General features: G+C 70.1%; 107 protein-coding genes, 1 tRNA gene, 1 other RNA gene, 1 pseudogene and 1 riboswitch (2 of these 111 cut by a window edge). Of the genes and pseudogenes, 53 read left to right on the top strand and 57 right to left on the bottom strand.

The window, feature by feature from the left end:
• A protein-coding gene (locus tag FHP08_RS09240; RefSeq protein ID WP_147704155.1) for a DUF192 domain-containing protein crosses the window boundary here: on the bottom strand, nt 1-306 show its 5' portion. The gene continues 180 nt to the left of window position 1, outside the view; the window shows 306 of its 486 coding nt (coding positions 1-306); it begins with the start codon at nt 304-306; its stop codon lies off the left edge, out of view.
• 113 nt (nt 307-419) lie between these two features.
• Between FHP08_RS09240 and icd the strand changes: the two genes are divergently transcribed.
• A complete protein-coding gene (icd, locus tag FHP08_RS09235) occupies nt 420-1,673 on the top strand; it encodes an NADP-dependent isocitrate dehydrogenase (RefSeq protein WP_147704154.1) in 1,254 nt (417 codons plus the stop codon).
• Between the two features lie 158 nt (nt 1,674-1,831).
• Here the strand turns inward: icd and FHP08_RS09230 are convergent, their stop codons facing one another.
• Entirely contained in the window at nt 1,832-2,035 is a 204-nt protein-coding gene (locus tag FHP08_RS09230; protein ID WP_147704153.1) for a cold-shock protein, read from the bottom strand.
• Between the two features lie 303 nt (nt 2,036-2,338).
• Between FHP08_RS09230 and clpS the strand changes: the two genes are divergently transcribed.
• The 6 genes from clpS (at nt 2,339) to tal (ending at nt 8,335) form a co-directional block, all read left to right on the top strand.
• Nucleotides 2,339-2,647 (top strand): ATP-dependent Clp protease adapter ClpS, encoded by a 309-nt coding sequence (clpS, locus tag FHP08_RS09225; RefSeq protein WP_147704152.1) that lies wholly within the window; start codon nt 2,339-2,341, stop codon nt 2,645-2,647.
• On the top strand, nt 2,644-4,953 hold the full coding sequence (clpA, locus tag FHP08_RS09220) for an ATP-dependent Clp protease ATP-binding subunit ClpA (RefSeq protein WP_147704151.1): 2,310 nt from the start codon (nt 2,644-2,646) through the stop codon (nt 4,951-4,953). Before clpS ends, clpA begins: the two co-directional genes overlap by 4 nt.
• Nucleotides 4,954-5,224: 271 nt before the next feature.
• Complete coding sequence (locus tag FHP08_RS09215) at nt 5,225-5,542, top strand: c-type cytochrome (protein ID WP_147704150.1); 318 nt, start codon at nt 5,225-5,227, stop codon at nt 5,540-5,542.
• Nucleotides 5,543-5,558: 16 nt separating this feature from the next.
• Nucleotides 5,559-6,878, top strand: a complete 1,320-nt coding sequence (locus FHP08_RS09210) for an NAD(P)/FAD-dependent oxidoreductase (protein ID WP_147704149.1) — start codon at nt 5,559-5,561, stop codon at nt 6,876-6,878.
• Nucleotides 6,879-6,905: 27 nt separating this feature from the next.
• Nucleotides 6,906-7,397, top strand: coding sequence for a disulfide bond formation protein B (locus tag FHP08_RS09205; protein ID WP_147704148.1), 492 nt, complete (start codon nt 6,906-6,908; stop codon nt 7,395-7,397).
• Nucleotides 7,394-8,335, top strand: a complete 942-nt coding sequence (tal, locus tag FHP08_RS09200) for a transaldolase (protein ID WP_147704147.1) — start codon at nt 7,394-7,396, stop codon at nt 8,333-8,335. The genes FHP08_RS09205 and tal overlap by 4 nt, the downstream gene beginning before the upstream one ends.
• Before the next feature lie 7 nt (nt 8,336-8,342).
• Here the strand turns inward: tal and FHP08_RS09195 are convergent, their stop codons facing one another.
• From FHP08_RS09195 to coaBC, 5 genes are read right to left on the bottom strand one after another with little or no spacing between them, the layout of a single operon-like run.
• Nucleotides 8,343-8,861 carry a flavodoxin family protein gene (locus FHP08_RS09195; RefSeq protein WP_147704146.1) on the bottom strand — a complete coding sequence of 173 codons (519 nt, stop codon included), beginning with the start codon at nt 8,859-8,861 and terminating at the stop codon, nt 8,343-8,345.
• Nucleotides 8,861-9,694 carry a HoxN/HupN/NixA family nickel/cobalt transporter gene (locus FHP08_RS09190; protein WP_147704145.1) on the bottom strand — a complete coding sequence of 278 codons (834 nt, stop codon included), beginning with the start codon at nt 9,692-9,694 and terminating at the stop codon, nt 8,861-8,863. Before FHP08_RS09190 ends, FHP08_RS09195 begins: the two co-directional genes overlap by 1 nt.
• Nucleotides 9,695-9,716: 22 nt before the next feature.
• Nucleotides 9,717-10,163: a dUTP diphosphatase gene (gene dut / locus FHP08_RS09185; RefSeq protein ID WP_147704144.1), complete on the bottom strand. Its 447-nt coding sequence runs from the start codon at nt 10,161-10,163 to the stop codon at nt 9,717-9,719.
• 1 nt (nt 10,164) lies between these two features.
• Nucleotides 10,165-10,482 (bottom strand): hypothetical protein, encoded by a 318-nt coding sequence (locus FHP08_RS09180; RefSeq protein ID WP_147704143.1) that lies wholly within the window; start codon nt 10,480-10,482, stop codon nt 10,165-10,167.
• Nucleotides 10,479-11,681 carry a bifunctional phosphopantothenoylcysteine decarboxylase/phosphopantothenate--cysteine ligase CoaBC gene (gene coaBC, locus FHP08_RS09175; RefSeq protein WP_147704142.1) on the bottom strand — a complete coding sequence of 401 codons (1,203 nt, stop codon included), beginning with the start codon at nt 11,679-11,681 and terminating at the stop codon, nt 10,479-10,481. The genes FHP08_RS09180 and coaBC overlap by 4 nt, the downstream gene beginning before the upstream one ends.
• Nucleotides 11,682-11,785: 104 nt before the next feature.
• Here coaBC and FHP08_RS09170 point away from each other — a divergent pair, with 104 nt between their 5' ends.
• Both FHP08_RS09170 and FHP08_RS09165 read left to right on the top strand, forming a co-directional pair.
• On the top strand, nt 11,786-13,567 hold the full coding sequence (locus tag FHP08_RS09170) for an FAD-dependent monooxygenase (RefSeq protein ID WP_147704141.1): 1,782 nt from the start codon (nt 11,786-11,788) through the stop codon (nt 13,565-13,567).
• A gap of 11 nt (nt 13,568-13,578) precedes the next feature.
• Nucleotides 13,579-13,803: a DUF2783 domain-containing protein gene (locus tag FHP08_RS09165; RefSeq protein ID WP_147704140.1), complete on the top strand. Its 225-nt coding sequence runs from the start codon at nt 13,579-13,581 to the stop codon at nt 13,801-13,803.
• A 3-nt stretch (nt 13,804-13,806) separates the two neighbouring features.
• Here FHP08_RS09165 and FHP08_RS09160 read toward each other — a convergent pair whose 3' ends face one another.
• Nucleotides 13,807-14,748 carry a bile acid:sodium symporter gene (locus FHP08_RS09160; protein ID WP_187272237.1) on the bottom strand — a complete coding sequence of 314 codons (942 nt, stop codon included), beginning with the start codon at nt 14,746-14,748 and terminating at the stop codon, nt 13,807-13,809.
• A gap of 125 nt (nt 14,749-14,873) precedes the next feature.
• Here FHP08_RS09160 and FHP08_RS09155 point away from each other — a divergent pair, with 125 nt between their 5' ends.
• Entirely contained in the window at nt 14,874-15,755 is an 882-nt protein-coding gene (locus FHP08_RS09155) for a DMT family transporter (RefSeq protein WP_147704138.1), read from the top strand.
• 31 nt (nt 15,756-15,786) lie between these two features.
• Nucleotides 15,787-16,257, top strand: a complete 471-nt coding sequence (locus FHP08_RS09150) for a GFA family protein (RefSeq protein ID WP_147704137.1) — start codon at nt 15,787-15,789, stop codon at nt 16,255-16,257.
• Between the two features lie 52 nt (nt 16,258-16,309).
• Here the strand turns inward: FHP08_RS09150 and lspA are convergent, their stop codons facing one another.
• The 3 genes from lspA to FHP08_RS09135 are packed head-to-tail and all read right to left on the bottom strand — an operon-like array spanning nt 16,310 to nt 20,675.
• Nucleotides 16,310-16,804 (bottom strand): signal peptidase II, encoded by a 495-nt coding sequence (gene lspA / locus FHP08_RS09145; RefSeq protein WP_147704136.1) that lies wholly within the window; start codon nt 16,802-16,804, stop codon nt 16,310-16,312.
• The gene (ileS, locus tag FHP08_RS09140) at nt 16,804-19,674 is read right to left on the bottom strand and encodes an isoleucine--tRNA ligase (protein WP_147704135.1); all 2,871 of its coding nucleotides are present in this window, start codon (nt 19,672-19,674) and stop codon (nt 16,804-16,806) included. The genes lspA and ileS overlap by 1 nt, the downstream gene beginning before the upstream one ends.
• Nucleotides 19,675-19,718: 44 nt before the next feature.
• On the bottom strand, nt 19,719-20,675 hold the full coding sequence (locus FHP08_RS09135) for a bifunctional riboflavin kinase/FAD synthetase (RefSeq protein WP_147704134.1): 957 nt from the start codon (nt 20,673-20,675) through the stop codon (nt 19,719-19,721).
• Nucleotides 20,676-20,774: 99 nt separating this feature from the next.
• On the opposite strand from FHP08_RS09135, the gene purN reads away from it, so the two are divergent.
• The 3 genes from purN to FHP08_RS09120 all read left to right on the top strand — a co-directional run bounded on the left by purN (nt 20,775) and on the right by FHP08_RS09120 (nt 24,205).
• Entirely contained in the window at nt 20,775-21,440 is a 666-nt protein-coding gene (gene purN / locus FHP08_RS09130) for a phosphoribosylglycinamide formyltransferase (RefSeq protein ID WP_147704133.1), read from the top strand.
• Nucleotides 21,437-22,846 (top strand): RsmB/NOP family class I SAM-dependent RNA methyltransferase, encoded by a 1,410-nt coding sequence (locus FHP08_RS09125; protein ID WP_225879083.1) that lies wholly within the window; start codon nt 21,437-21,439, stop codon nt 22,844-22,846. Before purN ends, FHP08_RS09125 begins: the two co-directional genes overlap by 4 nt.
• 165 nt (nt 22,847-23,011) lie before the next feature.
• Nucleotides 23,012-24,205: a DesA family fatty acid desaturase gene (locus tag FHP08_RS09120; RefSeq protein ID WP_147704362.1), complete on the top strand. Its 1,194-nt coding sequence runs from the start codon at nt 23,012-23,014 to the stop codon at nt 24,203-24,205.
• A 132-nt stretch (nt 24,206-24,337) separates the two neighbouring features.
• Here FHP08_RS09120 and FHP08_RS09115 read toward each other — a convergent pair whose 3' ends face one another.
• From FHP08_RS09115 to radC, 6 genes are all read right to left on the bottom strand, one after another.
• Nucleotides 24,338-26,245 (bottom strand): TRAP transporter large permease, encoded by a 1,908-nt coding sequence (locus FHP08_RS09115; protein WP_147704132.1) that lies wholly within the window; start codon nt 26,243-26,245, stop codon nt 24,338-24,340.
• Nucleotides 26,242-26,874: a TRAP transporter small permease subunit gene (locus FHP08_RS09110; protein ID WP_147704131.1), complete on the bottom strand. Its 633-nt coding sequence runs from the start codon at nt 26,872-26,874 to the stop codon at nt 26,242-26,244. The genes FHP08_RS09115 and FHP08_RS09110 overlap by 4 nt, the downstream gene beginning before the upstream one ends.
• Nucleotides 26,875-27,048: 174 nt before the next feature.
• Nucleotides 27,049-28,191, bottom strand: a complete 1,143-nt coding sequence (locus tag FHP08_RS09105) for a TRAP transporter substrate-binding protein (RefSeq protein WP_187272236.1) — start codon at nt 28,189-28,191, stop codon at nt 27,049-27,051.
• A gap of 362 nt (nt 28,192-28,553) precedes the next feature.
• A complete protein-coding gene (gene rpmG / locus FHP08_RS09100; protein ID WP_147704130.1) occupies nt 28,554-28,709 on the bottom strand; it encodes a 50S ribosomal protein L33 in 156 nt (51 codons plus the stop codon).
• Nucleotides 28,710-28,749: 40 nt separating this feature from the next.
• Nucleotides 28,750-28,983 (bottom strand): 50S ribosomal protein L28, encoded by a 234-nt coding sequence (gene rpmB / locus FHP08_RS09095; protein ID WP_147704129.1) that lies wholly within the window; start codon nt 28,981-28,983, stop codon nt 28,750-28,752.
• A 172-nt stretch (nt 28,984-29,155) separates the two neighbouring features.
• Nucleotides 29,156-29,830 carry a RadC family protein gene (gene radC / locus FHP08_RS09090; protein ID WP_147704128.1) on the bottom strand — a complete coding sequence of 225 codons (675 nt, stop codon included), beginning with the start codon at nt 29,828-29,830 and terminating at the stop codon, nt 29,156-29,158.
• A 112-nt stretch (nt 29,831-29,942) separates the two neighbouring features.
• Between radC and FHP08_RS09085 the strand changes: the two genes are divergently transcribed.
• The 10 genes from FHP08_RS09085 to FHP08_RS09040 all read left to right on the top strand — a co-directional run bounded on the left by FHP08_RS09085 (nt 29,943) and on the right by FHP08_RS09040 (nt 39,429).
• Complete coding sequence (locus tag FHP08_RS09085) at nt 29,943-30,431, top strand: FKBP-type peptidyl-prolyl cis-trans isomerase (RefSeq protein WP_147704127.1); 489 nt, start codon at nt 29,943-29,945, stop codon at nt 30,429-30,431.
• Nucleotides 30,431-31,408: a 4-hydroxy-3-methylbut-2-enyl diphosphate reductase gene (ispH, locus tag FHP08_RS09080; protein WP_147704126.1), complete on the top strand. Its 978-nt coding sequence runs from the start codon at nt 30,431-30,433 to the stop codon at nt 31,406-31,408. Before FHP08_RS09085 ends, ispH begins: the two co-directional genes overlap by 1 nt.
• 10 nt (nt 31,409-31,418) lie before the next feature.
• Entirely contained in the window at nt 31,419-32,948 is a 1,530-nt protein-coding gene (locus tag FHP08_RS09075; protein WP_147704125.1) for an ABC transporter ATP-binding protein, read from the top strand.
• A 61-nt stretch (nt 32,949-33,009) separates the two neighbouring features.
• Complete coding sequence (locus FHP08_RS09070) at nt 33,010-34,041, top strand: ABC transporter permease (RefSeq protein ID WP_222707852.1); 1,032 nt, start codon at nt 33,010-33,012, stop codon at nt 34,039-34,041.
• 4 nt (nt 34,042-34,045) lie between these two features.
• Nucleotides 34,046-34,978: an ABC transporter permease gene (locus tag FHP08_RS09065; RefSeq protein ID WP_147704124.1), complete on the top strand. Its 933-nt coding sequence runs from the start codon at nt 34,046-34,048 to the stop codon at nt 34,976-34,978.
• A gap of 69 nt (nt 34,979-35,047) precedes the next feature.
• A complete protein-coding gene (locus FHP08_RS09060) occupies nt 35,048-36,136 on the top strand; it encodes a BMP family ABC transporter substrate-binding protein (RefSeq protein ID WP_147704123.1) in 1,089 nt (362 codons plus the stop codon).
• Nucleotides 36,136-37,431 (top strand): guanine deaminase, encoded by a 1,296-nt coding sequence (gene guaD, locus FHP08_RS09055; protein ID WP_147704122.1) that lies wholly within the window; start codon nt 36,136-36,138, stop codon nt 37,429-37,431. Before FHP08_RS09060 ends, guaD begins: the two co-directional genes overlap by 1 nt.
• A 2-nt stretch (nt 37,432-37,433) precedes the next feature.
• Complete coding sequence (locus FHP08_RS09050) at nt 37,434-38,105, top strand: flavin reductase family protein (RefSeq protein WP_147704121.1); 672 nt, start codon at nt 37,434-37,436, stop codon at nt 38,103-38,105.
• A 159-nt stretch (nt 38,106-38,264) separates the two neighbouring features.
• Entirely contained in the window at nt 38,265-38,474 is a 210-nt protein-coding gene (locus FHP08_RS09045) for a type II toxin-antitoxin system RelE family toxin (protein ID WP_147704120.1), read from the top strand.
• Nucleotides 38,475-38,595: 121 nt separating this feature from the next.
• Nucleotides 38,596-39,429 carry a metal-dependent hydrolase gene (locus FHP08_RS09040; RefSeq protein ID WP_147704119.1) on the top strand — a complete coding sequence of 278 codons (834 nt, stop codon included), beginning with the start codon at nt 38,596-38,598 and terminating at the stop codon, nt 39,427-39,429.
• An 18-nt stretch (nt 39,430-39,447) separates the two neighbouring features.
• Here the strand turns inward: FHP08_RS09040 and FHP08_RS09035 are convergent, their stop codons facing one another.
• From FHP08_RS09035 to FHP08_RS08985, 11 genes are all read right to left on the bottom strand, one after another.
• Nucleotides 39,448-39,906, bottom strand: coding sequence for a cupin domain-containing protein (locus FHP08_RS09035; RefSeq protein ID WP_147704118.1), 459 nt, complete (start codon nt 39,904-39,906; stop codon nt 39,448-39,450).
• A gap of 34 nt (nt 39,907-39,940) precedes the next feature.
• Nucleotides 39,941-42,238 carry a xanthine dehydrogenase family protein molybdopterin-binding subunit gene (locus tag FHP08_RS09030; protein ID WP_222707851.1) on the bottom strand — a complete coding sequence of 766 codons (2,298 nt, stop codon included), beginning with the start codon at nt 42,236-42,238 and terminating at the stop codon, nt 39,941-39,943.
• A complete protein-coding gene (locus FHP08_RS09025; protein ID WP_147704116.1) occupies nt 42,238-43,218 on the bottom strand; it encodes an acetamidase/formamidase family protein in 981 nt (326 codons plus the stop codon). The genes FHP08_RS09030 and FHP08_RS09025 overlap by 1 nt, the downstream gene beginning before the upstream one ends.
• Nucleotides 43,219-43,232: 14 nt before the next feature.
• On the bottom strand, nt 43,233-43,997 hold the full coding sequence (locus FHP08_RS09020) for an SDR family NAD(P)-dependent oxidoreductase (protein ID WP_147704115.1): 765 nt from the start codon (nt 43,995-43,997) through the stop codon (nt 43,233-43,235).
• Nucleotides 43,994-44,731: an ABC transporter ATP-binding protein gene (locus tag FHP08_RS09015; protein ID WP_222707850.1), complete on the bottom strand. Its 738-nt coding sequence runs from the start codon at nt 44,729-44,731 to the stop codon at nt 43,994-43,996. The genes FHP08_RS09020 and FHP08_RS09015 overlap by 4 nt, the downstream gene beginning before the upstream one ends.
• On the bottom strand, nt 44,724-45,470 hold the full coding sequence (locus FHP08_RS09010) for an ABC transporter ATP-binding protein (RefSeq protein ID WP_147704114.1): 747 nt from the start codon (nt 45,468-45,470) through the stop codon (nt 44,724-44,726). The genes FHP08_RS09015 and FHP08_RS09010 overlap by 8 nt, the downstream gene beginning before the upstream one ends.
• Nucleotides 45,467-46,405: a branched-chain amino acid ABC transporter permease gene (locus FHP08_RS09005; protein WP_147704113.1), complete on the bottom strand. Its 939-nt coding sequence runs from the start codon at nt 46,403-46,405 to the stop codon at nt 45,467-45,469. The genes FHP08_RS09010 and FHP08_RS09005 overlap by 4 nt, the downstream gene beginning before the upstream one ends.
• A gap of 3 nt (nt 46,406-46,408) precedes the next feature.
• Complete coding sequence (locus FHP08_RS09000) at nt 46,409-47,272, bottom strand: branched-chain amino acid ABC transporter permease (RefSeq protein WP_147704112.1); 864 nt, start codon at nt 47,270-47,272, stop codon at nt 46,409-46,411.
• A gap of 58 nt (nt 47,273-47,330) precedes the next feature.
• Entirely contained in the window at nt 47,331-48,587 is a 1,257-nt protein-coding gene (locus tag FHP08_RS08995) for an ABC transporter substrate-binding protein (protein ID WP_187272235.1), read from the bottom strand.
• A gap of 221 nt (nt 48,588-48,808) precedes the next feature.
• Nucleotides 48,809-48,884: transfer RNA gene (locus FHP08_RS08990), tRNA-Thr, on the bottom strand.
• 63 nt (nt 48,885-48,947) lie between these two features.
• The gene (locus FHP08_RS08985; RefSeq protein WP_147704110.1) at nt 48,948-50,021 is read right to left on the bottom strand and encodes a Rossmann-fold NAD(P)-binding domain-containing protein; all 1,074 of its coding nucleotides are present in this window, start codon (nt 50,019-50,021) and stop codon (nt 48,948-48,950) included.
• A 70-nt stretch (nt 50,022-50,091) separates the two neighbouring features.
• Here FHP08_RS08985 and FHP08_RS08980 point away from each other — a divergent pair, with 70 nt between their 5' ends.
• From FHP08_RS08980 to FHP08_RS08965, 4 genes are read left to right on the top strand one after another with little or no spacing between them, the layout of a single operon-like run.
• The gene (locus FHP08_RS08980; protein ID WP_147704109.1) at nt 50,092-51,135 is read left to right on the top strand and encodes a CDP-6-deoxy-delta-3,4-glucoseen reductase; all 1,044 of its coding nucleotides are present in this window, start codon (nt 50,092-50,094) and stop codon (nt 51,133-51,135) included.
• Nucleotides 51,136-51,184: 49 nt separating this feature from the next.
• Nucleotides 51,185-51,844, top strand: a complete 660-nt coding sequence (locus FHP08_RS08975; protein ID WP_147704358.1) for an ABC transporter ATP-binding protein — start codon at nt 51,185-51,187, stop codon at nt 51,842-51,844.
• A gap of 7 nt (nt 51,845-51,851) precedes the next feature.
• Nucleotides 51,852-54,242 (top strand): ABC transporter permease, encoded by a 2,391-nt coding sequence (locus tag FHP08_RS08970; RefSeq protein WP_147704108.1) that lies wholly within the window; start codon nt 51,852-51,854, stop codon nt 54,240-54,242.
• A complete protein-coding gene (locus FHP08_RS08965) occupies nt 54,239-55,450 on the top strand; it encodes an efflux RND transporter periplasmic adaptor subunit (RefSeq protein WP_147704107.1) in 1,212 nt (403 codons plus the stop codon). Before FHP08_RS08970 ends, FHP08_RS08965 begins: the two co-directional genes overlap by 4 nt.
• On the opposite strand, the gene FHP08_RS08960 is transcribed toward FHP08_RS08965, so the two are convergent.
• From FHP08_RS08960 to FHP08_RS08940, 5 genes are all read right to left on the bottom strand, one after another.
• Nucleotides 55,423-56,151 (bottom strand): ABC transporter ATP-binding protein, encoded by a 729-nt coding sequence (locus tag FHP08_RS08960; RefSeq protein WP_147704106.1) that lies wholly within the window; start codon nt 56,149-56,151, stop codon nt 55,423-55,425. The genes FHP08_RS08965 and FHP08_RS08960 overlap by 28 nt on opposite strands.
• Before the next feature lie 29 nt (nt 56,152-56,180).
• Nucleotides 56,181-56,954 carry an ABC transporter ATP-binding protein gene (locus tag FHP08_RS08955; protein WP_147704105.1) on the bottom strand — a complete coding sequence of 258 codons (774 nt, stop codon included), beginning with the start codon at nt 56,952-56,954 and terminating at the stop codon, nt 56,181-56,183.
• A complete protein-coding gene (locus FHP08_RS08950) occupies nt 56,951-58,078 on the bottom strand; it encodes an ABC transporter permease subunit (protein ID WP_147704104.1) in 1,128 nt (375 codons plus the stop codon). The genes FHP08_RS08955 and FHP08_RS08950 overlap by 4 nt, the downstream gene beginning before the upstream one ends.
• A 10-nt stretch (nt 58,079-58,088) precedes the next feature.
• Nucleotides 58,089-58,955, bottom strand: a complete 867-nt coding sequence (locus tag FHP08_RS08945) for a branched-chain amino acid ABC transporter permease (protein WP_407704012.1) — start codon at nt 58,953-58,955, stop codon at nt 58,089-58,091.
• A 534-nt stretch (nt 58,956-59,489) separates the two neighbouring features.
• Nucleotides 59,490-59,801 (bottom strand): c-type cytochrome, encoded by a 312-nt coding sequence (locus FHP08_RS08940; protein ID WP_147704102.1) that lies wholly within the window; start codon nt 59,799-59,801, stop codon nt 59,490-59,492.
• Nucleotides 59,802-60,014: 213 nt separating this feature from the next.
• Here FHP08_RS08940 and FHP08_RS08935 point away from each other — a divergent pair, with 213 nt between their 5' ends.
• Nucleotides 60,015-60,293 carry a TIGR04438 family Trp-rich protein gene (locus tag FHP08_RS08935; RefSeq protein WP_147704101.1) on the top strand — a complete coding sequence of 93 codons (279 nt, stop codon included), beginning with the start codon at nt 60,015-60,017 and terminating at the stop codon, nt 60,291-60,293.
• Nucleotides 60,294-60,377: 84 nt separating this feature from the next.
• Here the strand turns inward: FHP08_RS08935 and ilvD are convergent, their stop codons facing one another.
• Nucleotides 60,378-62,057 carry a dihydroxy-acid dehydratase gene (ilvD, locus tag FHP08_RS08930; RefSeq protein WP_147704100.1) on the bottom strand — a complete coding sequence of 560 codons (1,680 nt, stop codon included), beginning with the start codon at nt 62,055-62,057 and terminating at the stop codon, nt 60,378-60,380.
• Nucleotides 62,058-62,212: 155 nt separating this feature from the next.
• Between ilvD and FHP08_RS08925 the strand changes: the two genes are divergently transcribed.
• On the top strand, nt 62,213-62,419 hold the full coding sequence (locus FHP08_RS08925) for a (2Fe-2S)-binding protein (RefSeq protein WP_147704099.1): 207 nt from the start codon (nt 62,213-62,215) through the stop codon (nt 62,417-62,419).
• Here the strand turns inward: FHP08_RS08925 and bfr are convergent.
• Nucleotides 62,386-62,865: a bacterioferritin gene (gene bfr, locus FHP08_RS08920; protein ID WP_147704098.1), complete on the bottom strand. Its 480-nt coding sequence runs from the start codon at nt 62,863-62,865 to the stop codon at nt 62,386-62,388. The genes FHP08_RS08925 and bfr overlap by 34 nt on opposite strands.
• Before the next feature lie 109 nt (nt 62,866-62,974).
• Here bfr and lgt point away from each other — a divergent pair, with 109 nt between their 5' ends.
• Together lgt and FHP08_RS08910 are read left to right on the top strand one after the other, a co-directional pair.
• The gene (gene lgt / locus FHP08_RS08915; RefSeq protein WP_147704097.1) at nt 62,975-63,784 is read left to right on the top strand and encodes a prolipoprotein diacylglyceryl transferase; all 810 of its coding nucleotides are present in this window, start codon (nt 62,975-62,977) and stop codon (nt 63,782-63,784) included.
• Nucleotides 63,781-65,133, top strand: coding sequence for a malonyl-CoA decarboxylase (locus FHP08_RS08910; protein ID WP_147704096.1), 1,353 nt, complete (start codon nt 63,781-63,783; stop codon nt 65,131-65,133). The genes lgt and FHP08_RS08910 overlap by 4 nt, the downstream gene beginning before the upstream one ends.
• Before the next feature lie 34 nt (nt 65,134-65,167).
• On the opposite strand, the gene FHP08_RS08905 is transcribed toward FHP08_RS08910, so the two are convergent.
• The 7 genes from FHP08_RS08905 to FHP08_RS18425 form a co-directional block, all read right to left on the bottom strand.
• Nucleotides 65,168-66,391 carry a CaiB/BaiF CoA transferase family protein gene (locus FHP08_RS08905; protein ID WP_147704095.1) on the bottom strand — a complete coding sequence of 408 codons (1,224 nt, stop codon included), beginning with the start codon at nt 66,389-66,391 and terminating at the stop codon, nt 65,168-65,170.
• 133 nt (nt 66,392-66,524) lie between these two features.
• Nucleotides 66,525-66,752 (bottom strand): hypothetical protein, encoded by a 228-nt coding sequence (locus FHP08_RS08900; protein WP_147704094.1) that lies wholly within the window; start codon nt 66,750-66,752, stop codon nt 66,525-66,527.
• 136 nt (nt 66,753-66,888) lie between these two features.
• A complete protein-coding gene (locus FHP08_RS08895) occupies nt 66,889-67,695 on the bottom strand; it encodes a sulfite exporter TauE/SafE family protein (RefSeq protein WP_147704093.1) in 807 nt (268 codons plus the stop codon).
• A 131-nt stretch (nt 67,696-67,826) separates the two neighbouring features.
• Entirely contained in the window at nt 67,827-68,300 is a 474-nt protein-coding gene (locus FHP08_RS08890) for an EVE domain-containing protein (protein ID WP_147704092.1), read from the bottom strand.
• Between the two features lie 39 nt (nt 68,301-68,339).
• Nucleotides 68,340-68,523, bottom strand: a non-coding RNA gene (gene ssrS / locus FHP08_RS08885) — 6S RNA.
• A gap of 43 nt (nt 68,524-68,566) precedes the next feature.
• Entirely contained in the window at nt 68,567-68,869 is a 303-nt protein-coding gene (locus FHP08_RS18430; RefSeq protein WP_187272234.1) for a cell division protein ZapA, read from the bottom strand.
• 22 nt (nt 68,870-68,891) lie between these two features.
• On the bottom strand, nt 68,892-69,122 hold the full coding sequence (locus tag FHP08_RS18425) for a hypothetical protein (protein WP_187272233.1): 231 nt from the start codon (nt 69,120-69,122) through the stop codon (nt 68,892-68,894).
• Between the two features lie 159 nt (nt 69,123-69,281).
• Here FHP08_RS18425 and FHP08_RS08875 point away from each other — a divergent pair, with 159 nt between their 5' ends.
• From FHP08_RS08875 to FHP08_RS08860, 4 genes are all read left to right on the top strand, one after another.
• Nucleotides 69,282-71,795: a protein-disulfide reductase DsbD family protein gene (locus FHP08_RS08875; protein ID WP_147704090.1), complete on the top strand. Its 2,514-nt coding sequence runs from the start codon at nt 69,282-69,284 to the stop codon at nt 71,793-71,795.
• A 31-nt stretch (nt 71,796-71,826) separates the two neighbouring features.
• Nucleotides 71,827-72,100, top strand: a riboswitch (cobalamin riboswitch).
• Between the two features lie 110 nt (nt 72,101-72,210).
• Nucleotides 72,211-74,010: a TonB-dependent receptor domain-containing protein gene (locus FHP08_RS08870; RefSeq protein ID WP_187272232.1), complete on the top strand. Its 1,800-nt coding sequence runs from the start codon at nt 72,211-72,213 to the stop codon at nt 74,008-74,010.
• A 31-nt stretch (nt 74,011-74,041) separates the two neighbouring features.
• Nucleotides 74,042-74,983, top strand: a complete 942-nt coding sequence (locus tag FHP08_RS08865) for a helical backbone metal receptor (protein WP_187272231.1) — start codon at nt 74,042-74,044, stop codon at nt 74,981-74,983.
• Nucleotides 74,984-75,018: 35 nt separating this feature from the next.
• Complete coding sequence (locus FHP08_RS08860; protein ID WP_147704087.1) at nt 75,019-75,654, top strand: ParA family protein; 636 nt, start codon at nt 75,019-75,021, stop codon at nt 75,652-75,654.
• On the opposite strand, the gene FHP08_RS08855 is transcribed toward FHP08_RS08860, so the two are convergent.
• Genes FHP08_RS08855 through FHP08_RS18740 form a run of 3 tightly spaced genes read right to left on the bottom strand, consistent with a single transcriptional unit; the run spans nt 75,605 to nt 77,732 of the window.
• Nucleotides 75,605-76,072, bottom strand: coding sequence for an ExbD/TolR family protein (locus FHP08_RS08855; RefSeq protein WP_147704086.1), 468 nt, complete (start codon nt 76,070-76,072; stop codon nt 75,605-75,607). The genes FHP08_RS08860 and FHP08_RS08855 overlap by 50 nt on opposite strands.
• A gap of 33 nt (nt 76,073-76,105) precedes the next feature.
• Nucleotides 76,106-76,849, bottom strand: a complete 744-nt coding sequence (locus FHP08_RS08850) for a MotA/TolQ/ExbB proton channel family protein (protein WP_147704085.1) — start codon at nt 76,847-76,849, stop codon at nt 76,106-76,108.
• A gap of 46 nt (nt 76,850-76,895) precedes the next feature.
• Nucleotides 76,896-77,732 carry an energy transducer TonB gene (locus FHP08_RS18740; RefSeq protein WP_267285491.1) on the bottom strand — a complete coding sequence of 279 codons (837 nt, stop codon included), beginning with the start codon at nt 77,730-77,732 and terminating at the stop codon, nt 76,896-76,898.
• A 189-nt stretch (nt 77,733-77,921) separates the two neighbouring features.
• Between FHP08_RS18740 and FHP08_RS08840 the strand changes: the two genes are divergently transcribed.
• Nucleotides 77,922-78,863, top strand: a complete 942-nt coding sequence (locus FHP08_RS08840) for a ChaN family lipoprotein (protein WP_147704083.1) — start codon at nt 77,922-77,924, stop codon at nt 78,861-78,863.
• Here FHP08_RS08840 and dapB read toward each other — a convergent pair.
• Together dapB and FHP08_RS08830 are read right to left on the bottom strand one after the other, a co-directional pair.
• Nucleotides 78,860-79,663 (bottom strand): 4-hydroxy-tetrahydrodipicolinate reductase, encoded by an 804-nt coding sequence (gene dapB, locus FHP08_RS08835; RefSeq protein ID WP_147704082.1) that lies wholly within the window; start codon nt 79,661-79,663, stop codon nt 78,860-78,862. The two genes, FHP08_RS08840 and dapB, sit on opposite strands and share 4 nt — an antisense overlap.
• A 3-nt stretch (nt 79,664-79,666) precedes the next feature.
• On the bottom strand, nt 79,667-80,119 hold the full coding sequence (locus tag FHP08_RS08830) for an outer membrane protein assembly factor BamE (RefSeq protein WP_225879081.1): 453 nt from the start codon (nt 80,117-80,119) through the stop codon (nt 79,667-79,669).
• A 74-nt stretch (nt 80,120-80,193) separates the two neighbouring features.
• Here FHP08_RS08830 and fur point away from each other — a divergent pair, with 74 nt between their 5' ends.
• The 5 genes and pseudogenes from fur to FHP08_RS08805 all read left to right on the top strand — a co-directional run bounded on the left by fur (nt 80,194) and on the right by FHP08_RS08805 (nt 84,840).
• The gene (fur, locus tag FHP08_RS08825) at nt 80,194-80,622 is read left to right on the top strand and encodes a ferric iron uptake transcriptional regulator (protein ID WP_147704080.1); all 429 of its coding nucleotides are present in this window, start codon (nt 80,194-80,196) and stop codon (nt 80,620-80,622) included.
• Between the two features lie 146 nt (nt 80,623-80,768).
• Nucleotides 80,769-82,151: pseudogene (locus FHP08_RS08820) on the top strand (circularly permuted type 2 ATP-grasp protein); the annotation flags it as partial.
• A gap of 137 nt (nt 82,152-82,288) precedes the next feature.
• Complete coding sequence (locus FHP08_RS08815; RefSeq protein WP_147704078.1) at nt 82,289-83,257, top strand: alpha-E domain-containing protein; 969 nt, start codon at nt 82,289-82,291, stop codon at nt 83,255-83,257.
• 13 nt (nt 83,258-83,270) lie between these two features.
• Complete coding sequence (locus FHP08_RS08810) at nt 83,271-84,065, top strand: transglutaminase family protein (RefSeq protein WP_147704077.1); 795 nt, start codon at nt 83,271-83,273, stop codon at nt 84,063-84,065.
• Between the two features lie 16 nt (nt 84,066-84,081).
• Nucleotides 84,082-84,840 carry a proteasome-type protease gene (locus FHP08_RS08805; protein ID WP_187272230.1) on the top strand — a complete coding sequence of 253 codons (759 nt, stop codon included), beginning with the start codon at nt 84,082-84,084 and terminating at the stop codon, nt 84,838-84,840.
• Nucleotides 84,841-84,884: 44 nt separating this feature from the next.
• Here FHP08_RS08805 and recN read toward each other — a convergent pair whose 3' ends face one another.
• Nucleotides 84,885-86,534 carry a DNA repair protein RecN gene (gene recN, locus FHP08_RS08800; protein WP_147704076.1) on the bottom strand — a complete coding sequence of 550 codons (1,650 nt, stop codon included), beginning with the start codon at nt 86,532-86,534 and terminating at the stop codon, nt 84,885-84,887.
• A 2-nt stretch (nt 86,535-86,536) separates the two neighbouring features.
• Nucleotides 86,537-87,427, bottom strand: coding sequence for an NAD kinase (locus tag FHP08_RS08795; protein ID WP_147704075.1), 891 nt, complete (start codon nt 87,425-87,427; stop codon nt 86,537-86,539).
• A 71-nt stretch (nt 87,428-87,498) separates the two neighbouring features.
• Here FHP08_RS08795 and hrcA point away from each other — a divergent pair, with 71 nt between their 5' ends.
• From hrcA to dnaJ, 6 genes are all read left to right on the top strand, one after another.
• Nucleotides 87,499-88,539, top strand: a complete 1,041-nt coding sequence (gene hrcA, locus FHP08_RS08790; RefSeq protein WP_147704074.1) for a heat-inducible transcriptional repressor HrcA — start codon at nt 87,499-87,501, stop codon at nt 88,537-88,539.
• A 64-nt stretch (nt 88,540-88,603) separates the two neighbouring features.
• Nucleotides 88,604-88,921 carry an NIPSNAP family protein gene (locus FHP08_RS08785; protein WP_147704073.1) on the top strand — a complete coding sequence of 106 codons (318 nt, stop codon included), beginning with the start codon at nt 88,604-88,606 and terminating at the stop codon, nt 88,919-88,921.
• A 9-nt stretch (nt 88,922-88,930) separates the two neighbouring features.
• Nucleotides 88,931-90,040, top strand: a complete 1,110-nt coding sequence (hemH, locus tag FHP08_RS08780) for a ferrochelatase (protein ID WP_147704072.1) — start codon at nt 88,931-88,933, stop codon at nt 90,038-90,040.
• Nucleotides 90,041-90,166: 126 nt separating this feature from the next.
• On the top strand, nt 90,167-90,757 hold the full coding sequence (gene grpE / locus FHP08_RS08775; RefSeq protein ID WP_147704071.1) for a nucleotide exchange factor GrpE: 591 nt from the start codon (nt 90,167-90,169) through the stop codon (nt 90,755-90,757).
• Nucleotides 90,758-90,858: 101 nt separating this feature from the next.
• Nucleotides 90,859-92,790, top strand: a complete 1,932-nt coding sequence (dnaK, locus tag FHP08_RS08770; protein WP_147704070.1) for a molecular chaperone DnaK — start codon at nt 90,859-90,861, stop codon at nt 92,788-92,790.
• 168 nt (nt 92,791-92,958) lie between these two features.
• Nucleotides 92,959-94,095 carry a molecular chaperone DnaJ gene (gene dnaJ / locus FHP08_RS08765; protein ID WP_147704069.1) on the top strand — a complete coding sequence of 379 codons (1,137 nt, stop codon included), beginning with the start codon at nt 92,959-92,961 and terminating at the stop codon, nt 94,093-94,095.
• Nucleotides 94,096-94,123: 28 nt separating this feature from the next.
• Here dnaJ and FHP08_RS08760 read toward each other — a convergent pair whose 3' ends face one another.
• Nucleotides 94,124-95,092 carry a Bug family tripartite tricarboxylate transporter substrate binding protein gene (locus FHP08_RS08760; protein ID WP_147704068.1) on the bottom strand — a complete coding sequence of 323 codons (969 nt, stop codon included), beginning with the start codon at nt 95,090-95,092 and terminating at the stop codon, nt 94,124-94,126.
• 91 nt (nt 95,093-95,183) lie between these two features.
• Here FHP08_RS08760 and FHP08_RS08755 point away from each other — a divergent pair, with 91 nt between their 5' ends.
• The 5 genes from FHP08_RS08755 to FHP08_RS08735 all read left to right on the top strand — a co-directional run bounded on the left by FHP08_RS08755 (nt 95,184) and on the right by FHP08_RS08735 (nt 103,745).
• Complete coding sequence (locus FHP08_RS08755; RefSeq protein WP_147704067.1) at nt 95,184-96,557, top strand: MBL fold metallo-hydrolase RNA specificity domain-containing protein; 1,374 nt, start codon at nt 95,184-95,186, stop codon at nt 96,555-96,557.
• Between the two features lie 46 nt (nt 96,558-96,603).
• Nucleotides 96,604-98,364 (top strand): NAD(P)H-dependent oxidoreductase subunit E, encoded by a 1,761-nt coding sequence (locus FHP08_RS08750; protein WP_147704066.1) that lies wholly within the window; start codon nt 96,604-96,606, stop codon nt 98,362-98,364.
• Complete coding sequence (fdhF, locus tag FHP08_RS08745) at nt 98,361-101,159, top strand: formate dehydrogenase subunit alpha (RefSeq protein ID WP_147704065.1); 2,799 nt, start codon at nt 98,361-98,363, stop codon at nt 101,157-101,159. Before FHP08_RS08750 ends, fdhF begins: the two co-directional genes overlap by 4 nt.
• 63 nt (nt 101,160-101,222) lie before the next feature.
• Nucleotides 101,223-102,503 carry a glutamate-1-semialdehyde 2,1-aminomutase gene (hemL, locus tag FHP08_RS08740; RefSeq protein WP_147704064.1) on the top strand — a complete coding sequence of 427 codons (1,281 nt, stop codon included), beginning with the start codon at nt 101,223-101,225 and terminating at the stop codon, nt 102,501-102,503.
• 3 nt (nt 102,504-102,506) lie between these two features.
• Nucleotides 102,507-103,745 (top strand): MFS transporter, encoded by a 1,239-nt coding sequence (locus FHP08_RS08735; RefSeq protein ID WP_147704063.1) that lies wholly within the window; start codon nt 102,507-102,509, stop codon nt 103,743-103,745.
• Between the two features lie 694 nt (nt 103,746-104,439).
• On the opposite strand, the gene bktB is transcribed toward FHP08_RS08735, so the two are convergent.
• From bktB to rsxB, 7 genes are all read right to left on the bottom strand, one after another.
• A complete protein-coding gene (bktB, locus tag FHP08_RS08730) occupies nt 104,440-105,624 on the bottom strand; it encodes a beta-ketothiolase BktB (protein WP_147704062.1) in 1,185 nt (394 codons plus the stop codon).
• Nucleotides 105,621-106,340: an alpha/beta fold hydrolase gene (locus FHP08_RS08725; protein ID WP_147704061.1), complete on the bottom strand. Its 720-nt coding sequence runs from the start codon at nt 106,338-106,340 to the stop codon at nt 105,621-105,623. Before FHP08_RS08725 ends, bktB begins: the two co-directional genes overlap by 4 nt.
• A 10-nt stretch (nt 106,341-106,350) precedes the next feature.
• Nucleotides 106,351-107,361: an inorganic phosphate transporter gene (locus FHP08_RS08720; protein WP_147704060.1), complete on the bottom strand. Its 1,011-nt coding sequence runs from the start codon at nt 107,359-107,361 to the stop codon at nt 106,351-106,353.
• Nucleotides 107,362-107,374: 13 nt separating this feature from the next.
• The gene (locus tag FHP08_RS08715) at nt 107,375-108,010 is read right to left on the bottom strand and encodes a DUF47 domain-containing protein (RefSeq protein WP_147704059.1); all 636 of its coding nucleotides are present in this window, start codon (nt 108,008-108,010) and stop codon (nt 107,375-107,377) included.
• 90 nt (nt 108,011-108,100) lie between these two features.
• Nucleotides 108,101-108,529 carry a DUF1841 family protein gene (locus FHP08_RS08710; protein ID WP_147704058.1) on the bottom strand — a complete coding sequence of 143 codons (429 nt, stop codon included), beginning with the start codon at nt 108,527-108,529 and terminating at the stop codon, nt 108,101-108,103.
• 2 nt (nt 108,530-108,531) lie between these two features.
• Complete coding sequence (gene nth, locus FHP08_RS08705) at nt 108,532-109,212, bottom strand: endonuclease III (RefSeq protein WP_147704057.1); 681 nt, start codon at nt 109,210-109,212, stop codon at nt 108,532-108,534.
• Nucleotides 109,209-109,500, bottom strand: the final stretch of a protein-coding gene (gene rsxB / locus FHP08_RS08700; RefSeq protein ID WP_147704056.1) for an electron transport complex subunit RsxB. It continues 419 nt past the right edge of the window; 292 of the gene's 711 nt are visible here — the last part of the coding sequence; its start codon lies off the right edge, out of view; it ends in the stop codon at nt 109,209-109,211. Before rsxB ends, nth begins: the two co-directional genes overlap by 4 nt.

Raw genomic sequence — 109,500 nt, 5'->3', positions numbered from 1 at the left:
GGCGATCGACAGCGGGATCAGCGTGTTGCGCATCCAGAAGCAGTGGCCGGCCTTCTCGCGGAACACGAAGAGCATGCCGTGGTTGGGCGCCAGCCGTTCGCGGAACATCAGGCCGATCTCGCGCGTCTTTGGCGTGTTGGCCACCTCGGCCTTGACCAGGTGGATGCCGGCCTGCAGCGTGACCGTCGGAAGGGTCGGCTGGGCCTGCCCCTGGGCGGCGGCCGACGGCGTCGCCATCTGACCGGCGCCGAGCAGGCCCAGGCCCAGGACGAGCGACAGCGCGGCGAGTCGAAGGGTTTGCTTCATGTCAGGGCTGCTTCCGGTTCGGGGTGCCGCAAGGGGCCTGCGCGGCGGGCCGATGCTGCATAATTATGGGCTAACCCGCGAACCGAACAACCATCTACCGAGGAATCCTGCGCATGTATCAGCACGTCAAAGTCCCTTCGGCCGGCGAGAAGATCAAGGTCAATGCCGACTTTTCGCTGCAGGTTCCCGACAATCCGATCATTCCCTACATCGAGGGCGACGGCACCGGCATGGACATCACGCCGGTCATGCTGAAGGTCGTCGACGCCGCGGTGGCCAAGGCCTACGGCGGCAAGCGCAAGATCCACTGGATGGAGGTCTACGCGGGCGAGAAGTCGACCAAGGTCTACGGCCCCGACGTCTGGCTGCCCGCCGAGACGCTCGAGATCGTCAAGGACTATGTCGTCTCGATCAAGGGCCCGCTGACCACGCCGGTGGGCGGCGGCATCCGCTCGCTGAACGTCGCGCTGCGCCAGGAGCTCGACCTGTACGTCTGCCTGCGGCCGGTCCGCTATTTCAAGGGCGTGCCCTCGCCGGTCAAGGAACCCGAAAAGACCGACATGGTGATCTTCCGCGAGAACTCGGAAGACATCTACGCCGGCATCGAATACGAAGCCGAGAGCCCGAAGGCGAAGAAGCTGATCGACTTCCTGATCAAGGAAATGGGCGTCACCAAGATCCGCTTCCCCGAGACCTCGGGCATCGGCATCAAGCCGGTGTCGCGCGAAGGCACCGAGCGCCTGGTGCGCAAGGCGATCCAGTACGCGATCGACAACGACAAGCCCTCGGTCACCCTGGTGCACAAGGGCAACATCATGAAGTTCACCGAGGGCGGCTTCCGCGACTGGGGCTACGCGCTGGCCCAGAAGGAATTCGGCGCACAGCCGGTCGACGGCGGCCCGTGGTGCTCGTTCAAGAATCCGAAGAGCGGCAAGGCCATCATCGTGAAGGACGTCATCGCCGACGCCTTCCTGCAGCAGATCCTGCTGCGTCCGAACGAGTACTCGGTCATCGCCACGCTGAACCTGAACGGTGACTACATCTCCGATGCGCTGGCCGCGCAGGTCGGCGGCATCGGCATCGCGCCGGGCGCCAACCTGTCGGATTCGGTGGCCATGTTCGAGGCCACCCACGGCACCGCGCCGAAGTACGCCGGGAAGGACTACGTGAACCCGGGCTCGGAGATCTTGTCGGCCGAGATGATGCTCCGCCACATGGGCTGGACCGAGGCGGCGGATCTCGTCATTTCGTCGATGGACAAGGCCATCCAGTCCAGGAAGGTCACCTACGACTTCGCGCGGCTGATGGAAGGCGCCACCCAGGTGTCCTGCTCGGGCTTCGGCCAGGTCATGATCGACAACATGTGACGTGGTCCGGGGGCGCCCTCGCGGCGTTCCCTCCTTTTCCGCGCCGAACCCCAGTTCGTTGATTCGACTGGGGTTTTTCTTTGCCGGCCGCGCAAAGAAGAACGCCGGGTCTCCCCGGCGCTCGGTGTTGCGGCGCCGGTCGCCCGGCGCGGCGACCCTCAGGCCGCCTGGATGTTCGAGGCCTGCTTGCCCTTGGGCCCGGTCACCACGTCGAACTGGACCTTCTGCCCCTCCTTCAGCGTCTTGAATCCGTTCATCTGGATTGCGCTGAAGTGCGCGAAGAGATCCTCGCCGCCGTCATCCGGCGTGATGAAGCCGAAGCCCTTCGAATCGTTGAACCACTTAACGGTGCCTGTAGCCATGCCTGAACATTCCTGAAAACGATTACCCGGGCCGGCTGGCAGCCTCTCGGCTCACCCCCTCGACCGGCCCGCCTGGTGCTGCCCCTTGAAATGGCGGCTGCGCTGCCCCATTTCTGAAAGGAATAGTCGGGCCGGCGCGACCCGGGGAATATCCCCGGACAGCGCTCGGATTCTTTTTCGGATTTGCGCCGGCGTCAAGTGCCGGCGCGCCACGCCCGCCTTTCGGCGTGACGGCGTTCACGTCGGGCGGACCATTCCCCCTGCGATTGTTGCGCCGCCCTCGCGACTCGCTAGAATGCATTCATGGCGACCCGGCACGATCCCTCCACCGTTCTCGAACGTCGGGAATCGCGACTGAAGCCGCCGCCGATGTACCAGGTGGTTCTGCTCAATGACGATTTCACGCCCATGGAGTTCGTCGTGAGCGTTTTGCAGAAATTCTTCGGCATGGGGCGCGAAAAGGCGACCCAGGTCATGCTGAAGGTTCACCGGGACGGACGCGGCGTCTGCGGCGTGTTCCCTCGCGATATCGCAGCGACGAAGGTCGAGCAGGTCAGCAGTTATTCACGCGAGCATCAGCACCCGCTGCAGTGCGTGATGGAGGAAGCATGATCGCCCAGGAACTTGAAGTCAGCCTGCACATGGCCTTTGTCGAGGCCAGGCAGCAGCGACACGAATTCATCACGGTGGAGCACCTGCTGCTCGCGCTGCTCGACAATCCGTCGGCCGCCGAGGTGCTGCGCGCCTGCGCCGCCAACATCGACGAGCTCCGCCGCAGCCTGACCGGCTTCATCAAGGAGAACACGCCGATCGTGCCCGGCGCCGAGGAGATCGACACGCAGCCCACGCTGGGCTTCCAGCGGGTGATCCAGCGCGCGATCATGCACGTGCAGAGCACCTCCAACGGCAAGAAGGAAGTCACCGGCGCCAACGTGCTGGTGGCCATCTTCGGCGAGAAGGACTCGCACGCGGTCTACTACCTGCACCAGCAGGGCATCACGCGGCTCGACGTCGTCAATTTCATCTCCCACGGCATCACCAAGACGCCCCAGCCCAAGGAGCCGCCCAAGGACGAGCAGGCCGAGGGCGAGCAGGAAGCCGCCGGCGGCCAGCCGGGCGCGCTCGAGCAGTACACGCAGAACCTGAACGTGGCGGCCAGGGAAGGCCGGATCGACCCCCTGATCGGCCGCGAGCAGGAAGTGGAACGCGTGATCCAGGTGTTGTGCCGGCGCCGCAAGAACAACCCGCTGCTGGTCGGCGAGGCCGGCGTGGGCAAGACCGCCATTGCCGAAGGCCTGGCCTGGCGGATCACCCAGGGCGACGTGCCGGAAATTCTGGCCGACGCGGTCGTGTACTCGCTCGACATGGGCGCGCTGCTGGCCGGCACCAAGTACCGCGGCGACTTCGAGCAGCGCCTCAAGGCGGTGCTCAAGCAGCTCAAGCAGGCCGCCAACGCCATCCTGTTCATCGACGAGATCCACACGCTGATCGGTGCGGGCTCGGCCTCGGGCGGCACGCTCGACGCCTCGAACCTGCTCAAGCCGGCGCTGTCCTCCGGGCAGCTCAAGTGCATCGGCGCCACCACCTACAACGAGTACCGCGGGATCTTCGAGAAGGACCATGCGCTGTCGCGGCGCTTCCAGAAGATCGACGTGGTCGAGCCCTCTGTCGAACAGACCGTGCAGATCCTGCGCGGCCTCAAGTCCCGCTTCGAGGAGCACCACGGCGTGCGCTACTCGGCCTCGGCGCTGTCGGCCGCCGCCGAGCTGTCGGCCAAGTTCATCAACGACCGCCACCTGCCCGACAAGGCGATCGACGTGATCGACGAGGCCGGCGCCGCCCAGCGGATCCTGCCCAAGAGCAAGCAGAAGAAGGTCATCGGCAAGAACGAGATCGAGGACATCGTGTCCAAGATCGCGCGCATTCCGCCGGCCTCGGTGTCCTCCGACGATCGCAGCAAGCTGCAGACGCTCGACCGCGACCTGAAGGCCACGGTCTTCGGCCAGGACCCGGCCATCGACGCGCTGGCTGCCGCGATCAAGATGTCGCGCTCCGGCCTGGGCAAGCCCGACAAGCCGATCGGCGCCTTCCTGTTCTCCGGCCCCACCGGCGTCGGCAAGACCGAGGTCGCGAAGCAGCTCGCCTTCATCCTGGGCATCGAGCTGATCCGCTTCGACATGTCCGAGTACATGGAGCGGCACGCGGTGTCGCGCCTGATCGGCGCCCCCCCGGGCTATGTCGGCTTCGACCAGGGCGGCCTGCTCACCGAGGCCATCAGCAAGAAGCCGCATGCGGTGCTGCTGCTCGACGAGATCGAGAAGGCGCACCCGGACATCTTCAACATCCTGCTGCAGGTGATGGACCACGGGACCCTCACCGACAACAACGGCCGCAAGGCCGACTTCCGCAACGTGATCGTCATCATGACCACGAACGCGGGGGCGGCCGACCTGCAGCGCCGCAGCATCGGCTTCTCCGACAGCCGCGAGGCCGGCGACGAGATGGTCGAGATCAAGCGGCTGTTCACGCCCGAGTTCCGCAACCGGCTCGACTCGATCATCAGCTTCAAGGCCCTGGACGAAGAAATCATCCTTCGCGTCGTCGACAAGTTCCTGATGCAGCTCGAGGAGCAACTGCACGAGAAGAAGGTCGAGGCGATCTTCACCGACCGGCTGCGCAAGCACCTGGCCGCGAAGGGCTTCGATCCGCTGATGGGCGCTCGCCCGATGCAGCGGCTGATCCAGGACACGATCCGCAAGGCGCTGGCCGACGAGCTGCTGTTCGGCAAGCTGACCTCCGGCGGTCGGGTCACCGTCGATCTGGACGAGAGCGACCAGGTCGTGCTGTCCTTCGCCGAGGGCGATCCGCCTTCGGCCGGCGGCGAAGGCGAGGAGCAGATCGAGGTGCTCCCGGCCTGAGCGGCGCCCGGGGAAGGCGCACGCCGACCCCCGGGCGCGCCGCGCAGGCCACGCCGGCCAGCCGGCCCTCCCGGCGGGACCCTCGGGTCCCGTTGTCGTTTGCGGATCCGCGTCGCGGCGCAGCGTCGGCTGCCAAACGAAAGGATAAGCAAATGCGCTCGACCGTCGACGCGGTGCAACAGGCGCAGGATTGTCTAGAATGGGCCGTCCGGTGGCGATCTCGCGAAGAAGACGCCGTGCTGCCGGCTCACGACGATACGAGGAGAAGCACATGAGAACGACCACGACGGTCGGAGCCGCCTTCATGGCGATCGGCCTGGCGGCCGCCGCGCTGCCGGCGCAGGCCCAGCAGGCGCGTTACCTGGCCGCCAATTGCGCGAACTGCCACGGCACCGATGGCCGCTCGGCGGGGGGCGGCGGCATGCCTGGCCTCGCGGGGCTGTCGGCGACCTATTTCGTCGAGCAGATGAAGGCCTTCCGCGAGGGCAAGCGTCAGGCCACGATCATGCACCAGATCGCCAAGGGCTACACCGACGAGCAGATCGTCGCGCTGGCCGACTATTTCTCGAAGCAGCAGCCGCAGAAGTGACCGGGGAGACGCGGACATGAACACGATCGACAATTCGCGGCGCCGCTTCACGCAGGCGCTCGGCTCGGGCTCGGCGCTCGGCATCCTCGGCGCGGGCAGCGCCTTCGGCCTGGCCGGCTGCGCGGTCGACGGCGCGCCGGCGGCGTCCAGCGGGACGCTGGGCCGCGTGCTGGTGATCGGCGGCGGCTACGGCGGCGCCACCGCCGCCAAGTACCTGAAGAAATGGGGCGGCGACGGCGTGCAGGTCACGCTGGTCGAGCGCGAGGCGGCCTTCGTGTCCTGCCCGCTGTCCAACCTGGTGCTCGGCGGCTCGCGCAAGATCGAGGACCTCACCACCTCCTACGATGGCTTGCGCAAGGCCGGCGTCAAAGTGATCCGCGACGAGGTTCGCGCGGTCGATCCGGTCACCCGCAAGGTCAGCTTCGCCCGCGCCGGCGAGCAGGTCTTCGACCGGATCGTCATGTCGCCCGGGATCGACTTCAACTTCGGCGCGATCCAGGGCCTGGACGCCGAGGCGCAGAAGACCATCCTGCACGCCTGGAAGGCCGGCCCGCAGACGGTGGCGCTGCGCCAGCAGCTCGAGGCCATGCCCGACGGCGGCGTCTACGTGCTGTCCATTCCCCGCTCGCCGTACCGCTGCCCGCCCGGGCCCTACGAGCGGGTCTGCCAGGTTGCGCACTACTTCAAGACCTACAAGCCGAAGTCGAAGATCGTCGTCCTGGACGCCAATGCCGACATCCAGTCGAAGAAGGGCCTGTTCCTGAAGGAGTGGAACGGCCAATACAAGGGGATGATCGACTACCAGCCGAACATGCAGGTCACCGAGGTCGACGCGCGCAATCGCGTGGCGATCACCGATCTCGGCGACAAGGTCAAGGCCAGCGTGCTGAACGTCGTGCCGCCGCACGGCGCCGCCGAGATCGCCCGCAAGACCGGGCTGGTCAACGCCAACGATCGCTGGTGCACGGTCGACTGGATCACGCTGGAATCCACCGCCGCCAAGGGGATCCACGTGCTCGGCGACGCGACGCTGTCGGCGCCGGCCATGCCCAAGTCGGGACACATGGCCAACCAGCACGGCAAGGCGGCTGCGGCCAACATCATCGAGATCCTCAGCGGCCGCGCTCCCGAGCCGCAGATGATGGCGAACACCTGCTACAGTTTCGTCGACGACAAGCGGGTCGTGCATGTCGCCTCGGTGCATCGCTGGTCGCCGGAAAAGAAGACGATCGAGCCGGTGCAGGGCGCGGGCGGGTTGTCGGCCGAAGCGAGCCTGCTCGAGGGTAACTACGCCAACGCCTGGGCCCGCAACATCTGGAACGACATGCTGACCTGAGGACCTCGGTCCGACTCACGGAGCCCAATGCCGCGCTCGCCAGCTTCGATCTTCGCAGGAATCGCCGCGCTCGCGGCGGGCGCGGTGGCGCTCGCGCTCGTGCTCCAGCACGGATTCGGCATGGAGCCCTGCGCCTGGTGCACCTTCCAGCGGGTGATCTTCCTGGCGGTCGCGGCGGCGGCGTTGCTGGCGGCCGCGCTCGTCGCGGTGCGCCCGGCCTTCGCCGCGGCGGGCGCGCTCGCCGCGCTGCTGGCGGCGGGCGGCGTCTGGGCGGCGTTGCACCAGCAGTTCGTGGCCTCCAGGGCCGAGTCCTGCGCCTACACCTTCGCCGACCGTTTCCTGCTGCGAACGGGCCTCGACGAGCGTTTCCCGGCGCTCTTCGAGGCCACCGCCTCCTGCGCCGACGCGAGCGCGCCCTTGCTGGGCCTGCCTTTCGCGGCCTGGAGCGCGGCGCTGTTCGTGCTGCTGTGCCTCGCATCGATCGGCGCGCTGCGCGCCGGCTTCCGGAAACCCCGATGAACGCGCTCGAGCGCCTCAGGCAGTGCACCACCGTGGTGGCCGACACCGGTGACTTCAACGCGATGCGCACCTACGCGCCGCGCGACGCGACCACCAATCCGTCGCTGATCCTGAAGGCGGTCCAGAAGCCGGAGTACCGCTCGCTGGTCGAGGAAACCGTGGCAGCGCATCGCGGAGAGCCGATCGACGCACTGTGCGACCGGCTGCTGGTGCGCTTCGGCCGCGAGATCCTGTCCATCGTGCCGGGGCGCGTATCCACCGAGGTCGACGCGCGCCTGTCCTTCGACACCGAGGGCACGATCGACAAGGCGCGCGCGCTGATTGCGCTCTACGAGGCTGCCGGCGTGCCGCGAGAGCGGGTGCTGGTCAAGATCGCCGCGACCTGGGAAGGCATCCGGGCCGCGGAGCGACTGGAGAACGAGGACATCCGCTGCAACCTCACGCTGCTGTTCTCCTTCCCCCAGGCGGTGGCCTGCGCCGATGCCGGCGTCACGCTGATCTCCCCCTTCGTCGGGCGCATCCTCGACTGGTACCGCAAGCGCGACGGCGTCGACTTCGCGCCCGAGGAAGACCCCGGCGTGCTGTCGGTGCGGCGCATCTACGGCTACTTCAAGCGCTTCGGCTACCAGACCGAAGTCATGGGGGCGAGCTTCCGCAGCACCGGCCAGGTGCTCGCGCTGGCGGGCTGCGACCTGCTCACGATCAGTCCCGAGCTGCTCGAGCAGCTGCGCGCCTCCGAGGCGCCGGTCGAGCGCAAGCTCGATCCGGACCGGGCCCGCGCACAGGCGGTCGAGCGCGAGCGCTTCGACGAGAAGCAGTTCCGTTTCGCGGTCAACGAGGACGCGATGGCCTCGGAGAAGCTCGCCGAGGGCATCCGGCTGTTCGTGGCCGACGTCCGCAGGCTCGAGGCCATCGTCACCGAGGCCGCAAGCGGCTGACGCCCGCTCACCAAAGGCCGACCGCCAGCCCCGCGGCCAGCGTCGCGCCCAGTTCCGCGGCCCTCGCGAGCGCCGCCGGAGCGATCGTCTTCGGCGCGAGGATCGCCTCGGGCGTCTGCGCGTGCGTGATGACCAGAAGCGGCTCGGCCACCGTGCGCAGCCGCCAGCCGGTCGCGAAGCGCTCGAGCTGGCGGATCGCGCCCTGACCGTCCGAGCCGGCGCACACGATGGCCGCGAAGGGCCGACCGTTGACGCGGTCCAGCACCGGATACCAGCAGCGGTCGAAGAAGTCCTTCGTCATGCCGGCCATCGACGCGAGGTTCTCGGGGGTGGCCACGATCAGCGCCGACGCGGCGAGCACGTCCTCCGGGCCGGCCTGGTCTGCGCGACGCGACTCGACCTCGACCTCGCCCGCGGCGCCCGCCTCGTGGAGCGCACCGCGCGCGCCGTCCGCCGCCGCCTCGGCCAGCTGGCGGGTGCCCCCGGTCACCGACCACCAGACGATCAGCAGGCGCCGGGAGGCCATCAACGCGTGGCCTGCGGAGGGCAGACCGCGGCATCGCCGGCCCGGGTCAGCGCGATGCCGAGTCCGAACGCGCCGAGCATCCAGGCCACCACGCCCGCTCCCACCCAGAGCTCACGGCCGTCGATCCAGCTGCCTGCCGGGCTGCCGACCAGGCCCGCCATGCCCACCCCGGCAATCGCAAGCGCCATCGCCGCGACCGCCAGCCCCATGATCCGCGATGCAAGGAGTGCGCGGCGGTCGCTGCGCCCGATCAGGCGCGCCATCCACCAGCCGTTCACTCCGTCGGTGACGAGCATGCCTGCGGTGAAGGCCGCGCCCAGCCAGCCTGCCACCAGCCAGGCGGCATCCGGGTCGCGGGGCAGGGCGTAGGCGGCGAACAGCGTGGCCTGGCTGGCCGTGTCGAAGGACACTGCGAACAGCGCGCCGATCAGCACGATCGACAAGGGATGCGAGCGCCTGGCGATGCGCCCGAGCAGACGAGCGCGCAATCCTGCCGGCACGACCGGCCTGCCGGCCGGCGTGCGCAGCACGGACGCCAGGTTCAGCATGGCGAGCAGCATCAGGATCGCGATCGAAGCCGCGGCGCCGGCGGTTTCGATCCAGCCCGGGAGCACGGTCGCCTGAGCGCCGATCGCGATCGCGACGCCGGCGCCGCCGACCACGCTGCCGTGACCGAGCGAGAACAAGGATCCGCACCAGCGTGCGGTGGCGGGCCGGTGCGCCTGGTTCCAGCGGGTCAGGGCGTCGATCGTGGCAAGGTGATCGGGATCGAAACCGTGTCGCAGGCCGAGCGCGAAGGCCATGGCCAGAGAGGCGAGAAGCGAATCCGGCATCCCGGCCTTCCTCGCGCGGAGTTCAGCGGCTGCCGGTGCTGCCGAAGCCGCCCGCGCCGCGCTCGCTGGCCTCGAAGCCCTCGACGACGTTCATTTCCACCTGGACCACCGGCACCACGACCATCTGGGCGACCCGCTCCATCGGCTCGATGGTGAAGGCCGCCTTGCCGCGGTTCCAGCAGGAGACCATCAGCGGGCCCTGGTAGTCGGAGTCGATCAGGCCGACCAGGTTGCCCAGCACGATGCCGTGCTTCGTGCCCAGGCCCGAGCGCGGCAGGATCATCGCCGCGTAGCCGGGATGGCCGAGGTGGATCGCCATGCCGGTCGGGATGAGCTGCGCATCCCCGGGAGCCAGCGTGAGCGGCGCGTCGAGGCAGGCGCGCAGGTCGAGGCCCGCGCTGCCGGCCGTGGCGTAGTGCGGCATCTGGCCGCGAAGGCGTTCGTCCAGGATTCGTACGTCGAGTCTCATGTCATCGTCTTCGAAGGTGTCGGCGCAGCGCCAGCCCTGCGCCGAGCAGGAGCATGCCGGGCAGGTAGATGTCGGCGAGGGGGCCTCCGGCGAAGAGCAGCGCCGCGACGAGCAGGCCGATGCCGGCGCCGATCATCCAGGCGGATAGCCGGCGCAGTGGGGTGGTCGGCCCCCAGCCGACGGGGCGCCGGCTGCCGGCTTGCGGAAGGGGCGCGTCGGGCGACGCGTCCGCGGCGGGCGCGCCGAGCCCTTCGACGTAACGGGCGAAGTCGCCACCGGGCGGCTCGGAGGGATCGAAGGGCGCGCCCCGCGACTTCATGGGAGCGCGGGCAGCCTTGCCGCGATCTCGGCCACCAGCTCGGCGGCCAGCGAGTCCTTGCTGGCGCGCGGCAGCCGGCGGCTGCCGGTCGCGTCGATCAGCAGCAGCTCATTCTCGTCGCGTCCGAAGGTCTCGTGGCCGATGTTGCCGACCAGCAGCGGCACGCCCTTCCTTTTGCGCTTGGCCGCGCCGTTGGCTTCGAGGTCTTCGCTCTCGGCCGCGAAGCCCACGCACCAGGGCGCGTCGGGCCGGCGCGCCACCGTGGCGAGGATGTCGGGGTTCTGCGCGAATTCCAGCGCCGGCGGCGCGCCGCCCTCGGACTTCTTGAGCTTGCTCGCGCTGTAGTTGGCCACCCGCCAGTCGGCCACCGCGGCCACCGCCACGAAGACGTCGAAGCGGCCGGCGTCGAGCTGGCCCATGACGGCGCGGTGCATCTGCTCGGCGGTGGTCACGTCGATCCGCCTCACGCCCAGCGGCGTCGGCTGGCCCGAAGGGCCGGCCACCACGACCACCTCGGCGCCGGCCTGCCGGCAGGCCCGTGCCACGGCGAAGCCCATCCGGCCCGAGGACAGGTTGGTGATCCCGCGCACCGGGTCGATCGGCTCGAAGGTCGGGCCGGCGGTGAGCAGCACGCGGCGGCCGGCGAGCCGCTTGGGCACGAAGAAGGCCTGCATCGCCTCGGCGAGTGCCTCGGCCTCGAGCATGCGGCCGTCGCCGGTCTCGCCGCAGGCCTGGTCGCCCGAGCCGGGGCCCAGAACGGTCACGCCGTCCTCGCGCAGCCGCGCCACGTTGCGCTGGGTGGCCGGGTGCGCCCACATCTGCAGGTTCATCGCGGGCGCCACGAGCAGCGGGCAGTCGCGCGCCAGGCAGAGCGTGGACAGCAGGTCGTCGCACAGGCCGTTGGCGAGCTTGGCGAGGAAGTCGGCGCTGGCCGGCGCGATGAGCAGCGCATCGGCGGCGCGCGACAGCTCGATGTGTGCCATGCCGTTGTCGATGCGGGTGTCCCACTGATCGGTGAACACCGGGTGGCCGGTCAGCGCCTGGAAGGTGGCGGCGCCCACGAAATGGGTGGCTGCCTCGGTCATCGCGACCTGGACCGCCGCGCCGCGGCGCTGCAGCTCGCGCGCCAGGTAGGCCGCCTTGAACGCGGCCACGCCGCCGGTCACGCCGAGCAGGATTCGTTTGCCTTCGAGCATCATTCGCGCTGTATAGCATACCGGCCGGGGCCGCTGTTACGCTTTCCGGACGGCGGCGTCGGTCCGCGCGGCGGTTGGCCGCCGCAGGACCCGCTCCAGGAGGCCCGATGCAGATCCATGTGCCCGAACGACTGGGGGCCTTCGAATACCGGCGGCAACCGGTGACCCTGCCTTCGCTCGAGGGGGGGCGCGAGGCGCGGCGTCACCGCGTCGTCATCGCCGGCGGCGGCCCGGTCGGGCTGGCGGTGGCGCTCGGCCTCGCGTGCTTCGGTGTGCCCTCGGTGGTCCTGGAGGCCGACGAGACCGTCTGCGTGGGCAGCCGCGCGATCTGCCTGTCGCGGCGCAGCCTGGAGATCCTCGACGCGCTCGGCGTGCTCGAAGCCTTCGTCGACAAGGGGCTGGCCTGGACCGGCGGGCGCAGCTTCTGGCGCGATGCCGAGGTGCTGCGCTTCCTGATGCCGCACGACGCCGACCAGCGCCTGGCGCCGATGACCAACATCGAGCAGTACTACATCGAGCAGTTCCTGCTCGATGGCCTCGCCAGGCATCCGGACCTGGTCGAGGTCCGCTGGGGCACTCGCGTCGCGTCGGTGAAGGCCCCGCAGTCTGCGGACTCGGGCGAGCCGGGCGAGGCCTGCGTCGAGCTGCGGGTCGACGCGGCTGGTCGCCCCTACGCGATGCAGGCCGACTGGCTGGTCGCCTGCGACGGCGCGCGCAGCGTGGTGCGCGAGCAGCTCGGGCTGCGGATGGCGGGCACCCGCTACGAGGGCCGCTACGTGATCGCCGACATCGAGGCCGACCTCGGCCTGCCGACCGAGCGGCTGGCCTGGTTCGATCCGCCCGCCAATCCGGGGCGCACGGTGCTGATGCATCGTCAACCCGACGGGCTGTGGCGCATCGACTACCAGCTGCGCGCCGACGAGGATCCCGACGAGGCGGTGCGCCCGGAGAACGTGCTTCCGGTGATCCGCTCACAGCTCGAGATGCTCGGCTACCGTGGAGAGTGGAAGCCGATCTGGACGAGCATGTACCGCGCCAACGCGGTTTCGCTCGACCGTTACCGGCAGGGCCGCGTGCTGTTCGCCGGCGACGCCGCGCACCTGGTGCCGATCTTCGGCGTGCGCGGACTGAACAGCGGCTTCGAGGATGCCTGGAACCTCGTCTGGAAGCTGGCGCGGGCGGCGGACGGGGGCGGGACGGCGAGTCGCGCCGCCGGCGTCGCGCCTTCCCGCACCGATGTCGATTCGCTGCTCGACAGCTACTCGTTCGAGCGCCGTCACGCCTGGCGGCAGAACATCGCGCAGGCGACCAAGAGCACCGAGTTCATGGCGCCGCCCTCGCGCGGCTTCGAGCTGATGCGCGACGCGGTGCTCTCGCTCGCGGCGCGGCACCCGGCGCTGCGCTCGCTGATCAACCCGCGTCAGTCGAGCTCGATCCCGTATCCGGATTCGCCGCTGAACACGCCCGGCCGCCCCGGCGATTTCGAGGCCCGCGCCGGCGGGCCGGGCGAGGCGCTGGTCGAGTGCCCCTTGCGCGACGTGGACGGCACGGTCGTGCACCTGACCCGCCTGCTCGCGCGCGGATTCACCGGCCTGCTGTATCGCGCGGGCGACGAACAGGGCCCCGAAGCATGCCATGCGCTGTCCGAGCTGGCGGCGCGCGCGCCCGGACTGGCGCTCGTCGCGATCGAGGCGCCGCGCGCTGCCGGCGCGCCGCCGCGGAGCCTCAGGCAGGTCGTCGACGCCGACGGCCGTTTCGCGGAGCTCTACGGTGCCCGACCCGGAAGCTTCTGGCTGGTCCGGCCTGACGGCCACGTCTGCGCGCGCTGGCGCGCGCTCGATGCCGATGCGGTCGCGGCAGCACTGTCGCGCGCCGGAGCGCAGGCATGAAGGAGACGAGCATGAGCGAGGCGGGAATCGGCGAGGCGGGAATCAGCGAGCGACGACTGAACGAATCCGAGCGCGACGACGTCTACACGCGGATCTGCCTGGCGATCACCGAGGCGGGACCCGGGCGCGAGTCGCTCTTCCTGGCGCGGCTCAGCCTGTTGCTGGCCGAGGCGGTGGGCGACGCGCAGCGGGTGCGTGAGGCAATCGAGGCGGCGAGGTTCGCCGAAACGCCCTGACGCTCAGCGCGGCGGCTCGCCGCGCAGGCTGCGCCGCAGGAAGGGCATCAGCAGCAGCGGCGCGAAGTACATCGGGATCTGGGCGACGCCCACGTACAGCGAGAAGGCTTCGCCGGCGGTGCCGGCGGTCACCACCAGCATCAGGCCCATGTTCCGGTTGCCGCTGAGGATGGTTGCCTGGTAGCCGGCGGCGATGCCTGCCCGTCGGAACAGCAGGTAGCCCGCCAGGTGCAGCGCCGCGGTGGCCGCGCAGGCCATGGCCAGCAGCAGGCCGATGAAGCCGGGATCGCGCAGCAGGCGCGCGGTCACGCCGTCCATCACCGCGATCGCGAAGATCACCAGCAGCAGCACGTTGAGCCCGCCGAGCACGCCGTCGTTGCGGGCGAGCCTCTGCACGCCGATCAGCCTGCGCAGGCCCCAGGCGAGCGCGAAGGGCAGCAGCACCAGCAGCGTGACCCGCGCGAAGAAGGCGGCGAGGTCGACCTCGATGCCCGCGCCGGGCAGCAGCAGCGCGACCAGCGGCGTCAGCGTGACCGGCAGCAGCAGCGTGGTGGCCACCGTGCCGACCACCGCCAGCACGCCGTCCAGGCCGAGGATCATCGCGAACACCGCGGCCGAGCCGATCGGCGGGGCGGCTGCTTGCAGCACCAGCAGCAGCCTCAGGTCCGGCGGCAGGCCCACCAGCGCGCTGGCGCCCCAGGCCAGCAGCGGCGAGGCCAGCAGCTGCCAGGCCGCGATCGTGGCGGGCAGGGCGGGGCGGCGGACCGCCGCAGCCAGGTGGCTCCAGTCCAGTCGCAGCAGCGCCGACGTGAGCGTGCCGATGACCGCGGCGGTGAGCAGCGGGCGAAGCAGGGCGGCCAGGTCGGGCAGGACCACGCCGACGAACACGCCGGCGGGCAGCGCCCAGCGGGCCCAGCGGCCCAGGATTCCGAGAAAGCGTCGCAAGGCGTGGACCGGATCGTGCGAGAAAGCAGAATGAACGAGAATGCCCGATCTTCCCGCTTTCCCGCGGCACGCGGGCGCCGCGCGGCAACCCGGGCCCCGCCCCGCATTTCGATTTCCACGCCACCATGCCCACCCGGAAGCGCGCGCTGATCCTGCTGGCCGTCCTGACGCTGATCTGGGGGACGAACTGGCCGATGTTCCCGCTGGCGATGCGCGAGATCTCCGTCTGGACCTTCCGGGCGATCGCGATGCCGGCTTCGGGCCTGATCCTGCTGGCGGTGGCGCGGGCCCGCGGCCAGTCGCTGGGGGTGCCGCGCGAGCACTGGCCCACGATCGTCGCCGCGGCCCTGGTGTACCTGGTCGTGTGGAACATCGCCAGCACCTACGCCGCGATCCTGATTCCGTCGGGCCAGGCAGCGGTCCTGGGCTTCACCATGCCGCTGTGGGCGGCGCTGATCTCCTGGGCCCTGCTCGGCGAGCGGCTGAGCGCGCGGCTGCTGCTGGCCATCGGGCTCGGCGGCGCGGCGGTGGCGCTGCTGATGGTCCCGAGTTTCGGCGCCTACGCCGACGCGCCCCTGGGCATGCTGCTCGGCCTGCTGGCCGGGCTGGGCTGGGCAGTGGGCACGCTGATCCTCAAGCGCCGCCCGGTGCCGATCCCCACCACCGTGCTCACCGCCTGGCAGATCCTGATCACCTCGGTGCCCATCCTGATCGGCGCGGCCGCATTCGGCGACTGGCAGTGGTTCGTTCCGAGCGGGCAGTCGATCGCGGTGATCGCCTACATCGTGCTGGTGCCGATCTGTATCGGCAACGTGATCTGGTTCTCGATCGTCGGGCTGCTGCCGGCCAACGTGGCCGGGCTGTCCTCGGTCATGGTGCCGGTGGTGGCGATGATCTCGGGCGCGATCGTGCACGGCGAGCCGCTCGGGCCGCTGCAATGGCTGGCCATGCTGTGCAGCGCGTCGGCGCTGTCGCTGGCCTTGCTCAGGCCCGCCGGCCCGAAGTAGGCTGACCGGGATTCGCCCACCGGAGACCGTCATGAAGCTCGAGGGCTCCTGCCACTGCGGCGCCGTGCGCTTCACGGTGAACGCGCCGTCGCCGTATCCCTTCATGCGCTGCTATTGCTCGATCTGCCGCAAGACGGCGGGCGGGGGCGGCTATGCGATCAACCTGGGCGCCGACCGGCACAGCCTCAGGGTGAGCGGCGAGGCGCACCTCTCGGTCTACCGCGCGCGGCTGGCGGACGGCAGCACCAGCACCGGCGAGCGCAATTTCTGCAGCCGTTGCGGCAGCGCGCTGTGGCTCTACGACCCGACCTGGCCCGATCTGGTGCACCCGCACGCATCGGCGATCGACACGCCGCTGCCGGTGCCGCCGGATCGGGTGCACATCATGCTCGATTCGAAGGCCGGCTGGGTCGAACCCGAGGTTCGTGACGGCGATCGGTGCTTCGACGATTACCCGGACGAATCGCTCGCGCGGTGGCACGAGCGGCACGGCTTCGCCTAGCCCCCGCGCGGGCGCGGCGCATTCCGCCCGGCGCAGGCGCGGCGCCTTCCGCTCAGCGCGAGCGACGCACCCGCCGGATCTCGTCGAGGATCAGCAGGGCCGCGCCGAAGGTGATCGCCATGTCGGCCACGTTGAAGGCCGGCCAGTGCCAGCCGCGCCAGTAGAGCAGCACGAAATCGGTGACCTTGCCCTGCCAGACCCGGTCGATCACGTTGCCGATCGCGCCGGCCAGGATCAGCGACAGCGCAAAGGCGAACAGCCGCTGCGAGCCGTGGCGCGCCAGCATCCAGACGATGAACACCGCCGCGGCGATGCCGATCCCGGTGAAGAACCAGCGCTGCCAGCCGCCGGCGCCCGCCAGGAAGCTGAAGGCCGCGCCGCGGTTGTAGACCAGCGTGAAGTCGAAGAAGCCCGGGATGACCGGCACCCGCTCGCCGAAGTCCAGCGCCCGCACCGCGATCCACTTTGTGAGCTGGTCGAGCGCGATCAGCGCCGCGGCCAGGCCGAGGTGCCGGCCGAGCCGGTTCGACGGACCGCGCGCCGCCATCAGGCGAACTCGCGCGGCTCGCCGTCGCCGTGCAGGTTGTCGACGCAGCGCCCGCAGATCGCCGGATGTCCGGGATCGGCGCCGACGTCCTCGCGCCAGTGCCAGCAGCGCTCGCACTTCTGGTGGCCGCACGGCTCGACGACGATGGCGGCGTCCTGCGCGCTCGCCGCGCGCTCGACGCGCGCGGCCGACACGATCAGCACGAATCGCAGGTCGTCGCCCAGCGAGGCGACCGCGTCGTGCTGGTCGCCGTGCAGCTTCAGCACGACCTCGGCCTGCAGCGACGAGCCGATGCCGCCGGCCGCGCGCACTTCCTCGAGGCGCTTGAGCACCTCGGCGCGCACCGCGCGGATCGTGTCCCACTTGGCGCGCAGCGTCTCGGCGTCGGGCTGGGCTTCGAAGGCGTGATACGTCTGCGCGAAGATCGTTTCGCCGCCGGCCTTCCAGAGCCCGGGCGCGAACAGCGGCCAGGCTTCCTCGGCGGTGAAGGACAGGATGGGCGCCATGACCCGCAGCAACGCGTCGGTGATCGCGTGCAGCGCGGTCTGCGCCGAGCGGCGCGCGAGCGAACGGGGCGCCGTCGTGTACAGCCGGTCCTTCAGGATGTCGAGATAGAAGGCGCCGAGGTCTTCCGAGCAGAAGGTCTGCATCTTCGCGACTGCCGGGTGGAACTCGAAGGCCTCGTAGTCGACCTCGATGGCCTTCTGCCACGCCGCGGTCATCGCCAGCGCGTAGCGGTCGATCTCGAGCATCTGCGCCAGCGGCACCGAGTCCGTCGCCGGATCGAAGTCCGACACGTTGGCCAGCAGGAAGCGCAACGTGTTGCGGATGCGGCGGTAGGCCTCCACCACGCGCTTGAGGATCTCGTCGGAGATCGACAGCTCGCCGGAGTAGTCGGTGCTGGCCACCCACAGGCGCAGGATCTCGGCGCCCAGGGTGTCGGACACCTTCTGCGGGGCGATCACGTTGCCGACCGACTTCGACATCTTGCGGCCCTGGCCGTCGACGACGAAACCGTGCGTGAGCAGCGCGCGGTAGGGCGGCTCGCCGTTGAGCATCGACGAGGTCAGCAGCGAGGAGTGGAACCAGCCGCGGTGCTGGTCGCTGCCTTCGAGGTACATGTCGGCAGGGAAGGTCGACTGCGCCTCGTGCGAGCCGCGCAGCACCGTTTCGTGCGTGGTGCCCGAGTCGAACCAGACGTCGAGCGTGTCGCGATTCTTCACGTAGTGCCCGGCCTCGTCGCCGAGCAGTTCCCTGGGATCCAGCCGTTGCCAGGCCTCGATGCCTTCGCGCTGGATGCGCTGCGCGACCGCCTCGATCAGCTCGGGCGTGCGCGGATGCAGCTCGCCGGTTTCCTTGTGCACGAAGAAGGCCATCGGCACGCCCCACTGCCGCTGGCGCGACAGCGTCCAGTCGGGACGGTTGGCGATCATGCCGTGCAGCCGCGCCTTGCCCCAGGCGGGGTAGAAGCGGGTGGCCTCGATGCCGCGCAGCGCGGTCTCGCGCAGCGTCTCCTTGCCGTCGTTGGGCTTGACGTCCATGCCCGCGAACCACTGGCTCGAAGCGCGATAGATGATCGGCGTCTTGTGCCGCCAGCAGTGCATGTAGCTGTGCGGGTACTTCTCGACCGAGAACAGGCAGCCGTGCGCGCGGATGTGCTCGACGATCTTCGGGTTGGCGTCCCAGATCGACAGGCCGGCGAAGTCGGGCAGCCAGCTCGCGTAGGTGCCGTCGCCCAGCACCGGCTGCAGGATGTCCTCGTCCTTCATGCCGTGCTGCTTGCACGAGGCGAAGTCCTCGACGCCGTAGGCGGGAGACGAATGGACCAGGCCGGTGCCCGAGTCGAGGGTCACGTAGTCGCCCAGGTAGACCGGCGACAGCCGGTCGGCGAAGGGGTGGCGGAAGGCGATCAGCTCGAGCGCCTTGCCCTTGCACGTCGCGAGCACTTCCCACTGGCCCTCGGCGTCGAGCTTCCAGCGCTTCAGGCAGGCCTCGACCAGGTCGGCCGCCAGCACCAGCAGCGCCGGCGCGCCTTGCCAGTCGGCCACGCGGACCAGCGCGTAATCGAACTCGGGGTGCAGGTTCAGCGCCTGGTTGGCCGGGATCGTCCATGGCGTGGTGGTCCAGATCACCGCGTAGCCGCGCTCGAGCGGCAGCGCGGGCAGGCCGAAGGCATTCGCCAGCTTGGGCAGCTCCCCGGCTACGAACGGAAAGCCCACGTCGACCGACGGGTCGGTGCGATCGGCGTACTCGACCTCGGCCTCGGCGAGCGCCGAGCCGCAGTCGAAGCACCAGTTGACCGGCTTCAGGCCGCGGAACACGTAGCCCCTGGACAGGATCTTGCCGAGCGCGCGCAGCTCGTCGGCCTCGTTGCCGAAGGCCATCGTCTTGTACGGGTCGTCCCAGTCGCCGAGCACGCCCAGCCGGATGAAGTCCTTCTTCTGGCGCTCGATCTGCTCGGTGGCGTAGGCGCGCGACTTCGCCTGCACCTCGTCGGCCGGCAGGTTCTTGCCGAACTGCTTCTCGATCTGGATCTCGATCGGCATGCCGTGGCAGTCCCAGCCCGGCACGTAGCGAGCATCGAAGCCGGCCATGTTCCGGCTCTTGACGATGATGTCCTTCAAGATCTTGTTGACCGCATGCCCGATGTGGATGTCGCCGTTCGCATAGGGCGGGCCGTCGTGCAGCACCCAGACCGGGCGGCCCTTCGAGGCCTCGCGGATCGCGCGGTAGATGCCCTTCTCCTGCCACTGCTTCGTCCACTGCGGCTCGCGCTTCGCGAGGTCGCCGCGCATCGGGAACGGCGTGTCGGGCAGGTTCAGCGTGTCGCGGTACGACGCGGCGGGCTTGCCTTGTTTGCCTTCGGACATCTCGTTGTTCTCTCGGGGAAATTCGGTTCGGGGTCGGAGAGGGCTCAGGCGTGCTGCGCGAGCCACTCGCGCGCCTGTTGCGCGTCGATTCGGATCTGGGCCGCAAGCAGCTCGAGCGAATCGTAGCGGGCCTCGTCGCGCAGCTTGTGCAGGAACTCGACGCTCACGCGCCGTCCGTAGACCTGGCGCGAGAAGTCGAACAGGTGCACCTCGAGCAGCAGGGCGCCGTTCTCCTCGACCGCGGGGCGCGTGCCCAGGCTGGCCACGCCGGGCAGCGGCGAATCGCCCAGGCCGTGCACCTGCACGACGAAGATGCCGCTCGAGGCCGGGCGCGGAAAGCGTACTGGCAGGTTCAGCGTGGGAAAGCCCAGGTTGCGGCCCAGCTTGCGCCCGTGGATCACGCGTCCGCTGATCGTGTAGGGCCGTCCGAGCAGGCTGTGCGCGCGTTCGAAGTCGCCGGCGGCGAGCGCGTCGCGCACCGCCGAGCTGGACACCCGCACGCCGTGGCGCTCCACCGTGGGCTGGCGCATCAGGTCGAAGCCCAGGCGCGGCGCGGCCTCGGCGAGCATGTCGTGGTCGCCGCGGCGTCGCGCGCCGAAGCGGAAGTCGTCGCCCACCATCAGGCAGCGCGCCTGCAGGCCTTCGACCACGATGCGCTCGATGAATTCCTCGGCCGGCTGCGAGGCCAGCGAGGCGTTGAAGCGCGCGATGCAGACCCGGTCCACGCCGCACTCGGCCAGCGCCTCGAGCTTGTCGCGGCTGGTGCTGATGCGGGCCGGCGGCGTGACCGGCGCGGCGCCGGGGCGCGGATGCGCGGCGAACCACTCGCGCGGATGCGGCTCGAAGGTGAGCACGCAGACCGGCAGCCCGCGCGCGCGCGCGGCCGCCGACAGCTGCGCCAGCATCTCGCGATGCCCGACGTGCACGCCGTCGAAGTTCCCGATCGTCAGCGCGCAGGGGCGCCGCCGATCGGGCGGGGGCAGGCGTCGGAACACTTCCATCGGGGGCGGGTTTCCGGGAGGAGGAGGGCGGCGATGCAAAACCTTGAATTATAAGGCTTTGCCGGGTGGTTCGCCCAGTCGCGATGATAGAATTCCACGATGAAAAAAATCGTGGTCCTGATCTCGGGACGCGGCTCGAACATGGTGGCCCTCGCCCGCGCCTGCGCGGCCGAGGGCTGGCCGGCCCGGATCGTCGGCGTGATCGGCAACCGGCCCGGCGCCGAAGGCCTGGCCCGCGCGGCCGAGCAGGGCCTGCCGGTGCGGGTGGTGGACCATCGCGAGCACGCCGATCGCGAGTCCTTCGACGCCGCACTGGCCGCCGAGATCGACGCGCTGGCGCCCGACCTGGTGGTGCTGGCGGGCTTCATGCGCATTCTGACCGACGGCTTCGTGCGCCGCTACGCGGGCCGCATGCTCAACATTCACCCGTCGCTGCTGCCCGCCTTCCCGGGGCTGGCCACGCACAGGCGCGCGCTGGCGGCCGGGGTCCGGGTGCACGGCTCCACCGTGCACTTCGTGGGCGCCGAGCTCGACGACGGGCCGATCCTCGCGCAGTCCGTGGTCGAGGTGCGCGACGACGACACCGAACAGACGCTCGAGGCGCGAGTGCTCGAGGCCGAGCATCGGCTCTACCCGCTGGCGGTGCGCTGGTTCGTCGAGGACAGGCTGCGGGTCGAGGGCCGCCGGGTCAGGCTGCTTCCCCGGCCTGGCGCTGCCGGCCCGAGCGGGCCGGTCGAATCGCGGCTGCTCTGGAGCGGCTCATGAGCAGGCGGGATGGAAAGCGCGCCGCAGGCGCGGGCAAGGGCGGCCCGGGCAAGGCGGGGGGGCGCGGTCCGCGCGCCGGCAAGGCGCCCGGCATGCGTGGCGGCAGTGAGCAGCGAGGCCGACCGGGCACGGGCAGACCCGGGCTCGGCCCGGCCCGCGCGCCGGTCGACGTGCGCGCCCTCGACGCGGTCTTGCCCATGACCATGCCGGCCGACACCGCGTTGCGCCGTTTCTTCCGCGAGCATCCGGAGATGGGCCGGCGCGACCGCGCGGGGGTGGCCGAGACCGTGTTCGACGTGCTGCGCAACCGGCGTCTCTACGCGCACCTGGCGCAGAGCGGCGACGGGCCGATCGCCCAGCGGCTTGCCGCGGTGTCGCGGGTTCGCCGCGGCTTGCCGGTTCGCAGCGAGCGGGCCGACGGCGCGCTGCCCGCCTGGCTGGCGCGCGCCCGCGACATCGATCCGGCCACGCTTCCCTTCGCGATCCGCGTCAGCTTGCCCGACTGGCTTGCGATCGTCATCGAAGGACGGCCGGATGCCGCCGCCCTGGCCGCGGCGCTGCTCGAGCCCGCGCCGCTCGACCTGCGGGTCAACGGCGCCCGGAGCGATCGCGAGGCCGCGATGGCGGCGCTGGCCGAAGACGGCATCCAGGCCGAGCCGCTCGCCATCGCCCCGCTTGCGCTGCGGGTCAAGGGAAAGCCGGCGCTCGAGACCTCGCGCGCCTTCACCGAAGGGCTGGTCGAGGTGCAGGACGCGGGTAGCCAGCTGCTCGCGATGCTGGTGGGACCGAAGCGCGGCCAGACCGTGGTCGACCTGTGCGCCGGCGCCGGCGGCAAGACGCTGGCCATGGCCGCCGCGATGCGCTCGACCGGCCAGGTCTTCGCCTGCGACATCTCGGCGCCGCGCCTCATGCGCCTGCGCCCGCGCCTGCAGCGGGCCGGCGCCACCAACGTGCAGCCGATGGCGATCGACAGCGAGCGCGACCCGAAACTCGACCGGCTGGCCAGTCGCGCCGACGCCGTGCTGGTCGACGCGCCTTGCAGCGGCACCGGCACGCTGCGTCGCAATCCCGACCTGAAGTGGCGGGGCGACCCGACCGCCCTGGGCCGCCTGCTCGAACAGCAGCAGGCCATCCTCGAAGCCGGCGCGCGGCTGGTCAAGCCGGGCGGCGCGCTGGTCTACGCTACCTGCAGCCTGCTGCCCGAGGAAAACGAGCGGCAGGCCGAGCGCTTCGAGGCGGCCCACCCGGGATTCGTCCGTGAGCCGGCCCGAGCCTTCCTGGCGGGGCAGGGCGCCGGCATCGACGAGGCCGATCCGGAAGGCGATCCGGTCGGATTCCTGCGGCTGCTGCCGCACCGGGACGGCGTGGACGGCTTCTTCGCGGCGCGCTGGAAGCGGGTGCGCTGACGGCGTTCGCTCGCGCCCAGGCCGGGCGTTGCGCACCCTGGGACCCCGCCGGTTATCATGGGCGCAAGCCGCGCCCGGGATGCTGTCCGGCGCGCGCTGCCCGGATGGCCCCTCGGCCCTCCTTCTGCCCGATCTGGAGACGTCTCCTTGTCCGATTCCCCATTCTTGCTGGATTCCCTGCTTCAATTCCTCGACCGGGGCTTCTTGGACGCCACCTGGTGGCAGATCGTGCTGTACACGCTGGCCGCCACGCACGTCACGATCGCCGGCGTCACGATCTATCTCCATCGCTGCCAGGCCCATCGGGCGCTGGACCTGCATCCGGCCGTTGCGCACTTCTTCCGCTTCTGGCTGTGGCTCACCACCGGCATGGTCACCCGGGAATGGGCGGCCATCCATCGCAAGCACCACGCGCGCTGCGAGTCCAAGGACGACCCGCACAGCCCGGTTCGCTGGGGCTTGGGCAAGGTCCTGCTCGAAGGCGCCGAGCTCTATCGGGCCGAGGCGCGGAACCTGGAGACCCTGCAGAAATTCGGCCACGGCACGCCCGACGACCGGATCGAGCGCAATCTCTACTCGAAGCATCCGGTGCTGGGCGTGTCGCTGCTGCTGGTGGGCACGGTGGCCGCGTTCGGCGTCATCGGCCTGGCGGTGTGGGCGGTGCAGATGCTGTGGATCCCGGTGTGGGCCGCCGGCGTCATCAACGGCCTGGGCCACGCCAAGGGCTACCGCAACTTCGACTGCCCCGACGCGAGCACGAACGTCTTTCCCTGGGGCATCCTGATCGGCGGCGAGGAACTCCACAACAACCACCACACCTTCGCCAGCTCCGCCAAGCTGTCGGTGAAGTGGTACGAGTTCGACATCGGCTGGATGTACATCCGGGTCCTGTCGATGCTGGGGCTGGCCACCGTGCGTCGCACCGTGCCGAAGCCGAAGTTCGCCCAGGCCAGGCAGGTCATCGACCTGGAGACCGTCCAGGCGGTCATCGCCCACCGCTACGACGTGATGGCGCATTACGCGCGCACGCTGCGGCAGGCCTGTGCCGACGAGGCCAAGCGCCTCGCGCAGCGTCCCGAGGGCAAGCTGGTGGCCTCTGCGCGGCGCTGGCTGCATCTCGACGCCGCCCGCTGGAGCGCGCAGCACCAGGCACGGGTCGCCGAGATCTTCGCGGCGAGCGAGCGGCTGCACAAGCTGGTCGAGATGCGCCGCGAGCTGGCCAAGGTCTGGGAGCGTTCCACCCTGAGCCGCGAGCAGCTGGTGGCCCACCTGCAGCAGTGGTGCCAGCGCGCCGAGGCGAGCGGCATCCGCTCGCTGCAGGAACTGTCGGTCAGGGTGAGGTCCTACGCCGCTGCGTGATCCGTGCGGCACGGCCGGGAAGACCCGGCCGGCATCGAGAACGGCCGCAAGCGAAGGCGGCCCCAAGCGGAGACGGCCGCCAGAGAGAAAAAGCCCCGCCATGCGGGGCTTTTCCATTCCCGCCGTCGGGAATCAGTACAGCGCGTTCGGCAGCCAGAGACCGATGCCGGGGAACAAGTACAGGATCACGATCGCGATGATCTGTATGCCCATGAACGGCAGCATGCCCATGAAGATCTGGTTCAGCGTCACGTGCGGGGGCGAGACGCCCTTCAGGTAGAAGGCCGACATGGCCACCGGCGGCGACAGGAACGCCGTCTGCAGGTTCAGCGCGACCAGCAGGCCGAAGAACAGCGGATCGATCTGGAAGTGGTCGAGCAGCGGCAGGAAGATCGGCATGAAGATGATGATGATCTCGGTCCACTCGAGCGGCCAGCCGAGCAGGAAGATCACGACCTGCGCCAGGATCATGAACTGGATGGGCGTGAGATCCATTCCCATGACCCAGTTGTTGATGATCTCCTGGCCGCCGAGCAAGGCGAAGGCCGCCGAGAAGATGCTCGAGCCGACGAACAGCCAGCAGACCATCGCGCTGGTCTTGGCGGTGAGGTACACCGACTCGCGCACCATCGGGAAATTCAGCCTCCGATAGGCCGCGGCGAGCAGGATGCCGCCCAGCGCGCCGAGCGCCGCCGCCTCGGTCGGCGTGCAGAGGCCGACGACGATGCTGCCCAGCACCGCCAGGATCAGCAGCGTGAGCGGGAAGAACGACGCGAGCAGCATCTTGAAGATCTCGAGCCGCGCGAAGGTGAGCATCGCGTAGTAGCCGAGCATCGCAACGCCGACGACCGCCAGGCCTATCCAGTAGCCGAGCGGCGCCGCCCGGCGTTGCGGCCCGTCGGCTTCGCCGGCGTCTTGCGCCGGGCCGGCGGTCGCGTCCGGAGCGGTCGCTTCCGCACCATTCGCGCCCGGAGGCTCGGCCAGCCCGCCGGCGCCGGGGGGTTCCGCCAGGCCGCTGCCGCTGCCGGCGTCGTCCGAAGAACTGAAGCCGCCGCCCATCTGCTGCAAGCCGAAGTCCTCCTCGACGACGGGTGCGGTGACAGCGAGATAGCTGCCGCCCATGACCGCCGCGAACACGAGGATCGGCATCACGGCGACCACGAGGTTCCTGACCAGCGTAGCGTTCGGAACGCCGACGTTGCGGCGCCCCTTGATCGCAGTGACCATGGCCGGGATGGCGCGGTTGCCGACGCTGTCCTTCAGCGCGCTCGCAAACGGCGGCAGCGGGACCTTCCGATCTTCCTCGGAGAGCGGCGGCGCGAGATGGGGCTTGAACTTGGCGAGCACGATCACGTACAGGACGTAGAGCCCGGCCAGCATCAGGCCCGGGAAGAATGCGCCCGCGTAGAGCTTGACGACCGAGACCCCGGCGACCGCGCCATACAGGATCAGCAGGACCGAGGGCGGCAGCAGGATGCCCAGGCAGCCCCCGGCCGTGATCGCCCCGGCCGAGAGTTGGACGCTGTAGCCGGCACGCAGCATCGCCGGCAGGGCGAGCAGCCCCATCAGCGTGACCACCGCGCCGACGATGCCGGTGGCAGTGGCGAACAGCGCGCAAGTGGCGATCGTGGCGACCGCCAGCGAACCCGGCACCCTCGCCATGGCCAGGTGCAGGCCCTGGAACAGGCTCTGGATCAGGTTGGCGCGCTCGACCAGGTAGCCCATGAAGATGAACAGCGGGACGGCGATCAGCACGTCGTTGGTCATCACCGCATAGGTGCGAAGCACCATCAGGTCCAGCGTCTGCTGGATGGCGAGCTCCCAGCCCATGCCGCGATAGGCCAGCAGCGTGAAGATCACGCCCATGCCCATCAGCGTGAAGGCCGTGGGGAAGCCCAGCATGATGGTGACGACGATCAGCGCCAGCATCAGGAGGCCGAGGTGGCCGTTGGTCATGTCGGCCGGTGCCGGCATCAGGATCGCGATGCCGAGGACGATCGCGATCAGGATGGACAGGCCGAACCAGATTTCCTTTCTCATTTCTGCGGCGCCTGCTTGTGCTGCCCGGTGACGTAGACGTCGAGCTGGGCGATGTCTTCGTCCTTCACGTGGACCATGTCCTTGAGCTTGTCGACGTCGACTTCCTCAACGTCCTCCTCGCGTGACGGCCACTTGCCTTCCCGCAGGCAGCCGATGCAACGGACGACTTCGACGAAGCCCTGCAGCAGCAGGCAGAAACCCGCGATCGGGATGATGGCCTTGAACGGATAGATCGGCGGTCCGTCGGCGGTGATGTTGGAGTGCTCGTTGATCGCCCAGGACTCGGCCGCGTAGTAGTAGCCGGCCCAGAACATCGCGATCACTCCCGGGAAGAAGAAGAGGATGTACAGCGCGAGGTCGAGACTGGCCTGCAGCCGGGCCGGGAAGAATCCGTACAGCACGTCGCCGCGAACATGGCCGTTCTTGGCCAGCGTGTAGGCGCCCGCCATCATGAACAGGCCGCCGTACAGCATGTTCATGAAGTCGAAGGACCAGGCGTGCGGCGCACCCAGGACGTAGCGCGAGAAGACCTCGTAGGAGACGAAGAGTGTCAGCGCCAGCGCGAGCCAGCCGAACAACTGGCCGATCCAGGTGTTGAACCGGTCGATGGCGACCAGGAGCCCTTGCATGATGGTCTCAGCCTGCTAGTGGACGAGGGGCTGGATGGTAACGCAAAAACGGCCGGAAACCGGAACGGTATCGATGCTGCATCCGTCTCCGGTCCGGCCATTCGCGCAGCGAAGGGGACGCGACCCGGGGATCGCCGGCAGTCAGCGACCGCCGGTCACCCCGGGCAGCGGGGCTCAGCCCTTCTTCTGGAAGTAGTGGTTGTAAGCCAGGCGCCGGTTGTTGTTGGTGTCCATGTCCCACGCCATGGCCCGGGCGGCGAAGGCGCGCTGCGAGGCCTCGATCTCCTTGAACAGCGGGTTCGTCTCGGCCTTCTTCGCGACGATCCGGTCCCAGACGACCAGCTGCTCGCGCAGGATCGCATCCGGCGTCTTGTAGAACTTCACGCCGTCCTTCTGCAGGTTGATGTAGTCCTTCGAGTAACGGTCGACCGATTTCCAGGACATGTCGGCCGAGGCGGCCTCGACGGCGTTGGCGATGATGGCCTGCATGGTCTTGGGCAGACCGTTGTACTTGTCCTTGTTGAAGATGATCTCGAAGGTCTCGGCCGCCTGATGGAAGCTCTGCAGCATGCAGACCTTGGAGACGTCGGGAAAGCCCAGCAGCCGGTCGGACGAGGCGTTGTTGAACTCGGCGCCGTCGAGCAGGCCGCGGTCGAGCGCCGGCACGATCTCGCCGCCGGGCAGCGCGTTGACCGCCGCGCCCATCTCGGTGAACAGGTCGATCGCCAGGCCGTTGGTGCGGAACTTGAGGCCCTTCAGGTCGGCGGTCTTGGTGATCGGCTTCTTGAACCAGCCGAAGGGCTGGGTGGACATCGGGCCGGTCAGGAAGGTGACGACGTTGCCGCCGATCGACGTGTAGAGCTTGTCGAGCAGTTCCTTGCCGCCGCCGTACTTGTGCCAGGCCAGGACCATGTTGGCGTCCATGCCGAAGGCCGGACCGGACGAGAACAGCGCCAGCGCGTTCTGCTTGCCGTAGTTGTAGCCGAGCACCCCGTGGCCGCCGTCGAGCGTGCCCTTGGAGACGGCGTCGAGCAGGCCGAAGGCGGGCACGACCGCGCCGGCGGGCAGCATCTCGACCTTCAGCTCGCCGCCGGTCATGTCGTTGATCTTCTTGGTGAAGTCGACCGCGTACTCGTGGAAGATGTCGACGGTCGGCCAGGTGCTCTGGAAGCGCAGGGTGACTGCGCCCTGCGCGCGCACGATGGCGGGGAAGCCCAGCGTGGCCGCGGTGCCGGCGGCGGCGGCGCTGCCGAAGAACTTGCGGCGCGAGCCGGACTGGGCGGCCGAATCGATGGCGGGTTTGGTGGTCTGCTTCACGGAGTGTCTCCTCTTGCGGCTTCGGTGATCAGTCGATCCAGGTGCCCGGGGGCCGCTGTGCCGCGCCGCCCGATGCGTCGTTGTGGTTCGGGTTCCGACCCTTGACCGGTCCGTCGAAAGTGCGGTTTGTCAGCGCGCCGGGATGGAACGCGTCGGAACTAGCCCCGGTGGGAGGGTATAGAGGCCGTTTTGGCCCGTCAACCCGTGGCGCCCGCAGGCGGTTCCGGGAAAAGAAAAGGCAGGCGCGAAGGCCTGCCTGTCTTCGAGGCGGTGGCATGTCGACCGCCCCCCTCCGGATACGCCGGCGCGCCGGGCGCCGTGCCGGGTCTTTCCCCTGTCCGGGGAAGGCCCCGGGGCAGGCGTCACTTGATCTTCGTTTCCTTGTAGATCACGTGCTTGCGGGCGACGGGATCGAACTTCTTGATCTCCATCTTTTCCGGCATGTTCCGCTTGTTCTTGGTGGTCGTGTAGAAGTGGCCGGTGCCGGCCGTCGACTCGAGCTTGATCTTGTCGCGCATGGTGTTCGCCTCGCTGGTGCGGTGAGGTTCGTTCGGTCGCTCAGGCGTTGCCGCGAGCGCGCAGGCCGGCCAGCACCGAGTCGATGCCCACCTTGTCGATCAGGCGCAGGCCCGCATTGGAGATGCGCAGGCGAACCCAGCGCTGCTCGGATTCGACCCAGATGCGGCGGTACTGGAGGTTCGGCAGGAAGCGACGCTTGGTCTTGTTGTTCGCGTGCGAAACGTTGTTGCCGACCATCGGCGCTTTTCCGGTAACTTGGCAGACTTTGGCCATGATCAGTGTTCCTGTCAGGATCTCGCTAACGGAGAGCTCTCGGGCCTGCATTCGGGACCTGCATCGAGGCCCGCATTCGCCCGGCTCGGGTTGCGGTGGACCCGCTCGGATCCAGCAAAGCTCGCCATTATAAGGGAACCAGGGCGAGTGGGGCAAGTCCGGGCGTGACCGCTCACAGAAGCCCCGCCTCGGCGAACGAGTAGCACCGGTTGCCAGCCACGATCAGGTGGTCGAGCACCGGTATGTCCAGCGGGCGCAGGGCCGAGCGCAGCGCGTCGGTGAGCATCCTGTCCGCCGCGCTGGGTTCGGCCACGCCCGAGGGGTGGTTATGGGCGAAGATGATCGCCGCGCAGTTGAGCTCGAGCGCCCGACGCGCCACCTCGCGGGGGTAGACCGCGGTCTGGGTCAGCGTGCCGCGGAACAGCTCCTCGGCCGAGATCAGGCGGTTCTGGCTGTCCAGGAAGAGCCCGGCGAAGACCTCGAAACCGCGGTCGCGCAGCCAGAGGGCAAGGAAGTCGCGCACGGTGCCGGGCGACTGCAGCGAGTCGCGGGCCCGCAGCTCCTCGCGCAGCGAGCGCCGCGACAGCTCCACCGAGGCCTGCAGCAGCGCCCATCGTGCCGGGCCCAGGCCGGGGCGGTTCAAGGCCTGCTCCTGGCGGGCCGACAGCAGCCCGCGCAGGCCGCCGTACTCGGAGAGCAATTCGTTTCCCAGGTCGACCGCGCTGCGGCCGCGCATGCCCGTGCGGAGCAGCACTGCCAGCAGTTCGGCGTCGGAGAGCCGGGCGGCCTCGCCGGCCAGCAGCCGTTCGCGGGGGCGTTGATCGGCCGGCCATTCGGTGATCGTCATGGTTTCGCTCGAAGTTTCGGGGTCTGGAGGACAGGGCGCGGCCGCGATCCGGGCCGGCAAGACCCCGGTCGCAGCCGGGTGCGGCGGCGACCCATCCCGTAGAATGGCGGGCATGAACACCCGATCGCCCGACGCCGCGCCCGGCGACGCCGGCAGCCCCGCGAGGGTCCTGCCCGGCTCCTACCTGACCCTGCATTACCGGCTCAGTCTCGCCGACTCGGGCGCGGACGTCATTAATACTTTCGTCGAACGGCCCGCCACGCTGCCGCTCGGTCTAGGCCACATGGCCGAGCCGCTGGAGCGCTGCCTGATCGGTCTGGCCGACGGTGCCCACCAGGTGTTCGAACTCGAGCCCGAGCAGGCCTTCGGGCCGCGCAACCCCGACCTGGTCCAGAAGCTGTCGCGCGCCACCTTCGATGCCAACATCGGGCCCGACGCCGACTACCAGCCCGGCGACCCTGTCGAGTTCCCCACCGCCGACGGCGGGCGCTTCGCCGGCGTGCTCAAGGAGCTCACCGACCAGCACGCGCTGTTCGACTTCAATCATCCGCTGGCCGGCCAGCGGCTGCGATTCGAAGTCCGCATCCTGGGGATCCTCTGATGTCCGCCACCCAAGCCCTGCTCGCCCAGCCGCGCGGTTTCTGCGCGGGCGTCGATCGCGCGATCGAGATCGTCGAGCGCGCGCTGGAACGATTCGGCCCGCCGGTGTACGTTCGTCACGAGATCGTCCACAACGACCACGTGGTGGGCGAGCTTCGTGCCAAGGGGGCGATCTTCGTCGACGAACTCGACCAGGTGCCTGCCGGCTCGGTGGTGATCTTCTCGGCCCACGGCGTGTCGCGCGCGGTGCGCGACGAGGCCGAGCAGCGCGGGCTGCAGGTCTTCGACGCCACCTGCCCGCTGGTCACCAAGGTCCATGTCGAGGTGGCCAAGATGCGCCGCGAGGACCGCGAGGTGGTCATGATCGGCCATGCCGGCCACCCCGAGGTCGAGGGCACGATGGGCCAGGCCGACGACGGCATCCATCTGGTCGAGAAGGTCGAGGATGTCGCCCGCCTGCAGGTGGCCGATCCCTCCCGTCTGGCCTACGTCACCCAGACGACGCTGTCGGTCGACGACTGCCGCGGCATCATCGCGGCGCTGAAGGCGCGCTTCCCCCGGATCGCCGAGCCCAAGAAACAGGACATCTGCTACGCCACGCAGAACCGCCAGGACGCGGTCAAGTTCATGGCGCCGCAGTGCGACCTGGTGCTGGTCATCGGCTCGCCCACCAGCTCGAACAGCAACCGGCTTCGCGAGGTCGCCGAGAAGCTCGGCTGCGAGGCCCGCCTGATCGGCTCGGCGGCCGAGCTGGATCCGGCCTGGCTGGCCGGCAAGCGCCGCATCGGCGTCACCGCCGGCGCCTCGGCGCCCGAGGTGCTGGTCGAGCAGCTGATCGCCCGCCTGCGCGTGCTCGGCGTGGGCAGCGTGCGCGCGCTGCCCGGCGTGGAAGAGCACATGACCTTCCCGCTGCCCAAGGGCCTGGCGCGCGGCGAAGCACCTGCGCCGGGCACCCCGGGCATCGATCCCTCGGCCTGAGCCGCGAGCGATGCCGCCCGGCCAGCCAGCCCGACTGTCGCTGCGCGGCATCGGCAAGGTCTATCCGGCGGTCGTCGCCAACCAGGACATCGACCTCGAGGTCGCCCCCGGCGAGATCCACGCGGTGCTGGGCGAGAACGGCGCGGGCAAGTCCACGCTGATGAAGATCGCCTACGGGGTCACCCAGCCCAGCGCCGGCGAGATCGTCTGGGAGGGTCAGCCGGTGGTGCTGCGCGACCCGGCGCACGCGCGCAGCCTGGGGATCGGCATGGTCTTCCAGCACTTCTCGCTGTTCGAGTCGCTCACCGTGGTCGAGAACGCGGCGCTGGCCCTGCCGGGCAAGCCGGACCTGGCCGACCTGGCGCGCCGCATCGAGGCGGTGTCGACCCGTTACGGGCTGCCGGTGGATCCGCACCGCCTGGTGCACGCGCTGTCGGTCGGCGAGCGCCAGCGGGTGGAGATCATCCGCTGCCTCCTGCAGAACCCGAAGCTGCTGATCATGGACGAGCCGACTTCGGTGCTCACGCCGCAGGCGGTGCGCAGCCTGTTCGGCATGCTGCGCAAGCTGGCGGCCGAGGGCTGCAGCATTCTCTACATCAGCCACAAGCTCGACGAGATCCGCGAGCTCTGCCACACGGCCACCGTGCTGCGCGCCGGCCGCGTGACCGGCCGCTGCGTGCCGGCCGAGGAGACGCCGGCCTCGATGGCCCGGATGATGATCGGCGACGAGCTGCCGGTGCCCCGCCACGCCAGGGCCGCGGAGGGTGGCGACACGCGGCTGCACGTGGCCGGGCTTTCGCGCGCCAGCGCCGATCCCTTCGGCGTGGACCTCGCGGACATCGAGCTCGAGGTGCGGGCGGGCGAGATCGTCGGGATCGCGGGCGTGTCGGGCAACGGCCAGCAGGAGTTGCTGCGCGCGATCTCGGGCGAGGCGCCGCTGGACACGCCGGCGCCGATCCGCCTGTTCGGCTACGAGGCGGGCGCGATGCCGGTGGCGCGTCGACGCGAGCTGGGCCTGGGCTTCGTGCCCGAGGAGCGGCTGGGCCGCGGCGCCGTGCCGCAGATGAGCCTGGCGCAGAACGCCTTGCTCACCGCTCACCGCAAGGGCATGCGCCGCGCGGGCCTGGTCGACTTCGGCGCGGCGCGCCGGTTCGCGGCCGATTGCATCGCGCGCTTCGGCGTGAAGGCGCCGGGCCCCCAGGCCGTCGCCGGTTCGCTGTCCGGCGGCAATCTGCAGAAATTCATCGTGGCGCGAGAGGTCCTGCAGCAGCCGAAGCTGCTGGTCGTCTCGCAACCCACCTGGGGGGTGGACGTGGGCGCGGCAGCCTTCCTGCGCCAGCAGCTGATCGACCTGCGCGACGCCGGCGCGGCGGTGCTGGTGGTCTCCGAGGAGCTCGAGGAGCTGTTCGAGATCTGCGACCGGATCGCGGTGATCGCCGGCGGGCGACTGTCGCCGCTGCGCCTGGTGGCCGAGACCAGCGTCGAGGAGATCGGCCAGTGGATGGGCGGCAAGTGGCCGGGGTGCGCGGATGCACGCTGAGCGCTCGGCGCGTTCCCATTGGCTGCCTCGCCTCGAGGGGCGCCCCGCGCCGTCGCCCGCCATGCGCTGGCTCTCGCCGGTGATCGCGGCGCTGCTCACCGTGGCCGGCGTGGCGGCGATCTTCCTCGCGCTCGGCAAGGATCCGGTGGAAGGGCTTTCGGTCTTCTTCCTGAATCCGCTGCGCGACGGCTACGCGATCGCCGAGCTGCTGCTCAAGGCCACGCCGCTGGCGCTGATCGCGGCCGGCCTGGCGGTGGGCTTCCGGGCGAACGTCTGGAACATCGGCGCCGAGGGGCAGTTCGTGGTGGGCGCGATCGCGGCCACCGGCGTGGCGCTCGCCGCCCACGACAGCGGGGCGGCCTGGCTGCTGCCGGCCATGGTGCTGGCCGGGGCGCTCGGCGGCGCGGCCTGGGCGGCGATCCCGGCGCTCCTCAAGACCCGCTTCAACGCCAGCGAGATCCTGGTCTCGCTGATGCTCGTCTACGTGGCCCAGCTGGGCGTGTCCTGGCTGGTGCACGGACCGTGGAAGGATCCCGAGGGCTTCAACTTCCCGCAGACGGTGATGTTCGGCGAGGCGGCCTTGCTGCCGGTGCTGCTCGAGGGCACGCGCCTGAGCCTGGCCTTGCCGATCGCGATCGGCGTGCTGGCGGCGGCCTGGGTGTTCATGCAGCGCAGCTTCCCCGGCTTCCAGATGCAGGTGGCTGGCCAGGCCGAGGCGGCTGCGCGCTACGCCGGCTTTCCGGTGAGCCGCGCGATCTGGACCGGACTGCTGGCCGGCGGCGCCACGGCCGGCCTGGCCGGGATGGCCGAGGTGGCCGGGCCCATGGGCCAGCTCACCGAGCACGTGTCGAACCAGTACGGTTTCGCCGCGATCATCGTGGCCTTCGTGGGCCGCCTGCACCCGGTGGGCATCGGGCTGGCCAGCCTGCTGATGGCGCTGCTCTACATCGGCGGCGAGCAGGCCCAGCAGTACCTGAACCTGCCTTCGTCGATCTCCAAGGTCTTCCAGGGGATGCTGCTCTTCTTCCTGCTGGGAGCCGACGTGTTCGTGCAGTACCGGCTGCGCCTGCGCGCGCCCAGGCTGGGAGCCTGAGACGATGGAGCACGGGCTCGTCGCCGCGATCCTTTTCGCCACCGTGGTGGCCGGCACGCCGCTGATGATCGCCGCGCTGGGCGAGCTGGTCGCCGAGCGCGCCGGCGTGCTGAACCTGGGCGTGGAAGGCATGATGGCGGTCGGCGCGGTGGCCGGCTTCGTGGCCGCGCATGCGTCGGGCAGCTCGGCGGCCGGCGTCGGCGCGGGCCTGCTGGCGGGCGCTGCCATGTCCGCGATCTTCGGCGTGCTGGCGCTCACGCTGATGGCCAATCAGGTGGCCTCGGGGCTCGCGCTGTCGATCTTCGGCGTGGGCCTGTCGGCCTTCGTCGGCAAGGCCTGGGAGGCGGAATCGCTGGCCGCGGTGCCTGCCACGCCGCTGCCGCTGCTGGCCGATTTCCCGGTGATCGGGCACGCGCTGTTCTCGCACCAGTGGCTGGTCTACGCCTCGTGGGGGCTGCTCGCCGCGGTGGCTTGGTTCCTCGCGCGCAGCCGCGCCGGGCTGGTGCTGCGCGCGGTCGGCGAGTCGCCCTCGTCGGCCCACGCCATCGGTCATCCGGTGATACGCATCCGCTGGCTGGCCACGCTGTTCGGCGGGGCGATGGCCGGGGTGGCGGGCGCCTTCCTGTCGGTCTTCCACACGCCGCTGTGGGCCGAGGGCATGGTGGCAGGCAAGGGCTGGATCGCGCTGGCGCTGGTCGTGTTCGCGACCTGGCGGCCGCTGCGCGCCGCGCTGGGCGCCTACCTGTTCGGCGGGGTGATGGTCGCGCAGCTCTTCCTGCAGGGCTCGGGCCTGCAGCTCGAGGTGCCGTCGCAACTGCTCAGCGCGCTGCCCTATCTCGCCACGGTGGTCGTGCTCGTGGCAATCTCGCGCAATCGGCAGACCATCCGGCTGAATTCGCCGGTGTCGCTGGGCCAGCCCTGGCGCGCCGATCGCTGAAGCGCTCACGCACGAAACCGCGAAGACACCTTCCGCGCGGCCTGGTCCGCGCCCGACGGAGAGAAGAAGATGAACGAACGCAGATCCGCCCTGAAACTCATCGCCGCGGCCGCCGGCGCCTCCGCGCTGCCCGGGCTCGCTCGCGCGCAGGGCGGCGCCCCGTTGAAGGTGGGCTTCGTCTACGTGAGCCCGATCGGCGACGCCGGCTGGACCTTCCAGCACGAGCTCGGGCGCCGCGAGATCGTGAAGGCCTTCGGCCCCAAGATCGAGACCCGCTTCGTCGAGAGCGTGCCCGAGGGCGCCGACGCCGAGCGGGTGATCCGCGAGATGGCGCAGAGCGGCCACGGTCTGGTGTTCGCCACCAGCTTCGGCTACATGAACTACGTGGAGCGCGTGGCCCGCGCCTTCCCGAAGACCGCCTTCCTGCACGCCACCGGCTACAAGACCGGCAAGAACATGGGCGTGTACAACGCGCGCTTCTACGAGGGCCGCTACCTGAACGGCGTGATCGCCGGCTACATGACCAAGTCCAACGTGCTGGGCTACGTGGGCGCATTCCCGATCCCCGAGGTGCTGCAGGGGATCAACGCCTTCGCGCGGGGCGCGCGCAGCGTGAACCCGAACGCCGAGGTTCGCGTCATCTGGGTCAACTCCTGGTACGACCCGGGCAAGGAGCGCGAGGCCGCCAACACGCTGCTCGCGCAGAACGCCGACATCGTGACGCACCACACCGATTCCACCGCGGTGGTGCAGGCCGCGGAGGAGCGCGGCAAGTGGGCGTTCGGTTATCACTCGGACATGTCGAAGTACGGCCCGAAGGCGCACCTCACCGCCACCACGCACCACTGGGGCAACTTCTATCACCAGACCGTCGAGCAGGTGCTGGCCGGCAACTGGCAGCCGCCGCGCCTGTGGGGCGGCATGAAGGACGGCATGGTCAAGCTCGCGCCGCTCGGCCCGGCCGTGCCGCCCGAGGTGCGCGCCAAGATCGAGAAGCTCGAGGCCGACATGGTCGCGGGCGCGCTGCACGCCTTCGCGGGGCCGGTGGTGGACCAGGACGGCAAGACCCGGCACGCCAACGGCCCGATGTCCGACGATGCGCTCGGCAAGATGGACTACTTCGTGCAGGGTGTGGCCAGCCGCTTGCCCAAGCGCTGATGCCGCTGTCGGCCTGGCGCGGCGAGCTGGTCGATTTCGGCGGCGATGCCGCCGGCGCGGACCAGGGCTGCCGGCACGTCGTCGACGGATTGTTGCTGGTCGAGGACGGGCGCATCGTCGCGGCCGGGCCGTTCGAGAGGCTGCAGGCGCGCCTGGGCGGCGCGCCGATGCACGATGCGCGCGGCCTGCTGCTGATGCCGGGCTTCATCGATGCGCACGTTCACTATCCGCAGCTCGACGTGATCGCCTCGCCCGCGCCGGGCCTGCTCGACTGGCTCGAGCGCTGCACGTTTCCGGAAGAGCGCCGCTTCGACGATCCCGGTCACGCGGAAGAGGTCGCTCGATTCTTCCTCGACGAGTTGTTGCGCAACGGCACCACCAGCGCGATGGTGTGGTGCACCGTCCACGAGGCTTCGGTCGACGCGGTCATGGGCGCCGCCCGCGCGCAGGGCATGCGGATCGTCGCGGGCAAGGTGCTGATGGACCGCAACTGCCCCGAGGGCCTGCGCGACACGGCCGCTTCGGCGTATGCGGGCAGCCGCGCGCTGATCGAGCGCTGGCACGGCGTGGGGCGGCTCGGCTACGCGGTCACGCCGCGCTTCGCGCCGACCTCGTCGCCCGCGCAGCTGGCGGCCTGCGCACGCCTGCTCGACGAGCACCCGGGCGTCTGGCTGCAGTCGCACCTGGCCGAGAACGCCGACGAGCTGCGCTGGGTCGCCGAGCTGTTTCCGGATGCGCGCAGCTACACCGACGCCTACGACCGCTTCGGCCTGCTGCGCGAGCGAACGGTGTGGGCCCACGGCATCCACCTCGACGACGCCGACCGCGAGCGGCTCGCAGCTGCCGGCGCCGCGATCGCCTTCTGTCCCACCTCGAACCTGTTCCTCGGCAGCGGGCTGTTCGACGCCGCGGCGGCCGACCGGCAGGGCCTGCGCTGGGCGCCGGCCAGCGACGTGGGCGGCGGCAGCAGCTTCTCGATGCTGCGCACCCTGGCCGCGGCGCACGACGTGCTGCGGCTGCAGGGCCAGGCGCTGTCCGCGCTGCGCGCCTTCCGCAGCGTGACCCGCGACGCCGCTCAGGCGCTGGGGCTGGACGACCGGATCGGCAGCTTCGAGCCGGGCCGCGAGGCCGATTTCGTGGCGCTGGACCTGGCGGCCACGCCGCTGCTCGCCCGCCGCACCGCTCGGGCCGCCACGCTCGAGGAGCGGCTGTTCGCGCTCATGACGCTGGGCGACGACCGGGCGGTGAACCAGGTCTGGGTCGCCGGCGAGCCGATGAAGGCAAGGGAGGAATGACGATGTACTACGAACCCGGCGTCACCCCGCACGGCCTGCCGCACGACCCGTTCAAGTCCTGCGTGGTGCCGCGCCCGATCGGCTGGATCTCCACGGTGGACGGGCAGGGCCGCCACAACCTGGCCCCCTACAGCCAGTTCCAGAACGTGAGCTTCGATCCGCCGATCGTGATGTTCTCGGCCAACCAGGACACCCGCGGCCAGCGCAAGGACTCGGTGCGCAACGCCGAGGAGACCGGCGAGTTCGTGTGGAACATGGCCACGTATGCGCTGCGCGAGGCGGTCAACGTCACCGCCGAGGAACTGCCGCCCGAGGTCGACGAATTCGAGCGCGCGGGGCTGGCCAAGCTGCCCTCGCGCAGGGTGCGCCCGGCACGGGTGGCCGGCTCGCCGATCCACTTCGAGTGCGTGTACCTGAACACGCTGCGCTTTCCCGGCACCCCGCCCATGGGCAGCGTGGACGTGGTGTTCGGGCGCGTGGTGGCCATCCACATCGACGACGAGGTCATCGACGGGCAGGGCATGGTCGACGTGCTGAAGATCCAGCCGCTCGCGCGGATGGGTTACTTCGACTACACCTTCGTCGACAACAGGTTCCGGATGGTGATCCCGGGCAGCAACCGCGCGCTGCTGGCGGGACTGGAGGGGTCGGCGGAGAAGCAACGGGGCGGGTAGCCGGTGCCGGGTCGGTCACCCGGGCCGACCATTCGTCCGATTCTCGCGCCGCAGGGCATCGGTCAGGATGGGTGCGCACCCATCGACCTGGCGTTTGGCTGGAGTAGTATTCCCTACCGTATCGAACTCACCCGGGAAGCAGCGCGGGCGCTCGCGTCGATGCCCGCGAACGTGCGCGCCTTGCCGATCGGAAAGATCCGATCGCTTGCGCAAGGGCCTCCCGCACTCGGCAACGTCGTCGGCAAGCTGACGGGGCGCAACGAGTCTCGATTGCGGGTTCAGGCATGGCGCTTGATGTATCGACTGTTCGACGATCGGAGGGTCTCGCTGGCCATCAAGATCGGCGTGCGTGGGGGTGTCTACCGATGACCGGGGTGCGATTCATTCAGAAGCTCGGCAGGCGGGTGGGTGCGCCCCGCACGCTTCGACGCATCGCCGCGGTGCTCGAGGTCCCGCTGGACGAGCTGACGCGCGAGCCGGGAAGCGACACATGAGCACCCTTGCGGTCCGCCGCCTGCTGATCGACCTCGAGACCGCGGTGCCGCGCCACTGGTGCGCCGGCGACCCGTTCCGCACGGCCTTCTTCGACGCGCTGTCGATGAGCTTCCCGGTCGGCGAGCAGTTCTTCATCGACGCGGTGCGCAACGGCCACAAGGCGTTGCCGCCCGAGGAGCGGGCCCGCCTCGACGAGGAGGTGAAGGGCTTCGTCGGCCAGGAGGCCACGCACCGGCGCCTCCATGGCCTGTTCAACGATCACCTGGAAAAGCTCGGCTACGTGAACCACTGGGGCCCGCGCGCCGCCAGGCGCATCGCGCCGCTGATGACGATGGACCCGCGCCATGCGCTGGGCATCACAGCGGCCAACGAGCACTACACCGCGATCTTCGCCGAGTGGCTGCTGCGGCACCCGGAAGTCTTCGACGGCGTCGAACCGCGCCTGGCGCTGATGTGGCGCTGGCACGCAGCCGAAGAATCCGAGCACCGCAGCACCGCCTTCGAGCTGTATCACGCGCTGCGCGGCAACCTGCGCTGGCGCCGGCGCTGGATGTGGATCGTCACCGTGTACTTCTCGGCGGACCTGATCCGGCAGACCGCCTCGAACCTGCGCCGCGATGGCGAGCTTTGGCGCTGGCGCACCGCGCGCAGCGCCGGGCGTTTCCTGTTCGGCAAGGGCGGGCTGTTCCGCGAGACCTTCGGCAAGTGGCGCCGATACTTCTCGGCGGACTTCCATCCGGAGCGCGATGGCGGGGACGACGGGGTGCGGTGGCTGCGGGAGAACGCGGAGGCTTATTCGGTGATCGGCGAATCGCCGACGCGGCCCTGACTGCCATGTGGCGGCTCCTCAGGTGACCGCGCTTCTCCAGTTCTCTTCCCAGTTCTGCCCGAGCATGTCGACGACGCCACCGTCGGGTTCGAAGAAGCGGTTCGGCACCTGGAAGATCGCAAGCATCAGCCCGCCGTCGGGCGCCCACGCGGAGTGACGGCTGCCGGCAGGCCGCCAGACGAAGTCGCCCGGACCGACCGACAGGCCGGCGTCCGGGCCTTCGAGGTCCACCAGCCGGCCTTCGAGGACGTAGGTCTGTTCTATCAACGCGTGCTGGTGGTCAGGGAGGATGGCGCCCGGGGCCATCCGCATCAGCACCGTCAGCAGGCCGCTCGGCTTGTCGATCACGAGTGTCTTGGTCTCGACGCCCGCGAACTTGGTCCTCTCCCATGGCAGCTGGCCGACTTGCACCAGGCGAGATGCGAGCGGCGCGAGTTGCGCATGGCTCGTCGCGTTCGGCGTGATGGCGGTGGTCATCGGGATCGCTCCGTCGAATCGGCTGAAGAAGGGCTCATGCCCGCTGTCGTCGGGCCGACTGCAGGGCCGCCCAGACGCGCTGCGGCGTCATCGGCAGGTCGAGATGGGTCACGCCTTCGTCGGCCAGCGCGTCGAGGATCGCGTTGACCGCGGACGGAATCGAGCCCGCGACGCCGGACTCGCCTGCGCCCTTGACGCCGAGCGGGTTGGTCGTGCAGGGCGCCACGTGGTGCGCTGTACGGATGCGCGGCAGGTCGTTGGCGCGCGGCACCCGATAGTCCATCAGCGACGCCGTCAGCAGTTGCCCATTCTCCGAATAGACGAGCTGCTCGCCGAGGACTTGTCCCAGGCCCTGTGCCACGCCTCCGTGGACCTGGCCCTCGACGATCACCTCATGCACGATGTTCCCGACGTCGTCGACCGCGGCGTAGTCCACGATGGTGACGACGCCCGTCTCGGGGTCGATCTCGACCTCGCAGACGTGGCAACCGTTGGGGAAACTCATCTCCGGTGCCGCGAAGGTCGACACCGTGTCGAGCACGCCGCCGCGCCGGACGATCTCGCCGAGCTCCACGCTGCGGTCCGTTCCAGCGATGCGGAAGCGGCCTTTGCGGTATTCGATGTCGTGCTCCGCAGCCTCGAGGATCTCGGCTGCGAGGATTTTTCCCTTCTTGATCATCTCGTCGACGGCCTGCGAGGCTGCTCCGCCAAGCATCATCGTCGAACGCGAAGCGACTGTGGCAATGCCGCCGGGGACTTCGTGGCTGTCGCCCTGGATCACGCGCACGCGGGCCGGGTCGATCTGCAGCAGCCGGCCGAGCATCAAAGGGATCGTCGTCATCTGTCCCTGTCCCATCGCCTGCGCGCCGGTGCGCAGCTCGACGCCGCCGTCACGGCCGAAGCGCAGGTCGGCAGTCTCGGTCAGGGGTGCCCCGCCAGCCACCTCGAGGAAGCAGCCGAGGCCGATGCCGCGCAGCCGGCCTGCCGCGCGGGCCCGCCGCTTGCGCTCGGGAAATCCCTGCCAGTCGGCGAGCGCGAGCGCCTTGTCGAGCACGGCCTCGAACTCGCCGCTGTCGTAGACCTGGCCACTGGGCGCCTTGTAGGGCATCGCGGTGGCGGGAATCAGGTTGCGGCGGCGCAGGCTGACTGGATCGATGCCGGTCTTTCGCGCGGCCAACTCGATCAGCCGCTCGACCAGGTAGATCGCCTCGGGCCGGCCGGCGCCCCGATATGGGCCCAGTGGGGCGGCGTTGGTCAGGATCGTCTTCACACCGATGTGGATGGCCGGGATCGCGTAGACGCTCGACAGGCAGTTCTTCGTGTTGTTCGTGGCGACGATCGCCACGTAGGTGGACGCATAGGCGCCGATGCCGACGAGCGTCCGGACCCGCAACCCGACGAATCGTCCGTGTTCGTCGAGTCCGAGCTCGCCCTCGAGGATTCCGTCGCGGCCGTGCGTGTCGGCCAGGAAGCTTTCGAGACGCGTCGCGCACCAGCGCACCGGCCTGCCCACGCGGCGTGCGGCATGCAGCAGCGCCGCGTACTCGGCGTAGGCCTGGACCTTCATGCCGAATCCGCCGCCGACGTCGTGCGTGAGCACGCGGATCGTCTCGAGCGGGACCTTGAAGACCGACTCGGCGAGCAGCTTGCGTACGACCGAGACGCCCTGCGTCGGCGCGATCAGCATATACCTGCCCAGTTCCGCGTCCCAGCTCGCGATCGCCGCGCGGGGCTCCAGCGCCGTCGGCGCGACGCGCGTGTCCTCGAGACGCACCGATACCCGGCATGTGGCCCGCGCCAGCGCCGCCTCGACGGCATCGGCCTCGCCGTGCTCCCAGTCGAGCGACACATTGCCCGGCGCCTGCGGCCAGAGCTGCGGGGCGGCCGGCTCCGACGCTCGACGCACGTCTGAGGCCGCGAGCAGCTCCTCGTAGTCGATGGCGACCGCTTCGGCGGCGTCGCTGGCCTGGGCGACCGTTTCGGCCACGACCAGCACGACCGGCTCGCCGACGTAGCGGACCCGATCGACGGCGAGCACGGGGATTGCCGGCCCGAACATCGGCTTGCCGTCGCGGCCGGGAAGCAGCACCAGCGGCGGAATGTCGCCGAGGCCCGCCTCGGACAGCCCGCTGCCGGTGAAGATGCCGAGCACGCCGGGCATGCCGGCCGCCGCTTCGGCGTCGATCCTGCCGATCGTCGCGTGGGCGTGCGGCGACCGCAGGAAGACCGCGTGGACTTGTCCGGGCAGTCGGACGTCGTCGGTGAACCGGCCGGCGCCGGTGAGCAGCCTCGGGTCTTCGTCGCGCCGGCGGCTGCCGCTTTCAGAAGCCATCATCGTGCTGCTCCGCTTGTCGAACCGGCATCCTGGCCGCCGGGTCCGTCGGCCAGCAGGTCGCGCCTTACCATCGCGTGAATGCCCTTGTTGCCGTCCACCAGTTGCGTCACGTGCAGGTCGCAGGCGAGGCTGCAGAAGACGTAGGCCTCGGAGGCGGTCCAGCCCTGTGTCTGCACAAGCCAGGCGATCATGTCCCGCAATGCCTGTTTGGCCGCATCGTCCAGGTCGGGATCCATGCCGAGCGTGATGTAGTGGGTCGGCGTGATCGCGCGCGGCATCGCAAGCCGCATGTCCCGGTGCAGGATCAGCTCGAAGCTCCCTTTCAGGCAGGTTTCGAGCGCGGTCAGACAGACTTCGCCGTCGCCCTGCACGGCGTGACCGTCGCCAACCGACAGATTGGCACCGGGGACAAACACGGGCAGGAACAGCGAGGTGCCGGCGACGAACTCCTTGCAGTCGATGTTGCCGCCGAACTCGCGCGGCTCGACCGTCGAGATGCGACCGTATTCTGGCCGCGGTGCGGTCGCGATGATGCCGAAGAATGGTTGCAGCGGCACCGCCGGGCCCCATGGAAGTCGGGTCGTCATTGCCGCGCGGTCGATCGGAAGCACCCTGGCCTCGGTGCGGGGGAAATCCTCCGGAAGCGTTCCGCGCAGCGGACGCATGACGTTCCAGCCCCAGTCGGCGGTGAGCTCTATCGACCGGATCCTGACCTCCAGCGTGTCGCCAGGGCGAGCGCCGCGAACCGAGACCGGGCCAGTCAGGATGTGGGGGCCGGGCCCCTGGCGGACCTCGTCCAGAATCTGGCGGTGGACGGCCGACATCAGAGTGGGGTCAGCCACGTCCGCCCAGCCGGACACCGTGTCGATGGTGATCGTGTCGCCCGAGTCGATCTCGAGCCGGGCCGGCAGCGCCGCGTCGAAGTAGCCCCAATGCACTGTCGCGGGGGTCGGGTCGAGTCGATGATGGGCCGGCATGTGGCGTCCTCCGTTCAGGCCTGGATCGTGTAGCCCCCGTCGACCGGAATCGCCGTTCCGGTGATGAACTGCGAGCCAGGGCCGGCCAGCAGCACGGTGATCGCCTCGAAGTCTGCCGGCGTGCCCCAGCGCCCGGCCGGTGTGCGGCCGCGGACCTTCTCGTCCAGGCCCGGCAACTGCTCGCGAGCCCCCTTCGTGAGGTCGGTGGCGATCCAGCCCGGCAGGATCGCATTGACCTGGATGTCGTCGGCCGCCCAGGCGGTGGCCAGCGCACGGGTCATCTGCACGATGCCGCCCTTGCTTGCGGCATAGGCGACGGTGAACGAGGCGGCCATCACCGACATGATCGAGCCGATGCTGATGATCTTGCCGCCGCCTGCCCGCTTCATGTGCGGATACGCGGCATGCGAGCACAGGAAGGCGCTGGTCAGGTTGCTGTCGAGGACGCGATGCCACTCCTGCGCGGTGTAGTCCTGCGGCTGCTTGCGGATCGCGATGCCGGCATTGTTCACGAGGATGTCGAGCCGGCCGAAGGCCTCGGCCGCCTTGTCGACCGCAGCGCGACAGTCGGCTTCCTCGAGCAGGTCGGCCTCGATCGCGATGACCTTTGCGCCGAGCGTCTCCAGCTCGGCCACCGCCTGGCGATTCTTGTCGAGGTTGCGTCCGGCGATCGCGATGCCAGCACCGGCACGCGCCATGCCACGCGCCATGCCCAGGCCGATGCCGCCATTGCCACCGGTCACGAGGGCCACGCGGCCCGAGAGATCGAATGCGTTCATGCAGATGCCTTGCGTCGTGAGACGCCCAGATGTTCGTCGAGGATCTCGGGGGACTGCGAAAGCTGGTTGGGCGTACCCTCGAAGACGAACTGTCCCGACGAGAGCACGTAGATGTAGTCGGCTACCGACATGGCCAGCGCCAGGTTCTGCTCGACCAGCATCACCGCGAGGCCGTGCTCGCGCAGCCGCCTCATGATCTCGCCGACCTGGAGAACGAGACGAGGTGACAGGCCCTCCGAGGGCTCGTCCATCAGCACGGTGTCGGGATTGGCCATAAGTGCGCGTCCGACGGCGAGCATCTGCTGTTCGCCGCCGGACAGCGCGCCGCCGAGGTTGTCGATCCGCTCGGCCAGTTGCGGAAACTCCTCGAGCACGCCGTCCAGCGTCCAGCGTCCCGCGCGAGGCCGCGACAGCATGCTGGTCGGTAGCAGCAGATTCTCCCTGACGGTCAGCGAACGGAAGATCCGGCGTCCCTGGGGAACCAGCGCAATCCCGGCCTGGGCGATGGCGAATGACGGCTGGCCGCGTAGCGACCGGCCGCGCAGCAGCACGTCGCCGTCGCGCGGCGGCGTCAGGCCTGCGACGGTCCGGATCAGCGTTGTCTTTCCCATCCCGTTGCGGCCGAGAATGGCCACGATCCGGCCCGCATCGAGTTTCAGGCTCAGCCCATGCAGCACATGGCTGTCGCCGTAATAGGTGTGGACCCGGTCCACGTTCAGCAGCGGATCAGGCATGGCCGAAGTAGACCTCCCTGACCTCGGAGTCGGATTGGACCGTGTCGGGGTCGCCCTCGATGATCACCTTGCCGCGGTGCAGCACCGTGACCCGGTCGGCCAGTGCGAGCGCGACGTCCATGTCGTGTTCGATCATCAGCAACGTGAGGTGGCGGGGCAGCGCGGCGATCATCCGGGCGAAATGCTGCCGTTCGCTCGGCGACAGGCCCGCGCAGGGCTCGTCCAGGAACAGCACGCGCGGCCCCGTCTTCATCGCGAGCGCCAGTTCCAACTGGCGCCGCTCGCCGTAGGACAGCCGTGCGACCGAATCGTTCGCCCGGTGCGGAAGCCCGACCATTTCGAGGGACTCCGCCGCCTGCTCGCGCAATTCCGGATAGGCGTCGACGGGCCGGTACGCGACCCACTTGCGGCGGTCCTTGCCGAGCAGCGCCAGGATCACGTTGTCGATCACGGTGAGATCAGTGAACACGTTCGAGATCTGGAAGGTTCGTCCCATGCCGAGCTCGGTCCGTCGTGCCTCGCCGAGGCGCGTGACGTCGGTGCCGAACATCGATACGGTGCCGGTGGTCGCCTGCAGCGTGCCGGTGATGCAGTGGAACAGCGTTGTCTTGCCGGCGCCGTTCGGCCCGATCAGGACACGACGCTCGCCCGGCGCGACCGACAGCGACACGTCGTCAATCGCGCGGATCCCGCCGAAACTCTTCGAGAGCGAGCTCACCGAAATGGCTGCCTGGCTCATGGCCTGCCGTCTCCCCGATGTCCGATCCTCGCGACGATGCCCATGACTCCGCTCGGTGCCCACAGCACGACCGCGATGAAGACGATGCCCATCACCGCTGCGTGCATCTCGAAGAAGCTGCTGACCCAGTTGCGAAGCGCGAGCACGATGCCGGAGCCGAGGAAGGGGCCGATGATGGTCCCGCTCCCGCCGATGATCGCCATCAGCACCGCTTCGACCGAGATCGGGAACGAGGCCGAGACCGGGTTGACGAAGCGGTTGTAGTAGACGTAGAGCACTCCGGCGAAGCTGGCGATCGTGGCCGACAGTACGAAAGCAGCGTACAGGTGGACATTCGGACGAAAGCCGACGCTGGTCATCCGGCTCTCACTGCTCTTGATGCCCTTCAGCGCCAGGCCGAAGGGCGATCGGATCAGCACGCGGTAGGCAAGCATCGAGGCGATCACGACGACCAGCATGAAATAGTAGTAGGCGGTGATCGATTCGATCGCCATCCCGCCGACACTGGGCCGCGGCACATTGGTCACGCCGTTGTCGCCGCCGGTGAACGAGGACCACCTGTACGCGACCCCCCACACGACATAGCCGAGCGCGATCGTGGTCAGGATGAAGTAGACGCCGCGCGTGCGAACCGCGAGCCCGAACAGCAGGCCGAGCGCGGTGCCTGCCAGCACGCCGGCCGGTGCGGCGGCGGCTGTCGACACTCCGTAGCGCACCTGCAGGATTGCGGTGGTGTAGGCGGCGACCGAGAAGAACGCGGCGTGGCAAAGCGAGAACAGGCCGGCGTGGCCGAGCAGCAGGTCGACCGACAGCGCGAGCAGGCCGAAGATGAAGACCTGGGTCAGTAGCGCGACCCAGAACGGGCCGGCAACCAGCGGGAGCAGCACGGCGGCCGCGATCGTCACGGCCATGAGGGCGAGGCGGCTGCGGGACATGCGTCAGTGCGCCTTTCCGAAGAGGCCCGTTGGGCGGAAGAGCAGCAGGATCGCCATCGGGCCGAACAGGACGAAGTACGAGAATTCCGGCAGAAGCCAGCGACCATAGGCGTCAAGAAGCCCGACGATCAGCGCGCCGATCATGGCGCCCTCGAGGCTGCCGAGCCCGCCAACGATGACGACCACCAGCGCGAAGACGAGGATCTCCCATTCCGCGCCCGGATACAGCGTCAGGAACGCACCGCCGACCACGCCGGCGACGCCGGCCAGGAACGATGCGAGCGCCGAGACCATGATGAACAGGAGCCCGACGTTGATGCCGGTGGCGCCGACCATTTCGCGATCGTCGACACCGGCGCGCACCACCGCCCCGAGTTGCGTACGGTGGTACAGCAACCAGAGAAGGATGCCGACGCCGGCGCCGATGAGGATCAGTACCAGCCGGAAAGTCGGGTACATCATGCCGCCGGGCAGTTCGACCGCGCCGCGCAGCGCCATCGGGATCTGGACCTTCAGGTTGTCGCCGCCCCAGATCGACAGCGCGACGTCGCCGATCACGAACGCGATGCCGACCGTCAGCAGCACCTGGGCAAGGTGATTCTCGCCGGTGCGCCGGATGAGGAACCGGTCGATGAACAGGCCGAGGATGGACACGGCGATCCCGCCGATCACGATGGCGGCGACGAAGCTGCCGGTGGCCTGACCGACCGTGTAGCCGATGTAGCCGCCGAACAGGTAGTACGCGCCGTGCGCCATGTTGACGATGCGCATCAGGCCGAAGGACAGGGTGAAGCCGCTGGCGAGCAGGAACAGCAGCGCCGCGAGCGACACGCCGTTGATCGCCTGCAGGATGGCGCTGCTGGTCATTGGTGCGAACGAAGATGAGGGGACGGCGCGGGCCGTTCCCCTCGGGGCTTGACGAGCATCAGCGCTTGTACGGACCGCGCTTCAGGAAGTCCTCGGGCTTGTCGGTCCAGAACTGCGAGACGCCCTCGTAGGTCTTGACCGGGACGTTGGTCAGCACGTCGCCGAGCACCGGGTGCTTGATCTTCTGGATCTTCGAGATATAGACGTTCTGGATCGGGTTGTCGTACTCGTCGAGACGCAGCGGTCCGCGCGGGGCCCTGACCTGCACCGTGCGCATCGCCTTCAGGAAGGCCTCGCGATCCTCGACCTTCCCGTTGATCGAGTCGATCGCCGTCTTGGTCCACAGGCCCGCGGTGTAGGCGGACTCGCCGAACCACGACGGCAGGCGACGGTATGCCTGCGCGAATGCGGTCGTGAACGCCTTGTTCTCGGGGGTGTCGAGTCCCGCCGCGTAGTTCAGGGAATTGCCGATCATGCCGATCGCGCGGTCGTCGAGTTGGGGCAGAACGTCCTGATGCATCCAATAGCCGCCGTAGATCGTCTTCTTCTTGTCCATGCCGAAGCTGAACCACGCCTCGAACAGCCGGACTCGGTCGGCGCCCACGACGACGGCGACCACTGCGTCGGTGTCGGCAGGGATCGACGCGATCGTCGCGCCGTAGTCCTTGGTGCCGATCGGATTCCAGATCAACTTGGCGACCTTGCCACCCGCCTCGGTGAAGGTGCGGACCATCCCGAGTGCCACCTCCTGGCCCCAAGTGTAGTCCTGGGCGATGAAAGTCACGTTGCGCTTGCCGAGTTCCTTGTACAGGTAGTCACCGAACGGGTGGCCGATCTGGCTGGCCGAGACTGCGGTGCGGACCATGGTCGGAGTGCGGTCCCACTTGGTCACGCTGTCGGCGCCAGCCGAGTCCATTACCAGCGGTACCCCGGTCTCCTTGCTCACCTGCGCCACGGCGGGTCCCTCGTGGCCGCACAGCGGCCCGACGAGGAAGTGCACCTTCTCCTGGTGGACGAGGCGCCTGGCCTGCGTCAGCGCCTGGTCGGGGTTGCAGGTGGTGTCGGCGATCACGTACTCCACATTGCGACCGCCTGCCTGGTTCTTGGCCTGCTCCCAGAAGAGCTTCCAGCCATCGACCATGTCCTTGCCTGGTGTGGAAAGCGGGCCGGTGACGGGCGCGAGCACGCCGATCTTGATCGGCGCCTGGGACTGGGACTGGGCCTGGGTCCCCGGGACAGTCGCCATGCCGAGGGCGGCCAGCGCGACCGCGGCCAGGCCGAATCGCTTCGCGCGATTCAGGGAAAGGAATCGCATGACGTCTCCTCCATGCATTTATGAGTTGTTCGAGGATGCTATGTCAGACCCGCGAGAATCAGCAATGCCTTTGCGGGATTCCGGAACCCGTTTGTCGGGCTTGCCCGCTCGCGTCTGGCGGCCAAGGTAGAGCCGCTCTCGAGTGGAGTCGGAGTCGCCAATGCGGCGCAGAAATGAAAAAGGGGTTGGCCGCTTTCGCTGCCAACCCCTGGAGAATTCCTTGGTGCCGATGGACGGACTCGAACTGTCGACCTTCGCATTACGAATGCGCTGCTCTACCAACTGAGCTACACCGGCGTTCCACGGGCGAACCCGAAGAGCCCGCGATTATAGCAGAGGCCGGGCGCCGCCGCGCAAGGCTCAGGCTGCCCTGCCCGCAAGGCGTTGCGCCCGCACCTCGGCGAGCGCCGCGTCCACCGTGGGCCAGCGCAGCCGGGCCCGCAGCTCGCGCTTGAGCCGCCGGTTGGCCAGCCGGCGCGACTCGCTCATGAAGGACAGCATCATCGGCGACACCTGCGCGGCCAGTTCCGCGCGGGGCAGGCGCGGCGGGCGGGGCAGGCCGCAGGCGTCGGCCACGCGGTCGAACCAGTCGCCCATCTTCAGGCCGGAGTCGTCCACCGCGTTCACCGCGCGCCCGGGCCGGCCGCGGAGCAGCGCCAGCCAGGCGATCGCGGCCAGGTCGTCGGCGTGGATGTGATTGGTGTGGCTGTCTTCGGCCGGCAGCGGTGCGGGCAGGCCGCGGCGCAGCCGGTCCGCCGGCAGGCGGTCGTGGGCGTAGATGCCGGGCACCCTCAGGAGGGCCACGCTTGCCAGGCCACGGCGCACCGCGTCGCGCGCCCGGCGTTCGGCGGCCACCCGGCGTCTCGCGCGCGCGGTCGTGGGCCGCGGTGGACGCGACTCGTCGACCAGGGCGCCGCCGCAGTCGCCGTAGACGCCGGTGGTGCCGATCAGCGTCCAGCGCGCGGGGGCGGTGGCGGCCAGCGGCGGGCGCAACCGTTCGGCGAGCGGGAGCGTTTCGGCATCGCGGCCGAGGCGCCTGCGGGCCCGCGCTCGCGCGCGCCCGCGGGCCGTGATCAGGTGACCAAGTCGAGGGTCGTCTTCGCCGCTGTCGGGCGGCGGGGCGAGGTAGACGGTCCAGCGAGCGAGCCCGCCGAGACGCCGGGCACTGGGCACGGGCAAACGCACGCCGTTCGGCTCGCGAGCGCTCGACTTGCCCGCCCACGCGTCGAGGTCCACCCCTAGCGTCCGAGCCCCCAGGCTTCGCGCGGTGGCCCGCCGTTGCGGATCACGCGTCACCGCAACGACCGAGAGCTGCCCGTGCGCGATCCGCTTCGCCAGCCGGCGCAGCAGCCGCAGGCCCACGTCGCCGCAGCCCACGACCAGCAGGCGGGGGCGGCGCAGGCGCGCAACGGGGGCGGGGGCAGGGGCTCTCATCGGCGGGCTTTGTTGTCGCGGGCGATAATAGCCGCTTTGTCCGACTCGACCTCTCGACCCCCGACTCGCCATGACCGTCACCGTCACCGTCCAGCCCAGTGGCCGCCAGTTCACCGTGGAAGACGACGAGTTCGTCCTCGACGCCGCGCTGCGCCAGGCCGTCGTGCTGCCTTACGGCTGCAAGAACGGCGCCTGCGGCTCCTGCAAGGCCAGGGTGCTGGAAGGCACGGTCGAGATGGGCCTCCACTCCGACAAGGCGCTGAAGCCTTCCGAGGCGGTGGCGGGCTACGCGCTGATGTGCTGCTCGACGCCGCAGGGCGACATCACGATCGAGAGCCGGGTGGTGGCCGCCGCCGGCGACATCCCGGTGCGCAAGATGCCCTGCCGGATCGCCTCGATCGAGCGCGCCGCGCCCGACGTGGCGGTGGTGAAGCTGCAGCTCCCGGCCAACGAGCGGCTGCAGTACCTGGCCGGCCAGTACGTCGAGCTGATCCTGCGCGACGGCTCGCGCCGCAGCTATTCGATGGCCACCGCCCCGCACCTGGCCGAGCAGCTCGAGCTGCACATCCGGCACATGCCGGGCGGCAGGTTCACCGACGCGCTGTTCGGCACGGCGCGGCCGGTGGTGAAGGAACGCGACATCCTGCGCTTCGAGGGCCCCTTGGGCACCTTCTTCCTGCGCGAGGACAGCGACAAGCCGATCGTGCTGCTCGCCAGCGGCACCGGTTTCGCGCCGATCAAGGCAGTGATCGAGCATGCGCGGCACAAGAACATCCGGCGGCCGATGACGCTCTACTGGGGCGGCCGGCGCCCGCAGGACCTCTACATGAACGCGCTGTGCGAGCAGTGGGCGGCCGACATGCCGGACTTCCGCTACGTGCCGGTGGTGTCCGATGCGCTGCCCGAGGACCGCTGGCAGGGCCGAAGCGGCTTCGTGCACCGCGCGGTCATCGAAGACTTTCCCGATCTATCTGGCCACCAGGTCTACGCCTGCGGTGCGCCGGTGGTGATCGACTCGGCGCGGCGCGACTTCGTCGCGCAGTGCGCGCTGCCCGAGGACGAGTTCTACGCCGATTCGTTCACCAGCGAAGCCGACCTGGCGAAGGTCGGCTGATGTGGAGGAGGCGCTCTTCCATGCTCGGGGCGTCTGCAAGGTCTACCGGATGGGCGAGGTCGAGGTGCACGCGCTGCGCGACGTGGACCTGGACCTGTACGCCGGCGAATTCGTCGTGCTTCTCGGCGCGTCGGGCAGCGGCAAGTCCACGCTGCTGAACATCCTGGGCGGGCTCGACCGTCCGAGCAGCGGCGAGGTCTGCTATCGCGACCACGATCTCGCCGCGGCCAGCGATGGGCAGCTGACCGAGTTCCGGCGCGAGCACGTCGGCTTCGTCTTCCAGTTCTACAACCTGATCCCGAGCCTGACCGCCCTGGAGAACGTGGCGCTGGTCACGCAGATCGCGGCCGACCCGATGGACCCGGGCAAGGCGCTCGACCTCGTTGGGCTGTCGGAGCGGCGCCATCATTTTCCGGCGCAGCTGTCCGGTGGCGAGCAGCAGCGGGTCGCGATCGCCCGTGCGGTTGCCAAGCGCCCCGACGTGCTGCTGTGCGACGAGCCGACCGGCGCGCTCGACTACCCCACCGGCAGGCTGGTGCTCGAAGTGCTCGCGCGCGTGAACCGCGAGCTCGGCACGATCACCGTGGTGATCACGCACAACGCGGCGATCGCGGCGATGGCCGATCGGGTGATCCGGATCAGCAGCGGGCGGATCGTGGAGGTCACGCGCAACGACCGGCGCGCCTCGCCGGCCGAGATCTCGTGGTGAGCGGACGATGCAGGAGGCCGGCCGGAACCTGACCCCGAGCCCGCTGGTGCGCATCGTGCTGCGCGAGCTGTGGCACCTGCGCGGCCAGGTGCTGGCCGCAGCGCTGGTCGTGGCCTGCGGCATCGGCGCCTACGTGGGCATGCGCGGCACCTATCACTCGCTGCTCGTCGCCCAGTCCGACTACTACCGCGCGTATCGCTTCGCCGATGTGTTCGCGCAGCTGAAGCGCGCGCCCGAGGGCCTGGTCGCGCGCATCCGCGCGATTCCCGGCGTGGCCGAGGTGCGCACCCGGGTGGTGGCCGACGTCACGCTCGACGTGCCCGGGCTGGCGGAGCCGGCCACCGGCCGCCTGGTGTCGATCCCCGAGCGGCGGGCGCCGATGCTCAACGACCTTGCCCTGCGCGCCGGGCGCTGGGTCGAACCCGGCCGCCGCGACGAAGTGATCGCCAGCGAGACCTTCGCCAGGGCGAACGGACTGCGGATCGGCGATTCGATCGGCGCGGTGCTCAACGGCCGCTGGACGCGGCTGGTCGTCGTCGGGCTCGCGCTCTCGCCCGAGTACGTCTACGAGGTCGGCCCCGGTGCGCTGTTCCCCGACAATCGGCGTTTCGGCGTGCTGTGGATGAGCCGCGAGGCGCTGGGCCCGGCGTTCCAGATGGACGGCGCCTTCAACGACGTGTCGCTGTCGCTCGCGGCCAGCGCCATCGAGCAGGAGGTCGTCGACCGGCTCGACCGCGCGCTCGCGCCCTACGGCGGCCTGAGCGCCTACGCGCGGCGCGACCAGCTCTCGCACCGGATCCTGACCGACGAGTTCGGCGAGATCGAGATCACTTCGACCTGGATCCCGGGCCTCTTCCTCGGCGTGGCCGCCTTCCTGCTGTACGTGGTGCTGGCGCGGCTGGTCAGCATGCAGCGCGCGCAGCTCGGCTTGCTGAAGGCCTTCGGCTACCGCGACCTGACCGTCGGGCTGCTCTACCTGGGCTTCGCGGTCTTCGCCGTGGGCGCGGGCACCGCGGCCGGCATCGCGCTCGGCCTCTACCTGGGGCACCTGAACGTCGGCATGTATGCCGACTACTTCCACTTTCCGCGCCTGGCCTTCGCGGTCCATCCGCCGGTCCTGGCGACCGCCATGCTGATCGGGCTGGCAGCGGCCAGCGTGGGCGCGCTCGACGCGGTGCGTCGTGCGCAGCGGCTGCCGCCGGCCGAGGCCATGCGCCCCGAGCCGCCGGCCGCCTTCCGCGAGGGCTTCGTCGAGCGCAGCGGGGCCGGCCGGTGGCTGTCGCCCGCGGCGCGGATGATCCTCAGGAACCTCGCGCGCCACCCCTGGAAGGCCTTGCTCTCGATCGTGGGGATCGCGCTGGCCGTCGGAATCATGGTCGTGGGGCGTTTCGGCCTCGATTCCGCCGCGTACCTGCTGCGCGTGCAGCTCGACGTGGTGCAGCGTGGCGACGTCAGCGTGATGTTCCACGAGCCGCGCGAGGAGGCTGCGCGCGACGAGATCGCGCGCCTGCCGGGCGTCGTGCGGGCCGAGGGCTTTCGCGCGGTGCCGGTCTGGCTTCGCAGCGGGCATCGCGCGAAGAAGGTGCAGGTGCTCGGGCTGGACGCGAACGCCGAGTTGCGCCGGCTCGTCGACCGCGAACTGCGTCCGATGGCCTTGCCGCCGGAGGGCCTGGCGCTCTCGCGAAAGCTCGCCGAGATCCTGGACGTCGTGCCCGGCGACCGGGTCGAACTCGAGGTGCTGGAAGGGGCGAGGCCGGTGCGCGAGGTGCCGGTGGCCGCGATCGTCGACGAGTACCTGGGGCTGTCGGTCTACATGGACCGGACGACGCTGTCGCGATTGCTGCGCGAGGACCGCCCGCTGTCGGGGGTCGACCTCGATGTCGATCCGGCTCAGGCGGGGCAGCTCTATGCGGCGCTCAAGCGGCTGCCGCCGGTGGCGGCGGTGGCGGTCAAGGACACGCTGCGTCGCACCGTGCAGGACTCGCTCGATCGCGCCTTCCGGATCTTCAGCCGGATCATCGTCGCCTTCGCCGGCATCATCGTGGCGGGCATGGTCTACAACAGCGCGCGGATCGCGTTGTCGGAGCGCGGCAACGAGCTGGCCAGCCTTCGCGTGCTGGGCTTTCGCGAGCGCGAGGTCGTCGCCATCCTGCTCGGCGAGCAGGCGCTGCTGGTCGCCGCGGCGATCCCGCTCGGGCTGGCCATCGGCCATGGCCTGGCGGCGGCGCTGGTGCCGGTCTTCGATCGCGAGATGTTCCGCCTGCCCCTGGTGATCTCCGGCGAGACCTACGCCTGGGCGTCGCTGACCGCGATCGCCGCGGCGGTGTTCTCGGGGATACTTGTGGCGCGGCGGATTCGCCGTCTCGACCTGATCGCGGTGCTGAAGACGAGAGAGTGAGCGAAGCGATGAAGATCCCGTTGCGGCGCATCCTGTACGCGGCAGGCATGCTCGGCGCACTCGCGTGGCTGGGCTGGGTGTTCCGTCCCGTGCCCATCGCGGTCGAGACGGCGCGCGTCGATCGCGGCCCGATGGAGGTCACGATCGACGAGCGCGGCGAGATGCGCAGCCACGACCGGTTCACGATCGCTGCGCCGGTCGCCGGCCGCCTGATGCGCATCGAGGTGCACGACGGCGATCGCTTCGACGAGAACCAGGTGCTGGCGCTGATCGCGCCGCTGCCGCTCGGTCCGCGCGAGCGCGACGAGTGGACTGCACGCGTCGCGGCGGCCGAGGCGCTGCAGCGCGAGGCCGAGGAGCGCGCGCGCCATGCCGAGGCCAGCCTCGCGCAGGCGCGGCGCGAGCGCACACGCATCGAGAAGCTGGTCGCCGACGGCTTCGTGTCGCCGCAGGCTGCCGAGCAGGCGCGGATCTCGGAGACGATCGCGATCAACGACGCCGAGGCGGCGCGCCATCGCGCGCGGTCGGCGGCGGCCGAAGTCCGCGTGGCGCGCGCCGCGCTGATCGGCCCCCCGGCGCCGAATGGCGCGGTCGGCGGCCCGGCGGCGCTGGTGCCGGTGCGCGCGCCGGTTGCGGGCCGCGTGCTGCGGATCGTGGACCCGAGCGAGCGGGTCGTGGCTGCCGGCACGCCGCTCATGACGATCGCCGACCTGTCGCGGCTCGAAGCGGTGATCGAGATGCTGTCGACCGACGCGGTGCGGGTGCGGCCCGGCATGCCCGTGCGCGTGGAGGGCGGAGCGGGGGCGGCGCCGCTCGGCGCGAGCGTGCGGCTGGTCGAGCCCTTCGCGTTCACCAAGGTGTCGGCGCTCGGCATCGAGGAGAAGCGCACCAGGGTGATCGCGGACCTGCTCGAAGCGCCCGGGCCGCTGGGCGATGGCTATCGCATCGAGGCGAGCGTCGTGCTGTGGCATGCCGGGGACGTCCTGCGCGTGCCGGCCAGCGGGGTGTTCCGCTGCGGCGAGGGCTGGTGCGCCTTCGTCGTCGAGGACGGGCGGGCGCGACGCCGCGAGATCGCGCTCGGTCAGCGCAACGCGCTGCAGGCGCAGGTGCTGGAGGGGCTCGCCGAGGGCGAGAGCGTGGTCCGCTATCCGGCCAACGACCTGGGCGACGGCGCGCGCGTTCAGCCCGGCGTTTCCTCGCCCAGGTAGGCGGCCCGCACCCGCGGGTCGTCGAGCATCTGCTTCGCCGGCCCGGTCATCGTGACCAGGCCCGAGTCCATCACGTAGCCGCGGGTCGCGCATTCCAGCGCCAGGCGCGCGTTCTGCTCGACCAGCAGGATCGTGGTGCCCTGGGCCGAGACCTCTCGCACCACCTCGAAGATCTTCTCGACCATGATCGGCGACAGGCCCATCGAGGGCTCGTCGAGCAGCAGCAGCGAGGGCCGGCTCATCAGGGCGCGGGCCATGGCCAGCATCTGCTGCTCGCCGCCGGACATCGTCCCGGCAAGCTGGTCGGCGCGTTCCTTGAGCCGCGGGAAGGTCTCGAACATCCGCTCGATGTCGGCGCGCACGCCGCCGGCGTCGCGGCGCGTGTACGCGCCCATCTGCAGGTTCTCGGTGATGGTCATCCGCGCGAACACGCCGCGGCCTTCGGGCACCATGGCCAGCCCCTGCGCGACCAGGGCGTAGGAGCCCAGGCCACGGATCGACTTGCCGCGATACTGCACGTCGCCGCCCGCCCAGGGCAGGGTGCCGGTGACCGCCTTCAGCGTGCTGGTCTTGCCCGCGCCGTTGGCGCCGATCAGCGCCACCAGCTCGCCTTCGCGCACGTCGAGGTCGACGCCCTTGACCGCCTGGATGCCGCCGTAGGCGACCCGCAGGCCCTGGATGCTGAGTACCGTGTCGGACATGGCCGTTCTCTTCCTGTTTCGAGGCGCGGTCAGTGCGCGGCGGCCGCGCCGAGATAGGCCTCGATGACGGCGGGATTGCGCTGCACCTCGGCCGGCACCCCCTCGGCGATCACCTTGCCGTAGTCGAGCACGGTCACGCGGTCGCACAGCCCCATCACGAGCTTCACGTCGTGCTCGATCAGCAGGATGGTCACGCCGTCGCCGCTGATGCTCTCGAGCAGGTCGCGCAGCGTGAGCTTCTCGGTGGCGTTCATGCCGGCGGCCGGCTCGTCGAGCGCGAGCAGCCGCGGCTCGGTGGCCAGCGCGCGGGCGATCTCCAGCCGGCGCTGGTCGCCGTAGGACAGCGTGCGCGCCTGGTAGTCCGCATACCGGGCGATCCCCACGTAGTCGAGCAGCTCCATGGCGCGCTTGCGGATGGCCTCTTCCTCGGTGCGCTGGCCGCCGGTGCGGAAGATCGCGCCGACCACGCCGGCCTTGGTGCGAACATGGCGCCCCACCATGACGTTCTCGATCGCGGTCATCTCGCCGAACAGACGGATGTTCTGGAAGGTGCGGGCGATGCCGGCCTGCGCGACCCTGTGGACCGCTGTGGGCTCGTAGGCCTCGCCCTCGAGCTCGAAGCTGCCCGAGTCTGGCGTGTAGAGCCCGGTGATCACGTTGAAGAAAGTGGTCTTGCCGGCACCGTTGGGCCCGATCAGCCCGTAGATCTGGCCGCGCCGGATCTCGAGCCCGACGTCGGACAGCGCCTGCAGGCCGCCGAAGCGCTTGTTGACGCCCTTGACCGAGAGCAGCAGCTCGCTCATGCCGGGCTCCTCTGCGTGCTGGGCCGGATGCCGTGCTTGGGCGCGGGCCAGATGCCGGTGGGCCGGAACAGCATGATCAGCACCAGCGACAGGCCGAAGAGCAGCATGCGCAGCGCCTCGGCCGGGATCACTTCGGTGCCGAACAGCGCCATCTGGACCGGCTTGGCCACTTCGCGCAGCGTCTCGGGAATGGCGTAGAGCAGGATCGCGCCCAGGATCACGCCGGGCACGTGGCCCATGCCGCCGAGCACCACCATGGCCACGATCACGATCGACTCCATCAGGATGAAGCTCTCGGGCGAGACGAAGCCCTGGAAGGAGGCGAACATCGCGCCGGACACGCCGCCGAACGAGGCGCCCATCGCGAAGGCGAGCAGCTTCATGTTGCGCACGTTGATGCCCATGGCCTTGGCGGCGATCTCGTCCTCGCGTACCGCCATCCAGGCGCGGCCGATGCGCGAATCCTGCAGGCGGATCGACACGACGATCACGCCGATCGTCAGCACCAGGAACAGGTAGTAGTACAGCGTGACCGAGGGGACCGTGAGCTCGCCGATCTCGAGGTTGCGCGAGAAGTCGACGCCGGCGATGCGTACCGGGTCGATGTTGCTGATGCCTTGCGGGCCGTTGGTGAAGTTCAGCGGCGCGTTCAGGTTGTTCATGAAGATGCGGATGATCTCGCCGAAGCCCAGCGTGACGATCGCCAGATAGTCGCCGCGCAGCCTGAGCACCGGCGTGCCGAGCAGGATGCCGAAGAACGCCGCGAGCGCCGCGCCCAGCGGCACCACCAACCAGATCGAGCTGTGCAGGCCGTCGGGGAAGGTGGCCGCGATCCACGGGAAGTTCATCGCCAGGTGCGGCGAGGCGAGCAGCGCGTACATGTAGGCGCCCACCGCATAGAAGGCCACGTAGCCCAGGTCGAGCAGGCCGGCGTAGCCCACCACGATGTTCAGGCCCAGCGCGAGCATCACGTAGAGCAGCGCGAAGTCGGCCATCCGCACCCAGCGGTTGCCGCCCATGCCGAGCACGAAGGGCAGCGCCGCCAGGACGAGCGCGATGACGATCGTGGCCGCGAAGGCGGCGCGCGGCTTGCCGGCCAGGGTCGGGAGGAATTGCGTGATCATCGTCGCTCCCTCAGGCCCGATCGGCGACGCGTTCGCCCATGATCCCGGAGGGTCGGAACAGCAGCACCAGGATCAGCACCGCGAAGGCGAAGATGTCCTGGTAGTGGCTGCCCAGGAAGCCGCCGGTCAGGTCGCCGATGTAGCCCGCGCCCAGGCTCTCGATGATGCCCAGCAGCAGGCCGCCCACCACCGCGCCGGCGATGTTGCCGATGCCGCCCAGCACTGCCGCGGTGAAGGCCTTGAGCCCCGGGATGAAGCCCATCGAGAAGTGGACGATGTTGTAGTTCAGCGCCACCAGCACGCCGGCCACCGCGGCCAGCGCCGCGCCGATCGCGAAAGTGGCGGCGATCACCTGGTTGGCGTTCACGCCCATCAGGCCCGCGATCCGCGGATTCTCGGCGGTGGCGCGCATCGCCCGGCCGAGCTTCGTGCGGTTCACCAGCAGCACCAGCCCGGTCATCATCGTGGCGGCCACGACCAGGATCAGGATCTGCTTGGGCGCGAGGATGGCGCCGAAGATCGGCACCGGGTCGGTGGGCAGCAGGTCGGGAAACACGATCGGATTCGGCTTCCAGATGATCATGGCCACCGTCTGCAGCACGATCGACATGCCGATCGCCGTGATCAGCGGCGCCAGCCGCGGCGCATTGCGCAGCGGCCGGTAGGCCACCCGCTCGATGAACATCGACAGGAGCATGCAGACGGGGATCGCGGCCACGGTCACGATCAGCAGCACCAGCGGCCCCGGCACGCCCGCCGCAAGCAGGGTGGGCACCAGCCAGACCGCGACCATCGCGCCGATCATCAGCACTTCGCCGTGCGCGAAGTTGATCAGCTGAAGGATGCCGTAGACCATCGTGTAGCCCAGGGCGACCATCGCATAGACGCTGCCCAGCACCAGGCCGTTCAGGATCTGCTGAAGCAGGATGTCGAAATTGAACAATTGCGCCCCTCTCCGTGGCTGCACGCACCGATCGCGTGCGAAATGCACGGAGCGGACCGGCGTCTCGGCTCTTGCAGGATCCATGCCGAAGGGATCCGTTCCGAAATCGCGAAGCGGCGCGATTCTAGCGGAAAGCGGGCACGGGAGAAGGGAGAAGGGAGAAGGGAGAAGGGAGAAGGGAGAAGGGAGAAGGGCCGACGCGGTGCCGGCGAGCGCGGGAAGTGCCGGCGCAAAAAAAATGCCCCGGTCGGGAAGGAGCGGGGCAAACCAGCCAGGGAGGAAACCGGAGACTCTGGCTTCGATGCTGGGCTCGGCCGAGGCGCTTGTCTTGCCGGCGGCGATTACCGGGCCGCTGCGCCCGACGGGCGGTCGGAGAAGGCCGCGACGCAGGCTCCGGCGTGAAAAAAGGGCGCCCGCAGCGCCCCTTCTTCCTGGATCCGGCGCTTCACGCCCCGGAAACCGGATCGATCACTTGATCGACATGACCCACTTGGCGAGGGTCTCGGCCTCGGCCTCGGAGACCTGCGGGTTGGCCGGCATCGGGATCTGGCCCCAGACGCCCACGCCGCCCTTGCGGATCTTCTCGGAGAGCTTGGCGACCGCGTCCTTGTCGTTCGCGTACTTGGCGGCGACATCCTTGTAGGCCGGGCCGATCAGCTTCTTGGCTTCGGCATGGCAGGCCATGCAGTTCTTGGCCTTGGCGAGGTCGGCGCTGGCCATTGCGGCGCCGGAGGCGAGACCGAGGGCCACGGCGAGCGAGAGGGTGCGGATCGCTTTCATGAGTGCTCCGTTGACTTGATGCTGCTGGAATACATGTTTTCGGCAAGGGAGAGTGTACCGCAGCACACCCTCGACACCTTCCCATCAACGTCCCGGGGGGGAGTCGGTTGACCGGGCTGCCGTCGAGGCGGCATTGCCTGCCGTTCGACCGCCCGTGGATGACCGTTCGTGCGTAATCGGCGATGGTCGGACTCTCTTGGAGGGAGCGCCGAAATGCCATTCGTCTGGGCCGGAGTCTTGCTGTTGGCGCTGCGCGCGTTCGGGGTCGACCCGGTGACCGAATGGTCCTGGGGCTGGATCCTGGCGCCATTCGCCTGCGCCTTCGTGTGGTTCGAGATCGTCGAACCGCTGTTCGGGCTCGACCGCGTGTCGGATCCCGGCGAAGAGCTGGCAGAGGTCCGCCGCAAGCGGATCGAGGCCATGTTCCCGCATTTCAGGTTCCGCCGGCGCGTCGCCGCCCGCGCGAGCGCACAGGACGACTCGGGCGGCTGAGACGCCCGGGGCGGCGTCCCGCCGCCGAGACGCCCGGCAGATTCCGCCGAGCGGGCCATTCGGCGGTCCGCCCTCTTGCCTTCCTCAGAAATCGTCGAGCACCGCGCCGCGGCTCGCGCTGCTGGTCAGCGCGTTGAACTTGGCCAGCACGCCTCGCTTGTAGGGCTGGGCCGGCGCCTTCCACTCGGCTCGTCGCCTGGCCAGCTCTTCGTCGCTGACGTTGACCTGGAGCAACAATTCACGCGCATCGATGGTGATCGAGTCGCCTTCGCGCACCAGGCCGATCGGCCCGCCGACCGCGGCTTCCGGCGCCACGTGGCCCACGACCATGCCCCAGGTGCCGCCGGAGAAGCGGCCGTCGGTGATCAGGCCGACCGATTCGCCCAGGCCCGCGCCGATGATCGCGGAGGTGGGGGCGAGCATCTCGGGCATGCCCGGTGCGCCCTTCGGGCCGAGGTAGCGCAGCACCATGACGTCGCCGGCCACGATCTTGCCGTCGAGGATGGCCTGCAGCGCACTCTGCTCGTCGTCGAACACGCGGGCCGGGCCGGTGATGACCGGATTCTTCAGGCCGGTGATCTTGGCCACCGAGCCCTCCGGCGACAGGTTGCCCTTCAGGATCGCCAGGTGGCCCTGCTTGTACAGCGCCTTGTCGATCGGGAAGATCACGTCCTGGTCGGCGCGCGGCGCGTCCGGCACGTCCTTCAGCTCCTCGGCCATCGTGCGGCCGGTGATCGTCATGCAGTCGCCGTGGATCAGGCCGGCGTTCAGCAGGAGCTTGAGCACTTGCGGGATGCCGCCGGCCCGATGCAGGTCGGTGGCCAGGTACTTGCCCGAGGGCTTCAGGTCGCAGAGGATCGGCACGCGCTTGCGGATGCGTTCGAAGTCGTCGATCGACCAGTCGATGCCGGCCGAGTGCGCGATGGCCAGGTAGTGCAGCACCGCGTTGGTCGAGCCGCCTGTGGCCATGATCAGCGTGACCGCGTTCTCGATCGACTTCTTGGTCACGATGTCGAGCGGTTTCAGGTTCTTGCGGACCGCCTCGACCAGCACGCGCGCCGACTCCGCGGTGGAAACGCGTTTCTCGTCGTCGGGGTTGGCCATGGTGGAGGAGCCGAGCAGGCTCATGCCCAGCGCCTCGAAGGACGAGGACATCGTGTTGGCGGTGTACATGCCGCCGCATGAGCCGGTGCCGGGGATCGCGTTGCGCTCGATGCCCTCGAAGTCTTCCTCGCTCATGCGGCCGCGCGAGAACTCGCCCACCGCCTCGAACACGGAGACGATGTTCAGGTCCTGGCCCTTCCAGCGGCCCGGCTTGATCGTGCCGCCGTAGACGTAGATCGCCGGCACGTTGGCGCGCATGATGCCCATCATCCCGCCGGGCATGTTCTTGTCGCAGCCGCCGATCACCAGCACGCCGTCCATCCACTGGCCCTGCACCGAGGTCTCGACGCAGTCGGCGATGACCTCGCGCGAGATCAGCGAGTACTTCATGCCCTCGGTGCCCATCGACATGCCGTCGGAGATGGTGGGCGTGCCGAAGACCTGCGGATTGCCGCCGGCGGCCCTGACCGCCTCGACCGCGGCGTCGGCCAGCACCTGCAGGCCCGAGTTGCACGGGGTGATCGTGCTGTGGCCGTTGGCGATGCCGATCATCGGTTTGTCGAAGTCGCTCTTGACGTACCCCATCGCGTAGTACATCGAGCGGTTCGGGGCACGGGCGACGCCCTCGGTGATGTTGCGGCTGCGGCGGTTGGCGGTCATGGCTGTTCGGCTGTCGGCGGGTGGGTTGAACGGATGCCGGGCAGTTTAGCAAAGGGCTCCCGCCGGACGCGGGGCCGGAGCGGCTTGCGCGAACGTTCCGGCATGGATAATATTAATGCGAATCGTTCGTATTAATATTATCGAGGAAGCAGCCGATGATCGTCTGTGTGTGCCGGGCCGTCTCCGATCGCGAGATCCGCTCGATCGTGGACGGCGGGGCAGGGTCGATGGCCGAAGTGCGCGAGGTCTGCGGGGTCGGCGAGTGCTGCGGCAAGTGCGCCCGCCAGGCGCGCGAGCTGATTCACGAGCGCCTGGCACTGCGAACGGTTCAGGAAGACTCGCGGGCCATGAACGTCTGCTGATAGTTCTGGATCCCGACGCGCTCGATCAGCTCGAGCTGCGTTTCGAGGAAATCGACGTGCTCCTCGGATTCTTCGAGGATTTCCACGAGCAGTTCGCGCGACACGTAATCGCCGACCGATTCGCAGTGGGCGATCCCGCCCTTGACCGTGTCGAGCGCGGCCCGCTCGAGGGCCAGGTCGCTTTCGAGGATCTCCCGGGTGTTCTCGCCGATGTTGATCTTGCCCAGGTCCTGGAGATTGGGCAGGCCATCGAGCATCAGGATGCGCTTGACCAGCGCGTCGGCGTGCTTCATCTCGCCGATCGATTCGTCGTACTCGATCTTCTCGAGCCCTGGCAATCCCCAGTGCCCGAAGATCCGCGCGTGCAGGAAATACTGGTTGATCGCGGTCAGCTCGTTCTTCAGCTGGCGATTCAGCCACTCGATCGCCTTCTTGTCGCCTTTCATCGTTGCGCTCCGGGCCGTGGTCGAGCCGGCATTATTGCGCATCGTGTCAGAATGGCCCGGTTGCCCGCGCAGGCCGTGCGGGCGTGCCGTTTCACGCCACTGTCCGCCGATGCTCGTCCATCCCCAGTTCGATCCGATCGCCTTCAGCCTGGGCCCGGTGGCCGTTCGCTGGTACGGGCTCATGTACCTGGTGGCCTTCGCGCTGCTGTTCCTGCTCGGGCGCGCCAGGATCCGCGCCGGATCGCCGTCGGTGCCGCCGAAGTTCGGCCAGCGCGATCTCGAGGACCTGCTGTTCTGGGGGGCCATCGGCACGGTGCTGGGCGGTCGGCTCGGCTACGTGCTGTTCTACAAGCCGGCGCATTTCCTGTCCCATCCGCTCGAGATCTTCATGGTCTGGCAGGGCGGCATGGCCTTCCACGGCGGCCTGATCGGCGTGATCGCCGCCATGGCACTGTACGCCCGACGCCGCGGCTGGCGCTTCCTGCAGATCTCCGATTTCGTCGCGCCGCTGGTGCCGCTGGGGCTGGCGGCCGGCCGAATGGGCAATTTCATCAACGGCGAGCTGTGGGGGCGCCCGACCACGGTGCCCTGGGGCATGGTGTTTCCGCAGGTCGGCGACGGCATCACGCGCCACCCCTCGCAGCTCTACCAGTTCGCGGGAGAGGGAATCCTCCTGTTCCTGATCCTGTGGCTGTATTCGTCGCGGCCGCGGGCCATGGGAGCGATCTCCGGCCTGTTCCTGGCCGGCTACGGCGTGATGCGTTTCCTGGCGGAATTCGCGCGCGAGCCCGATGCTTTCCTGGGGTTGCTGGGACTGGGCCTGTCGATGGGGCAGTGGCTCAGCCTGCCGATGATCGCGCTGGGGCTGGCGCTGATGGCATTCTCGAGGCGCGCTGCGCCGGCGGAGGCAAGGAAATGAACCAGGTCGGTACGGTGTTCGAACGCTTCAGGAAGGCCAGGAAGGATGCCCGTGAGCGGGCGGCGCTCGACCAGTTGCTCGACGACGCGCGCCAGCTGATGACCGAGCGCGGCGAGTCGAACAGCATCGCGATCGCCACCCGCGCGCTCGAGCACTATCGCCACCTCGGGCCGGAGGCCACGCAGCAGTTCTTCGAGGTGCTGGCCCGCGACTACGATCCCGATCCGGCCGAGGTGCTGCGCCATGCGCAGCAATATGCGGAGACACGCTCGCCGGACGCGCTGATCGAGCTCGGCCGGGTGGCCGACCCGCCGCGCCAGGCGCTGTTGCGCCGGCTGAACCTGGCCCCCGATGGCACCGGCACGCTGGTCGCGATGCGCGCGCGCCTGCTCGACCGGCTCAAGCACGATCCCTCGCTGCGCGCGGTCGATGCCGACTTCCAGCACCTGCTGTCGTCGTGGTTCAACCCCGGCTTCCTGCAGCTCGTCGAGGTGGACTGGAACTCGCCGGCGCAATTGCTCGAGAAGCTGATTGCCCACGAGGCGGTGCACGAGATCGATGGCTGGGCCGACCTGCGCCGCCGGCTCGAGCCCGACCGCCGCTGTTTCGCCTTCTTCCACCCGGCGTTGCCGGGCGAGCCGCTGATCTTCGTCGAGGTGGCACTGCTCGAAGAAATGCCCGGTGCGATCGCGCCGCTGCTCGACCGAAAGGGCGAGCCCAACACGGCCGCCGACCGCTTCCGCGTGGCGGCCTTCTACTCGATCTCGAACTGCCAGCCGGGCCTGCGCGGGGTGAACCTCGGCAACTTCCTGATCAAGCGGGTGGCCGACCGGCTCAAGACCCAGTTCCCCAGACTCAAGACCTTCTGCACGCTCTCGCCGATTCCCGGGCTGGCAGGCTGGCTGGCCAAGGTCCAGAAGCTGGAGTCGGGCCGGCTCAAGCCGGCCGCGGTGGCTGCGCTGCAGGCCGGTCTCGAGTACCTGCGCGAACGCTACGGCAAGGATTGGTCGCTGCTGGCCACGCCGGCCGACGAGGCGGATGCGCGCACCGCCGAGGGCAAGCGGCTGGAGACCGACCGGCAGCTGTTGCAGCGACTGTGCGCCTTCTTCCTGCTGCATACCGCGCCGGGCGACTCGCGGGGCTCGGACCCGGTCGCGCGCTTTCACCTGAACAACGGCGCGCGGCTCGAGCGGATCAACCCGGCGGCCGACCTGTCACGCAAGGGCATCCGGCAGTCGCACGGGCTGATGGTCAACTACCTGTACGACCTCGACGAGATCGAGTCCAACCACGAGAAGTTCTCCGACGGCCGGGTCAGCGCGTCGCGCGCGGTGCTGTCGCTGTTCTGATTCGCGCGGGGCGCACGACCCGCGCCTGCGCCGGTCAGATGATCTTGCCGCTGCGCAGCGCGGCGATCTGCTCGGCCGAGAGGCCGAGCTCCCCGGCCAGGATTTCCTCGCTGTGCTGGCCCAGCACCGGCGGCGCGCTGCGGTATGCCACCGGCGTGTCCGAGAAGCGGAGCGGGCTCGCGATCAGTCGCGCCTTGCCGGCCAGCGGGTGCGCGATGTCGAAGAGCGCGCCGCGCGCCTGCGCCTGGGGCTCCTGGAAGGCCTGGGCGATCGAATTGATCGGGCCGTTGGCCACGCCCGCCTCATCGAGGATGTCGCACCACTCCTTCGTGGTGCGCGTCTTCATGATGTCCTCGAGGATGGGCGTGATGATCGCGCGGTTCTCGACCCGCTTCGCGTTGGTCGCGAAGCGCGGGTCCTCGGCCAGGTCCGGGCGGCCGGCCGCGGCGCAGTACTTGCGGTACAGGTTGTCGTTGCCGCAGGCCACGATCACGCTGCCGTCCTTCGTCGGCAGCACCTGGTAGGGAACGATGTTCGGGTGCGCGTTGCCGATGCGGCCCGGCGATTCGCCGGTGGCGATCCAGTTCATGCCCTGGATCGAGGTCAGCGCCAGCGCCGAGTCGAGCAGGGCGATGTCCAGGTGCTGCCCCTTGCCGGTCTCGGCCCGGCTCGCCAGCGCCGCGCAGATCGCGATCGTGGCGTACATGCCGGTGAGGATGTCGATGATCGGGACGCCGAACCGGACGCCGTGCGGATCGGTGTCCGAGTCCGGCGAGCCGGTCACGCTCATCAGCCCGCTCATGCCCTGGGCCATGAAATCGTAGCCGGGGCGCTCTTTCCACGGGCCAGTCTGGCCGAAGCCGGTGATCGAGCAGTAGACGATGCGCGGATTCACCGCCTTGACGTCCTCGTAGCCCAGGCCGTAGCGGGCCAGGTCGCCGAACTTGAAGTTCTCTACGAAGACGTCGCACTTCGCGGCCAGCTTGCGGATCAGTTCCTGTGCCTCGGGCTTCGAGATGTCGGCGGTCAGCGAGCGCTTGCCGCGATTGGCCGCGCAGAAGTAGGCCGCCTCGCTGGTCTCCTTGCCGTCGGCGTCCTTCAGCCAGGGCGGTCCGAATGCGCGCGAGTCGTCACCCTTGGCAGGGCGCTCGATCTTGATCACGTCGGCCCCCATGTCGGCCAGGTTCTGGCTGGCCCAGGGGCCGGCGAGCACCCGGCTCAGGTCGAGTACCTTGATGTGGGACAGGGGGCCGCTCATGTCTTGATTCTCCGGGTGGGGCGATCGAAGGCGATCGCGGGGACAGGTCTCGAAGCCGGCGATGATAACGCCGGAGCGGTCCCGTTCCGGAGAGGTCCCGCACGAGGCGGTGCGGCGACAGCGCGATCGGGCCTCAGACGATGGGGCCGATCTGCCTGTCGGCGAGCCAGGCTTCGGCTCGCCGGATGTCGTCGGCGAGCCGGCGCTCGGGAGCCCGCGAGCCGACAGGGGCCGCATCGGCGCCATGCCCGGCATGGCCGGGGGCGACTGCCTGATGAGCCACGCCGGTGCCGGAGGCCCCCGGCCGCAACGCGGCGTTCTCCGCGGAGCCTGGCGCAAGGGTGATGTCGGGGAAGGTCATGCCCGTCTCCCGCTAGGCATGGAACGTGAAACGATTGTGCACCCGTTCGATGCCGCCCGCATCCCCCGTTTGAGGGATTGCCCCGATTTTCCTCTGCAGCAAACCCCGCATTTGTCAGGGGTGGAATCCCTAGGGATCAGCCGGTCAGCCCCTTCCACAGCATGTAGACGCACAGCGCGTACAGCAGCACCGCGAATACCCGCTTCAGGCCGGCCATCGACATCGCGTGGGCGATCTTCGCGCCCAGCGGGGCGGTCAGCATGCTGGTGGCGACGATGCAGACCAGGGCCGGCAGGTAAACGTAGCCGACCGTGCCCGCGGGCAACTGCAGCTTCCAGCCGGCGATGATGTAGCCCAGCGTGCCCGCCAGGGCGATCGGGAAGCCGCATGCGGCGCTGGTGGCCACGGCCTCGTGGATCCGGACGTTCGAGCGGGTCAGGAAGGGGACCGTGACGAAGCCGCCGCCCGCGCCGACGATCGCGGAGATCACGCCGATGATGCCGCCGGCGGCCAGCATGCCGCGCGGCCCGGGCAGCAACCGGTCGGCCCGGACCTCGCGCTTGAACAGCATCTGCGTGGCCATGAAGCCCACGAACACCGCAAAGGTGATCGCCAGCAGGTTGCCCTTGATCAGGTGGGCGACCTGCGCGCCGGCGATCGAACCGACCACCATGCCCGGCGCCAGCGTCCGCACGATCTCCCAGCGCACCGCGCCGCGCTTGTGGTGGGCGCGCACGCTGGACAGCGAGGTGAACAGGATGGTGGTCAACGAAGTCGCGATCGCCACCTTCACCACGATGTCGATCGGGAAGCCGCGGGAGGAGAGCAGCATCGTGAGAAAGGGCACCATCAGCATGCCGCCGCCGATGCCGAGCAGGCCGGCGGCAACGCCGGTGAAGCTGCCGAGCAGCAGGAACCAGAAGATCAGCGGGGTGTCGATCACGGTAACTCTCCAGCCGGGGGCTCGCCGGGCAGGCCGGCGGGGCGATGCGCCAGCCGGGGCAGGGCGAAAAACCGGCAATGCTAACACCGCGACTGCCGCTGCCGGGCCGTGTGCTCAGCCGGGCCGTGTGCTCAGCCGGCCGGACGCAGGACCTCGGTCACCAAGCGCCACTCGGCTTCGGTCAGCGGTGTGATCGACAGCCGATTGCCTCGGCGCAGCACGACCATCTCGGCCAGTTCGGGGTGGGCGCGCATCTCGGCCATCGTGAGCAGGCGCGTCTTGCGCAGCGCGCGCACGTCGACCAGCACCCAGCGCGGCGCATCGGGCCGGCTTTTCGGGTCGAAGTACGGAGAGGCGGGATCGAACTGCGTGGGGTCCACGCGCGGGCCCGAGGCCACTTCGGCGACGCCGGCGATGCCGGGCTCGGCACAGCCGGAGTGATGGAACAACACGCCGTCGCCGACGCGCATGGCATCGCGCATGAAGTTGCGCGCCTGGTAGTTGCGCACGCCGGTCCAGGGGACCGTGGCGTGTGGCGCCGCGAGCGCGTCGTCGATCGAGCACTCGGCCGGCTCGGACTTCATCAGCCAGTAGCTGCGGGCCATGGCACCGGGCGGGAAGCCCGACGAGAAATGGAAGAATGAGGAGACCCCGCCTGTGCCGGCGGACCGGCATCCTGAACCGTGAAGTTCAGTTCGGTCGCAGTAGGCGCCGCATCAGGTTCATCCGGCAAAGGGACGATCGCAACAGCGGCGCACCATGAACCGCGACCTGATGCATCGCATTGGTTCAAGGAATATATGGCCCTATCGAACACTGCAGGGTCTGGCGACGATTCTACCGCGTTGCGCCGGCCGCGCGCCGCAATGACCTAGAAAAGGCTTTCCTGGCGCTTGATCTCGGCGTCGATGTCCTCGGTCATCTTGCGGATGCGCCCGGCCAGCTCGGCCGACTTCGGCCCGACCGCCGAGTTGTCGCCGCCGAGCAGCTCGTGCGCAAGCTGCAGCGCGGCCATCACCGCGATCCGGTCGACCCCGGAGATGCGGCCCGCGTCGCGCACCGAGCGCATCTTCTCGTCGACGATCCGGACCGCCTCGAGCAGGCGCGGTCGGTCTTCGTCGGCGACGGCGAGCCGGAACTCGCGATCGAGGATCTTGACGTCGATCTGTGGCATGGGACTCTCGCCTTGGGCCGCGTCAGGAGGCGGCGATGTCGGACCCTGCCGCGCCCGAGGCGGGAACCGGCAGGCGGGACAGGGCAGCCTCGACCCGGGCGCGGGCCTCGGCGATGCGCTGCTGCAGCTGTTCGTTGGCCACCCTGGCGGCGGCGAGCTGGTCGCGCAGCGTGACGTTCTCGTCGGCGAGGCGGCGAGACAGCGAGAGCATCCGTTCGACGCGCTCGCCCAGTTCCTGCAATTCCTGATCCATTGCGCGATGTTATGGAGCGGCCCGAGGGGGGTCAAGTCGGGCAGAAATCGGGCAGCTCCTGCAAGGCTCGGCGCGCCCTGGCGACGCATCGGCGCTTCGGGAGCTCGCCTCGCTCCGGTAGCATGGTGCGTTTGAGCGGTTCCGCCCCGAGATTTCCGGATGTTCCCGAAGCAGCTTCCCGATTTCCTCCTGCCCGCCGGTAGCGGCGCGTCCTCGCGCCGCGGGCTTTCGCTTCGCCGCACGCTGGCCGGGGCGGTGCTGGCGTTTGCAGCCCTGGCCGGAGCCGCACCGGCCTCGCCGGCGTTTGCCCAGGCGGCCGGCCAGAATCCGGCCGGCGGGCCGGTTCGGGTCGAAGCGGTCGAGGTGGAGCTCGTGGCCCGCGAGTCGGCGATCGTGCCCGGTCAGGCGCTCACGCTCGGGCTGAGGATCCAGCACGATCCGCACTGGCACACCTACTGGCGCAATCCGGGCGATTCCGGGCTGGCCACCCGGCTCGAGCTCGCGCTGCCGCAGGGCTTCGCGGCCGGCGAGTTCCAGTGGCCCGCACCCAGGCGCCTGTTCATCCCGCCGCTGGCCAACTACGGCTACGAAGACGAGATCGTGCTGCCGCTGCCGGTGTCGGTGCCGGCCTCGATCGGGGCCGGCACGGTGCGCATCGCGGGCAAGGCGATGTGGCTGATGTGTCGCGACGTCTGCATCCCCGGCGAGGCCGAGGTGTCGCTCACGCTGCCGGTCGAGCGGGGCGCCGCGATGCCGCCGCCGTCCCGGCATGCTGCCCTGTTCGATGCGGCGCAGGTGCGGCTCCCGGGCGCGGTCTTGACCGCGCCGGTCTCGGTCGACGGCGACCGGATGTCGATCGGCCTGGCCGAGCCGCTGGCCTCGGCGGAGTTCTTTCCCTATCGCGAGGGGCTGATCGGCAATGCCGAGCCTCAGCCCCTGTTCGCGCTCGCAGGAGGCGACGGGCCGGCGCGCAGGCTGGAGATCCGGCTGAGCGCCGAGGGCGCGCAGGCGACGGATCCCGCGAAGCTGTTGCAGGCCGCCGAGGGCATCGTGGTGTCGGGCGACAGGGTCTTCGAACTGAAGCCGGTCGCCGCCGCGGGCGTGCTGGCTGGCGGTACCGAGATCGCGCGGGTGGCCGGGGCGCCGGCTGCGGCGCCCGGCGGCACCCCGGGGGGCGCAGGCGGCGGCTTGCTGGCAGGCCTCGGGAGCTCGACGAGCGGCTCCGCCGGACAATCGACCGCCGGCGGCGGCGCTGTTGCGGCGGCTGCGCCGGCCGGTTCGGCCGGCACGGGCCTGAGAACGATGAACCTGTTGGTCGCCGCGCTCTTTGCCGCGATCGGCGGGCTGATCCTGAACCTGATGCCCTGCGTGTTCCCGGTCATCGGCCTGAAGGTGCTGGGCTTCGCGCGTCACGGCGGCGCCGGCGACGACGCGCACACGGAGGCAGCGCGACGCGCCTCGCGCGCCGGCGCCTTCGCGTTCGTGTCCGGCGTGGTCGTGTCCTTCTGGGTGCTGGCCGGCTTGCTGCTCGCACTGCGGGCGGCAGGCCAGGCGGCAGGCTGGGGGTTCCAGCTGCAGTCGCCGGTGTTCGTGTCCGCGATGGCCTTGCTCTTCGTGGCGATCGCGCTCAACTTCTCCGGTGTCTGGGAGTTCGGCGTGGCGATGACCCGGCTGGGCCAGTACGATCCGGCGGCCCGCGCGGCGCCGGCTGGCGCTGCTGCCCATGGCCGCGGCGGCGCGACGGGCGGCTCGCCGCTGCCCGGCTCCTTTGGATCGGGCGCGCTGGCGGTGCTGGTGGCGACGCCCTGCACCGCGCCCTTCATGGGTTCCGCGCTTGGCTTCACGCTGTCGGCCACCGTGCTCGAAACGCTGATCGTGTTCACCGCGCTCGGCCTGGGCATGGCGCTTCCCTACCTCTTGCTGGGCGTGTTCCCGGCCTGGCTGCGCTGGCTGCCTCGTCCTGGCCGCTGGATGGAAAGCTTCCGGCAGGCGCTGGCCTTCCCGATGTACGCCACCGCGGCCTGGCTCGCCTGGGTGCTCGGCCAGCAGGCCGGGATCGACGCGGTGCTCGCGCTGGCGATCGGCGCCGTGCTCATCGGATTGGCGGCGTGGCTGTACGGCCGCTTCGTGCAGCAGGCGGCGGGCGGGCGCGATCCGGTCGCGGCCCGGCGCCGCCGGACGCTCGCCGCCTCGCTTGCGGTGGTCTCGCTGGCGGCCGGCCTGCTGGTCGCCTGGCCGGGCGACGACGCCCGCGCGCCCGAGCGCGCCGACTCGGGCACCGGCGCCGCCGCGCCCTCGCCGGATCCATCCGCGGATGCCGCCGCATGGCATCCCTGGTCCCCTGAAGCGCTCGCCCAGGCTCGTGCGGCCGGCCGCCCGGTCTTCGTCGACTTCACCGCGGCCTGGTGCGTGAGCTGCCAGGTCAACAAGAAGCTGGTGCTCGATCGCGACACCGTGGTCGAGGCCATGCGCCGCGCGGGCATGCTCCGGCTGAAAGGCGACTGGACCAACCGCGACCCGGGGATCACGGCCGAGCTGGCGCGTCACGGCCGCAACGGCGTGCCGCTCTACCTCGTCTACCTGCCCGGGGTCGAGCAGCCGGTGGTGCTGCCCGAGCTGCTGACCAATGGCATCGTGCTCGACGCGCTCGCGGGGCTGGATCGGAAGGGCTGAGCGGTCAAGTACTGACCGTCACGTCACCGACTACAATCGCCGTGCTTCCGGTGCTGCGCCGGCCTGTCGGCCGCGTGGTTAAACGGGAAACAGGGAGCGAACCGCCTCGCGGCGATCGCCAACCTGTGCTGCCCCCGCAACGGTAAGCAGCGGCGCCGCCTCTGGCGGCCCGCCGGACATCCAGCAGGCCACTGGGCGATCGCGATTTCGCGAACCCGCCTGGGAAGGCCCGTCCGGCGAACGGCCCGGCGCCAGCCCGGCCTGCCGCTGCAAGCCCGGATACCGGCCGGAAGGGAGGGGTCCGCCCTGCGCGACCCCATTTCCGGAACCGTGCGCCTTACGGTGGGTAAGGCGCTGGAGAGCTTCGGTGTCCTTTCCCTATCGTCTTGCCCTTCCTGCGGCGACCTGTGCCGCGTTGACCCTTTTCAATCCGCTGGCGCTCGCGCAGCCGGCCCTCGAAGCGGTCGTGGTGACCGCCACCCGCAGCGACACGCCGGTGGAGCGCGCGCTGGCCGACGTGTCGGTGATCGACGCCGAGCAGATCCGCGACGCCGGCGCCGCCACGTTGCCCGAGCTGCTGCGCAGCGCCGGCGGCATCGAGATGTACCAGAACGGCGGGCCCGGCACGGTCTCCGGCCTGTACGTTCGCGGCGCCCGCAACTCGCAGACCCTGATCCTCGTGGACGGCATCCGCCTCGAGAATCCCATGAGCGGCGGCGGCCTGCTGGAGTTCCTGCCGCTGTCGGCGATCGACCGGATCGAGGTCCTGCGCGCGCCGGCCTCGTCGCTGTACGGCTCGGCGGCGGTCGGCGGCGTGGTGCAGATCTTCACGCGCAAGCCGGCCGGCGACGGCATCCTGCCCTTCGCATCGGTGGGCTTCGGCAGCCGGGGCACGCGCCAGCTGCAGGCCGGCATGAGCGGGCGCAGCGGCGACACCGGCTTCGCGCTGTCGCTCTCGCAGGACCGCACCGATGGCTTCGACGCCACGCTGCCGGGCAGCCCGGACCGGCAGGTCGATCGCGATGGCAACCGGGTCGGGGCATTGACCGCGTCGCTCGAGCATCGGCTGAACGCCGATTGGCGCGTCGGCGCCAACCTGCTGGTCTCGGACGGGCGGGTCGAGTACGACGACGCGTTCTCCACGCCCGACACCGCGAAGATGGACTACCGCTCCGCGGCGCTGTCCGCCTTCGTGAGCGGGCGACTGATGTCGCAGTGGGAGAGCACGCTGCGGGTCGGCAACAGCTCGATCGACTACGAGTTCGCTGCCTTCACCTTCGCGCCGCGCACCGATTCGCGCACCGTGTCCTGGGAGAACGTGGTCGACGCGGCCGGCGCGCGCTGGCAGTTCGGCGTGGAATCGCTGCACCAGAAGATCGCCGGCGAAGGGCTCACGGTGGGCAGCTACATTTACACGCGCGACTCGCGCGACACCGACTCGGTGTTCGGCGGCTGGGAGCGCGAGTTCGGCGCGCACCTGCTTCGGCTGACGTTGCGCCACGATCGCATCGAGGCGGTGGGCTCGGAGACCAGCGGCTCGATCGGCTGGGGCTGGCGGCTGACGCCGAACTGGCTGCTGCGGGCCGGCTGGGGCAGCGCCTTCCGCGCACCGACCTTCGACGACCTCTACAATCCCTGGTCGCCCAACCCGACGCTGCGACCCGAACGCTCGCGCGGGATCGAGACGGCAGCCGAATGGCGGCGCGGCGGCGACCTGTTCAAGGCCACCGCCTTCTCGAACCGGATCCGCGACGCGATCGAGCTCGACAACTTCTTCGTGGCGCAGAACCTCGAGGTGGCGAGAGTGCGCGGGGTGACTTTCGAGGGCCGGCGAAGGCTGGGCGAATTCACCCTGCGCGGCAGCGTCACCTTCCAGGATCCGCAGGCCGAGCGCGCCGACCCGGTCACCGGCATCACGACGGTCAGCGATCTCGCCCGTCGCGCGCGCCGGCACGCCACGCTCGGCGCGAGCTGGCAGCGCGGCCCCTGGCGGCTGGGTGCCGACGCGATCGCGCAGGGCGAGCGTGCCGACACCAACGGTGCGCGAATGACCGGCTACGCCTTCGTCGACTTGTGGGGCAGCTACCGGATCGACCGGCACTGGCAGCTCTTCGGCCGGCTGGGCAACGTGGCCGACCGCGAGTACGAGACGGCGGCCGGCTATCGCGCCGCGCCGCGCGCGCTGTTCGTGGGCGTGCGTTACGACGGGCGCTGAGGCGATGGTGGGGCGCGCGGCGTGGCTTGTCGTGGCGAGACTCGTCGCGGCGATCGCGCTGGCGGGCCTCGGCTGGGCCGCATCGGCCGCGGCCGCCGAGTCGATCCTCCTGATCGACGATCTCGGCAACAGGATCCGGCTGGCCGCCCCGCCGCGTCGCATCGTCTCGCTCGCGCCGCACGCCACCGAGCTGCTGTTCGCGGCAGGCCTGGGCGAGCGGGTGGTGGCCGTGGACCCGGACAGCGACCATCCTCCCGCCGCGCGCGCCTTGCCCAAGGTCGGCGCACTGCCCGAGCCGCCGGTCGAGCGCCTGCTCGCCCTGCGGCCGGACCTGGTCGTGGCCTGGGCGCCCGCGGTGCGCCCGGGTTTCGTCGAGCGCATGTCGCGCCTCGGCCTCCCGGTCTTCGTCAGCGATCCGCGCACCCTCGACGCGGTGGCGGCGAGCCTGGTCCGCTTCGGGCAATTGCGCGGACATGCCGCGGCCGGGAGTGCCCCGGCGGGGAGCGATGTGGCGGGCAGCGATGCCGAGCCGGCCGGCCAGGCCGCGGTCCGGTTCACGCAGGCGCTGGTGGCACTGCGGGCGCGCTGGGCCGGTCGCGAGCCGGTGAGCGTGTTCGTCCAGATCTGGAGCGACCCGCTGATCACGATCACCGACCGCGACATCATCGGCGACGCGATCGCCGCCTGCGGCGGGGTCAACGTCGCCGCAGGCCTGCCGGGCGCGGCGCCTCGCATCGACGTGGAGCGGGTGCTGGCGGCCGCGCCGAAACTCGTCGTGGCCACCGATTCGCCGGATTCGGCTGCGCGCTGGCGCCGGCTCGGCGTGCTGCGGCCCGAGGGGCCGGCGCGCTTCGCGCATCTCGATCCGGTGGTGCTTCAGCGCCCGGGGCCGCGGATCCTCGAGGCGGTCGAGGCCTTGTGCCGGGAGATCGATGCGGCGCGCGAGCGCCAAGCCGCCGGGCGTCTGCGCTAAGATCGTCCGCGTTGCCTTGTTCGGGAGCGCGTCAGATGCCGGTCGTGGCCGTGGTCAATCCGAAGGGCGGGGTCGGCAAGACGACCCTCGCGACGAATCTCGCAGGCTATTTCGCCAGCACCGGCCGCCGCACGATGCTCGGCGACTTCGATCGCCAGCAGTCCTCGGCGCAGTGGCTGAAGCTGCGTCCTCCGGGCCTGCCCCCCATCGAGACCTGGGCGATGAACGGGAGCATCGCCCGGCCGCCCCGGGGCGTGACCCACGTGGTGCTCGACACGCCGGCGCAACTGGACGGCAAGCGGCTGGCCAACGTCGTGCGGGTGGCCGACCGCATCCTCGTGCCCTTGCAGCCGTCGATGTTCGACGTCCTTGCCACGGGCGCCTTCCTGGAGTCCCTGCGCGAAGGCTTCGGCAACGACGCGGATTTCCGCGCCACCGTGGCGGTGGTCGGCGTGCGGGTGGATCCGCGCACCCACGCCGCCGAGCAGCTCGGCCGCTTCGTCGCCTCGCTCGATCTGCCGGTGGCGGGCGCGCTGCGCGACACGCAGAACTACCTGCACCTGGCGGCCCATGGCCTGACCCTGTTCGACGTGCCCGCGCAAAAGGTCGACAAGGACCTCGCTACCTGGGCGCCGCTGCTGGCCTGGCTGGAGGGGCAGTCGGGTCGGTGACGAAGCCGATGTTGGCGATGCCCGCCGACTGCGCGGCCGACATCACCTCGGCGATCCGCTGGTAGCGAGTCTCGCGGTCGGCCCTCAGCTGGAGTTCCGGCGCCGGCCTGTCCGGCGAGGCGGCCGCGCTCGACGCGGCGGCAGCCAGTCGCGCGGCGAGCGCCTCCAATCCGCCCACCGGCTCGTTGTTCCAGAACAGGGCGCCCGAGGCGTCGATCGACAGCGCGATCGTCTCGGGTTTCTCGGCGGCCGGCGCCGAATCGGCCTGGGGCAGGTCGAGCCTGATCGCATGCGTGAGCAGCGGCGCGGTGATGATGAAGATCACCAGCAGCACCAGCATGACGTCGACCAGCGGGGTCGTGTTGATCTCGGCCATCGGCTGGCCGCTTCCGCCCGAGTCCAGCGATCCGAATGCCATTGCGTTCTCCGTGGGTGCCGTTCGCGAAGCGCGTCAGCGGACCATCGCGCCGCCGGTCAGCGGCGCCACCGGCCCGCGCAGGCCGTCGTCCGCTCCCGAGTCCTTCAACCGGCTGCCGGTCAGCAGCAAGGCCAGAAGATCGTGTGCGAAGCCGTCGAGTTCGGCCAGGGCAATGCGGTTCACGCGCACGAAGGCGTTGTAGGCGAGCACGGCCGGGATCGCCACCGCCAGTCCGGCGGCGGTCATCACCAGCGCCTCGCCGACCGGACCGGCCACCTTGTCGATCAGCACCTGGCCGCTGCCGGCGATCGCGATCAGCGCGTGGTAGATGCCCCATACCGTGCCGAACAGGCCCACGAAGGGAGCGGTGCTGCCCACCGAGGCCAGGAAGGTCAGTCCACCCTCCATCCGAGACGAGATCTGGGTGATCTCGCCACGCAGCACCCGCGTGAGGATCTTCTCGCGGTCGACCGATCCGGCGAGCGACTGGTCGGGTTGCATCGTCGCGGCCGCGATCGCCTTCTCGGTCATCGGCAACAGGACCCGCTCGGTGTCGGTCGCGCGCATCGTGGCCAGCGCCTCGTCGAGCGAGCGCGCATTCCAGAAGCGCTCGAGCGCCGCCTTCGCGCTGCGGCGCTGCCGCCACGCGGTCCACGCCTTCGACAGAATGAAGTACCAGCTGACCACCGACATCGCGAGCAGCAGGTAGGCCACGCCGTGCGTGACCGCGTCGCCGGCCTGCCAGAAGTGCATCAGTCCAAGTTGCCGTTCCTGCATTCGATCCTTCCTTGTTGAAGCCTGGGTTGCGCGGGCCTCGGCCCGGTCAGCCGTTCAGGCGGAAAACCCACTTCCAGTCGCGGTACCACTCGGCGACCGGCTGGCCGTCGACGGTGGCCGGCGTGAAGCGCCACTGTCGCACCGTTTCGATCGCGGTCCGATCCAGCAGTTCGGAACCGCTCGATCGCTTCAGGCGCACGTCGGTGACACGTCCGTCGATGCCGACGCGCACGTCGAGCAGCACTTCGCCCTGGTCGCCCATCCGCCGGGCGCGCATCGGGTAGGGCGGCGGCGTGTTGCCGGTCCAGCTTGCGTCGACGCGAGGCGCCGTCCGGCTCGCGCCGGCTGGCGCGGGGGACGCGAGCGCGGAGGCGGCTGCGCCTGGGGAAGGCGCCGCCTGCCGCGTCGGCGGCGCCGACGATGCCGCAGTCGATGCCGCCGGCGCCGGGCGGGCCGGATCCTGCGCGGCGGTCCCCGGTGCTCCGGCGGTCGCCTGGGGCGCTGGCTGGGGGACCGGTTCCGGCCGCGGCTCGGGAGGTGCCTGCTTCCTGACTGGCGCCGGTCTCGGCGGCTCGGCCTTTGGTTTCGGCGGGGGCTCCGGCTTCGACGGGGGCGCCGGCACGGGCTTCGGCTTGGGAGGCGGCTCCGGCCTGGGCGGCCGCGCCGGCTCGGGCCTGGGGGGCGGCGGTTCCGGCGTCGCCTTCGGCTGAGGCGGGAATCCGGCTCCGGGGGAGACCGGGCTGGGCGGCTCGGACCTCGCCGGCGGGGAAGCCACGGGCAGGGCCGCGGCAGCCGGCGCCGACGGCGCGGCCGGCGGTGGCGTCAGCAAGGTGACCCGCAGGGGCTCGACCGGCCGGGGCGCGACGGGCGCGTCGGCAAGCATGACCACGCCCGCCAGCGCCGCGAGGTGCAGGACGACTGTGGCTGCGGCAGGGGCGAGCGCTCGACGATTCATCCCGGATGATTATATTGCAAACGAGAACTATTCTCGATAAATCCGGGGGACGGCGCGTACCGGATTCGCAGGCGGCCGCAGGCCTTCGCCGGTTGCCGCATACCGCATACTTTAGCGATGCACCGGACATCCGAACGCTACCGCACCGTGTCCGACGGCGGCGCGCATGCTCGCGCGGCTTGCGGCCAGTCCCCGGGCCGGGCCGGCCGCCGGCGCGCGCTGGCCGCGCTCGCAAGCTTCACCCTGGCCGCCTGCTCGACCCGGCCGCCGGGCGCGGGCCGGCCGCCGGGCGGCTCGCCGCCGGCTCCCGAGGCGCTTGCCTCGGTCCGGTTCGCATTGATCGGCGAGGTCCACGACAATCCCGCCGGGCATCGCCTGCGGCTTGACTGGTTGCGCGAAATGACCCTTCAGCGGCGCTGGGCAATCGCCCTGGAGCAGTTCGATGCGCCCATGCAGCCGCAGCTCGATGCGGCGCGCTCGAGGCTCGCCGATCGGATTGCCGCCGACCCGCGCCGGGCCGCGCGCGAACTGGCCGAAGCCGGCGGCTTCTCCTTCGATGGCTGGAAGTGGACGCTCTACGAGCCGGTGATCGTCCTTGCACTCGAGCGCGGCCTGCCGCTGGTAGCGGCCAATCTCCCGGTTGGCCGGAACAGGCCGCTCGGCGACGTGCGGCCGCCCGAAGGCTGGAGCGCCACCGAGGCGCGAGCCATGGCCGAGGCGATCCGGGACGGCCACTGCGGGCTCCTTCCCGAGCGGGCCGTGGACGGGATGGTCCGCATCCAGATCGCTCGCGACGCGACGATGGCGCGGACGATGGTCGACGCGCATCGCGCGACCGGCCTGCCGGTGGCGCTGCTGGCCGGAAACGGGCACGTGCGTGCCGACATCGGCGTGCCCTTGCACCTTGCCGCTCTGGTGCCGGGCGCGCGCGTCGCCGCGCTGGGGATCGGCGAACGCGGGGCGGCACACCCTGGCCGCTTCGACCGGTGGATCGAGGTCGAGCCGATCGATCGCGAGGATCCCTGCACGGCGCTGCAGCGCCGGTTCGGCGGGACCTAGCGCAGCCCGAGCACGTCCTGCATGTCGTACAGGCCCTCGCCGCGTCCGGCCAGGAAGCGACAGGCGCGCAGCGCGCCGTGCGCGTAGGTGACGCGACTCGACGAGCGGTGGGTGATCTCGATCCGCTCGCCGATGCCGGCGAACATGACCGTGTGGTCGCCCACGATGTCGCCGCCGCGCACCGTGGCGAAGCCGATCGTGGACGGATCTCGCTCGCCGGTCACGCCCTCGCGGCCGTAGACGGCGACCTGCTTCAGGTCGCGGCCGAGCGCCTGCGCGAGCACTTCGCCCATCCGCAAGGCCGTGCCCGACGGGGCGTCGACCTTGTGCCGGTGGTGGGCCTCGATGATCTCGATGTCGTAGCCGCTCGACAGGATCTTCGCGGCGACCTCGAGCAGCTTGAACGTGGCGTTGACGCCCACCGCCATGTTCGGCGCGAAGACCACGGCGGTCCGCTTCGCCGCGGCGTCGATGGCCGCCTTTCCCGCGGCATCGAAGCCGGTGGTGCCGATGACCGCCTTCACGCCATGATCCAGGCAGGCCTCGAGGTGGCGCAGCGTGCCTTCCGGCCGGGTGAAGTCGATCAGGAAGTCTGCCTCGGCAAGCGCCGCGTCGAGATCGGCGGTGATCGCCACCCCGGTGGCGCGGCCCGAGAACTCCCCCGCGTCGCGACCCACCAGCGGGTTGCCGGGGACGTCGAGCGCCCCGACCAGTTGCGCGTCGTCGGCGTCGCACACGGTGTCGATCAGCATCCGGCCCATGCGGCCGGTGGCGCCGGCGATCGCGATGCGCATCGTCATCGGTCAGGAATCCTTCTTGGATGAATCGGTGGGGCGATAGCCGGGCAGGGCCGGGTCGGTCGGGTCCTCGCGCTGCGGCAGCGGGTCGGCGTCGACGCCGGCGACCCGGTCATTGGCGAAGCGCACGGTGACCCGGCGCAGCTCGGTCTTGCCGTTCGGGTGCCTGAAGCTGAAGACGTAGTCCCAGCGGTCGGTGTGGAAAACGTGGCCGAGCAGCGGCGTGCCGAGCAGGAAGCGGACCTGGTCGCGGGTCATGCCTTCGCGAACCTGGTCGACCTGCTCGCGCGTGAGGTAGTTGCCCTGGGGCAGGCCGGTCCGGTAGGGCTCCAGCAGCCCGCTGCGCGAGGTGTCGTTCGACGCGCAGCCCAGCGTGCCGAGCGCGGCGGCCGCGACGGCGCCGGCGATTGCGAGTCGGGCGGCGCGGCTGCGTGCTGGACGTGCAGTATCCGTGTTCATGGTGCCGGGAAGGGGCGGGCCCGAATGGAAAGCCGATATCATACGACCACCTGTCCCCGCTCCTGGCGCCCGCCATGTCCGCCACCATCGAACTCAAGAGCATGGGCCTGAAGGCCACCTTGCCCCGCCTGAAGATCCTGGAGATCTTCCAGCAGGGCAAGCAGCGGCACATGAGCGCCGAAGACGTCTACCGGGAGTTGCTCGCCGAGAACCAGGACATCGGCCTGGCCACCGTCTACCGGGTCCTGACCCAGTTCGAGCAGGCAGGCCTGCTCAAGCGCAGCAATTTCGAGGCCGGCAAGGCCGTCTTCGAGCTCGACGAAGGCAAGCACCATGATCACCTCGTCTGCCTGCAATGCGGCCGGGTCGAGGAGTTCTACGACGCCGAGATCGAGAAGCGCCAGCAGAAGATCGCGCACGAGCGCGGCTTCGAGCTGCAGGACCACGCGCTGGCGCTCTACGCCAACTGCACCCGCAAGAACTGCGAATACCGTCGCGGCTGATCCGCGCATCGGCGGCGAGGGGGGGCCGGGCGCGAACCCGCCATCGGAGCCCCGATGCTGACATCCGGCACGCGGCTTGCTAAGTTGCGCTCATGAGCGCCCCAACCCTCGATCCGATCGCACCGCCAGAGGGCATCTTCGACGAGATGCTCGACGCCGACGGGAGCTGCCGTCCGCATTACGCCGCCTACGCCCGCTGGCTGGGCGAGGCCAGCGTGGAGTCGATGGCGGCCAAGCGGGCCGAGGCCGACCTGATCTTTCGCCGCAGCGGCATCACCTTCTCGGTCTACGGCGACGAAGGCGGCACCGAGCGGCTGATCCCGTCCGACCTGGTGCCCAGGATCATCCCCGGCGCCGAATGGTCGATGCTCGAGCGCGGGCTGGCCCAGCGGGTCAGCGCGATCAATCGCTTCCTCGCCGACATCTATCACGGCCAGGAGATCCTGCGCGCCGGCGTGATTCCGGCCGAGCAGATCCTGGCGAACGACCAGTACCAGGTCGCGATGATCGGCACCCGCGTGCCCCGCGACATCTACGCGCACATCGTCGGCGTGGACATCGTCCGGCACGCCGACGGCTGCTACTACGTGCTCGAGGACAACCTGCGCGTGCCCTCCGGCGTGTCCTACATGTTGAGCAATCGCCGCACCATGATGCGGCTGTTCCCCGATCTGTTCCGCACCCATGCGGTGCGACCGGTCGAGCACTACCCGGCGCTGTTGCTGCACACGCTTCGCGCAGCCACCGAAGTCGACAACCCGACCGTGGTGCTGCTGACCCCGGGCCGCTACAACAGCGCCTATTTCGAGCACGCCTTTCTCGCCCGGCAGATGGGCATCGAGCTCGTCGAGGGCCAGGACCTGTTCGTGCGCGACGGTTTCGTGTGGATGCGGACCACTTCGGGGCCCCAGCGCGTCGACGTGATCTACCGGCGCATCGACGACAGCTTCCTCGATCCGCTGGTCTTCCGGCCCGATTCGATGCTCGGGGTGCCCGGACTGCTGGCCGCCTATCGGCTCGGCAACGTGGCGATCGCCAATGCGATCGGCACGGGCGTGGCCGACGACAAGTCGATCTATCCCTACGTGCCGGAGATGATCCGCTTCTACCTGGGCGAGGAGCCGATCCTTCGGAACGTGCCGACCTGGATGTGCCGCAAGCCCGATGACCTGAAGTACGTGCTGGACCACCTGCGCGAGCTGGTGGTCAAGGAGGTCCACGGCGCGGGCGGCTACGGCATGCTGGTCGGCCCCACCAGCACCGCCGACGAGATCGCGCGCTTCGCGCAGGTGCTGAAGGCCGAGCCGGCCAACTACATCGCGCAGCCTACGCTGGCGCTGTCCACCTGCCCCACCTTCGTGGACGAGGGCGTGGCGCCGCGCCACATCGACCTGCGGCCCTTCGTGCTGGTCGGCCGCGAGATCCGGATGGTGGCGGGCGGCCTCACCCGGGTGGCCCTGCGCAAGGGCTCGCTGGTCGTCAATTCCTCGCAGGGCGGCGGCACCAAGGACACCTGGGTGGTCGACGAGCCGGGCAGCGCCGCCGCGCGCCGCCACGCGCAGCCGGCCGCCGGGCTGGCGATCGAGCCGGTGCCGCCGCTGATGCCCGAGCAGGCGCACGAGTTGCCGCCGCCCGAGCCGGAAGGCGGCGCGCAAGGGGGTCGCTGATGCTGTCGCGCGTCGCCTCGCACCTCTACTGGATGTCGCGCTACCTCGAGCGCGCCGAGAACATGTCGCGGATCCTCGACGTGGGCCAGTCGCTGGCGCTGCTTTCGGCCGACGACGGCGCGGACGTGATCGAGCCGCTGGTGATCACCGACACGCTGGAGGCCTTCGAGGCCAGCGGGCTGCCCGCCACAGCGGAAGGCGTGGCCCGCTTCCTCGCCTGGGATCCGCAGCATCCGTCCAGCATCGCCAACTGCCTCGAGGCGAGCCGCGAGAGCGCCCGCGCGGTGCGCGGCGCGATCACTTCCGAGATGTGGGAAACCATCAACGACACCTGGCTTCAGCTGCAGCAGAAGCGCCGCTCGGGCGGCCAGCCGATGGACACGCCCTTCTTCGAGTGGGTCAAGGAACGCAGCCATCTGTTCAACGGCGTCACCTCGGCCACCATTCGCCGTGCCCAGCCGCATTCGTTCATCCTGCTCGGCGCCTTCATCGAGCGCGCCGACAACACCGCCCGGATCCTGTCGGTGAAACAGGGGGCGGCCGCGCGCCGGGCGGCCACGGCCGAGGCCGGCGTCGACCGGGCGGCGGCCGCTGAGACGGACTCCGATTACTCGGGCTACTACCGGCTGACCTCGGTGTTGCGCTCGGTCTCGGCCTTCGAGGCCTATCGCGACACCTACCAGGACGCGGTCGATGCGCGCCGGGTGGCCGAGCTGCTCATCTTCGATTCGCGGCTGCCGCGCTCGCTGCGCTTCTGCTTCGACCGGATCGACGAGATCCTGCGCCAGCTGCCCCAGCAGTCCGGGCGGCCCGCGCGCAGGCTCGCCGCCACGATCCACGCGCGGCTGGCTTATGGCGACGTGTCGGAGGCCTTCTCGCTGGGCATGCACGAGTTCCTCGAGAACTTCCTGCGCGACAATGTGGAATTGGGTGAGGCGGTCCACGCCGCCTACCTCGAGATGAAGTGAAGCGAGCCGAACCATGCAGCTGACCGTCTTTCACGAAACCCGTTACCGCTACGCGGACCCGCCCAGCCGCAGCACGCAGTACATCCGGCTCACGCCGTATCCGTCGGCGCGCCAGCGGGTGCTCGAGTGGGCGGTCGAGATGCCGGCGCCGGGCCTGTTGATGCGCGACGCATTCGACAACATCACGCACGTGCTGGCGCTCGACGCGCCGCCGGTCGAGATCTCGCTGGTGGCGCGGGGCCGGGTCGACGTCGACGAGATGGACGACGGCGAGCCGGCCGGCCGCCTCGACCCGCGCATCTTCCTGCGCGACACGCCGCTCACCGAGCCCGACGACGCGATCCGCGCGTTCGTCGAGCCGATGCGGCGCACCGTTGCCGGCCGGCCGCTGATCGGGATGACCGACCTGATGAGCGCGCTGATCGACCGGATGCCCTACACCCCGGGCAGCACCGAGGTCCACCACACCGCGTCCGAGGCCTTCGCCGGCGGCGCCGGGGTCTGCCAGGACCACAGCCACGTCTTCATCGCCTGCAGCCGCACCCTCGGCGTGCCCAGCCGCTACGTGAGCGGCTACGTCTACTCCAGCGACTTCGAGCAGGTGGCCAGCCACGCCTGGGCCGAGGCCTGGATCATGAATCGCTGGATCAGCTTCGATGTCAGCAACGCCCGCCACGCCGGCGGCGCCCACATCAAGCTCGCGATCGGGCTCGACTACCTCGACGCCTGTCCGGTGCGCGGCGTTCGGCTGGGCGGCGGGCACGAGCGCCTGTCGACCACGGCCTGGGTGCGGGTCGCCGAACAGTGAAACTCGCCGTCTTCCGATGACCTACTGCGTCGCGATGGCCCTCGACGAGGGCCTGCTCTTCGCTTCCGACTCCCGGACCAATGCCGGCGTCGACCACGTGTCCACCTTCTCGAAGATGGCGGTCTTCGAGACGCCCGGCGAAAGGGCGATCGTGCTGCTGAACTCCGGCAACCTGGCCACCACGCAGGCGGTGGTCAGCACGCTGCGCCAGGCGTTGCATTCCGAGCGGCCCAACCTGATGAGCGCGGCCACGATGTTCGATGTGGCCACCCTGGTCGGCGACGCGGTGCGACAGGTGATCCACCATCATTCGTCGAGCCAGCTCGCCCAGAGCGGCGTGGACTTCAGCTGCAACTTCCTGGTGGGCGGCCAGATCGCGGGCGACGCGCCGCGGCTCTTCCTCGTCTATGCCGAAGGCAACTTCATCGAGAGCAGCCCCGACACCCCGTATTTCCAGATCGGCGAGAGCAAGTACGGCAAGCCGATCATCGACCGCGTGATCCGACCGTCCACGCCGGTCGACGAGGCGATCAAGTGCGCGCTGGTGTCCTTCGACTCCACGATCAAGAGCAACCTGTCCGTGGGCCTGCCGATCGACCTGGCGTTCGTCCGCCGCAACGAGTGCCGGGTCGGCCTTCGCCACCGGATCGAGCCGGAGGATGCCTACTTCGGCAGCATCCGGCGCGCCTGGGGCCAGGGGCTGCGCAAGGTCTTCAACGAGCTGCCCGATCCCGAGTGGCTGGGCGCGGGACGCGAGCAGGGCGGACGCCCCTAGCGGCGGCGCCGCGGCAATCACGCACGAGGGCAGCCTCGCGCCGCTCAGCCCTGTGCGAGCATCTCGCGCGCGTGCTTGCGGGTCGTGGCGGTGATCTCGGCGCCGCCCAGCATCCGGGCGATCTCCTCGACGCGCCCGGGCCGGTCGAGCGCCTCGATGCGGCTCACCGCGGCCCCGTCGACGGCCTCCTTGCTGACCCGGTAGTGCCGGTGGGCCTTGGCCGCGACCTGCGGCAGGTGGGTCACGCAAAGGACCTGCCGGTCGCCGCCCAGCCGGCGCATCAGCGCGCCGATGGCGTCGGCCACCGCGCCGCCCACGCCGGCGTCGGCTTCGTCGAAGATCAGCGTGGGCACCGGATTGGCCTGCGCGGCCAGCACCGAGATCGCCAGGCCGATGCGCGAGAGCTCGCCGCCCGAGGCCACCCTGGCCAGCGGGCGCGGCGTGGCCCCGGCGTGCGCGGCCACGCGGAACTCGATGGCATCGACGCCCGAGGCCGAGGGCTCGCCGACTTCGCAGGCCACCTGCAGTCTTCCGCCCGCCATGCCCAGCTCGGCCAGGTGCGCCGACACGCCGTCGGCCAGGCGCCTGGCCGCCTTTCGCCGCGCGGCCGAGAGCTTCGCTGCCAGCGCGTCGAAGCGCTCGCGCGCGGCCGTGGCTTTCGCGCGCAGGGCGTCGAGATCCTGCGCCGCCTCGAGCTCGGCGAGCCGGCTCCGCATGTCGGTCAGCGCACCGGGGATCTGGTCGGGCGCCAGGCGCATCCGGCGCGCCGCCTCGAAGATCGCGGTGATCCGCTGCTCCGCCTGCCGCAGCCGCTCCGGGTCGAGGTCGACCCGGTCGGCGTAGGCGGACAGCGAGGAAGCCGCCTCGTCGACCTGGATCGCGGCGCTGTCGAGCAGCTCGACCGCCTCGCTCAGGCGCTCGTCGATGGCGGCCAGCGGCCGCAGCCGCTGGAGCAGGTGGTGCAACCGGCCGGACAGCGCGTCGTCGCTCTCGGCCAGCGCGTCGGCCGCGCCGCGCGTGCCCTCGATCAGCGAGGCCGCATGGGCCAGGCGCTTCTGTTCCTCGTTCAGCGCCTGCCACTCGCCGGGCGCCAGGCGAAGCTTCTCCAGTTCGCCGGCCTGCCAGGCCAGCCGGTCGCGCTCCAGCGCCAGCTCGCGCTGGCCGGTCTCGGCGGCCTCGACCTCGCGGGCAAGCGCCCGCCAGGCCGACCAGGCCTCGCCGACCGCGCGCGCTTCGTCGGACAGGCCGGCGAAGGCGTCGAGCAGCAGGCGCTGCCCGTCGGCGCGCAGCAGCGACTGGGCGGCGTGCTGGCCGTGGATGTCGACCAGCCGTTCGCCGAGCTCGCGCAGCAGCGCGGCGGTGGCCGGATTGCCGTTGACCAGCGCGCGCGAGCGGCCATCGGCATCGACCACCCGGCGCAGCAGCACGCTGCCGGGGTCGCCGGCGAGCTCGCGCTCGGCGAGCCAGGCGTCGAGCTCGGGGCTGCTGCCGAAGACCGCGGTGATGTCGGCGCGGGCCGCGCCCTCGCGCACCACGCCGGCGTCGGCACGGCCGCCCATGGCGAGGCCCAGGGCGTCGAGCAGGATCGACTTGCCGGCGCCCGTCTCGCCGGACAGCACGGTGAAGCCCGCGCCGAACTCGAGCTCGGCTTCGTCGACGATGACGAAATCTCGCAGTCTCAGGCCAAGCAGCATGGTCAGCGTTTGCGCTGTTGCAGGATCGGCAGTTCGTGCCAGTTGAGCTTGCCGCGCAGCGTGGCGTAGTAGGTGTAGTCGGGCGGGTGCAGGAAGCGGCAGCGGAAGGGCGCGCGCTGCACGATGATGTCGTCGCCCACGTGCAGGTCGCTGAACACCTGCATGTCGCCGGCCACCCGAGGTTCGCGGCCCTCGACCACCCGGATCGTGATGGTCACGTCGTCGGGCAGCACGATGGGCCGGTTGGACAGCGCCTGCGGCGCGACCGGCACCATCACGATGCCCTGCACCTGCGGGTGAAGGATCGGTCCGTTGGCCGACAGCGCGTAGGCCGTCGAGCCGGTGGGCGTGGCCACGATCAGGCCGTCGGCCCGCTGGCTGTACATGTACAGGTCGTCGACGTGCACCTGCAGCTCGATCATGCCGGTGCGCGAAGAGCGGTTCACCACCACGTCGTTCATGGCCAGCGCGCTCCAGACGATCTCCTGGTCGCGCACCACCCGCGCGGTGAGCAGCGTGCGCTCCTCGGCGTGGTAGTGGCCGTCGAGGATCATGCCCAGCGCGTCGTGCCAGTTTTCCAGCGCGATGTCGGTGACGAAGCCCAGCCGGCCGTGATTGATGCCGACCAGCGGCACCTCGTAGGGGGCCAGCTCGCGGGCCAGGCCCAGCATGGTGCCGTCGCCGCCCACCGCCACGGCCAGGTCCGCCTGGTGACCGATTTCCTCGGCGTCCGCGGCCTCGTCGGGCCGGCCGATCGACTCGGCGGTGCCGCGCTCGAGCAGCACCGACATCCCGCGCGCGCGCAGGAAGTCGCCGATCTGCGCGATCGCCGGCGCGACGCCTTCGGTCTGGTAGCGCCCGGCCAGGGCGACGGTGCGGAACGGGGATCTCATCGAAGCGCATTACACCACAAGGGCCGCGCCGGATCGCGCGGCCGATCGGCAACTCGTCTTAGAATGAAAGGATGCTGGACGCCCGCGCGCAAACGCTGCTCAAGACCCTGATCGAACGGTACATCGCCGATGGCCAGCCGGTGGGCTCACGCACGTTGTCCCGGCACTCCGGCCTGGACCTGTCGCCGGCCACGATCCGCAACGTGATGGCCGACCTCGAGGAGATGGGCCTGATCGCCAGCCCGCACACCTCGGCGGGCAGGGTGCCCACGCCGCGCGGCTACCGGCTGTTCGTCGACACGCTGCTCACGGTCCAGCCGCTCGAGCACGGACAGACCGAGCAGATCGAGGGCCGGCTGCGGGCCGACGAGCCTCAGCGCCTGCTGTCCACCGCCGCCTCGCTGCTCTCGAACCTTTCGCATTTCGCCGGGGTCGTCATGACCCCGCGCCGCGCCTCGCTGTTCCGGCAGGTCGAGTTCCTGCGCCTGTCCGACCGCCGGTTGCTGCTGATCATCGTCACCCCCGAGGGCGACGTGCAGAACCGGATCCTGAGCACCGAGCGCGACTACAGCCCGTCCCAGCTCACCGAAGCGGCCAACTACATCAACCAGCATTACGCGGGGCTGGACTTCGGCGCGATCCGCGATCGGCTGCAGCGCGAGCTGGCCTCGCTGCGCGACGACATCACCGCGCTGATGCAGAAAGCGGTCGAGGCCAGCACCCGGGCCCTCACCGAAGAGGCCGAGCCGGTCGTCATCTCCGGCGAGCGCAACCTGGTCGGCGTGGCCGACCTGTCCGACAACGTCGACCGGATGCGGCGCCTGTTCGACCTCTTCGAGCAGAAGACCGGCCTGGTCCAGTTGCTCGACGCCTCGAGCCGTGCGCAGGGGGTCCAGATCTTCATCGGCGGCGAGTCCGAGCTCGTGCCCATGGACCAGCTCAGCGTGGTCGTCGCGCCCTACGAGGCCGACGGCCGCATCATCGGCACGCTCGGGGTGATCGGCCCCACCCGCATGGCCTACGAGCGGGTGATCCCGATCGTCGACATCACCGCGCGCCTGGTGTCCTCCGCCCTGAGCCACGGCAACCCCACGCGCCACGAATCGGGATGAGGCGCAAACCGCGCCGCGCCGGGCTTCCCCTGCTCCCTTCCACCTTCCCCCCTCTCGCCGACCCATGATCCTCGACCACCGCACCTACCAGTTGCGCCCGGACTCGCTCGCCGCCTTCCTCGAGCTCTACGGACGGGAAGGGCTGCCCATCCAGAAGCGCCATCTCGGCGAACCCTTCGGCTGGTTCGTCTCCCAGGACATCGGCCCGCTGAACCAGGTGGTCCACATGTGGAAGTACCGCGACCTCGCCGACCGCGAGCAGCGCCGTGCCGGTCTTGCGGCCGATCCGGACTGGCAGGCCTATCTGAAGAAGGCTTCGCCGCTGCTGGTCACGATGGAGAACAAGATCCTCCGGCCTGCCCCGTTCTTCGACTTCGCCTGAGGATCCCCGATGCGATTCACTGCCGCCTCGGCCTTCGACCATGCGATGCCCGAGCGCACCGCGGTCCTGCTGGTGCAGCTCGGCACGCCCGATGCGCCCGAGACGGCCGCGGTGCGCCGCTACCTGCGCGAGTTCCTGTCCGACCCGCGGGTCGTCGAGATTCCGGCGCTGGTCTGGAAGCCCATCCTGCACGGGATCATCCTGCGGACGCGGCCGTCGAAGTCGGCGCACAAGTACGCATCGATCTGGACACCGGAAGGCTCGCCGCTGATGGTGAACACGGCCCGGCAGGCCACGCTGCTGCGCGGCTGGCTGGGCAAGCAGGGGCACGAGGCCGACGTGGCCTTCGCGATGCGCTACGGCAACCCGTCGATTCCCGACGTGCTGAGGCAGTTGCGCGAGCGCAACCCGAAGCGGCTGCTGGTCCTGCCGCTCTATCCCCAGTACGCCGGCTCGACCACCGCCACCGCGGTCGACGCGGTCAACGCGGAGCTCGCCCGCTGGCGCAACCAGCCCGAGCTGCGCTGGGTGCGTGATTTCCACGACGACGAGGGCTGGCTCGACGCGCTGGCCGGCCGGATTCGCGATCAGTGGGAGAAGGACGGCCCCCCGGACAAGCTGGTCATGAGCTTTCACGGCGTGCCGAAGCGCACGCTGCTGGCCGGCGACCCCTATCACTGCGAGTGCCTGGCCAGCGGCCGCCTGCTCGCGCAACGGCTGGGCCTGGGCGCTTCGGACTGGGTGGTCACCTTCCAGTCGCGCTTCGGACGCGCCGAATGGCTTCAGCCTTACACCGAGCCTGCGCTGCGCGAGCTGGGCAAGGCGGGCGTGCGGCGGGTCGACGTCGTCTGCCCCGGCTTCTTGTCGGACTGCCTCGAGACCCTCGAGGAGATCGCGATCGAAGGCAAGCAGGCCTTCCTCGAGAGCGGCGGCACGGACTTCCGCTACATCGCCTGCCTGAACGATTCGCCGGCCTTCGTCGACGCGCTGGGCCGGCTGGCGGTCCGGCACCTGTCGGGCTGGGACACGCGGCGCCCAGACCCGGAACAGGCCGCCCGGCGCGGCGACGCGCTGGCCCGGCGCCGCGAGCGGGCACTGGCCGCAGGCGCGAAAGCCTGAAGCGCGCCGACGCGCCGTTCATCGAGGCGCGCCAACTCGCCGCTTGAATTCGCGGCGCCTGCCCCCATTTGCAGGTTTTGTGCCGACAAGATGTCGGCAAGTCATTGATTTAATTGAGAGGAAAGCATGACCGACGCGCAGCGAGCAGAGCCGGGGGCAGCCCCCCAGCATTCCGGAAACGAGGCCTCGACGGTCGCCGGCTCGCCGCAGTCCGCCGAGGGCGCGCCGGTGCCCGGCGCCGATCGCGTGGCCGAGCTGGAGGCCCGCTGCGCCGAGCTCGAGTCGAGATGCGCCGCGCTGCAGGACCAGCACCTGAGGGCGGTCGCCGAGACCGAGAACGTCCGCCGCCGCGGCCAGGACGAGGTCGCCAAGGCGCACAAGTACGGCATCGAGTCCTTCGCCGAGGCGCTGCTGCCGGTGCGCGACAGCCTCGAACTGGCGCTGGCGAGCGATGCGCCGTCGATCGAGAACCTGAAGGAAGGCGTCGAGGCCACGCTGCGCCTGCTCGCGACGGTGTTCGAGAAGAACAAGCTGATCGCCATCGACCCTGCCGGGCAGAAGTTCGACCCGAACCTGCACCAGGCGATCTCGATGGTGCCTGGCAGCTCGACCAATCCGCCGGCGGCGGCCAATCACGTCGTCTCCGTGCTCCAGAAGGGCTACCTGATCAACGACCGCGTGCTCCGACCGGCACTGGTCACCGTGGCGCAGGGCTGAGCGGCCCCGGACGCGCCGGGCCGCCGCGCCGGCGACTTGAATTCCGGCCGCGCAATCGCATCTTGAATCGCAAGACATCCAGACTCTGAGGATTGAAGAACATGGGCAAGATCATCGGCATCGACCTGGGAACCACGAACTCCTGCGTCGCCATCATGGAGGGCGGGCAGCCCAAGGTCATCGAGAACTCCGAAGGCGCGCGCACCACGCCCTCGATCATCGCCTACATGGAAGACGGCGAGATCCTGGTCGGCGCGCCGGCCAAGCGGCAGGCGGTGACCAACCCCCGGAACACGCTGTACGCGGTCAAGCGGCTGATCGGCCGCAAGTTCCAGGAAAAGGAAGTCCAGAAGGACATCGCGCTGATGCCCTACGAGATCGTCAAGGCCGACAACGGCGACGCCTGGGTCAAGGTGCGCGACAAGAAGCTCGCGCCGCCGCAGGTGTCGGCCGAGGTGCTGCGCAAGATGAAGAAGACCGCCGAGGACTACCTGGGCGAGGAAGTCACCGAGGCCGTCATCACGGTCCCGGCCTATTTCAACGACAGCCAGCGCCAGGCCACCAAGGACGCCGGTCGGATCGCCGGCCTCGAGGTCAAGCGGATCATCAACGAGCCGACGGCGGCCGCGCTCGCCTTCGGCCTGGACAAGGGCGGCGGCAAGGACCGCAAGATCGCCGTCTATGACCTGGGCGGCGGCACCTTCGACATCTCGATCATCGAGATCGCCGACGTCGACGGCGAGCAGCAGTTCGAGGTGCTGTCCACCAACGGCGACACCTTCCTGGGTGGCGAGGACTTCGACCAGCGCCTGATCGACTACATCATCGCCGAGTTCAAGAAGGACCAGGGGGTCGACCTGGCCAAGGACGTGCTCGCGCTGCAGCGCCTGAAGGAAGCCGCCGAGAAGGCCAAGATCGAGCTGTCGTCGGGCCAGCAGACCGAGATCAACCTGCCCTACATCACCGCCGATGCGAGCGGTCCGAAGCACCTGAACCTGAAGATCACCCGCGCCAAGTTCGAGGCGCTGGTCGAGGAGCTGGTCGACCGCACGATCGAGCCCTGCCGGATCGCGCTGAAGGACGCCGGCCTGAAGGCCTCGCAGATCGACGACGTGATCCTGGTCGGCGGCATGACCCGCATGCCCAAGGTGCAGGAGAAGGTCAAGGAGTTCTTCGGCAAGGATCCGCGCAAGGACGTCAACCCCGACGAGGCCGTGGCCGTGGGCGCCGCGGTGCAGGGCGCCGTGCTGGCGGGCGAGAAGAAGGACGTCCTGCTGCTCGACGTCACGCCGCTGTCGCTGGGCATCGAGACGCTGGGCGGCGTCATGACCAAGATGATCCAGAAGAACACCACGATCCCGACCAAGTTCTCGCAGACCTTCTCCACGGCCGAGGACAACCAGCCGGCGGTCACGATCAAGGTCTACCAGGGCGAGCGCGAAGTCGCCGCGGGCAACAAGCTGCTCGGCGAGTTCAACCTCGAGGGCATTCCGCCGGCCGCTCGCGGCACGCCGCAGATCGAGGTGGGCTTCGACATCGACGCCAACGGCATCCTGCACGTGTCGGCCCGCGACAAGGCGACCGGCAAGGAGAACAAGATCACGATCAAGGCCAACTCGGGCCTCTCGGAAGACGAGATCCGGAAGATGGTCCAGGACGCCGAGGCCAACGCCGAGGAAGACCACAAGCGGGTCGAGCTGGCGCAGGCGCGCAACCAGGCCGATGCGCTGGTCCACTCGGTGAAGAAGTCGCTGGCCGAGCACGGCGAGAAGATCGACGCCGACGAGAAGGCGAAGATCGAGGACGCCATCATGGCCGCCGAGCAAGCGCTGAAGGGCGACGACAAGGCCGAGATCGAGGAGAAGTCCAACGCGCTGATGACCGCGTCGCAGAAGCTCGGCGAGATGATGTATGCCGACATGCAGAAGGCGGCCGGCGAGGCGGGCGGCGCCGAGGGGGCGACCGAAGCCAGGCGCGCGAAGGACGACGACGTCGTCGACGCCGACTTCAAGGAAGTCAAGCGCGACGCCTGACCCGCCGAGCGACGCCCGGGGCCGGCCAGCCGGCCGCGGGCAACGCCCCAAGGCCCGGAGGGCCGAGGGAGGCCCCCTCCCGACCAAGCGGATATCGGGCCGCGACTCGGGAGGGGGCCTCCCTCGGCCCTCCGGGCCGGTGCAATTCAGAGAAACGGACTGCCGACCATGGCAAAGCGTGACTACTACGAAGTCCTCGGCGTCGCCAAGAACGCGACCGACGAAGAGCTGAAGAAGGCGTATCGCAAGCTTGCGATGAAGTACCACCCGGACCGCAATCCGGACAGCAAGGAAGCCGAGGAGAAGTTCAAGGAGGTCAAGGAGGCCTACGAGACGCTCTCCGAGCCCCAGAAGCGCGACGCCTACGACCGCTTCGGACACGCCGGCGTGGACCCGAACGCGGGCTTCGGCGGCGGGCCGGGCGGCTTCGGTGCCGGTGCGGGCGGATTCGCCGATGTGTTCGGCGACATCTTCGGCGACATCTTCGGTGCTGCCCGCCAGGGCGGCGGGGGCGGCCGTGCCGGCATGTACCGCGGCGCCGACCTGCGCTATGCGATGGAGATCACGCTCGAGCAGGCCGCGCGCGGCTACACGACCGAGATCCGGGTGCCGAGCTGGGAGAGCTGCGACACCTGCAATGGCACCGGCGCCAAGCCGGGCACCAAGCCCAAGACCTGCGGCACCTGCAACGGGCAGGGCGCGGTGCGCGTGCAGCAGGGCTTCTTCTCGATCCAGCAGACCTGCCCGACCTGCCACGGCACCGGCAAGGTGATCCCCGATCCCTGCACCGCCTGCGACGGGGTGGGCCGGGTGAAGAAGACCAAGACGCTGGAGGTCAAGATCCCCGCCGGCATCGACGACGGGATGCGGATCCGCTCGGCCGGCAACGGCGAGCCCGGTCTGAACGGCGGCCCGCCGGGCGACCTGTACGTGGAGATCCGGGTGCGCGAGCACTCGGTGTTCCAGCGCGACGGCGACGACCTGCACTGCGAGGTGCCGATCGGCATCACCACCGCCGCGCTGGGCGGCACGATCGACGTGCCCACGCTCGACGGCAAGGCCGAGATCGAGCTGCCCGAGGGCACGCAGTCGGGCAAGCAGCTCCGGCTGCGCGGCAAGGGCATCAAGGGGTTGCGGGCCAGCTATCCGGGCGACCTGTACGTGCACATCGCGATCGAGACGCCGGTGCGCCTGACCGAGCACCAGAAGAAGCTGCTGCGCGAGCTCGAGGCCTCGCTGAAGGACCCCAAGCACAGTCCCCAGACCAAGGGCTGGATGGACCGCGTGAAGGAGTTCTTCCAGTAAGCCGCGCAGCCGCTTCGCCGGGGCGCCCTCATTCCACGCGCGCGCCCGACTCCTCTACCACCTTCGCCCACTTGGCGATCTCGGCGGCCTGGTACTTCGCGAGGTCCTCGGGCGTCGAGAGGATCGGGTCGAGGCCCAGCTTGGCCAGCCGCTCGGCCACCTCGGGCAGCTTGTAGATGCGCTGCGCCTCGGCCGCGATCTTGTCGACGACTTCCTTGGGCGTGCCGGCCGGGGCGAACAGCGCGAACCAGGAAGTCGCCTCGAAGCCGGGCAGGCCGCTCTCGGCCACGGTCGGCACGTCAGGGGCGGCCGGCGAGCGCTTCGCGCCCGTCTGGGCCACTGCCCGGATCTTGCCCTCGCGGGCCATCGGCAGCGCCGACGGCATGTTGTCGAACATCAGCTGGATCTGCCCGCCGATCAGGTCGGGGATGGCGAACTGCCGCCCCTTGTAGGGCACGTGCGTCATCTTCACGCCGGCCATCGACTTGAAGAGCTCGCCCGACACGTGCACCGAGGTGCCGATCCCCGGCGAGCCGAAGGACAGCTTGTCCGGATTCGCCTTGGCGTGGGCGATCAGGTCCTGGACCGTCTTCACCGGCAGGTCGTTGTTCACCACCAGCAGGTTCGGCGTGGACGCGATCAGCGACACCGGGGCGAAGTCCTTGACCATGTCGTAGGGCATCTTCGCGAACACCGAGCCGTTGATCGAGTGGGTGCCCACGGTGCCCATCACGATCGTGTGGCCGTCGGGGGCCGACTTGGCCACGATGTCCGCACCGATGTTGCCGCCGGCGCCGGGCTTGTTGTCCACGATGACCGGCTGGCCGAGCTGCGCCTTCTCGCTGAAGAGCCTCGCCAGGATGTCCGGCGCGCCGCCGGTCGGGAAGGTGACCACGATCTTGACCGGTTTCGACGGCCAGGCCTGGGCGCCGGCGATCGGGGCGGCGAGGGCGAGCGAAGCGCCGAGGGCGAGCGTCGCCGCGCGGAAGAGTCTCATCGTTGTCGTCTCCATGACTGTTGTGCCGGGGGTCGGCGCACGGAAATTTATCAGCATCCATCGGCGCGCGGCTCGTGAGACCATTCCGCTCATGAAACTGACCTTCGCAGGCGCGGCCGACACGGTGACCGGCTCGCGCTACCTGATCGACACCGGCGACGCGCAGATCCTCGTCGACTGCGGGCTGTTCCAGGGCTTCAAGAAGCTGCGCGAGCGCAACTGGCAGCCGTTTCCGATGCCGCTGCGCCAGATCGAGGAGGTGGTGCTCACGCACGCCCACCTCGACCACAGCGGCTGGCTGCCGGTGCTGGCCCGCAGCGGCTTTCGCGGCAAGGTCTACGCCACCCGCGGCACCGCCGAGCTGTGCGAGATCCTGCTGCGCGACAGCGCTCGGCTGCAGGAGGAAGAGGCCGAATACGCGAACCGGCACGGCTACACGAAGCACGCGCCCGCCGAACCGATCTACACGGTGCGCGACGCCGAACTGGCGCTGTCGCTGATCGAGCCGGTGTCCTTCGACGAGCCCTTCGGGCTGAGCGGCGGGCTGAGCGGCGGGCTGCAGGCCGAGCTGACTCCGGCCGGCCACCTGCTGGGCGCGGCCTCCGTCACCTTCCGCAAGGGCAAGCGCACGCTGGTGTTCAGCGGCGACCTGGGCCGCAGCAATGACCTGCTGATGCGCCCGCCGCGCACCATTCCCGCTGCCGACACGCTGGTCGTCGAGTCGACCTACGGCGATCGCAGGCATGTCGACGAGGACACCGAGGCCATCCTCGCCAAGGCGATCGTCCAGACCGCCGCGCGCGGCGGCACCGTGCTGATCCCGTCCTTCGCGGTCGGCCGCGCGCAGCTGCTGATGCACGCGATCGCCCGGCTCAAGCAGCGCGGCGAAATCCCGGACATCCCGGTCTTCCTCGACAGCCCGATGGCGATCGACGCCACGAAGCTGTACCGGCGCTTCAGGCAATACCACCGGCTCTCCGCCGAGGAGACCACCGCGATGTTCAAGGTCGCGCAACTGGCCAATACGCCCGAGCAGTCGAAGGCGATCGCTGGGCTGCACATGCCGTCGATCATCATCTCGGCCAGCGGCATGGCCACCGGCGGGCGGGTGCTGCATCACCTCAAGCGCCTCGCGCCGGATCCGGCCAACCACATCGTGTTCGCGGGCTTCCAGGCCGGCGGCACGCGCGGCGCGGCCATCGTCGGCGGGGCAACCGAAGTCAAGATCCACGGCGAGTGGTATCCGGTGCGGGCGTCGGTCACCCAGCTCGAGGGGTTTTCCGCGCATGCCGATGCCGACGAGCTGATCGAGTGGCTTGCCGCGATCGAGCGGCCGCCGGGCCAGGTCTGGGTGACCCACGGCGAGCCGCAGGCCGCCGACGCGCTGCGCCAGCGGATCAAGGAGACCTTCGGCTGGAAGGTCCGCGTGCCGGAACATCTCGAAACGGTCGACCTCGCGCTCTGAGCGACTACCGTGCCGCGTCGGCGCCGGCGCTGCTAGAGTCCGCGACATGGATCGCACCGACACGCAGGAAATCCCGATCACGTTTCGCCGTCCCGCCGGCCGGCCCAAGGGACGGCAGCCCGACGCGGCGAGCCGCGCCCGGATCCGGGCCCTGCTCGGCGATGCGCCGCGCCGACGCGACCTGCTGATCGAGCACCTCCACCGGATCCAGGACGCCGAAGGCTGCCTGAGCGCGGCCATGCTCGCGGCGCTGGCCGAGGAAATGCGGCTGTCGCAGGCCGAGGTCTTCGAGGTCGCGAGCTTCTATCACCACTTCGACCTGGTCGCCGACGGCGCGGCCGCGCCTCCTTCGCTCACCGTGAGGGTCTGCGAATCGGTCTCGTGCGCGATGGCCGGCGCCGAGGCGCTCGCCGATGCCTTGCCGGCGCTGCTCGGCGCGGGCGTTCGCGTGCAGCGGGTGCCCTGCGTGGGCCGTTGCGAGCAGGCGCCGGTGGCGGTCGTGGGCCGCTATCCGGTGGGCGGCGCCACGCCGCGGGCCGTGCGCGATGCGGTCGATGCGGGGCTGCGCGAGTGCCCGCTGCCGCCGGCGCAGGACCTCGACGCCTATCTGCGCGCAGGCGGCTATCGCGCGCTCGCCACGCTGGATCGCAACGATGCGCTTGCCAGGCTCGAGGCTTCCGGGCTGCGCGGGCTCGGCGGCGCGGGCTTCCCGGCGGTGCGCAAGTGGCGCGCGGTCGCGGCGCAGCCCGGTCCGCGGGCCCTGGTGGTCAACGCCGACGAAGGCGAGCCCGGCACCTTCAAGGACCGCCACTGCCTGGAGACCGCGCCGCACCGGATGATCGAAGGAATGCTGATCGCCGCCGCGGCGGCCGGCTGCGACGAATGCTGGATCTACCTGCGCGACGAGTACGCGGGCGTGCGTGCCCTGCTCGAGCGCGAGCTGGCCGCGCTGCGCGGCCATCCGGCGCTGGCCGGTCTGCGCCTGCCCGCGATCCACCTGCGCCGCGGCGCGGGGGCCTACATCTGCGGCGAGGAAAGCGCCCTGATCGAGTCGATCGAGGGCAAGCGCGGCATGCCCCGGCTGCGCCCGCCCTACGTCGCCCAGGTCGGCCTGTTCGGCCGGCCCACGCTGGTGCACAACGTCGAGACTCTGGATCGCGTGGCGGCCATCCTGTCCGAGCCGGCGGATGCCGGGGGATCGCCCGACGGCTCCGCCTTCGCGGCGCACGGCCGGCGAGGCCGGCGAGGGCTGAGGCTCTTCTCGGTGTCGGGGCGCGTGCGCCAGCCCGGGGTCAAGCGCGCGCCGGCCGGCATCACCCTGCGCGAGCTGATCGACGAGCACTGCGGCGGCATGGCCGAGGGGCACGAACTCTATGGCTACCTGCCGGGCGGCGCCTCAGGGGGCATCCTGCCGGCTTCGCTGGCCGACCTGCCGCTGGACTTCGACACGCTGCAGCCGCACGGCAGCTTCATCGGCTCGGCGGCCATCGTCGTGCTCTCGCAGCACGACCGCGCCCGCGACGTCGCGGTCAACCTGATGGATTTCTTCCGCCACGAGTCCTGCGGCCAGTGCACGCCTTGTCGCGCGGGCACCGCGAAGGCGGCCGAGCTGCTGCGCGCCCCGGACTGGGACGGCGCGTTGCTCGAGGACCTGTCCGCGGCGATGGCCGACGCCTCGATCTGCGGGCTCGGCCAGGCCGCGCCGAATCCGGTGCGCGCAGTCATCCGCTGGTTCCCGCAAGAGCTGGAGGGGCCGGGCGGACAGGGGCCGAACGCGTCGCCACGAGGCGGGGAGGGCCGGCCATGAACGGCGGCCTGCCCGCCGGCGCGCAGGGCGGCGCCGCGTCGTCCGCGATCGCCTTCGAGCTCGACGGCCGGCCGGTGGAGGCCCTGCCGGGCGAATCGATCCTCGAGGCCGCGCAGCGCCACGGCGTCGAGATCCCGCACCTGTGCCACAAGCCGGGCCTCAGGCCGGACGGCAACTGCCGCGCCTGCGTCGTCGAGATCGACGGCGAGCGCACCCTCGCGGCGTCCTGCTGCCGCGCGCCCGCCACCGGGATGAAGGTCAGCGCCACCGGCGTGCGGGCCCGTCGCTCGCAGAAGACCGTGCTCGAGCTGTTGCTGGCCGACGCCCCGGCAGGCGGCCACGCCGAGCACTCGGAACTGGGACGCTGGGCCGGCGCGCTCGGTGTCGAGGCGCCGCGTTTCACCGCGCGCGCGCAGCCGGCGCCGGATCTCACCCACCCGGCCATCGCGGTGCAACTCGACGCCTGCATCCAGTGCGGGCGCTGCGTGCGGGCCTGCCGCGAGGAGCAGGCCAACGACGTCATCGGATACGCCTGGCGCGGCGACGCGGCGCGCATCGTCTTCGACCAGGCCGACCCGATGGGCGGCTCGACCTGCGTGGGCTGCGGCGAGTGCGTGCAGGCCTGTCCCACCGGAGCGCTGCTGCCCCGGGTGCAGGGCGAGACGGTGACCGGCCCCGGCGAGCGGCAGGTCGACTCGCTGTGCCCCTTCTGCGGGGTCGGCTGCCAGCTCAGCTTCCAGATCGAGAAGGCTCCAGGCGGCGAGCGAATCGTGAGCGTGGATGGCCGCGACGGACCGGCCAATCACGGACGCCTGTGCGTCAAGGGCCGCTTCGGCTTCGACTACGTGGCCAGCCCCGAGCGGCTCACCGTGCCGCTGGTGCGCAAGCCGGGCGCGCCGAAGAGACCGGTGTTCGGCCGCGTGCCGGCGAACTGGCGCGAGCAGTTCCGCGAGGCGAGCTGGGACGAAGCGCTCGAGATCGCCGGCGGCGGCCTGGCGGCGATCCGCGACGGGACCGACGGTCATCCGGTGCACGGCCCGCGCGCGCTGGCCGGCTTCGGCTCCGCCAAGGGCAGCAACGAGGAGGCCTACCTGTTCCAGAAGCTGGTGCGCACCGGCTTCGGGTCGAACAACGTGGACCATTGCACGCGGCTGTGCCATGCCTCGTCGGTCGCGGCGCTGCTCGAGGGCATCGGCTCGGGGGCGGTGTCCAACCAGGTGGCCGACGTGATGCAGGCCGGGCTCATCTTCGTGATCGGCGCCAATCCCACGGTCAACCACCCGGTGGCCGCCACCTGGATCAAGAACGCCGCAAGGCGCGGTGCGAAGCTGGTGGTGGCCGACCCGCGGCGCACCGAGCTGGCCCGCCACGCCACGCGGGTGCTTCAGTTCCGGCCCGACACCGACGTGGCGCTGCTCGATGCGATGCTGCACACGATCATCGCGGAGGGACTGGTCGACGAGGCATTCGTGCGCGAGCGCACGCGGGACTTCGACGCGCTGCGCAAGGCCGTCGCGCACTGCTCGCCCGAGGCGATGGCGCCGGTCTGCGGGATTCCCGCCGAGCTGATCCGCGAGGTCGCGCGGGACTACGCGCGCAGCCGCGCATCGATGATCCTGTGGGGCATGGGCATCTCGCAGCACGTGCACGGCACCGACAACGCGCGCTGCCTGATCGCTCTGGCGCTGGTCACCGGCCAGATCGGCCGGCCCGGCACCGGGCTTCACCCGCTGCGCGGCCAGAACAACGTGCAGGGCGCTTCCGACGCCGGGCTCATCCCGATGATGCTGCCCGACTACCACCGGGTGGGCGACGCGCAGGCCGCCGCCGCCTTCGAGCGGGCCTGGGGCATGGCTCTGGATCGCGAGCCCGGCCTCACCGTGGTCGAGATCATGAACGCGGCGCTGGCGGGCGAGATCCGCGGCCTGTACGTGATGGGCGAGAACCCGGCGATGTCCGACCCGGACCTCCACCATGCGCGCGCCGCGCTGGCCAGCCTCGAGATGCTGGTGGTGCAGGACATCTTCCCGACCGAGACTGCGGTGCTGGCCGACGTCATCCTCCCGGCCTCGGCCTTCCCGGAGAAGACCGGCAGCTTCACCAACACCGACCGGATCGTGCAGCTCGCGCGCCAGGCCCTGCAGCCGCCCGGGCAGGCGCGCCAGGACCTCGCGATCCTCGTCGACATCGCTCGCCGGCTCGGGCTGGACTGGACCTACGCGCATCCGCGCGAGGTCTTCGAGGAAATGCGCGGCCTGATGCCGTCCATCCACGGGATCTCCTGGGAGCGGCTCGAGCGCGAAGGCGCGGTCACCTATCCCTGTCCCGACGAGACGTCCTCCGGCGAGCCGGTGGTGTTCCGCGAGCGCTTCCCCACCGCGGACGGGCGCGGGCGCTTCGTGCCCGCCTTGCCCAGCCCCGGCGCCGAACTGCCCGACGCCGACTGGCCGATGACGCTGATCACCGGCCGGCAGCTCGAGCACTGGCACACTGGCGCGATGACCCGGCGGGCCACCGTGCTCGATGCGATCGAGCCGCATCCCACCGTCTCGCTCAATCCGCGCGACCTTGCGGTGCTCGGCCTGGCCGCGGGCGAACGCATACGGGTCGCGTCGCGGCGCGGGGAGATCGCGCTGGTCGCGCGCGCCGACGACGGCGTGCCGGTCGGCAGCGTGTTCATCCCCTTTGCCTACGCGGAGGCCGCGGCCAACCTGCTGACCCACCCGGCGCTCGACCCCTTCGGCAAGATCCCCGGCTTCAAGCACTGCGCGGTCAGGGTCACGGCGATCCATTAGACTTCGGGCTTCGGCCCGGCGCGCGCCGGGCGCCTTTCCCCACCCGATTCGAGCCCCCGTCCCATGAGCACCAACGCTTCGGAATTCGAGCGCGCGCAGCGCGTCCTGGTCGGCGGCGTGAACTCCGCCGTGCGCGCCTTTCGCGCGGTCGGCGGCACGCCGCGCTTCATCGCCCGCGCCGAGGGCGCCTACATGTGGGACGTCGAGGGCCGCCGCTACATCGACTATCTGGGCTCCTGGGGGCCGATGATCGTCGGCCAGTCGCACCCGAAGGTGATCGAGGCGGTCACGCGCGCGGCGCGCGACGGCCTGTCCTACGGCGCGCCCAACGTCATGGAGACCGAACTCGCCGAGCGCATCTGCGGGATCTTCCCGCACGTCGAGCGGGTGCGCTTCACCAGCTCGGGCACCGAAGCCGCGATGTCGGCGCTGCGACTGGCGCGCGGTTTCACCGGCCGCGACGCGATCGTGAAATTCGAGGGCTGCTACCACGGCACCGCGGACAGCCTGCTGGTCAAGGCGGGCTCGGGCGCACTGGCCTTCGGCACCCCCAGTTCGGCCGGCGTTCCGGCCGATCTCGCCAGGCACACGCTGGTCGCGCAGTACAACGACCTGGCCAGCGTCGAGGCGCTGTTCGCCGAGCATGGCGGGCGAATCGCCTGCGTGATGGTCGAGCCCATGCCCGGCAACATGAACCTGATCGTGCCGAAGCCCGGCTTTCTCGAGGGCCTGCGCGAGCTGTGCACCCGGCACGGCGCGCTGCTGATCTTCGACGAGGTCATGTCGGGCTTCCGCGTCGCGCTGGGCGGCGCGCAGGAACTGGTCGGCATCACGCCCGACCTGTCGGCCTTCGGCAAGGTGATCGGCGGCGGCATGCCGGTCGGCGCGATCGGCGGTCCGGCGAAAGTCATGGAGATGATGGCCCCGCTCGGGACCGTGTACCAGGCAGGCACGCTGTCGGGCAACCCGATCGCCATGGCCGCTGGCATCGCCACGATCGACCTGATCCGGGAGCCCGGCTTCTTCGAGCGGCTGGGCGAGCGTTGCAGCCGGCTGGTCGCCGGGCTGAACGACGCGGCCCGCGAGGCCGGCGTGGCATTCTGCGCCCGGCATCGCGGCGGCATGGCGGGCCTCTACATGCTGCCCCAGCCGCCGGCGAGCTTCGCGGAGGTCCAGCGCCAGGACGTAGATCGCTTCAAGCGCTTCTACCACCTGATGCTCGACGCGGGCGTCTACCTCCCGCCGTCGCCGGTCGAGGCCTTCTTCTTCTCTTCGGCGCACTCTGACGCCGACATCGACGCCACGATCGCCGCGGCCCGCGACGCGCTGAAAGCGGTAGCCTGAGGGATGAGCGTCCCGAGTTCGCCGGTCGGTGCGGGCGCGCCGGCCGCCTCGTCGTACCTGAAGGTCCTGCTGTTCGGCTGCGCGATCCTGGTCATCTCCACCGGCGCGCGCTCCTCGTTCGGCCTGTTCCTGCCCGAGATGACGCAGGCTCGCGGCTGGTCGCGCGAGACCTTCTCGCTGGCTATCGCGATCCAGAACCTGATGTGGGGCATCGGCGGCTCCTTCCTCGGCGCCATGGCCGACAAGTACGGCTCGCTGCGCACGCTGCTGCTGGGCGGCGTGCTCTACGTGCTCGGCCTGCTGGGCATGGCCTGGGCCGAGACCGGCCTGGGGCTGACCTTCTCGGCCGGCCTGCTGATCGGCGTGGCGATCGGCGGCACCAGTTTCGGCATCATCCTGGCCACGCTCGGCAAGCTGGTGCCCGCCGAGAAGCGCAGCCTCGCCTTCGGCATCGGCGTCGCCTCGGGCTCCTTCGGGCAGTTCCTGTTCCTGCCGCTGGCCGGGTGGATGATCGCCGACCTGGGCTGGCAGACCGCGCTGGTCCTGCATGCCGTCATCGTCGGCGGGATCGTGTTGCTCGCCTTCGGCGTGCGCGGCGATGCCCCGGTGCCGGGGCAGGGTGCCGAGGTCCGGCTGGCCGACGGCCTGCGCGACGCCTTCGGCGACCGCAGCTTCCACCTGCTGTTCTGGGGCTACTTCGTCTGCGGGCTGCAGATCGTATTCCTGCAGCTGCACCTGCCGGCCTACCTGCTCGACAAGGGCATGCCCGGCAAGGTCGGCGCCGCGGCGATCGCGCTGATCGGCCTGTTCAACGTGATCGGCTCGCTGGGCGCCGGCATGCTCGGCCAGCGCTATCCGAAGAAGTGGCTGCTCTCGGGCATCTACATCGCCCGCTCGGTGGTGATCGGCCTGTTCCTGCTCGCGCCGCTCACCACCTGGTCGGTGTGGCTCTTCAGCGCCGCGATCGGCCTGCTGTGGCTGTCCACCGTGCCGCTCACCAACGCGCTGGTCGGGCAGGTCTGGGGCGTGAAGTACCTGGGGCTGCTGGGCGGCATCGTGTTCTTCGGTCACCAGATCGGCAGTTTCCTCGGGGCATGGCTGGGCGGACGCTTCTTCGACCAGTTCGGGAACTACGATCTGGCGTGGGCGCTGGTGATCGGCTTCGGGCTCTTCGCCGCGCTGGTGCATGCGCCGATCGACCCGCGGCCGCTCGGGGAGCGGCGGGTCGCGTCGGCGGCCTGATCTCGCTCGGGGCCTTGCGACGCGCGGTGCGCGGGAGGCTCGGCGCGAGGCCCCGGCGCGCTGTCCGCTTCGCGGAAACGCTTGGTCGCGCGGCCGCTCGGCCCCGTCGCGGAACGCAACTCGGCCCGCCTGTGGCGGGCCTCGGACAGCGTTCCGCTCGCGCTTCGCGCGCCGGGTCTTCGCTGCGCTCCCGCGCCAGCGCACAGGGGCCCCACGCCGAGCCTCCCGCGCACCGCGCCCGGATCGTGGTGGCGCGATCAGGCGCGCACTCTGCCTTCGCGCTCGGTTAGCGGCCGCTGGTCGATCGGCGCGTGCGCCAGTGCGAGCTTCGAGTAACGGTTCGTGTGTGTGCCAGAGTCGACTCACGCGACGAGGCGCTCGTCGGCGGCTGCAGGCTGGTGTCCGCGAACCGCCACCTGGGGGCCGACGGTCCTCGCGTGCTCACGACGCGTCCTCGGCGGGCGGGTGGGCTTGCGCTTTTCCCGCCCCTTGGCGCTGGCGCGGGAGCGCAGCGAAGACCCGGCGCGCGTAGCGCGAGTGCCCCCCTGTCCGAGCGACCGAAGGGAGCGAGTTCGGGGGCACGACGGGGCTGAGCAGCCGCGCGACCAAGCGTTTCCGCGAAGCGGACAGCGCCTCGGGGCGGGAAAAGCGCAAGCCCGCCCGCACGCCGCGCGCCGCCGCCGCGAGACCCGAGTCAGACGCGCTCGAAGATGGCGGCGATCCCCTGCCCGCCGCCGATGCACATCGTGACCAGCGCGTACCGACCCTGGATCCGCTCCAGCTCGTAGACCGCCTTCACCGTGATCAGCGCCCCGGTGGCGCCCACCGGATGGCCGATCGAGATGCCCGAGCCGTTCGGGTTCACCTTGGCCGGATCCAGCCCCAGGTCCTTGGTGACCGCCAGGGCCTGCGCCGCGAAGGCCTCGTTCGCCTCGATCACGTCCAGGTCGGAGGCTTTCAGGCCGGCCTTCTCGAGCGCCTTGCGGGTGGCCGGCACCGGACCGATGCCCATGTACTCGGGATCGACGCCGGCGTGCGCGTAGGCGACCAGTCGGGCCAACGGCTTCAGGCCGCGGGCCTGGGCGGCCTTGGCCTCCATCAGCACCAGCGCGGCAGCGCCGTCGTTGATGCCCGAGGCATTGCCCGGCGTGACCGTACCGTTCTCCTTCACGAACACCGGCTTGAGCTTGGCCATGTTCTCGAGCGAGGCGTCGGCGCGGACATGCTCGTCGGTGTCGAACACGGTGACGCCCTTGCGGGTCTTCAGCTCGACGCCCAGCGTCTGCGAGCGAAAGCGGCCCGCCGCGATCGCTGCGGTGGCGCGCCGATGGCTCTCCACGGCCAGCGCATCCTGCTCGTCGCGGGTGATGCCCCACTTCTTCGCGACGTTCTCGGCGGTGACGCCCATGTGGATCGTGTGGAAGGGATCGTGCAGCGCGCCGACCATCATGTCCACGACCTTGGTGTCGCCCATCCGGGCGCCCCAGCGGGCGCTCGGCATGTGGTAAGGCCCGCGGCTCATCACCTCGGCGCCGCCGGCCACGGCCGCATCGGCGTCGCCCAGCAGGATGGCCTGCGAGGCCGAGACGATCGCCTGGAGGCCGGAGCCGCACAGGCGGTTCAGCGTCATTGCGGGGACGTCCTTGGACAGGCCGCCTTCCAGCGCCGCCACGCGGGCGAGGTACATGTCGCGCGGCTCGGTGTTGATGACGTGGCCGAAGACCACGTGGTGGACGTCGTCGGCGCCCAGTCCGGCGCGCGACACGGCCTCGCGCACCACGGCGGCGCCGAGCTGGGTGGGGGTGTGGTCCTTCAGGCTTCCGCCGAAGGTGCCGACCGCGGTGCGCACACCGCTGACGATGACGACTTCACGAGTCATTGGAGAGTCTCCGATCGATGAGAGGAAGGGGGAAATCGTTTCTTCGGGCGCCGGCCGCGGAACACGGTCTGCAGGACCCGCGTGGTGCCCAGGTTGACCAGCGCCTGGCCCAGCGAATGGGTCTCGTCGAGGGCGATGTCCATCGAGACGTCGGCGCCGGCGGCCTGCAGGCGGCGGAAAGCGCGCTCCGAGTGCGCAACCGGCACGACGCTGTCGAGCTCGCCGTGGATCAGGTGGATGGTCGGCGCGATCGTCTCGCCTTCGCGCACCGGGCGGGCCAGCCTGCCGGCGTAGGCGACGACGATCGCGCAAGCGCCTGGCGAACGGCGCGCGAGGTCGATCGCGACGGTGGCGCCTTGCGAGTAACCGATCAGCACCGTGTCGGCGCCGCTCAGCCCGGTCTCGGCCTGCAGCGCGGCGATGCGCCGTGCGACCTCGTCGGCCGCCTCGGCGATCCGCTCGCCGTGCGAGTCGGTGAGCCCGCTCGGGTCGTACCAGTCCTTGCCGGCGCAGGCGGTCGACGGACGCAACGCCTCGACGATGGCGGCGGTGGCGCCCGGGAACTTCAGCTGCCAGGCCAGCGCGACCGGCGCGAAGGCCTCGGGCGAGGAGCCTGCGCCGTGCAGGAAGATCAGCAGCCGGCGCGGGGCCGCACCGGATATCGTCGGCAACTGCAGCCACAACTGCTCGCCGCGGTCACGCCGATGGCTCGCCATCCTCCGCCCCTCAGAGAAGCAGGCGCCCGACCCACCAGGCCAGCGCCGCCATCGTCGCGGAGGCCGGGATCGTGAGCACCCATGCCCAGACGATCGAGCCGGCCAGCCCCCAGCGCACCGCGGAGACGTTGTGCGACGAGCCGACGCCGACGATCGCCCCGGTGATCGTGTGCGTGGTCGAGACCGGCACGCCGAAGCCCGAGGCGAGGAACAGCGTCATCGCGCCGCCGGTTTCGGCGCAGAAGCCGCCGACCGGCTTGAGCTTGGTGATCTTCTGGCCCATGGTCTTCACGATGCGCCAGCCGCCGAACATCGTGCCGGCCGCGATCGCCACGTAGCAGGAGATCACCACCCATTCGGGCGGCCGCTTGTCGGCGGCGTCGGTCACGCCGGCCGCGATCAGCAGCAGCCAGATGATGCCCATGGTCTTCTGCGCGTCGTTGCTGCCGTGCCCCAGGCTGTAGAGCGCCGAAGAGGCGAGCTGCAGCCGGCGGAACCAGCGGTCCGTGCCGCGCGGCGTGGCCTTGAAGAAGGTCCACGAGGTCGCCAGCATCAGCAGCCCGCCGAGCAGGAAGCCGAGCGCCGGCGACACGAAGATGAAGAGCGCCGTCTTGGTGATCCCGCTGGCGATCAGCGAGTCGGAGCCCGACGCGATCAGCGTGGAGCCGATCATGCCGCCGATCAGCGCGTGCGAGGAGCTCGAAGGGATCCCGAACAGCCAGGTGATGATGTTCCAGGCCAGCGCCCCGACCAGCGCTCCGAAGATCACCACGTGGTCGATCGTCGCGGCCTCCACGATGCCCTTGCCGACGGTCGCGGCCACGTTCAGGTCGAACAGGAAAAGGGCCAGGAAGTTGAAGGACGCCGCCCAGGCCACCGCCTGGTAGGGCTTGAGCACCCCGGTCGACACGATCGTGGCGATCGAGTTCGCCGCGTCGTGGAAGCCGTTCATGAAGTCGAAGGCCAGCGCCAGGATCACGAGGAACACCAGCACCGAAAAGGTGATCTGGACCGAACTCATGCCGCGCCGTCGCTCAAGCGTTCTCGAGGACCACGCCCTCGATGATGTTGGCCACGTCTTCGCACTTGTCCGACACCGACTCGAGCAGCTCGTAGATCGCCTTGAGCTTGATCAGCTGGCGCACGTCGGTCTCGTCGCGGAACAGCTTGGACATGGCCGAGCGCATGACCCGGTCGGCGTCGGACTCGAGGCGGTCGATCTCGAGGCAGACCTTCAGGATCGCCTCGGCGTTCTCCATGTTGTCGAGCATGCGCACCGCCGCCTGCACCCGCTCGGCGCACATCGCGTTCAGGTCGGCCAGTTGCTGGGCCTCGGGGGAGATGCGCTGAACGTCGTACAGGATCGCCGACTCGGCGACATCCTGGATCAGGTCCAGGATGTCGTCCATGTGGGTGATCAGCTTGTGGATGTCGTCGCGGTCGAAGGGCGTGATGAAGGTCTTGTGCAGCAGGATCACCGCCTCGTGGGTGATCTTGTCGGCGTCTTTCTCGGCTGCGTCGATCGCGTCGATCCGGGCGCGTCGCGAGCCCACGTCGGCGAACTCGCTCATCAGGCCGGCCAGCTCGCGGCTGCCGACCACGATGCGCTCGGCGTGCCGGTTGAAGAGATCGAAGAACTTGCCCTCGCGGGGCATCAGGCGTCCGAACATCGCGGGGTTCCGGGGGGTCCAGTCAGGCGCGCTGCGCGCGCAGCGAGGCCGTGCGGGCGCGCGGCACAGCCGGAAAGCGTAACAGAATCGTCATCCGGCCTTCCGGCGGATGCAGTCCAGGTAGGCCTCGGCATCGGGCGCGGTGCGCTCGCGCTGCGCCCGCCAGATCGTCTCGCCCAGGCAGTCCATGATCCGGTGCGCCGCCTCGTGCGGCGAGTCGAGCCTGCGCGCGAGCGCGTCGTGGGCCGCGCGGATGCCCGGCGGCTGGTCGATCTGCAGCTGCTCCGAGATCGACAGGTGCATCGCCAGGTGCAGGAAGGGGTTGCTGCGGCCGCCCTCGACCGGGTACTCGGCGGCCAGCGCGCTGTCCAGCGACGCCAGGTCCTCGTGGTACTCGGGATGGGCGAGGATCCAGTCGGCGGCGATGGCCTCCAGCGGCGTGAGCGGCGCCGCCTCGCGCTGCTTGCGCCAGGCTTCGCAGAAGAATCGGCGGACCTCGTCCCGGGATGGATCGAACATGTCTACGTGCTGGAGTCGCCGGGCCCGCGCGCTCCGCGCTTGCCACCGGGGGCGGGCGTCTTGGGTCTGTACTCGCACAGGTCCGCGATCGGGCAGCGCCAGCATTCGGGTTTGCGCGCCTTGCAGACGTAGCGCCCGTGCAGGATCAGCCAGTGATGGCAGTCGCGCAGGAAGGGCGAAGGCACGTGCTTCAGCAGGCCCTTCTCGACCGCCAGCGGCGTGACGCCCTTCGCCAGGCCGGTGCGGTTGGCCACCCGGAAGATGTGCGTGTCGACTGCCACCGTGGGTTCGCCGAACGCGGTGTTCAGCACCACGTTCGCGGTCTTGCGGCCCACGCCGGGCAGCCGCTCCAGCGCTTCGCGCGTGCGCGGCACTTCGCCGCCGTGCTCGTCGACCAGGATCCGGCAGGCGGCGATCACGTGGCGCGCCTTGGACCGGAACAGCCCGATCGTGCGGATGTGCCCGCACAGTCCCTCCTCGCCCAGGGCGAGCATGGCCGCAGGCGTGGGGGCCACCTCGAACAGCCGCCGGGTGGCCAGGTTCACGCTGCGGTCGGTGGCCTGGGCGGACAGGGTCACCGCAACCAGCAACTCGAAGGGCGTGGCGTACTCGAGCTCGGTCGTCGGGTGGGGGTTCAACGCCTGCAGGCGCTGGAAGATCTCGGTGCGGCGTTCGCGGTTCATCGCGGGGACCTCTCCAGCCGCTCGCGCGCCCGGCGCATCGCCGACTCGATGACCGCGCGCTTGCGGGCCTGGGCGTCCTGGGCCGGGTCTGCTTGCGGCTGCGCCGCCGAGCCGCGCGCGGCCAGTCGTTGCTGGCGGTGCCGGTGCTCGCGGTCGAGCCGCAGGCCGCGCGCCCGATGTCGGCTGCGGGCCGCCAGCGCGTCGCCGTCCGACCAGCCGGCCAGTGCCTCGGGCAGCGGCAGCATCGCGATGCAGTCCACCGGGCAGGGCGCGACGCACAGGTCGCAG

Origin of the sequence: Zeimonas arvi (assembly GCF_008039575.1) — a bacterium.
Lineage (GTDB): Bacteria > Pseudomonadota > Gammaproteobacteria > Burkholderiales > Burkholderiaceae_E > Zeimonas > Zeimonas arvi.
This window is presented reverse-complemented; position numbering and strand designations above follow the sequence as displayed.

What these genes read in the sequence shown, in the direction of transcription:
- purN (WP_147704133.1), top strand. Translation starts at nt 20,775, where the DNA reads ATGAAAAAAATCGTGGTCCTGATCTCGGGACGCGGCTCGAACATGGTG.
- FHP08_RS08850 (WP_147704085.1), bottom strand. Translation starts at nt 76,849, where the DNA reads ATGCAGGAACGGCAACTTGGACTGATGCACTTCTGGCAGGCCGGCGAC.
- FHP08_RS08890 (WP_147704092.1), bottom strand. Translation starts at nt 68,300, where the DNA reads ATGGCCCGCAGCTACTGGCTGATGAAGTCCGAGCCGGCCGAGTGCTCG.
- FHP08_RS08840 (WP_147704083.1), top strand. Translation starts at nt 77,922, where the DNA reads ATGCACCGGACATCCGAACGCTACCGCACCGTGTCCGACGGCGGCGCG.
- FHP08_RS09020 (WP_147704115.1), bottom strand. Translation starts at nt 43,997, where the DNA reads ATGAACGCATTCGATCTCTCGGGCCGCGTGGCCCTCGTGACCGGTGGC.
- FHP08_RS18430 (WP_187272234.1), bottom strand. Translation starts at nt 68,869, where the DNA reads ATGCCACAGATCGACGTCAAGATCCTCGATCGCGAGTTCCGGCTCGCC.
- FHP08_RS08795 (WP_147704075.1), bottom strand. Translation starts at nt 87,427, where the DNA reads ATGAGATCCCCGTTCCGCACCGTCGCCCTGGCCGGGCGCTACCAGACC.
- FHP08_RS09210 (WP_147704149.1), top strand. Translation starts at nt 5,559, where the DNA reads ATGAACACGATCGACAATTCGCGGCGCCGCTTCACGCAGGCGCTCGGC.
- FHP08_RS08980 (WP_147704109.1), top strand. Translation starts at nt 50,092, where the DNA reads ATGACCGTCACCGTCACCGTCCAGCCCAGTGGCCGCCAGTTCACCGTG.
- FHP08_RS08985 (WP_147704110.1), bottom strand. Translation starts at nt 50,021, where the DNA reads ATGAGAGCCCCTGCCCCCGCCCCCGTTGCGCGCCTGCGCCGCCCCCGC.
- FHP08_RS08875 (WP_147704090.1), top strand. Translation starts at nt 69,282, where the DNA reads ATGTTCCCGAAGCAGCTTCCCGATTTCCTCCTGCCCGCCGGTAGCGGC.
- lspA (WP_147704136.1), bottom strand. Translation starts at nt 16,804, where the DNA reads ATGGCGGCGCGCGGTCCGTCGAACCGGCTCGGCCGGCACCTCGGCCTG.
- FHP08_RS08940 (WP_147704102.1), bottom strand. Translation starts at nt 59,801, where the DNA reads ATGAAAGCGATCCGCACCCTCTCGCTCGCCGTGGCCCTCGGTCTCGCC.
- coaBC (WP_147704142.1), bottom strand. Translation starts at nt 11,681, where the DNA reads ATGATGCTCGAAGGCAAACGAATCCTGCTCGGCGTGACCGGCGGCGTG.
- FHP08_RS09060 (WP_147704123.1), top strand. Translation starts at nt 35,048, where the DNA reads ATGAACGAACGCAGATCCGCCCTGAAACTCATCGCCGCGGCCGCCGGC.
- clpS (WP_147704152.1), top strand. Translation starts at nt 2,339, where the DNA reads ATGGCGACCCGGCACGATCCCTCCACCGTTCTCGAACGTCGGGAATCG.
- FHP08_RS09070 (WP_222707852.1), top strand. Translation starts at nt 33,010, where the DNA reads ATGCGCTGGCTCTCGCCGGTGATCGCGGCGCTGCTCACCGTGGCCGGC.
- FHP08_RS08945 (WP_407704012.1), bottom strand. Translation starts at nt 58,955, where the DNA reads ATGGTCGCCCTGGGCTACACGATGGTCTACGGCATCCTTCAGCTGATC.
- FHP08_RS09000 (WP_147704112.1), bottom strand. Translation starts at nt 47,272, where the DNA reads ATGACCAGCAGCGCCATCCTGCAGGCGATCAACGGCGTGTCGCTCGCG.
- FHP08_RS09230 (WP_147704153.1), bottom strand. Translation starts at nt 2,035, where the DNA reads ATGGCTACAGGCACCGTTAAGTGGTTCAACGATTCGAAGGGCTTCGGC.
- FHP08_RS09215 (WP_147704150.1), top strand. Translation starts at nt 5,225, where the DNA reads ATGAGAACGACCACGACGGTCGGAGCCGCCTTCATGGCGATCGGCCTG.
- FHP08_RS09170 (WP_147704141.1), top strand. Translation starts at nt 11,786, where the DNA reads ATGCAGATCCATGTGCCCGAACGACTGGGGGCCTTCGAATACCGGCGG.
- fdhF (WP_147704065.1), top strand. Translation starts at nt 98,361, where the DNA reads ATGAACGGCGGCCTGCCCGCCGGCGCGCAGGGCGGCGCCGCGTCGTCC.
- FHP08_RS08815 (WP_147704078.1), top strand. Translation starts at nt 82,289, where the DNA reads ATGCTGTCGCGCGTCGCCTCGCACCTCTACTGGATGTCGCGCTACCTC.
- radC (WP_147704128.1), bottom strand. Translation starts at nt 29,830, where the DNA reads ATGACGATCACCGAATGGCCGGCCGATCAACGCCCCCGCGAACGGCTG.
- FHP08_RS18740 (WP_267285491.1), bottom strand. Translation starts at nt 77,732, where the DNA reads ATGCTTGCCGACGCGCCCGTCGCGCCCCGGCCGGTCGAGCCCCTGCGG.
- FHP08_RS08715 (WP_147704059.1), bottom strand. Translation starts at nt 108,010, where the DNA reads ATGTTCGGACGCCTGATGCCCCGCGAGGGCAAGTTCTTCGATCTCTTC.
- FHP08_RS08805 (WP_187272230.1), top strand. Translation starts at nt 84,082, where the DNA reads ATGACCTACTGCGTCGCGATGGCCCTCGACGAGGGCCTGCTCTTCGCT.
- ilvD (WP_147704100.1), bottom strand. Translation starts at nt 62,057, where the DNA reads ATGACCGCCAACCGCCGCAGCCGCAACATCACCGAGGGCGTCGCCCGT.
- ileS (WP_147704135.1), bottom strand. Translation starts at nt 19,674, where the DNA reads ATGTCCGAAGGCAAACAAGGCAAGCCCGCCGCGTCGTACCGCGACACG.
- FHP08_RS09005 (WP_147704113.1), bottom strand. Translation starts at nt 46,405, where the DNA reads ATGTCCCGCAGCCGCCTCGCCCTCATGGCCGTGACGATCGCGGCCGCC.
- FHP08_RS08960 (WP_147704106.1), bottom strand. Translation starts at nt 56,151, where the DNA reads ATGTCCGACACGGTACTCAGCATCCAGGGCCTGCGGGTCGCCTACGGC.
- tal (WP_147704147.1), top strand. Translation starts at nt 7,394, where the DNA reads ATGAACGCGCTCGAGCGCCTCAGGCAGTGCACCACCGTGGTGGCCGAC.
- FHP08_RS09125 (WP_225879083.1), top strand. Translation starts at nt 21,437, where the DNA reads ATGAGCAGGCGGGATGGAAAGCGCGCCGCAGGCGCGGGCAAGGGCGGC.
- FHP08_RS08755 (WP_147704067.1), top strand. Translation starts at nt 95,184, where the DNA reads ATGAAACTGACCTTCGCAGGCGCGGCCGACACGGTGACCGGCTCGCGC.
- dnaK (WP_147704070.1), top strand. Translation starts at nt 90,859, where the DNA reads ATGGGCAAGATCATCGGCATCGACCTGGGAACCACGAACTCCTGCGTC.
- FHP08_RS09135 (WP_147704134.1), bottom strand. Translation starts at nt 20,675, where the DNA reads ATGGAAGTGTTCCGACGCCTGCCCCCGCCCGATCGGCGGCGCCCCTGC.
- nth (WP_147704057.1), bottom strand. Translation starts at nt 109,212, where the DNA reads ATGAACCGCGAACGCCGCACCGAGATCTTCCAGCGCCTGCAGGCGTTG.
- bfr (WP_147704098.1), bottom strand. Translation starts at nt 62,865, where the DNA reads ATGAAAGGCGACAAGAAGGCGATCGAGTGGCTGAATCGCCAGCTGAAG.
- FHP08_RS08720 (WP_147704060.1), bottom strand. Translation starts at nt 107,361, where the DNA reads ATGAGTTCGGTCCAGATCACCTTTTCGGTGCTGGTGTTCCTCGTGATC.
- FHP08_RS08785 (WP_147704073.1), top strand. Translation starts at nt 88,604, where the DNA reads ATGATCCTCGACCACCGCACCTACCAGTTGCGCCCGGACTCGCTCGCC.
- dapB (WP_147704082.1), bottom strand. Translation starts at nt 79,663, where the DNA reads ATGACGATGCGCATCGCGATCGCCGGCGCCACCGGCCGCATGGGCCGG.
- FHP08_RS08905 (WP_147704095.1), bottom strand. Translation starts at nt 66,391, where the DNA reads ATGAGCGGCCCCCTGTCCCACATCAAGGTACTCGACCTGAGCCGGGTG.
- recN (WP_147704076.1), bottom strand. Translation starts at nt 86,534, where the DNA reads ATGCTGCTTGGCCTGAGACTGCGAGATTTCGTCATCGTCGACGAAGCC.
- hemL (WP_147704064.1), top strand. Translation starts at nt 101,223, where the DNA reads ATGAGCACCAACGCTTCGGAATTCGAGCGCGCGCAGCGCGTCCTGGTC.
- FHP08_RS08710 (WP_147704058.1), bottom strand. Translation starts at nt 108,529, where the DNA reads ATGTTCGATCCATCCCGGGACGAGGTCCGCCGATTCTTCTGCGAAGCC.
- FHP08_RS08995 (WP_187272235.1), bottom strand. Translation starts at nt 48,587, where the DNA reads ATGCGATTCCTTTCCCTGAATCGCGCGAAGCGATTCGGCCTGGCCGCG.
- FHP08_RS09195 (WP_147704146.1), bottom strand. Translation starts at nt 8,861, where the DNA reads ATGGCCTCCCGGCGCCTGCTGATCGTCTGGTGGTCGGTGACCGGGGGC.
- FHP08_RS08855 (WP_147704086.1), bottom strand. Translation starts at nt 76,072, where the DNA reads ATGGCATTCGGATCGCTGGACTCGGGCGGAAGCGGCCAGCCGATGGCC.
- hemH (WP_147704072.1), top strand. Translation starts at nt 88,931, where the DNA reads ATGCGATTCACTGCCGCCTCGGCCTTCGACCATGCGATGCCCGAGCGC.
- FHP08_RS08750 (WP_147704066.1), top strand. Translation starts at nt 96,604, where the DNA reads ATGGATCGCACCGACACGCAGGAAATCCCGATCACGTTTCGCCGTCCC.
- FHP08_RS08830 (WP_225879081.1), bottom strand. Translation starts at nt 80,119, where the DNA reads ATGAACACGGATACTGCACGTCCAGCACGCAGCCGCGCCGCCCGACTC.
- FHP08_RS08935 (WP_147704101.1), top strand. Translation starts at nt 60,015, where the DNA reads ATGCCATTCGTCTGGGCCGGAGTCTTGCTGTTGGCGCTGCGCGCGTTC.
- FHP08_RS09150 (WP_147704137.1), top strand. Translation starts at nt 15,787, where the DNA reads ATGAAGCTCGAGGGCTCCTGCCACTGCGGCGCCGTGCGCTTCACGGTG.
- lgt (WP_147704097.1), top strand. Translation starts at nt 62,975, where the DNA reads ATGCTCGTCCATCCCCAGTTCGATCCGATCGCCTTCAGCCTGGGCCCG.
- FHP08_RS09085 (WP_147704127.1), top strand. Translation starts at nt 29,943, where the DNA reads ATGAACACCCGATCGCCCGACGCCGCGCCCGGCGACGCCGGCAGCCCC.
- FHP08_RS08735 (WP_147704063.1), top strand. Translation starts at nt 102,507, where the DNA reads ATGAGCGTCCCGAGTTCGCCGGTCGGTGCGGGCGCGCCGGCCGCCTCG.
- ispH (WP_147704126.1), top strand. Translation starts at nt 30,431, where the DNA reads ATGTCCGCCACCCAAGCCCTGCTCGCCCAGCCGCGCGGTTTCTGCGCG.
- FHP08_RS09040 (WP_147704119.1), top strand. Translation starts at nt 38,596, where the DNA reads ATGAGCACCCTTGCGGTCCGCCGCCTGCTGATCGACCTCGAGACCGCG.
- icd (WP_147704154.1), top strand. Translation starts at nt 420, where the DNA reads ATGTATCAGCACGTCAAAGTCCCTTCGGCCGGCGAGAAGATCAAGGTC.
- hrcA (WP_147704074.1), top strand. Translation starts at nt 87,499, where the DNA reads ATGCTGGACGCCCGCGCGCAAACGCTGCTCAAGACCCTGATCGAACGG.
- rpmB (WP_147704129.1), bottom strand. Translation starts at nt 28,983, where the DNA reads ATGGCCAAAGTCTGCCAAGTTACCGGAAAAGCGCCGATGGTCGGCAAC.
- FHP08_RS08810 (WP_147704077.1), top strand. Translation starts at nt 83,271, where the DNA reads ATGCAGCTGACCGTCTTTCACGAAACCCGTTACCGCTACGCGGACCCG.
- FHP08_RS09110 (WP_147704131.1), bottom strand. Translation starts at nt 26,874, where the DNA reads ATGCAAGGGCTCCTGGTCGCCATCGACCGGTTCAACACCTGGATCGGC.
- FHP08_RS08950 (WP_147704104.1), bottom strand. Translation starts at nt 58,078, where the DNA reads ATGATCACGCAATTCCTCCCGACCCTGGCCGGCAAGCCGCGCGCCGCC.
- FHP08_RS09035 (WP_147704118.1), bottom strand. Translation starts at nt 39,906, where the DNA reads ATGACCACCGCCATCACGCCGAACGCGACGAGCCATGCGCAACTCGCG.
- guaD (WP_147704122.1), top strand. Translation starts at nt 36,136, where the DNA reads ATGCCGCTGTCGGCCTGGCGCGGCGAGCTGGTCGATTTCGGCGGCGAT.
- FHP08_RS09155 (WP_147704138.1), top strand. Translation starts at nt 14,874, where the DNA reads ATGCCCACCCGGAAGCGCGCGCTGATCCTGCTGGCCGTCCTGACGCTG.
- FHP08_RS08925 (WP_147704099.1), top strand. Translation starts at nt 62,213, where the DNA reads ATGATCGTCTGTGTGTGCCGGGCCGTCTCCGATCGCGAGATCCGCTCG.
- FHP08_RS08900 (WP_147704094.1), bottom strand. Translation starts at nt 66,752, where the DNA reads ATGACCTTCCCCGACATCACCCTTGCGCCAGGCTCCGCGGAGAACGCC.
- FHP08_RS09165 (WP_147704140.1), top strand. Translation starts at nt 13,579, where the DNA reads ATGAGCGAGGCGGGAATCGGCGAGGCGGGAATCAGCGAGCGACGACTG.
- FHP08_RS08970 (WP_147704108.1), top strand. Translation starts at nt 51,852, where the DNA reads ATGCAGGAGGCCGGCCGGAACCTGACCCCGAGCCCGCTGGTGCGCATC.
- dnaJ (WP_147704069.1), top strand. Translation starts at nt 92,959, where the DNA reads ATGGCAAAGCGTGACTACTACGAAGTCCTCGGCGTCGCCAAGAACGCG.
- FHP08_RS08975 (WP_147704358.1), top strand. Translation starts at nt 51,185, where the DNA reads ATGGGCGAGGTCGAGGTGCACGCGCTGCGCGACGTGGACCTGGACCTG.
- FHP08_RS09010 (WP_147704114.1), bottom strand. Translation starts at nt 45,470, where the DNA reads ATGAGCCAGGCAGCCATTTCGGTGAGCTCGCTCTCGAAGAGTTTCGGC.
- FHP08_RS08955 (WP_147704105.1), bottom strand. Translation starts at nt 56,954, where the DNA reads ATGAGCGAGCTGCTGCTCTCGGTCAAGGGCGTCAACAAGCGCTTCGGC.
- FHP08_RS09050 (WP_147704121.1), top strand. Translation starts at nt 37,434, where the DNA reads ATGTACTACGAACCCGGCGTCACCCCGCACGGCCTGCCGCACGACCCG.
- FHP08_RS09065 (WP_147704124.1), top strand. Translation starts at nt 34,046, where the DNA reads ATGGAGCACGGGCTCGTCGCCGCGATCCTTTTCGCCACCGTGGTGGCC.
- FHP08_RS08760 (WP_147704068.1), bottom strand. Translation starts at nt 95,092, where the DNA reads ATGAGACTCTTCCGCGCGGCGACGCTCGCCCTCGGCGCTTCGCTCGCC.
- fur (WP_147704080.1), top strand. Translation starts at nt 80,194, where the DNA reads ATGTCCGCCACCATCGAACTCAAGAGCATGGGCCTGAAGGCCACCTTG.
- FHP08_RS08860 (WP_147704087.1), top strand. Translation starts at nt 75,019, where the DNA reads ATGCCGGTCGTGGCCGTGGTCAATCCGAAGGGCGGGGTCGGCAAGACG.
- rpmG (WP_147704130.1), bottom strand. Translation starts at nt 28,709, where the DNA reads ATGCGCGACAAGATCAAGCTCGAGTCGACGGCCGGCACCGGCCACTTC.
- FHP08_RS09205 (WP_147704148.1), top strand. Translation starts at nt 6,906, where the DNA reads ATGCCGCGCTCGCCAGCTTCGATCTTCGCAGGAATCGCCGCGCTCGCG.
- bktB (WP_147704062.1), bottom strand. Translation starts at nt 105,624, where the DNA reads ATGACTCGTGAAGTCGTCATCGTCAGCGGTGTGCGCACCGCGGTCGGC.
- FHP08_RS09015 (WP_222707850.1), bottom strand. Translation starts at nt 44,731, where the DNA reads ATGCCTGATCCGCTGCTGAACGTGGACCGGGTCCACACCTATTACGGC.
- clpA (WP_147704151.1), top strand. Translation starts at nt 2,644, where the DNA reads ATGATCGCCCAGGAACTTGAAGTCAGCCTGCACATGGCCTTTGTCGAG.
- FHP08_RS09180 (WP_147704143.1), bottom strand. Translation starts at nt 10,482, where the DNA reads ATGAAGTCGCGGGGCGCGCCCTTCGATCCCTCCGAGCCGCCCGGTGGC.
- FHP08_RS09115 (WP_147704132.1), bottom strand. Translation starts at nt 26,245, where the DNA reads ATGAGAAAGGAAATCTGGTTCGGCCTGTCCATCCTGATCGCGATCGTC.
- dut (WP_147704144.1), bottom strand. Translation starts at nt 10,163, where the DNA reads ATGAGACTCGACGTACGAATCCTGGACGAACGCCTTCGCGGCCAGATG.
- FHP08_RS08910 (WP_147704096.1), top strand. Translation starts at nt 63,781, where the DNA reads ATGAACCAGGTCGGTACGGTGTTCGAACGCTTCAGGAAGGCCAGGAAG.
- FHP08_RS09190 (WP_147704145.1), bottom strand. Translation starts at nt 9,694, where the DNA reads ATGCCGGATTCGCTTCTCGCCTCTCTGGCCATGGCCTTCGCGCTCGGC.
- FHP08_RS09030 (WP_222707851.1), bottom strand. Translation starts at nt 42,238, where the DNA reads ATGGCTTCTGAAAGCGGCAGCCGCCGGCGCGACGAAGACCCGAGGCTG.
- FHP08_RS09075 (WP_147704125.1), top strand. Translation starts at nt 31,419, where the DNA reads ATGCCGCCCGGCCAGCCAGCCCGACTGTCGCTGCGCGGCATCGGCAAG.
- FHP08_RS09045 (WP_147704120.1), top strand. Translation starts at nt 38,265, where the DNA reads ATGCCCGCGAACGTGCGCGCCTTGCCGATCGGAAAGATCCGATCGCTT.
- FHP08_RS08725 (WP_147704061.1), bottom strand. Translation starts at nt 106,340, where the DNA reads ATGGCGAGCCATCGGCGTGACCGCGGCGAGCAGTTGTGGCTGCAGTTG.
- FHP08_RS09025 (WP_147704116.1), bottom strand. Translation starts at nt 43,218, where the DNA reads ATGCCGGCCCATCATCGACTCGACCCGACCCCCGCGACAGTGCATTGG.
- grpE (WP_147704071.1), top strand. Translation starts at nt 90,167, where the DNA reads ATGACCGACGCGCAGCGAGCAGAGCCGGGGGCAGCCCCCCAGCATTCC.
- FHP08_RS18425 (WP_187272233.1), bottom strand. Translation starts at nt 69,122, where the DNA reads ATGGATCAGGAATTGCAGGAACTGGGCGAGCGCGTCGAACGGATGCTC.